The 115,343-nt window shown below is 69.8% G+C and carries 79 protein-coding genes and 2 pseudogenes (1 of these 81 only partly in view); 39 read left to right on the forward strand and 42 right to left on the reverse strand.

The features are described from left to right. Nucleotides 1-38 precede the first annotated feature (38 nt). Complete coding sequence (locus K8612_RS00985) at nucleotides 39-485, reverse strand: Spy/CpxP family protein refolding chaperone (protein ID WP_223740075.1); 447 nt, start codon at nucleotides 483-485, stop codon at nucleotides 39-41. Nucleotides 486-753: 268 nt separating this feature from the next. On the opposite strand from K8612_RS00985, the gene K8612_RS00990 reads away from it, so the two are divergent. The 4 genes from K8612_RS00990 (at nucleotide 754) to K8612_RS01005 (ending at nucleotide 3,609) form a co-directional block, all read left to right on the forward strand. Then, nucleotides 754-2,244: a hypothetical protein gene (locus K8612_RS00990; RefSeq protein ID WP_223760953.1), complete on the forward strand. Its 1,491-nt coding sequence runs from the start codon at nucleotides 754-756 to the stop codon at nucleotides 2,242-2,244. Between the two features lie 9 nt (nucleotides 2,245-2,253). Further along, nucleotides 2,254-2,526, forward strand: a complete 273-nt coding sequence (locus K8612_RS00995) for a hypothetical protein (RefSeq protein ID WP_223760954.1) — start codon at nucleotides 2,254-2,256, stop codon at nucleotides 2,524-2,526. A 388-nt stretch (nucleotides 2,527-2,914) separates the two neighbouring features. After that, on the forward strand, nucleotides 2,915-3,361 hold the full coding sequence (locus tag K8612_RS01000) for a CPBP family intramembrane glutamic endopeptidase (protein ID WP_223760955.1): 447 nt from the start codon (nucleotides 2,915-2,917) through the stop codon (nucleotides 3,359-3,361). After that, nucleotides 3,361-3,609 carry a hypothetical protein gene (locus K8612_RS01005; RefSeq protein ID WP_223760956.1) on the forward strand — a complete coding sequence of 83 codons (249 nt, stop codon included), beginning with the start codon at nucleotides 3,361-3,363 and terminating at the stop codon, nucleotides 3,607-3,609. Before K8612_RS01000 ends, K8612_RS01005 begins: the two co-directional genes overlap by 1 nt. A 2-nt stretch (nucleotides 3,610-3,611) precedes the next feature. Here K8612_RS01005 and K8612_RS01010 read toward each other — a convergent pair whose 3' ends face one another. Then, entirely contained in the window at nucleotides 3,612-4,706 is a 1,095-nt protein-coding gene (locus K8612_RS01010; protein WP_223760957.1) for a serine hydrolase domain-containing protein, read from the reverse strand. Between the two features lie 279 nt (nucleotides 4,707-4,985). Here K8612_RS01010 and K8612_RS01015 point away from each other — a divergent pair, with 279 nt between their 5' ends. Continuing rightward, nucleotides 4,986-5,903, forward strand: coding sequence for a DUF6310 domain-containing protein (locus K8612_RS01015; protein WP_223761168.1), 918 nt, complete (start codon nucleotides 4,986-4,988; stop codon nucleotides 5,901-5,903). Continuing rightward, on the forward strand, nucleotides 5,900-6,655 hold the full coding sequence (locus tag K8612_RS01020; protein WP_223761169.1) for a DUF5953 family protein: 756 nt from the start codon (nucleotides 5,900-5,902) through the stop codon (nucleotides 6,653-6,655). Before K8612_RS01015 ends, K8612_RS01020 begins: the two co-directional genes overlap by 4 nt. A 9-nt stretch (nucleotides 6,656-6,664) precedes the next feature. Here K8612_RS01020 and K8612_RS01025 read toward each other — a convergent pair whose 3' ends face one another. The 3 genes from K8612_RS01025 to K8612_RS01035 form a co-directional block, all read right to left on the reverse strand. Continuing rightward, the gene (locus K8612_RS01025; RefSeq protein ID WP_223760958.1) at nucleotides 6,665-8,602 is read right to left on the reverse strand and encodes a glycoside hydrolase family 15 protein; all 1,938 of its coding nucleotides are present in this window, start codon (nucleotides 8,600-8,602) and stop codon (nucleotides 6,665-6,667) included. 133 nt (nucleotides 8,603-8,735) lie between these two features. Continuing rightward, nucleotides 8,736-10,016 (reverse strand): S8 family peptidase, encoded by a 1,281-nt coding sequence (locus tag K8612_RS01030; RefSeq protein ID WP_223760959.1) that lies wholly within the window; start codon nucleotides 10,014-10,016, stop codon nucleotides 8,736-8,738. A 93-nt stretch (nucleotides 10,017-10,109) separates the two neighbouring features. Next, a complete protein-coding gene (locus tag K8612_RS01035; RefSeq protein WP_223760960.1) occupies nucleotides 10,110-11,036 on the reverse strand; it encodes an MBL fold metallo-hydrolase in 927 nt (308 codons plus the stop codon). A gap of 370 nt (nucleotides 11,037-11,406) precedes the next feature. Here K8612_RS01035 and K8612_RS01040 point away from each other — a divergent pair, with 370 nt between their 5' ends. The 4 genes from K8612_RS01040 (at nucleotide 11,407) to K8612_RS38725 (ending at nucleotide 13,525) form a co-directional block, all read left to right on the forward strand. Then, complete coding sequence (locus tag K8612_RS01040; RefSeq protein WP_223760961.1) at nucleotides 11,407-12,321, forward strand: serine/threonine-protein kinase; 915 nt, start codon at nucleotides 11,407-11,409, stop codon at nucleotides 12,319-12,321. A gap of 236 nt (nucleotides 12,322-12,557) precedes the next feature. Continuing rightward, the gene (locus K8612_RS01045) at nucleotides 12,558-13,016 is read left to right on the forward strand and encodes a helix-turn-helix domain-containing protein (RefSeq protein ID WP_223760962.1); all 459 of its coding nucleotides are present in this window, start codon (nucleotides 12,558-12,560) and stop codon (nucleotides 13,014-13,016) included. Between the two features lies 1 nt (nucleotide 13,017). After that, the gene (locus tag K8612_RS38720; protein WP_255671289.1) at nucleotides 13,018-13,311 is read left to right on the forward strand and encodes a transposase; all 294 of its coding nucleotides are present in this window, start codon (nucleotides 13,018-13,020) and stop codon (nucleotides 13,309-13,311) included. A 7-nt stretch (nucleotides 13,312-13,318) separates the two neighbouring features. Next, nucleotides 13,319-13,525 carry a transposase gene (locus tag K8612_RS38725; RefSeq protein ID WP_373692069.1) on the forward strand — a complete coding sequence of 69 codons (207 nt, stop codon included), beginning with the start codon at nucleotides 13,319-13,321 and terminating at the stop codon, nucleotides 13,523-13,525. 27 nt (nucleotides 13,526-13,552) lie between these two features. Here K8612_RS38725 and K8612_RS01055 read toward each other — a convergent pair whose 3' ends face one another. Genes K8612_RS01055 through K8612_RS01065 form a run of 3 tightly spaced genes read right to left on the reverse strand, consistent with a single transcriptional unit; the run spans nucleotide 13,553 to nucleotide 16,925 of the window. Continuing rightward, nucleotides 13,553-15,424, reverse strand: a complete 1,872-nt coding sequence (locus K8612_RS01055; protein WP_223760963.1) for a hypothetical protein — start codon at nucleotides 15,422-15,424, stop codon at nucleotides 13,553-13,555. After that, a complete protein-coding gene (locus K8612_RS01060) occupies nucleotides 15,421-15,933 on the reverse strand; it encodes an ABC-three component system middle component 2 (RefSeq protein ID WP_223760964.1) in 513 nt (170 codons plus the stop codon). The genes K8612_RS01055 and K8612_RS01060 overlap by 4 nt, the downstream gene beginning before the upstream one ends. Further along, nucleotides 15,921-16,925 carry an ABC-three component system protein gene (locus K8612_RS01065; RefSeq protein ID WP_223760965.1) on the reverse strand — a complete coding sequence of 335 codons (1,005 nt, stop codon included), beginning with the start codon at nucleotides 16,923-16,925 and terminating at the stop codon, nucleotides 15,921-15,923. Before K8612_RS01065 ends, K8612_RS01060 begins: the two co-directional genes overlap by 13 nt. Nucleotides 16,926-17,086: 161 nt before the next feature. On the opposite strand from K8612_RS01065, the pseudogene K8612_RS01070 reads away from it, so the two are divergent. Both K8612_RS01070 and K8612_RS01075 read left to right on the forward strand, forming a co-directional pair. Beyond that, nucleotides 17,087-17,407 (forward strand): annotated as a pseudogene (locus K8612_RS01070) (transposase); the annotation flags it as partial. Nucleotides 17,408-17,472: 65 nt separating this feature from the next. Next, nucleotides 17,473-18,390 carry a CPBP family intramembrane glutamic endopeptidase gene (locus K8612_RS01075; protein ID WP_223760966.1) on the forward strand — a complete coding sequence of 306 codons (918 nt, stop codon included), beginning with the start codon at nucleotides 17,473-17,475 and terminating at the stop codon, nucleotides 18,388-18,390. A gap of 7 nt (nucleotides 18,391-18,397) precedes the next feature. Here K8612_RS01075 and K8612_RS01080 read toward each other — a convergent pair whose 3' ends face one another. Beyond that, nucleotides 18,398-20,500 (reverse strand): sulfatase, encoded by a 2,103-nt coding sequence (locus K8612_RS01080; RefSeq protein WP_223760967.1) that lies wholly within the window; start codon nucleotides 20,498-20,500, stop codon nucleotides 18,398-18,400. A 235-nt stretch (nucleotides 20,501-20,735) separates the two neighbouring features. Between K8612_RS01080 and dnaE the strand changes: the two genes are divergently transcribed. From dnaE to K8612_RS01105, 5 genes are all read left to right on the forward strand, one after another. After that, the gene (dnaE, locus tag K8612_RS01085; RefSeq protein WP_223760968.1) at nucleotides 20,736-24,281 is read left to right on the forward strand and encodes a DNA polymerase III subunit alpha; all 3,546 of its coding nucleotides are present in this window, start codon (nucleotides 20,736-20,738) and stop codon (nucleotides 24,279-24,281) included. Nucleotides 24,282-24,301: 20 nt separating this feature from the next. Next, entirely contained in the window at nucleotides 24,302-25,105 is an 804-nt protein-coding gene (locus K8612_RS01090) for an SDR family oxidoreductase (protein ID WP_014399131.1), read from the forward strand. 126 nt (nucleotides 25,106-25,231) lie between these two features. Then, nucleotides 25,232-30,181 carry a lamin tail domain-containing protein gene (locus K8612_RS01095; protein WP_223760969.1) on the forward strand — a complete coding sequence of 1,650 codons (4,950 nt, stop codon included), beginning with the start codon at nucleotides 25,232-25,234 and terminating at the stop codon, nucleotides 30,179-30,181. Between the two features lie 139 nt (nucleotides 30,182-30,320). Further along, nucleotides 30,321-35,261: a lamin tail domain-containing protein gene (locus K8612_RS01100; protein ID WP_223760970.1), complete on the forward strand. Its 4,941-nt coding sequence runs from the start codon at nucleotides 30,321-30,323 to the stop codon at nucleotides 35,259-35,261. A gap of 236 nt (nucleotides 35,262-35,497) precedes the next feature. After that, entirely contained in the window at nucleotides 35,498-37,450 is a 1,953-nt protein-coding gene (locus K8612_RS01105; protein ID WP_223760971.1) for a M3 family metallopeptidase, read from the forward strand. A gap of 57 nt (nucleotides 37,451-37,507) precedes the next feature. Here K8612_RS01105 and K8612_RS01110 read toward each other — a convergent pair whose 3' ends face one another. Then, nucleotides 37,508-40,015: a glycogen/starch/alpha-glucan phosphorylase gene (locus K8612_RS01110; protein ID WP_223760972.1), complete on the reverse strand. Its 2,508-nt coding sequence runs from the start codon at nucleotides 40,013-40,015 to the stop codon at nucleotides 37,508-37,510. Between the two features lie 276 nt (nucleotides 40,016-40,291). Between K8612_RS01110 and K8612_RS01115 the strand changes: the two genes are divergently transcribed. Next, on the forward strand, nucleotides 40,292-40,879 hold the full coding sequence (locus K8612_RS01115; RefSeq protein WP_223760973.1) for a DUF2378 family protein: 588 nt from the start codon (nucleotides 40,292-40,294) through the stop codon (nucleotides 40,877-40,879). A gap of 71 nt (nucleotides 40,880-40,950) precedes the next feature. On the opposite strand, the gene K8612_RS01120 is transcribed toward K8612_RS01115, so the two are convergent. From K8612_RS01120 to K8612_RS01135, 4 genes are all read right to left on the reverse strand, one after another. Beyond that, entirely contained in the window at nucleotides 40,951-42,141 is a 1,191-nt protein-coding gene (locus K8612_RS01120; RefSeq protein ID WP_223760974.1) for a peptidoglycan DD-metalloendopeptidase family protein, read from the reverse strand. A gap of 94 nt (nucleotides 42,142-42,235) precedes the next feature. Next, nucleotides 42,236-43,729 (reverse strand): SpoVR family protein, encoded by a 1,494-nt coding sequence (locus tag K8612_RS01125; RefSeq protein ID WP_223740056.1) that lies wholly within the window; start codon nucleotides 43,727-43,729, stop codon nucleotides 42,236-42,238. Between the two features lie 42 nt (nucleotides 43,730-43,771). Continuing rightward, nucleotides 43,772-44,881: a DUF444 family protein gene (locus K8612_RS01130; RefSeq protein ID WP_120549429.1), complete on the reverse strand. Its 1,110-nt coding sequence runs from the start codon at nucleotides 44,879-44,881 to the stop codon at nucleotides 43,772-43,774. Nucleotides 44,882-44,916: 35 nt separating this feature from the next. Beyond that, nucleotides 44,917-46,980: a PrkA family serine protein kinase gene (locus tag K8612_RS01135; RefSeq protein ID WP_014399123.1), complete on the reverse strand. Its 2,064-nt coding sequence runs from the start codon at nucleotides 46,978-46,980 to the stop codon at nucleotides 44,917-44,919. 572 nt (nucleotides 46,981-47,552) lie between these two features. On the opposite strand from K8612_RS01135, the gene K8612_RS01140 reads away from it, so the two are divergent. Further along, entirely contained in the window at nucleotides 47,553-49,142 is a 1,590-nt protein-coding gene (locus K8612_RS01140) for a glycosyltransferase family 39 protein (protein ID WP_223760975.1), read from the forward strand. 30 nt (nucleotides 49,143-49,172) lie between these two features. Here K8612_RS01140 and ruvX read toward each other — a convergent pair whose 3' ends face one another. Continuing rightward, entirely contained in the window at nucleotides 49,173-49,631 is a 459-nt protein-coding gene (gene ruvX, locus K8612_RS01145; protein WP_223740054.1) for a Holliday junction resolvase RuvX, read from the reverse strand. 211 nt (nucleotides 49,632-49,842) lie between these two features. Here ruvX and K8612_RS01150 point away from each other — a divergent pair, with 211 nt between their 5' ends. After that, nucleotides 49,843-51,369 carry a hypothetical protein gene (locus tag K8612_RS01150; protein WP_223760976.1) on the forward strand — a complete coding sequence of 509 codons (1,527 nt, stop codon included), beginning with the start codon at nucleotides 49,843-49,845 and terminating at the stop codon, nucleotides 51,367-51,369. Between the two features lie 8 nt (nucleotides 51,370-51,377). Continuing rightward, nucleotides 51,378-51,902 carry a tetratricopeptide repeat protein gene (locus tag K8612_RS01155; protein ID WP_206789669.1) on the forward strand — a complete coding sequence of 175 codons (525 nt, stop codon included), beginning with the start codon at nucleotides 51,378-51,380 and terminating at the stop codon, nucleotides 51,900-51,902. Nucleotides 51,903-52,047: 145 nt separating this feature from the next. Here K8612_RS01155 and K8612_RS01160 read toward each other — a convergent pair whose 3' ends face one another. The 4 genes from K8612_RS01160 to K8612_RS01175 form a co-directional block, all read right to left on the reverse strand. Next, the gene (locus K8612_RS01160) at nucleotides 52,048-53,244 is read right to left on the reverse strand and encodes a M48 family metalloprotease (protein WP_223760977.1); all 1,197 of its coding nucleotides are present in this window, start codon (nucleotides 53,242-53,244) and stop codon (nucleotides 52,048-52,050) included. Between the two features lie 15 nt (nucleotides 53,245-53,259). Further along, nucleotides 53,260-54,429 carry a tetratricopeptide repeat protein gene (locus K8612_RS01165; RefSeq protein ID WP_223760978.1) on the reverse strand — a complete coding sequence of 390 codons (1,170 nt, stop codon included), beginning with the start codon at nucleotides 54,427-54,429 and terminating at the stop codon, nucleotides 53,260-53,262. Between the two features lie 248 nt (nucleotides 54,430-54,677). After that, on the reverse strand, nucleotides 54,678-55,790 hold the full coding sequence (locus K8612_RS01170; RefSeq protein ID WP_223760979.1) for an ArsA family ATPase: 1,113 nt from the start codon (nucleotides 55,788-55,790) through the stop codon (nucleotides 54,678-54,680). Then, the gene (locus tag K8612_RS01175) at nucleotides 55,787-56,707 is read right to left on the reverse strand and encodes an ArsA family ATPase (RefSeq protein ID WP_223740049.1); all 921 of its coding nucleotides are present in this window, start codon (nucleotides 56,705-56,707) and stop codon (nucleotides 55,787-55,789) included. Before K8612_RS01175 ends, K8612_RS01170 begins: the two co-directional genes overlap by 4 nt. Before the next feature lie 197 nt (nucleotides 56,708-56,904). Between K8612_RS01175 and K8612_RS01180 the strand changes: the two genes are divergently transcribed. Together K8612_RS01180 and K8612_RS01185 are read left to right on the forward strand one after the other, a co-directional pair. Then, nucleotides 56,905-57,216, forward strand: coding sequence for a hypothetical protein (locus tag K8612_RS01180; protein ID WP_223740048.1), 312 nt, complete (start codon nucleotides 56,905-56,907; stop codon nucleotides 57,214-57,216). A 23-nt stretch (nucleotides 57,217-57,239) separates the two neighbouring features. After that, nucleotides 57,240-58,046: a ParA family protein gene (locus K8612_RS01185; RefSeq protein ID WP_223740047.1), complete on the forward strand. Its 807-nt coding sequence runs from the start codon at nucleotides 57,240-57,242 to the stop codon at nucleotides 58,044-58,046. A 54-nt stretch (nucleotides 58,047-58,100) separates the two neighbouring features. Here the strand turns inward: K8612_RS01185 and K8612_RS01190 are convergent, their stop codons facing one another. Further along, entirely contained in the window at nucleotides 58,101-58,778 is a 678-nt protein-coding gene (locus K8612_RS01190) for a polyhydroxyalkanoate synthesis regulator DNA-binding domain-containing protein (RefSeq protein ID WP_223740046.1), read from the reverse strand. A 168-nt stretch (nucleotides 58,779-58,946) separates the two neighbouring features. Between K8612_RS01190 and K8612_RS39125 the strand changes: the two genes are divergently transcribed. Then, nucleotides 58,947-61,037 carry a zinc-ribbon domain-containing protein gene (locus K8612_RS39125; protein ID WP_306799590.1) on the forward strand — a complete coding sequence of 697 codons (2,091 nt, stop codon included), beginning with the start codon at nucleotides 58,947-58,949 and terminating at the stop codon, nucleotides 61,035-61,037. A gap of 8 nt (nucleotides 61,038-61,045) precedes the next feature. Then, nucleotides 61,046-61,837, forward strand: coding sequence for a hypothetical protein (locus K8612_RS01200; RefSeq protein ID WP_223740045.1), 792 nt, complete (start codon nucleotides 61,046-61,048; stop codon nucleotides 61,835-61,837). Here K8612_RS01200 and K8612_RS01205 read toward each other — a convergent pair. Next, complete coding sequence (locus K8612_RS01205; protein WP_223740044.1) at nucleotides 61,834-62,058, reverse strand: twin-arginine translocase TatA/TatE family subunit; 225 nt, start codon at nucleotides 62,056-62,058, stop codon at nucleotides 61,834-61,836. The genes K8612_RS01200 and K8612_RS01205 overlap by 4 nt on opposite strands. A 119-nt stretch (nucleotides 62,059-62,177) precedes the next feature. Between K8612_RS01205 and K8612_RS01210 the strand changes: the two genes are divergently transcribed. Then, nucleotides 62,178-62,894 carry a glycerophosphodiester phosphodiesterase family protein gene (locus tag K8612_RS01210; protein ID WP_223760980.1) on the forward strand — a complete coding sequence of 239 codons (717 nt, stop codon included), beginning with the start codon at nucleotides 62,178-62,180 and terminating at the stop codon, nucleotides 62,892-62,894. On the opposite strand, the gene K8612_RS01215 is transcribed toward K8612_RS01210, so the two are convergent. From K8612_RS01215 to K8612_RS01225, 3 genes are all read right to left on the reverse strand, one after another. Next, nucleotides 62,895-63,803, reverse strand: coding sequence for a hypothetical protein (locus K8612_RS01215; protein WP_223740042.1), 909 nt, complete (start codon nucleotides 63,801-63,803; stop codon nucleotides 62,895-62,897). A gap of 195 nt (nucleotides 63,804-63,998) precedes the next feature. Continuing rightward, a complete protein-coding gene (locus K8612_RS01220; RefSeq protein WP_223740041.1) occupies nucleotides 63,999-67,241 on the reverse strand; it encodes an MXAN_5808 family serine peptidase in 3,243 nt (1,080 codons plus the stop codon). Between the two features lie 229 nt (nucleotides 67,242-67,470). Next, a complete protein-coding gene (locus K8612_RS01225) occupies nucleotides 67,471-68,271 on the reverse strand; it encodes an EI24 domain-containing protein (RefSeq protein WP_223760981.1) in 801 nt (266 codons plus the stop codon). A gap of 59 nt (nucleotides 68,272-68,330) precedes the next feature. Here K8612_RS01225 and K8612_RS01230 point away from each other — a divergent pair, with 59 nt between their 5' ends. Then, nucleotides 68,331-69,668 (forward strand): glutamate--cysteine ligase, encoded by a 1,338-nt coding sequence (locus K8612_RS01230; RefSeq protein ID WP_223760982.1) that lies wholly within the window; start codon nucleotides 68,331-68,333, stop codon nucleotides 69,666-69,668. Nucleotides 69,669-69,716: 48 nt separating this feature from the next. Here the strand turns inward: K8612_RS01230 and K8612_RS01235 are convergent, their stop codons facing one another. The 8 genes and pseudogenes from K8612_RS01235 to K8612_RS01270 all read right to left on the reverse strand — a co-directional run bounded on the left by K8612_RS01235 (nucleotide 69,717) and on the right by K8612_RS01270 (nucleotide 81,810). After that, complete coding sequence (locus K8612_RS01235; protein ID WP_223760983.1) at nucleotides 69,717-70,340, reverse strand: hypothetical protein; 624 nt, start codon at nucleotides 70,338-70,340, stop codon at nucleotides 69,717-69,719. Nucleotides 70,341-70,444: 104 nt separating this feature from the next. Then, complete coding sequence (locus tag K8612_RS39470; RefSeq protein WP_223761170.1) at nucleotides 70,445-72,043, reverse strand: Hsp70 family protein; 1,599 nt, start codon at nucleotides 72,041-72,043, stop codon at nucleotides 70,445-70,447. A gap of 3,372 nt (nucleotides 72,044-75,415) precedes the next feature. After that, nucleotides 75,416-75,703, reverse strand: a pseudogene (locus K8612_RS39475) (TIGR02266 family protein); the annotation flags it as partial. Continuing rightward, on the reverse strand, nucleotides 75,700-76,365 hold the full coding sequence (locus K8612_RS01250) for a hypothetical protein (RefSeq protein WP_223740037.1): 666 nt from the start codon (nucleotides 76,363-76,365) through the stop codon (nucleotides 75,700-75,702). The pseudogene K8612_RS39475 and the gene K8612_RS01250, both read right to left, overlap by 4 nt. Continuing rightward, on the reverse strand, nucleotides 76,362-79,055 hold the full coding sequence (gene alaS, locus K8612_RS01255) for an alanine--tRNA ligase (protein ID WP_223760984.1): 2,694 nt from the start codon (nucleotides 79,053-79,055) through the stop codon (nucleotides 76,362-76,364). The genes K8612_RS01250 and alaS overlap by 4 nt, the downstream gene beginning before the upstream one ends. 198 nt (nucleotides 79,056-79,253) lie before the next feature. Beyond that, nucleotides 79,254-79,934: an RNA ligase family protein gene (locus tag K8612_RS01260; RefSeq protein ID WP_223760985.1), complete on the reverse strand. Its 681-nt coding sequence runs from the start codon at nucleotides 79,932-79,934 to the stop codon at nucleotides 79,254-79,256. Then, a complete protein-coding gene (locus tag K8612_RS01265; RefSeq protein WP_223760986.1) occupies nucleotides 79,934-80,461 on the reverse strand; it encodes a hypothetical protein in 528 nt (175 codons plus the stop codon). The genes K8612_RS01260 and K8612_RS01265 overlap by 1 nt, the downstream gene beginning before the upstream one ends. Then, on the reverse strand, nucleotides 80,458-81,810 hold the full coding sequence (locus K8612_RS01270; protein WP_223760987.1) for a DUF3696 domain-containing protein: 1,353 nt from the start codon (nucleotides 81,808-81,810) through the stop codon (nucleotides 80,458-80,460). The genes K8612_RS01265 and K8612_RS01270 overlap by 4 nt, the downstream gene beginning before the upstream one ends. 341 nt (nucleotides 81,811-82,151) lie before the next feature. On the opposite strand from K8612_RS01270, the gene K8612_RS01275 reads away from it, so the two are divergent. From K8612_RS01275 to K8612_RS01320, 10 genes are all read left to right on the forward strand, one after another. Beyond that, complete coding sequence (locus K8612_RS01275; RefSeq protein WP_223740032.1) at nucleotides 82,152-83,210, forward strand: triacylglycerol lipase; 1,059 nt, start codon at nucleotides 82,152-82,154, stop codon at nucleotides 83,208-83,210. A gap of 225 nt (nucleotides 83,211-83,435) precedes the next feature. Continuing rightward, nucleotides 83,436-84,824, forward strand: a complete 1,389-nt coding sequence (gene atpD / locus K8612_RS01280; RefSeq protein WP_223760988.1) for a F0F1 ATP synthase subunit beta — start codon at nucleotides 83,436-83,438, stop codon at nucleotides 84,822-84,824. Continuing rightward, a complete protein-coding gene (locus K8612_RS01285) occupies nucleotides 84,817-85,236 on the forward strand; it encodes a hypothetical protein (RefSeq protein ID WP_223760989.1) in 420 nt (139 codons plus the stop codon). Before atpD ends, K8612_RS01285 begins: the two co-directional genes overlap by 8 nt. Beyond that, nucleotides 85,229-85,519, forward strand: a complete 291-nt coding sequence (locus tag K8612_RS01290; protein WP_223760990.1) for an AtpZ/AtpI family protein — start codon at nucleotides 85,229-85,231, stop codon at nucleotides 85,517-85,519. Before K8612_RS01285 ends, K8612_RS01290 begins: the two co-directional genes overlap by 8 nt. Next, the gene (locus K8612_RS01295; protein ID WP_223760991.1) at nucleotides 85,516-85,749 is read left to right on the forward strand and encodes a hypothetical protein; all 234 of its coding nucleotides are present in this window, start codon (nucleotides 85,516-85,518) and stop codon (nucleotides 85,747-85,749) included. The genes K8612_RS01290 and K8612_RS01295 overlap by 4 nt, the downstream gene beginning before the upstream one ends. Further along, a complete protein-coding gene (atpB, locus tag K8612_RS01300; protein WP_223760992.1) occupies nucleotides 85,746-86,420 on the forward strand; it encodes a F0F1 ATP synthase subunit A in 675 nt (224 codons plus the stop codon). Before K8612_RS01295 ends, atpB begins: the two co-directional genes overlap by 4 nt. Nucleotides 86,421-86,422: 2 nt before the next feature. Continuing rightward, nucleotides 86,423-86,683 carry an ATP synthase F0 subunit C gene (atpE, locus tag K8612_RS01305; RefSeq protein ID WP_121782414.1) on the forward strand — a complete coding sequence of 87 codons (261 nt, stop codon included), beginning with the start codon at nucleotides 86,423-86,425 and terminating at the stop codon, nucleotides 86,681-86,683. A 6-nt stretch (nucleotides 86,684-86,689) separates the two neighbouring features. After that, nucleotides 86,690-87,424 carry a hypothetical protein gene (locus tag K8612_RS01310; protein WP_223760993.1) on the forward strand — a complete coding sequence of 245 codons (735 nt, stop codon included), beginning with the start codon at nucleotides 86,690-86,692 and terminating at the stop codon, nucleotides 87,422-87,424. Continuing rightward, nucleotides 87,417-88,910: a F0F1 ATP synthase subunit alpha gene (locus K8612_RS01315; RefSeq protein ID WP_223760994.1), complete on the forward strand. Its 1,494-nt coding sequence runs from the start codon at nucleotides 87,417-87,419 to the stop codon at nucleotides 88,908-88,910. Before K8612_RS01310 ends, K8612_RS01315 begins: the two co-directional genes overlap by 8 nt. 26 nt (nucleotides 88,911-88,936) lie before the next feature. Then, the gene (locus tag K8612_RS01320; RefSeq protein WP_255671293.1) at nucleotides 88,937-89,749 is read left to right on the forward strand and encodes a F0F1 ATP synthase subunit gamma; all 813 of its coding nucleotides are present in this window, start codon (nucleotides 88,937-88,939) and stop codon (nucleotides 89,747-89,749) included. A gap of 7 nt (nucleotides 89,750-89,756) precedes the next feature. Here the strand turns inward: K8612_RS01320 and K8612_RS01325 are convergent, their stop codons facing one another. The 9 genes from K8612_RS01325 to K8612_RS01365 form a co-directional block, all read right to left on the reverse strand. Then, complete coding sequence (locus tag K8612_RS01325; RefSeq protein ID WP_223740031.1) at nucleotides 89,757-90,194, reverse strand: serine O-acetyltransferase; 438 nt, start codon at nucleotides 90,192-90,194, stop codon at nucleotides 89,757-89,759. Further along, nucleotides 90,176-91,369: a GNAT family N-acetyltransferase gene (locus K8612_RS01330; RefSeq protein ID WP_223760996.1), complete on the reverse strand. Its 1,194-nt coding sequence runs from the start codon at nucleotides 91,367-91,369 to the stop codon at nucleotides 90,176-90,178. The genes K8612_RS01325 and K8612_RS01330 overlap by 19 nt, the downstream gene beginning before the upstream one ends. 35 nt (nucleotides 91,370-91,404) lie before the next feature. Further along, nucleotides 91,405-96,006: a hypothetical protein gene (locus K8612_RS01335; RefSeq protein ID WP_223760997.1), complete on the reverse strand. Its 4,602-nt coding sequence runs from the start codon at nucleotides 96,004-96,006 to the stop codon at nucleotides 91,405-91,407. Between the two features lie 62 nt (nucleotides 96,007-96,068). After that, nucleotides 96,069-101,243, reverse strand: coding sequence for a hypothetical protein (locus K8612_RS01340; protein ID WP_223760998.1), 5,175 nt, complete (start codon nucleotides 101,241-101,243; stop codon nucleotides 96,069-96,071). Nucleotides 101,244-101,249: 6 nt separating this feature from the next. Further along, nucleotides 101,250-102,266: a hypothetical protein gene (locus tag K8612_RS01345; RefSeq protein ID WP_223760999.1), complete on the reverse strand. Its 1,017-nt coding sequence runs from the start codon at nucleotides 102,264-102,266 to the stop codon at nucleotides 101,250-101,252. Nucleotides 102,267-102,301: 35 nt separating this feature from the next. Next, nucleotides 102,302-104,929 carry a hypothetical protein gene (locus K8612_RS01350; RefSeq protein WP_223761000.1) on the reverse strand — a complete coding sequence of 876 codons (2,628 nt, stop codon included), beginning with the start codon at nucleotides 104,927-104,929 and terminating at the stop codon, nucleotides 102,302-102,304. Then, nucleotides 104,926-108,111 (reverse strand): poly-gamma-glutamate biosynthesis protein PgsC/CapC, encoded by a 3,186-nt coding sequence (locus tag K8612_RS01355; protein ID WP_223761001.1) that lies wholly within the window; start codon nucleotides 108,109-108,111, stop codon nucleotides 104,926-104,928. The genes K8612_RS01350 and K8612_RS01355 overlap by 4 nt, the downstream gene beginning before the upstream one ends. A 220-nt stretch (nucleotides 108,112-108,331) precedes the next feature. Then, complete coding sequence (locus tag K8612_RS01360) at nucleotides 108,332-109,606, reverse strand: hypothetical protein (RefSeq protein ID WP_223761002.1); 1,275 nt, start codon at nucleotides 109,604-109,606, stop codon at nucleotides 108,332-108,334. Between the two features lie 107 nt (nucleotides 109,607-109,713). Then, nucleotides 109,714-111,480: a protease pro-enzyme activation domain-containing protein gene (locus K8612_RS01365; RefSeq protein ID WP_223761003.1), complete on the reverse strand. Its 1,767-nt coding sequence runs from the start codon at nucleotides 111,478-111,480 to the stop codon at nucleotides 109,714-109,716. 170 nt (nucleotides 111,481-111,650) lie between these two features. On the opposite strand from K8612_RS01365, the gene K8612_RS01370 reads away from it, so the two are divergent. Together K8612_RS01370 and K8612_RS01375 are read left to right on the forward strand one after the other, a co-directional pair. Next, nucleotides 111,651-112,400 carry a HEAT repeat domain-containing protein gene (locus K8612_RS01370; RefSeq protein WP_223740022.1) on the forward strand — a complete coding sequence of 250 codons (750 nt, stop codon included), beginning with the start codon at nucleotides 111,651-111,653 and terminating at the stop codon, nucleotides 112,398-112,400. Beyond that, a complete protein-coding gene (locus K8612_RS01375) occupies nucleotides 112,397-113,134 on the forward strand; it encodes a signal protein (RefSeq protein WP_223740021.1) in 738 nt (245 codons plus the stop codon). Before K8612_RS01370 ends, K8612_RS01375 begins: the two co-directional genes overlap by 4 nt. A 10-nt stretch (nucleotides 113,135-113,144) precedes the next feature. Here the strand turns inward: K8612_RS01375 and K8612_RS01380 are convergent, their stop codons facing one another. After that, nucleotides 113,145-115,343 carry the 3' portion of a helicase C-terminal domain-containing protein gene (locus tag K8612_RS01380; RefSeq protein WP_223761004.1) on the reverse strand. It continues 732 nt past the right edge of the window, so only the last 2,199 of its 2,931 coding nucleotides appear in the window; its start codon lies off the right edge, out of view; it ends in the stop codon at nucleotides 113,145-113,147.

The raw sequence follows: 115,343 nt of genomic DNA on the forward strand, positions 1-115,343 counted from the left end.
TCATGCCGAGCGCACCCAGCGCGGGCCGCGGGGTGGGTCTACTTCGCTCCGGTGTGCTCGCGGAAGTCGCTGGCGAGCGTCTGGCGCTGGGCGGGGGTGAGCGTGCGGTGGACCTCGAGCACGGCATCCACGGCCTTGTGGGCGAAGGCGCGAGCGGCGTCGATGCGCGCGTCCACCAGCGAGTGGAGCTTCGCGGCGTCGGGCGTGTCGGACGTCAGTTGGGTGACGGCCTCGGCGCGGGCGGCCTGCTGGCCCTCCATGAGGGACTGGCCCTCGTTGAGGAGGCGGTCCTTCACGGCGTGGATGGAGGAGCGCTGGGCCTCGGTGGCGTTGAGGTCATCCAGCTTGTCGTCCAGCTTCCAGGTGACCATCTGGTTGATGCGTGCCGGGTCGGGCGTGCCGCGGTGATGGCGGCCCCAGCCGAAACCGGTGAGCAGGGTGACGGCGACAACGGCGGTACCGGCGATGGCGAGCGTCTTCTTCATGGCGTGTGGCTCCAGGGGTGGGGTGCTGTTTCCCGCTGCTTGACTGGAACCAATATGGAAGCCGCCGGTTGCGGTGGTTTGAGCCGGCGGTGAAGAAGTGTGAAGGGGTCGTACCCCTTCATGGCAGGCACCCATGAAAGGTCAGTGAATCCAAGGGGTTCTAGGCTGGCCTCAAGACATGTCAGACCCCTTGGGTAGAACGCGTTTTTAGCCTGGGCTTCGTGCGAAGCCCAAGGTCCTGTGACGCCCACCTGGGCGGAGGCTCTTCATGACGAAGAAGCACAAAGCCACCTCGCTTGCCGACGCCACGCTGGAGGTTCCTGAATCTGGCTGGGCGTTCGCGGGAGCCTCTGCCCAGATTGCGCCTGCTGCCGTAACGGATCCAAGCGTGCTGCGAGCCGGACGCAATCTTACGGAAGCGGTGAGGCAGGGCGTTGCCCTGGCAGAGCCGGGGACTCGTCAGGCCGAAGAGATTGCCCGGTTGCTGCAGGAGACAACGGCCCGCAAACACGGCCTCCAGTTCGAAACGGCGATGAAGCAGGCCATCACGGCGCCAGACGTCTTCAAGGCGGTGGAAGGGCCGCATCCCACAGGGAAGGCCGCTGAATTCGTTGTTTCCCGTGCCTACAAGGATCTGCATGCGAGCCAGCACGGAGAGGTGGTCAATCCTCCGAAATCCATGGCTCCCAACTTCGTGGATGCTCGGATTTCGCCTGACTCCGCGAGCCGTCGAGACATCCTGTTCCAAGTCAAAGGGCCTAGTGGCGTTCTGCTGACCGTTCCCGGTGGACAGGTCAAGACCGGTTCTGGCCAGTACCTGGCGGACAGTCTTGCGAGCATGGCGCAGACTCCGGGATATGGCCGGACGGCCTACGTTGATGCCCGGTTTGTGGAGCCTGATGGTAGTCCGCGCGTGGCTCCAGATGGCTTCACGAAAGCGCAGGCCCGAAAGCTGCGGGAAGCGCGAGTTGTATTGCGAGGAATCCGTGAGCTGGACCGCCAATCGGAAGAACTCGTGGGGAATCTGCGCCAGTTTCGGAAAGACGGAAGCGAACCTGTGGCGCGCGCCCAGCTTCAGCGACTCCGCAATGACATCGCAGCGGCATATCGAGCCGAAGGAGTCACCTCGCGCATGTTGGGGGGCGCTGCCATCGCCGCAGCAGCAAGCATGGTTTCGTCCCTGGCGGTTCAAATTCTTTCTGATGGAAAGGTGGACCTGTTGACAGTGGCTCGTTCCGCTGCGGGAGCTTCGCTCGTTGCTGGCGCAAGTACGCTGGCCGACGCGAGTCTGTACCAGCTTGCTACCTGGCTGGGTGAAACGCCAGAAGTAGCCCGAACCCTGGCATCGCAGGGGGTCGCAGCGGGGTTCTTCGTGGTTGCCGCTGGAACGGACGCCGTTTCAGAAATGCGAGCTGTTGTCTCAGGCCGTTCTACCGGCGCTGATGCGGCGATGGGGACATCGGTGAAGGTCGTATTGGATGCCTTGCCGCTGGTTCTGATGCCCTTGGGGCTGATGGGATTGCCGCTCGCACTGGCGGGCCAGTTTGGTGGCCGGTGGCTCTTGCAGCGGTCTCGACAAGACGATGCCACCATTCGTCAGAGCTGCAACGAGGCCGAGGGCACCGCACGTCAGTTGTCTGTTCGCGTGGAATCTATCCAGCCTTCAGTTGAGCGCCTTCGTGTGATGAGTGACGAGGTGGATGAAATCCACGCTCAGTTGATGCAGGGCAACAAGTCCTCGGGGCACATCATTCAGTAGGAGAAAACAATGCCTTTATTTTTTGTGCTGATTGCAGTTGTTGGAGTTGCCTATGGCGTGGACCAGCGCGGCAAGCGAATTCAGGAGGCGGAAAGGTTCCGCCAGGCGATTCGTGTGCTTGAGTTGCGTGTGATGTCCATGGAAACCCAGATTTCTGACCTGGAACAGCGCTACGGGCGTATGTCGGCTCAATACCGGGAACTCGTTGCGCTTTACTGGCAGCAGCGTGAGGAACTGAAGCGGCGCCGGGCTGCGTATGCGGCATATGTGTCTGTGGACTAAGAACGGTGCGCTTGGTATTGGGCTTTGTTTGTTGGGCCCAATGCCAAGTTGCATTGGCAGTGGAAGTGGCATTGATGGTACGGCCAGCCCTGTCAGGCCCTTCAGGCTGGACGCGGTGAACAATGCCGTGGCGCACGCACCGCGCATGGAGAACCGTCTACTGGTCTTTCGAGATGCATCTGTGCGTGGCTCCGGCCGTGCACTGGGAGATTCGGACGGCGGCGAGTGTGGACGGTGCTGGTCGCGTTCTTGGTTCTGCTGGTGACGCTCGTCGCCGTGAGCGCCCTGGTGACGAACATAGAGATAGGCATCGAGGCGGCCAGGACCGGTGTGGATCCAAGCGACAGCGGGGGCAGGCGGGCCTGATGGAGAAGGTCGAGGCCCTGCCGTGGCCCCCGTGGTGACGGTGATGATGGCTGGCACACTGGGGCTCTGCCTCTCGCTCGCGGGTGGCTGGCTGTCCCCACGGTCCCTGCGCGACCGGCTGCGTCTGCGAGCCGGGGTGCCGCTGCCGACATGGGCCTGGGTGACGGCGGCGGTGGGCTGCTTCTCGGTGGGACAATCCCTGGAGAGCTTGGCGGTGCTCACGGGAGCATGGGGCTGGACCGCGTCGTTGAAGGGGTTGCTGGCGGCGGAGCAGGGCCCGTTGGGGACCTTCGCGCTGCTGTTGTTCTTCGGCTCGCCGGTGGCAGGCACGACGGAGGAACTCTTCTTCCGGGGCTACGCGCAGACGCGGTTCGTGGAGCGCTGGGGGCGCACGGCGGGCATCGTGGGATCCGCCGCGCTCTTAGGCCTCCTGAATCTTGATCCCATTCACGGTCTATCGCCCTGCTGATGGGCGTGGATCTGGGCTGGCTCGCGGCGCACACGGGCAGCGTGCGGCTGCCCATCTTCGTCCACATGCTCAACAACGGGGCGTCGTTCCTGCTCACCCGTTACGCGCCGCCGGCCGCAGAGTACCCGGCTTCATTACACGCGGCGCTGCTCGTCGTGAGCACGTTCCTGGCGGTGGGGGCCGTGGTGCTACTGAGACGCATCACCGAGGCCCCGAATCAAGCACCCGCCATGCTCGCGAGCGCGTGATCTCAGCGTCCGTCCCAGAACGCCATGTCGCCGTACTCCCAATCCCAGGGCACACCGGCCTCGCCCAACACGAAGCGAACGAGGTGGGGATAGGCGGGCTCCGCACGGACGTCGTTGCTCAGGATGAGCACGCAGCGGCGTCCACGCGGCAGGCACACGAGGGTGTTGCCGGTGCTGTCATTGTGGCCGTTCTTGAAGAACCCGCGTCCCTGCGGCCCGTCGAACAACACCACGCCCAGGCCCGCCGCCAGGTCCCTGCGCCGTGACTCCGGAGGAAGTTCGTCCTGGAGGGTGGGGAACTGGCTCCGGGTGGTGATGGGCAATTGCGGCGAGGTCATCCGGGCGAAGGTCTCCGGAGACAGTCCTTCACCGCTCACCAGCGCGGCGGCGAAGCGAGACAGGTCATCGAGCGTGGTGTCCATGGAACCGGCCGCGCGCACCCTGCTGCGTTCGTCGTGTGGTTCCACGCTGCCATCGAGCTTCCAGCCGTCGGCCAGGTTCTGTGCGAAGTCCGGCCGCCACGTCATGCGGGTCGTGCGCATGCCGAAGCGGTCGAACACTCGCCGTTGCATCTCCTCGCCCACGTCCAGCCCGAGTCCTCGTTCGAGCACGAACTGCATCAGGATGATGCCGTCGCCGGAGTACGAGAAGCGGCTGCCCGGAGCGAAGTGGAGCCGAAGCCGCTCATCCGGTTCAAGGAAGCCAAAGTTGGCGAAGCCCGCGCTGTGGGTGAGCAGGACGCGAGGCGTGATGTCCCGCCAGCGTTCGTCACCGGCCAGATGGGACCAGGTCGAGTAGCGGTCCTCGTCCGGGTATTCAGGCAGCGGCCTGTCCAGGTACTTCGAGATGGACGTATCCAGGTCGATGCGCTTCTCGTCCGCGAGCTGCATCACGACGTAGGCGAAGACCGTCTTGGTGATGGACGCGCCATACATCACCGTGTCGGTGCGCAGCGGTTCGCCCTTCGAGTTGCGAGCACCGTAGGCCCGTGTCGCGACGACGCGCCCGTTGTCAATGACCGCGATGGCCAGCCCCTTCGCACCGGTCGCGGACATCGCGCGAGCCGCCTCCGCATCCAGCGCGGCCACGTCGGGCACGGGAGGTGACTCACGAACCGCCGACGTCGTGGCACAGCCGCTGACAAGCAACGCACACAGACCCCAGGCGCGCAGCCTCTTCATTCGATGGGCTCCCATCCGCGAAACAGCAAGCAGACCCTATCGTCCGTACAACGCGTGCGGCCACGGTCAATTGCTCCACGGCGGCGGATTCGCGGCGTGGTCCGCACACCCTCGACGTGAGTGCGCACTGCCATGTTCCAGGTGTGCGGGCCTTGACCCCCGAGCATCGCACTTGATTGAAAGGGCGTGGCCATGATGCGTCTCCGAGCTTGCATCGCACTTCTGCTCTTTCTCGCGGCCTGCGCTACGTCGGCGCCGGGCCGGAATGAGCGAACGGTACGGAGCCCGAGGATCGCCAACCTCCAGCGCGCAGCGAAGTTGCCGTGGACTGACGGGGGACAGTGCGTCGTCCGTGAGGCTTCACAACCTTGGCCCGTGCTGGTGGAGAAGTGCTATCGGGCCCTCGACCATGACCGGCTTGAGTTCCACGACACCACGGGCAGATGCTCAATCGCTTCAGCGGATGCCGCAGCCGTGGGCATCGGATTCTGTGTGCTGGCGGCTCCTGAGATTGCCGTGGGGGCCGTGATCGTGCTTGGCGTGGTGGTAGTCGGCGTCGCCATCAAGGAAGCGCTGGAGGCATACGAACTCCGCCATGCCTACCCCGAGGAAGCAGGTACCTCCCGGGGAGCGAAGGTGGCATCCCGGGATGCGGAAGCGCAACGCGAGCCCAAGCTGAAGCCCGAACCCGCCGGACAGGACCGGCAGCCGCCAGTGCCACCTGTTCCCGTGGACCGGACGAGACGCGCCAGTTGCGAACCTGTTCCCGTTCCGCACGCGGGCGGAGATGTCCCGCATAATGAATGCGCTGACGGGTTTCCGCCGAACCGCTACCCCGGCAAGGACGTGCTCGTTGGCGGGGTGCGCTTCGATGCGCTGCAAGTCGGTGTGCGCGTGCTGTGGGAGATCAAGACCGACCAATTTGACACGTACAATGCCTTTCTACGAGGGCAGGTAGTGAAAGGGCGGGCGGTCAAGATGCGTGAAGAGCGAAACATCGCGCTGTCATGTGGATATCGCTTCGTGGTTGGGGTGAGCACCGAAGCACACAAAGAAGCACTGGAGCGTGAGGCCCCCGAAATGGAGATCGTCGTCACGGGGTGCAGGCGATGACCAGGCAAAGCACCCTTGGCATGATTGTCTACGCGCCAGCGCTGCTTGCGAGGGACGGTCGCGCGCTCGCTGTCGTCCATGGGATGGAGCGGGCCCTCCCTGGCTTGCGCCTCGATTGGAAGGTTTCCGAAGAGGGGCGTCCCATCGCTTTGCCGCAGCGCGATGCGTGGCTTTCCGAAGGGGCCAGGGATGGAGGTTTTCCTCTCGTGTGCAACGGTGACGAGAGCTTCCCTGTGATGATTTATGGGTTGAAAATACCCGCACGCCAGGCACCGGGCGGGCTGCAGTTGCTCGACGTCCATGCAGAGCTGCCTCTGGACGAGGCTGTCATCGCGGCAGCAGCGGATGTGCTTGGAATCGTGGCAGAGGGGGCCCACGCGTTTTGGGGACAAGCGACGCCATCGGACGCGGGTGTCGAGATCGCACGGCAGACACGCGATCCGGTCCACAAGCCAGGGGTTCCGCCCCGGGGGCTACCCGCACTCAAGCTGCCAGAGAAAATCCGTGCGCCTGAGATTCCACATCGCCTCGGGTGGTTGAACTACTGGTCTGCCCCGGCCGCTCGGGCCATCGGGTTCCCGGACCCGACCCGTGACGCCGAGCTGCTTTCGCGGTCACGGCGTACGGCGACGGGAGGGTGGGTCGTGCGGCTCACCGACGCACCACTCGACCTGGACAATCCCGCCCACCTGGACGCGCTCCTGTGGGCCTATGAGCGGTTCCCGGAGATCGGCGGACGTGCTGTGCCTTGACCGGGCAGGTCACTCAATGGAGGGCGGCTCGGGCTCCAGGAGGTGCGGGGGCTCCGACTGCCCTTCGTCCCGGAGCCTGAGCGCGCGGTCGATGCGCGCGGCGGCGCTGATGAGGCCGAGGTGGCTGAAGGCCTGTGGGAAGTTTCCCAATTGCTCGCGCGTCAGCGGGTGGATCTCCTCCGCCAGGAGCCCCAGGTGGTTGGACGCCTCCGCGTGCGCGACGAAGACGTCCTCGGCCTCCTGGATGCGATTGGCCAACGCCAGCGCCTCCGCCAGCCAGAAGCCGCAGAGGATGAAGCCTCCCTCCGGCCCCGCGACTCCGTCATCCATCCGGTACCGGCGCAGGAACGGGCCCGCGCCCAGCTCCGCGCGCAGCCAGTCGACCGTCCTCAGGATGTATGGATCCGTCCCCCGGAAGCAGCCCACGATGGGCAGTTGCAGCAGCGCGGCGTCTGGCTCGTTCCCTCCGTAGACCCCGACGAAGTGCTTGCGCGCCGGATCCACGCCGTTGCGCAGGATGTCCGCCCGGATGACGTCCGCCAGGGCGGCACTGGACTGCTCCAGCGCCGTCTCCCCGAAGAGCCGTGCCAGGTGCTGCCCCCGGCGCAGGGCCAGCCACCCCATGAGCTTCGAGTGGACGTTGTGCCGCATCTCCCGGCGCGGCTCCCAGATGCCGTGGTCGGGCTCGCTCCAGCGGCGGGCGGTGGTCTGGATGACGGAGCGGAGCAGCCTCCAGGTGCGCAGCGGCAGCCGCCCGCCGGAGCGCTCGTAGAGGTACGCCGCGTCGAGCAGCGCGCCCGCGGTGTCGAACTGGAACTGGTCCCTCGCGTCGTTCCCCAGCCGCACCGGCCGCGAGCCCTGGAAGCCGGCCAGTTGCTCCAGCTCCCGCTCCGGCGGCACGGAGGCACCGTCCAGCGCGTACATCACCTGAAGCGAGTCACCGCGTTGCAACGTGTCGCGCACGAAGTAGAAGAACTCGCGCGACTCATGCTGGAAGCCGAGGAGGTTGGTGGCGCGCACCGCCATCGCGGAGTCGCGGACCCAACTGAAGCGGTAGTCCCAGTTGCGAGGCCCTCCAATCCACTCGGGGAGCGAGGTGGTGGGCGCGGCCACCATCGCGCCCGTGGGGCCGTACATCAGCAGCTTCAGCGCCAGCGCGGAGCGCAGCACGTGGTGCCGCCACGGCCCTTCGTAGTGGAGCTGTTGCGCCCACTCGCGCCAGGCCTGGCGCGTATCCCGCAGGTGGTCGAAGGGCCGGTACGCGGCCAGCGGCTCCGGCCGGTCGGAATCCCAGGACAGAATCATCCAGCGCCGCTCGCCCGGCCCCATCCGGATGCGGGTCTGGAGGCCCGTGTCTCCCCGGCAGGGGTGGCCGCGCAGCGCCTCGCAGGGCCGCCACTCCGCCTCCCCGCTGAGCACGGCGACCAGCCGCTCGCCTCCCGACCCGCGAGCGACAAGGCCGTGCTCCTCCCGCTCCACCCGCGTCCGCGACGCCCCGTAACCGAAGCGCGGGTCGAAGACGATGTTCAGCTCCACCGGGCCTTCCAGACACTCGATGCGCCGGTGCACCTCGTGGACGGTGGAGCGCGGGTCGTTGGTCCACGGCATGTAGTCGATGATGCGGATGGCCCCCTTGCGCTCGAAGCGGAACAGCGTCTCCAGGACGTTGGTGTCCGGGTCGTAGCGTTGAAGACTCTCGAAGGGCCACACGACGGGGGTGATGCCGGTGATGCCACCCTTCGCGTCATCGAGGATGCCCGCGAAGACGCTCGGGCTGTCGAAGCGGGGGAAGCAGAGCCAGTCGATGACGCCGTCCGGCCGGACGAGCGCGCAGGAGCTTCCATCGCCAATCACCCCGCGGGCGGCCAGGGAGATCTCCCGGTAGGACCCCGGGTTGGTGAACCGGAAGGGGCGGGCCATCCGCCTGGCGGCGCTGTAGAGGTCCATGAGCAGGCGTGTCGCGGGGCTGGAGCGCGACCTCCCGCCCTCAAGGTAGCGACCCCTGCGAGGCGGCCACACCCGGCGGCCCAGCCGCGCAGGGGGCCCCCGCTCCGCCGTGAGCGCGGACTCGGGGCCGTGCCTACTCCCCGCCGTTCCGGACGGTGGGGGCCCGCGAAGGCGCGATGAAGCCCGAGTAGGCCATCCGGTTCGGTGAGCAGCGCCCGGGGTTGGTCACCTTGTCCGGTGTGGCGTTGCCCGTCATGGCGGCGCTGACCTCCTGCGGCGCGGAGGAGGGATGGGCCTCCAGGAAGAGCGCGACGATGCCGGTGACATGGGGTGCGGCCATGGACGTGCCGCTCAGCGTTCGGGTCGCCGTGTCATCGCTGGCCCAGGCCGAGAAGATCTCCTCGCCGGGCGCGAAGACGTCCACGCAGTCGCCATGGTTGGAGAAGGACGCCCGCCGGTCCACGGTGGTGGTGGCCCCCACGGTAATGGCCTCGGCGGTGCGCGCGGGAGAGCGCTTGCACGCGTCCTGGTTCTCGTTGCCCGCCGCCAGCACATACGTCACGCCCAACGTGATGGAGCGGCGCACGGCATCGTCGAGCGCCGCGTCCTCCCCTCCGCCCAGGCTCATGTTGGCCACCGCCGGGGACTGGTGGTGTTCGGTCACCCAGTCCACGCCCGCCACCACGCCCGCCGTCGTCCCGGAGCCCTCGCAGTCCAGCACGCGCACGGCGTGCAGCGACGCGCTCTTGGCGATGCCATACAGGTTGCCGCCCACCGTGGCGGACACGTGGGTGCCATGGCCGTTGCAGTCCACGCCGTCGCGACCGTCGCCGACGGCGTCGAAGGCGATGTCCGCCCGCCCGGCGAACTCCTGATGCGTGGGGCGCAGGCCCGTGTCGAGGACGTACACGTGCACGCCCCGGCCCTGCGTCTGGTACTGGTAGCGCTGATCGAGCGGCAGGTCGCGCTGGTCGATGCGGTCAATCCCCCACGTCGCATCGGGCTGACTCTCGTCGAGCGTTACCGTGCCATTCTGCTGCACGTACTCCACCTCGGGCGCGGCGGACATGGCGCGGGCCTGCTGCTCGCTCATGCGCGCGGCGAAGCCCCGCAGCGCGTGCGTGTACACGTGGAAGGTCTTGCCGCCGAAGCGCTGGGTCAGGCGCCGCGCGACCACCGCCGGCTGCTGCGCGGCGTCCCCTTCCTGGGGTTCATTGAGCACGACGACGTATTCACCGGAGACCGGCTTCGCGACCGTGAGGAACTTCTCGCGCACCGGTGTCTGCACGGACGCGGCGCCACGGCAGGGTGTGTCACCGGGTGGCGGTATGGGATTGCCCGTGCTCTGGCACGCGGACAGCAGGAACAGCACGCAGGCGGACGAGACCGTCCGCGACAGGAGCTTCAGCGACATGGGTCCCCCGGGGTGACACTTCCCAGGGAAGTAACGCATTCCGAATCAAAGCAGTTGCTGCCCCGCGGGGCCGCGAAACGTCCGTTCAATGGCTCAGAGCAGCCCGTCCAGGATGAGCCCACGGCGCTGGGAGTCCTGCATCTGCGCGCCGTCGTGGGCCACCACCAGGTGCAGCTCGGGCGCGGTGCGCAGCAGGTCGTGCAGCCATCGCAGTTGGTGTGCCATCGCCTGTGCATCCTCGCCGCCCAGCCAATTGGTGATCCGAGGGTGCATCCTCGGGAGCCGGATGTTGTCCTGGTGCCAGGCCACGTCACCGACGAGCAGGAACTCGCGCCCGTCGACGAGCCGCACGTACACCAACTGGGTGCCGGGCGTATGGCCCGGGGCCTTGATGAGGACCACGCCGGGACGCAGCAGGTGCATTCGCTCGTACTGGAGCGGAGTGAGTTTCGCGCGCAGCTCCGGGGTGAAGCCGGCCTCCTGCGCGAGCGGGCTTCGCAGTTGTTCGTCCGTGAGGTGGACCTTGCTCGCCACCTCGTCCAGGTATGGCGAATGCGCGATGCCCGCGCAGTGGTCGAAGTGCTCGTGGGTGACGACCGTCGCGTCCGCGCGGCGCAGCGCCTCCTGGACCCGGGTGTAGTCCGCGGCGTCGAACTCCGAGCCGGGGAACTGGTCCTGCTGCGTCTTCTCGTCGCTCACGACGTCCACCATCACGGTGCGGCCGTCGGCATAGACGACCTGGTACGCGTAGAAGTCGAAGGTGGCCTCTGCGAAGCCGCTGCCGGCCACCACGAGCGCGTGGGGCACTCCAGAGGCCCGGCTCACGTGCTGGCTGCGCAATGCGGTGGGGAGCGGCGCGCCGGTGGAGACGGCCAGGGCCCGGATGGCGCCCAGGTCGGCGTCGAAGCGCGAGGTCTCCGGTACGCTCACGTCGCTCAGTCCCACGGCCGCGACGACGACCAGCACCAGCAACAGGGCCGCGACAACCAGGCCCACGCGACGCCACAGGGTTCCCTTCATGGCGGGTATTTTGCCGACTCCCGCCATTGACCTGCGTGAAATTTCCGGGGTGTCCGCACCTGCGATTCAACGAGGGGCAGTGGAGGGCGGTAACGTCTTCCTGCCGCTGCACGCCCCTCCGGAGGGAAAGGTGCATCGCCGCCCATGCCTCCGTCCCGAGGGGCGAGGGCATGGATGCGGTGGACCAGCAGTCGCAAATCCTGCTGCGCTGGCAGTCCGGCACTTCCCAATCCCCTTACAGTGACTCGCTCGTGGATCTCGTGGAGTTGGGGTGAGGGGTGGCTTGAGACCCATGTTTAATGCGAGCTCCTATCACACGGCCCTCAAAGTCCGGTGCTGATATGGTCCAGTGGCTGCTTGCGGAGGGGAAATGAATAACTTGATTGATGGTCGATATTCACCGATCAGTCTCCTTGGTCAGGGAGGCTTTGGTCATGTCTATCTTATGGAAGATGTTGTTACGGGCAGTCGAGTTGCCCTGAAGATGCTTGCGAACGCATCCGTTGATGCCGTTGAGCGATTTCGGCGAGAGGCTAGAATTTTGAATGCCATTGCTGGGAATATGCATGTTGTTCAGATTTTGATGTTTAACATGGCGCATAGTCCGCCATATATCGTGACCGAGTATTGCGAGGGTGGATCGCTTCGCACGTGGGTTGGAAATAGAAATTGGAAAATGACTGCGGGTGCAATCGCTCATGCGTGCGTTGGGCTTTCGGTTCTGCACTCTGCCGGTGGGTTTCATAGAGATCTGAAGCCGGACAATATGCTTGTTTCGCCCGTTGGTGGTGGTGGTGTCTTGATTAAGCTTGCTGACTTTGGGCTTGCGCGGAGGCCGCTAATGTCGGATTCCCCGATGACGAGGCATGGGGCTGGGACAAACGGATATATCGCTCCTGAGGTTCTTGCTGGGGCTGAATATCAGTCTAGTGCTGATGTTTACTCTCTTGGTATTGTGGCTGCTGAGCTTTTGACGGGCGAGAGGTCCGCTCGATTGCTGAATGACGTTCAGATGCCGGCGAAGATGCGAGCCCTGATTTTGGACATGCTCTCACAGGTCCCAACGGCTCGCCCCACTGCGGCCGCTGTGGCGGCGTCGCTCAATTTGCTACTGACATCTCCGCCTCCTGCCGTGCAGTCGAGCGATTCTGGAATGAGCGGACTTTGGGCTGGTGGGCTTCTGGTCGGAGGGCTGCTGTTGGCTTTGGCGGCATTCAGCGGCGGCACCGGCGGTGGGGCGGGTGGGGGCGGTGGTGGCGCAGGAGGTGGGGGCGGTGGTGCGTGAGTGTCTTCGCTAAACGACCGCGCATGAATCCCGATCGGCTCGGAGGATAGGCAGGCGCTGGGCGCTGAAGGAAAGGGGCAGGGGCTCGCGCTGTTCGGCCTTGTGTGCGCAAGTACCGGATGAAGAAGCGAGCCCTGCCTCAGGGAAGGAAACAGCTACGCCTGCGATGTCCTGACCGCAGGCGGCTGATTCGCTGGAGAGAGAGGACTAGCTGCCCGCTCACCCTGCGGCGGTGCATGGCGGTAGCGAAGGTGGCCAGTGGTCAGTCACGGGCGCAAGCCGCGCGGCAGCCGCTGTGCGCCACGTCCACGGTGGTGTCCGCGGTTCAGCGCTTTCAGCGCTCAGGCCGAGAAGGCCTCTTGGACGGGCGCGCTCAGAATGGGCAGCGCAAAGTGGACGAGCGATTCCGGCGGACGTTGTGCCGGGTGCTGGAAGGGACGCCGCAAGCAGTCCGGTTGGCGGCGCACGACGTGAACGCGCGAGTTGCTGGTTCGCGAGGTGGAGAGGCGAGGCCGGGTACGCGTCTCGCCCGCGACGATGGGACGCGCACTGGCCTCGATGGGAGCCCAGAGAAGGCGTCCGCGTCCCGTGGTGCGCTGCCCTCGGCCGGAGCGCCGACGCCGATGGCGCCTCTGGCAGTTGAAATGCCGTGCGGCCTTCGCCCGGCCCGGCGAGCCCGTATTTTTCGAGGATGAGATGGACGTGCCCCTCAACCCGGAAATCGGCCCCGACTGGACGTTGCCTGGACAGCGCGGAGAGGTCGTCACCCCGGGCAACAACCAGAAGTGTTTCGTGGCGGAGGAGCTGGATGCGAGCATGGCTCGGGTGACTTGGGTGCAGGGGGAGAGGAAGACGAGTGCTCTCTTCATCGACTTGGTGCGCGCCGTGGACGCCGCCCATCTCAGAGCGAAGCGTCTGCATTTCATCCTCGACAACGCCGCCACCCACTCCAGCAAGAAGACGCGCAAAGGCGCTGGAGGCACTGGGTGAGCGGCCGGTGCTGCACTTCCTGCCGCCGTACTGCCCGGAGGGCAACTGGATTGAGCGCCTGTGGTGGGACGTGCACGCCAACGTCACCCGCAACCATCGCTGCAAGAAGATGGAGGCGCTCATGGCAGAGGTGGACGCCTACCTCGACGCGCGCAACACGCAGAAGACGGCCAGCCCCTTGCTGCGCGCCGCACCTGCTCGACGCGCAGCGTGAGACCGTTCGAGAATTACGAGCGATCGCTTAGGACTGATCAGAAGGGAACAGCCCAGCGCGTCCCCGTCTAGAGTTGCCTGAGAATATCTGGACGCTCATGTGCGGCCTGAGCACCTCGGGCGGATCGATGTTCTCCACAATGATGAATTGACCAACCTCGCTCAGACTAGCAAGGTGCTCAAAAAAGTAGTCCTTTAGCGGGCTTCGTGCGACGGCCTCTTCGTCTTCGGCGAGTTTTCCGCTCTTGGACCGTAGGGGGTCCCGATACGTAAGGAGTGGGGTATCGAGGATGAGGAACCCCGGATGAGGGAGGTTCCGCTCCTTGCAAAATAGGAGGAGCGCCACCTTGAAAGCAGCATGCGTGATCGCGCGGACTCCCTTCCCGTTAGCGCGACGCTTCTTTCCATCGATGATCAGGTCTTGACTCTTCTCATCGAAGGATACGTGGCACTTGCCAGGAAAACGCCATGCACGAAGAACATCACTGACGACTTGAGCGAAGTCATGCGAGGCCGTTCCTTCGCTTGCGGTCAAAGGACTGCGCGCCCTGCGCTGCACTTTGGCTCGTGCTAGTTCATCCCGCTTTTGAATAAGTGCGTGCTTTTGTTCTAGGAGGGCTAACCCGCGACTTGTTCGCTCCCGCGCATTGAGCAAGTCCGCAAAGAGGTTCTGCTTCCCAGAAACCTGCGGGGTAAGGCTGTCCACTTCAGCCTCAATCTGCGAAAGACGGGCTCTCGCAGCAGGGAGTGCCTCGGTCAGAGCGGTCTGCTCATGCGCGAGCGCCGCCATCGTTTTTGTCAAATCGGCTCGTTGGCGGCGGACCTTATCCGATTCGACAAGGGCTGCAGCGCGGATGCTCTCAATCTCGCCAAGCGGATGGACGTGTTTCTGCTCCGTAGTGGCGGCACCGCACAACGGACAGTCCTTTTCTCCATCAAGCGGGAGGATAAATCCGGCTTCATCTAGCGCTTCGAGGCGTTCGATGTCCGATTGGTAGATTTGGTCCAGTTGGCCGAACCGAGCCAGGTTTGCTTGTACCTCTGCCAATCGTTGTTCGTGGCGCGTAAGGTCAAGGGATGCGTTACGTTTCTCGGCAAGTAACCCTCGAATTGAGCCCTGTGCAGCTTGCAACTCAGCCTGGAGAGCATCGAACGGTGTCACTAACTTCTCGTGCTGCGCATCCAGTTCGGCGGCGTCTGGATAGTTCTCAGTGAGGTCCACATCAATGGCAGCGAGCATTGCGTCAAAGACCTCAATTTTTGCAGCGGTCGAGGTCTTCTGGGTTTTTATGTCCGGAATAGGCGTGATGGCGCGATCGTCTATCCCTGTAAGAAGAAGTTTGAAGACACTTCGCTCTAGAGTTTTCCTTGTGTTTTGCCCGCTGTGGATCGGCGATGCTTCACTCCACATAGATGTTTCGTCCACAATGCAGTAGCGCGCGATGTCCCGAAAGCTCAGGCTTTTCTTGGCGCCATTCGCATCGATCACAAGCTGGCGGTCCGTCAAGCCAATGAGCGCAAGCAGGAACTGAGAGATGTTGTCGTCCCGGTCTGAGTCATGATTGGGAGCAAGGCGGCGAAGTTCGGTAACGGGCTCGTCTCCGCTGGAGAGGCCCGCGACCAATTGAATAGCGCCTCCAGCGAGCGCTCGGACCAATGTCGAGTCAGCGAGATTCGGGGCATTGAGGCCAAGCCACGCCCGGTCGTAGCCAACTCGCTCCTCTATATCTGGGAGTTCGCTCCCAGCGCCAAGTGCAAAGTCCACAGTCTTGACGGTGAATGACTTGCCCGTGTTTGAAGCTCCCAAAAGCAGGTTGAGCCCCTCGCTGAAATGCAGCTTGGCAGGTGGCTTTTCTGGTCCCGTGTATGAGAGGTGGCGGAGTAGCAGTCGCGAAGTCACGCGCTTGGGCCCTCCGAGCCTGAACTCCCTTGAAATTCGACAGCCCAGCGACCGACCTTGTCGGCCACGTAGCGTTCGATCGTGCTGTCGTCCATTTGAGCCAAATGGCCCATCAGCCACCGAGCACGTTCTTGCAGGCGCTGGGCGTAAGGGGTTCTCAAGACTTCAACGAAGGCGGGAGCGTCGTCGCTGGCTTGGTAGCGGATGCCGTAGGTGTCCACTGTGGTGTCCACAAGGTGCAAGCGCCGCATGAGGTTCAGACCTTGCTGAACCGTCCGCCTGCGTACGAGCAATTCTCCGGTACGCTCGGGGATGTCTGGGTGGAGGCTCGGAGGCCCGTTAAGGTCTGCCGTGTGGACCACGAGGTGATCGAACCAAGTGAGTTGGAGGAGATCTAGAGGCCGCGGATGCGAGGCTTCAAGAATGAAGACCGCGCGAACGCCGGTTTCTAGTGCGCTGTTGAAGGGGCGGGGCCCGGCGCGGCGCCGCCCATCACTCACTTGTTCCACTTGAGTCGCTCCTCATTCGCGAAATGGTGGCAGTAGCCCTGCTTGATAGGTACTCGCGCATATTTGGCGAGAGGTCCTGAGGGTTGGACGTTTGCGGCCTGAGTCATCACCGCTTCGACCCGTTTGAGGGTCGTTGAGTGCACAGAACCGTGAGTGTCGATGACACCGTGGAAGATGTCGTCTTCAAGTTGGTCCAAGCTTTCAGGCGCCGTGTTGTCTCGATAGAAACGCTGGAAGGCGTCGGCCTCAAAAAAGCGTTCGCGTTGTCGCACGAGGTGCGGCCCATGGGCCGCATGGCTCGCGACTTGTTCGTGAGTTGCGTATACGCAGTTATCGCACTGCCCGTACACGTCAAGTAGTTGGCGAATGTAAGGGGTTTCTTCGACCTGAACTTCCGTCGGCACAGAGCCTTTCGGAGGGGGGCCGGGGTCGTCGCCAAAATGCTTCGCAAGGACCGGCTTGATGCTTGGGTCGACGAGCATCTTGTCAAGCGAGATGACGTGCACCCGGCTGAAGTCGTAGGCCTGGATAAATTGCTCAAGCGCAGGAACCAGCGGGATCTCTTTGTCCTCTGCGATTTTGCTCATGCAGTGCGCCTCCCAGTTGGTCAGGAGCGACTTCTTGAGGTCGCTGGGTTTGTAGACCAGTTCTTGTAGAGGCCGATTGATGCCGCGAGGAGCAACGAAGTAGTAGTTGCGAGGCGTAGTGAACTGCCCCTTGAATGCGTAAAAGAGCAGTTTGCCTAACTCAAGATGGGCCGTCGCAGGTCCAAGGCGCTCGCGATACTGCTTGCACTGATAGTTGTCCCAGTGTCCTTCATGGCGAGCCGCGCTACAAAATCCAACGACGTCACGCCCAAGATCTCCCGAGCCGGAAAAGCGCTCGACCTCAAAGTACCCTAGGTGCTTTGCCCGTTCGGTGACCCAGTCGTAAACGAAGAGTTCGAGTTCCTCGCCGACTAGCTCCAGGATTCTGCGGTCGTTCCGGATCATTTATGGGCTGGACCATACTCGACGTCGGGGGCATCGCCGTAGTCCCATGTTGGCAGAGCCTTTAGCCCCTATTCCAGTAGCGACGAAGGTCGGACATCTGCCGGGTTGAAGAGGCACGGGGACGCGGCCATGGGGCAGTGAAGAAGGATGACGGCTGGCGGGTGCCGGACGAACTTTGGCGACGCATCAAGCCGCTGCAACCGGCCCGTTCAGAGCATCCGTTGGGATGCCATAATCCGCGAGTGCCCGACCGGCAGGCCCTGGACGTGATTTTCCTGGTTTTGCGCACTGGGATGGAGTGGGGCGTGTTGAAGGCCACTGGCTTGTGCCATCCGTCCTCAGCCTATCGACGTTTCCGGGAGTGGTTGCCCGCCGGTGTCCTCCGCGAGTTCGGGCGCTAAGGGCTACTGGCCTACGACCACTTGGCGAAGATTGATTGGATGTGGCTGGCGCTGGACGGCACTCAGGGTAAGGCGCCGCTGGTTAGGTTTCTCGGTGATGAGGTCCTTCTCCTCTCACTCGAACCGGGGCGGTAGCATCGGCCGCCATGGATTCACCTTCCGACCTGCCCTCCGCCGCCCATTCGCCGGTCCCCACGTCGCCGCTGCGCGTGTGGACGGTCCTGGTTTCGTTCGCGCTCCTGGCGACGGCAATCATCGTCGGGGGCGTCATCTCCGCCAGCATCGCGATGGCGATGGAGATGTTCCGCACGGGAGTGAAACCCCAGGACACGGCAGCCATCCAGGCCCTCACGGAGGGACTCAGGTCGATGCCCTGGCTGATGGTCGCGGCCGTGATGACGTCCAGCCTCTCGGGGTTGGTCGCCGCGCTCATGGGCGGGTTCTTGTCTCCCATGCCGTTGATGCAGCGGCTGCGCCTGGGCGCGGGAGCACCGCTTCCTGCATGGGCCTGGGTGGCCGCGCTGGTGGGCTGCTTCACGATGGGACAGGCGATGGAGAGCCTGTCGGTGCTCGTGGGTGTATGGAATTACGGGGCGTCGCTCAAGGGATTGCAGACCGCGAGCCAGGGCTCTGTCGCGACCTTCGCGGCGTTTCTGTTCTTTGGCGCGCTGGTCGCGGGCACGGCGGAGGAGCTCTTCTTCCGCGGGTATGTGCAGACGCGACTCGTGGAACGCTGGGGACGCACCGCGGGAATCGTGGGAGCCGCGACGCTCTTTGGCATCCTGCACTTCGACCCCATCCACAGTCCCATGGCCCTGCTGATGGGCCTGTTCCTGGGCTGGCTCGCGGAGCGCACGGGGAGCCTGCGGCTGCCCATCTTCGTCCATGTCTTCAACAACCTGACCTCGTTCCTGCTGTCCCGCTATGCGCCCTCCACCACGGAGCTGCCGGCGTCCGTTCACGTGACGTTGCTGGCGGCGTGCTCGCTGGCGTTCGTGGGAGTTTTGATGGCGCTTCGGCGGGTGGGGGCCCGGCCGTCAGAGCCCGTGCTCGCAGGGCCCTGAACGCAGCTCAAGGGCCCACGGCACCACGAGCTTCGCCCGTCGCATCCGGCAACTCCGCCGCGAGCTTCGCCCTCAGCGTGGCCACGATGTCCGGATGGTCACCCGCCACGTCGCGCACCTCTGACGGATCCGACACCGTGTCGAAGAGCTGCACGCGCACCCCATCCGGCGTGGGCAGCTCCAACAACTTCCACCGTCCCAGATACAACCCCCGGTGCCGCGCCCGGCGCACCGGCCCCTCCCACTCCGGCTTGAGCGCGATCTCCCCCGTATCGCCCTCCACCATCGCGATCTCATACAGCCACGGATACGGCATGCGCACCGTCTGGTACGCCTGCCCATCCCGGTCGCTGAACCACACGTCCGTCTCAATCAACGCGGGCACATCCGGCAGCGCCCTGGGCTCCGGCCCCGGCCGCGCGAGCGGCGCCAACGAGCGCCCCCGGAACGACTCCGGCGCGGGCACGCCCAGCAAGTCCAACACCGTCGGCGCCACGTCCAGCGACCGCGCCCGCTGCGTCACCTGCCGCCCTGACGCCACCTGCCCGGGCAGCCGCACCACGAATGGAATCCGCAGCCCCGCGCTGCCCCACAGGTGGTCGCCGTGGCCCTGGCCCAGCCCTTCATCCTCCAGGTGCTCGCCATGGTCCGAGACCAGCACCACCAGCGTGTCCTCCCACCGGCCCCGCCGCTCCAGGTCCTCGCGCACGTTCCCCACCAACCCATCGAACGTGCGCACCCCCGCGTCGTAGTTCGCTCCCAGCGCCGCGACGTCCTCCGGCGTGGTCGCGGGCGCGTCCGGATCCACCTCCATCCGAGGCGTCGCCCCGAAGCGCCACGGCCCCCGATATCCCCGCTCCACGTACCTGCCCTCCAGCGGCCACGGCGCGGCGTACGGGAAGTGCGTGGACGACGCGAACACCACCAGCGCGAACGGCGCGTCCTCCGGCAACCCGTCCAGCACGTGCCGCACCCGCGCGCGCAGCGGGGCAGGGTCCGTCAGCTCCGGGAACTCGCCCCGTTCCTTGAACAGCCCCGGCGCCAGCGCCGTCCACGGCAGCAGCGCCACGTGGGTGATGAGCATCCGCTGCCGCACCAGGTCCGGGAAGCGGAAGTCCGGCGCGGACACCTTCTGGAACCCATACGGGAACCGCGAGAAGTGGTCCCCCGCGTAGTCCGCCACCACCGCCGTTCTGTACCCCTGCGCCTCCAGCGCTGTCGCCAGCGTGGTGAGCTTCGTCTCGCGCGCCTCGCGCCCCACCAGCGTGTGCACCACCGGGTGCTCGCCCGCGTACTGCGACGTCAGCAACGTCGTCCATGACGGCGCCGTGCGCGGCACCTGCACCACCGTGTCATGGAAGCGCGTCCCTTCCTCCATCAGCCGGTCGATGTTCGGCGACGTGGACCGCGAATAGCCGTTGCCCGACAGGTGGTCCGGCCTGAGCCCGTCCGACGCCAGGATGAGCAGGTTCGGCCGCGCACGCCCGGCGGACTCCGGCCCCGGCTCCGCCCGCGTCAGCCCCAGCCCCGTGAAGCCCGCCACCGCCGCCGCGGCCGTCACGCCCCCCAGCACGCCGCGCCAGCGGGGTGACTCCGCCAACCCCCGTCCCACCACCGCCAGCACGCTCAACACCGGCAGCACCAGCGCCGCCATGCCCCAGCCCGACGGCTGCGTGCCGCTCAGCCCCCGCAGCACCGCCGCCGTCACCTCCGAGCGCGCGTACAGCGTCGCCGCGTACAGGTGCGGATGCCGCGCCATGTCCGCCGCCACCAGGAAGCCCTCCACCACCAGGCACCCCAGGCCGCTCAGCCAGAACACCGCGCGCCGGCTCCGCTCCGCCGCCCACAGCCCGGCCCCCAGCAGCGCCCCCAGCACCAACCCCACCACGCAGTACGCGCCAATCAGCCGCGCCACCTGCCACAGCACCATGCTCCGCCATTCACTCCACACGTACTCCGTGACGACGCGGCTCTCGTTCCCCTGGTAACCCAGTTGCATGTTCAGCAGGGCACAGAGCGTGTAGAGCAGCAGGAAGACGAGCAGGCCCGCCCGGCAGCCCAGCAGGAGGGCGCGAGCGCGCGTCGGCGGTGTACGGGCGGAGGTGGGCATCCTGGGGCAGCGTGGTCACGAATCCCACGGCGGCCACCCCACGCCCGCGGGGAGTGCCCACGCCCGGACGGACGGGGGGCCGGAATTCCGCTCCGGGTGTCTCCCGGGCCGGTTTTCCGGGCCCCGCACGCGCCCGTCCCGCTTGTTTCCTCCGGCCCCGTCACTGGACTGGCGAGCAGGGGTTGCGGGCTCTAGTGTTCAGGCGCCTCTTTCTTCACCGGGAGCCGGAACGCCCATGTCCTTTACCCACCTTCACCTCCACACCCTCTATTCGCTGCTGGATGGGGCCATCCGGATGAAGGACCTCATCAAGACGGTGAAGGAGAAGGGCATGTCCAGCGTGGCCGTGACGGACCACGGCAACATGTTCGGCACCATCGACTTCTACAAGAAGGCCAAGGACGCCGGCATCAAGCCCATCCTCGGCCTGGAGGCCTACGTCGCGGGCCCCAAGGGGCGCGAGGACCGTTCCGAGAAGGTGGCCCACCACCTCATCCTCCTGGCCAAGAACGCGGAGGGCTACGCGAACCTGCGCTACCTGTCCTCCACCGCGTACATGAACGGGTTCTACTACCACCCGCGCATCGACAAGCAGGTGCTCGCGGAGCACAGCAAGGGCCTGGTGGGCCTCACCGCGTGCCTGGGCGGTGAAGTCACCAGCGCGTGCTTCCGCGGCGACATGGACCACGCCCGCCGCGTGGCCGCCGAATACAAGGGCATCTTCGAGCCGGACAGCTTCTACCTGGAGGTCCAGTCCAACGGCATGGTCGAGCAGGACAAGGCCAACGAGAACCTCAAGCAGTTGTCCCGGGACCTGGACATCCCGCTCGTCGCCACCGCGGACGCGCACTACATCAAGCGCGAGGACGCCAAGGCGCACGAGCTGCTCATGTGCATCGCCAGCGGCAAGACGCTGGCGGACAACAAGCGCCTGCGCCACTCCACCGACAAGCTCTACGTCACGAGCCCGGAGGAGATGCTCGGCTTCTTCGCCGACTCGCCGGAGGCCGTGCACAACTCCATGCGCATCGCGGAGATGTGCAACGTGGAGCTGAAGCTGGGCAAGCCCATGCTCCCCACGTTCAAGGTGCCGGACGGCCACACCCCGGACACCTTCATGTCGGAGCTGGCCTACGAGGGACTGCGCCAGCGCTTCAAGGAGCTGGAGGGCCAGTACCCCATCGACCGCGAGCAGTACCAGGCGCGCCTCACGCTGGAGCTGGGCGTCATCCAGCGCATGGGCTTCTCCGGCTACTTCCTCATCGTTCAGGACTTCATCAACTGGGCCAAGGACCACAACATCCCGGTGGGCCCGGGCCGTGGCTCCGGCGCCGGTTCGCTCGTGGCCTACGCGCTGCGCATCACCGACCTGGACCCCATCCCGTACAACCTCCTCTTCGAGCGCTTCCTCAACCCGGAGCGCGTGTCGATGCCGGACTTCGATATCGACTTCTGCCAGGACCGGCGCGACGAGGTCATCAAGTACGTGGGCCGCAAGTACGGCGAGATGAACGTGGGGCAGATCATCACGTTCGGCTCGCTCAAGGCCAAGAGCGTGCTGCGCGACGTGTGCCGCGTCTTCGGCCTGCCCTTCAGCGAAGGCGACCGCATCGCCAAGCTGGTCCCCGAGGTCCTCAACATCACCTTGAAGGAGGCCATCGAGATGGAGCCTCGCCTCAAGGAGATGATCGAAAAGCCCCAGAACATCGGTGAGGTGGAGGGCAACCCCGTCACCACCAAGGACGTGCTGGAGATCGCGCTCGCGCTGGAGGGCCTGCACCGCCAGCCCGGCATGCACGCCGCGGGCGTGGTCATCGCGGACAAGCCGCTCTGGGAGTTCGTGCCCGTCTACCAGCCGCCCGGCGAGAAGATCCTCATCACCCAGTTCGCCAAGGACGAGGTGGAGGCCGCGGGCCTGGTGAAGTTCGACTTCCTCGGCCTGAAGACGCTCACGGTCATCCAGCACGCGCTGGACCTGGTGAACCGCAACCACGGCAAGGACATCAAGCGGCACGAGATCCCGCTGCACGACGAGAAGATGTGGCAGTTGATGGCGGAGGGCGACACCGCCGGCGTCTTCCAGATGGAGTCCAGCGGCTTCACCGAAATGGTGATGAAGCTCAAGCCGACCTGCTTCGAAGACGTCATCGCCGCGGGCGCGCTCTACCGCCCGGGTCCGCTGGACTCCGGCATGGTGGACGTCTTCATCAACCGCAAGCACGGCCGGGAGAAGGTGGCCTACCCGCACCCCAACCTGGAGCCGGTGCTCAAGGACACCTACGGCGTCATCGTCTACCAGGAACAGGTGATGCAGATCTCCCAGGTGCTGGGAGGCTACACCCTGGGCCGCGCCGACCTTCTTCGCCGCGCCATGGGCAAGAAGAAGGCGGAGGTCATGCAGGCCGAGCGCGCCGGCTTCCTGGAGGGCTGCAAGAACAACAACGTGGACCTGAAGGTCGCGGGCGAAATCTTCGACCTGATGGAGAAGTTCGCCGAGTACGGCTTCAACAAGAGCCACTCCGCGGCGTACGGCCTGGTCACCATCCACACGGCGTGGCTCAAGGCCCACTACCCGTGCGAATTCATGGCCGCCCTTCTCACCAGCGAGAAGGACAACACCGACAAGGTGGTGAAGCACATCGGCGAGGCCCGCGAGTCGGGCACGCAGGTGCTGCCGCCGGACGTGAACCAGTCCGACATGGCCTTCGGCGCGGTGGAGGGGAAGATCCGCTTCGGCCTGGGCGCCATCAAGGGCGTGGGCGAGGGCGCCATCGAGTCCATCCTGGAGGCGCGCAAGGAGGGCCCCTTCAAGAGCCTCTTCGACTTCTGCGAGCGCGTGGACGGCCGCCGCGTCAACCGCAAGGTGCTGGAAGCGCTGGTGAAGGCCGGCGCCTTCGACTTCGAGAAGCGCCCCCGCGCGCAGCTCTTCGAGACCATCGAGCGCGCGATGAACCGCGGCTCCTCCAGCCAGAAGGACCGCGCGGCGGGGCAGAGCTCGCTCTTCGGCATGCTCGCGGGGCCCGAGTCCTCCGGCGGCGGCCTCAAGGACGACTACGCGCAGGTGGAGGAGTGGCCGGAGAAGGAGCGCCTGGCCTTCGAGAAGGAGGCCATCGGCTTCTACGTGTCCGGCCACCCGCTGTACCAGTACGAGAAGGAGCTCAAGCGCTACGCGCGGCCCATCACCGCCGTGCAGCGGGCGCGCCGCGACGAGAAGCTCACCGTGGCGGGCATCATCACCGTGCTGCGCGAGCGCCCCACCAAGACGGGCAAGCGCATGGCGTGGGTCACCATCGAAGACCTGTCCGGCTCCACGGAGCTGGTGTGCTTCCCGGGCAAGGACGGCACGCGCAACGTGATGGGCAAGGACGGCAAGTGGTCCAAGCAGGGCCCCAAGCCGGGGTACGAGCACTGGGAGCACCTGCTCAAGTCGGACGACCCCATCCTCGTCACCGGCACCGTGCAGATTTCGCAGCGCGACGAGAACACGCCCACCGCGGAGCTCATCGTCGAGGACATCCAGAGCCTCAAGGCCGTGCGGGAGAAGCGCACCAAGCGCCTGGAGCTGCGGCTGCCCGCGGACATCGTCACGGAGGAGCGGCTGGCGAAGCTCAACGAGCTGGCGAAGAAGTACGCGGGCGCCACCCCGGTGGCGGTGAGCGTGCTGTTCCCCGGGGAGGCGGAGGCGCATATTTCCGGCACCACCCTCAAGGTGCAGGTGAACGACGATTTGCTCCTCGCGGTGGACCGCCTCTTCGGGCAGAAGGTCGTCGAGTTCGGCTGATTTCGAAAGGAAGCGACTCCATGGCGGACAGCGTGTTCAAGGATGGGCTGCTCAAGGGCAAGACGGCGTTCGTCTCCGGCGGCAGCAGCGGCATCAACCTCGGCATCGCCACCGCGTTCGTGAAGGCGGGCGCGAAGGTGGCCATCAACGGCCGCAACGTGGAGAAGCTGGAGGGCGCGGTGAAGGGCCTCCAGGCCCACGGCACCGCCATGGGCGTGGCCGCGGACGTGCGCGACTACGCGTCGGTGGAGAAGGCGCTCCAGCAGGTGAAGGACGCCTACGGTGAGATCGACGTGCTGGTGTGCGGCGCGGCCGGCAACTTCCCCGCGCCCGTGCTGGGCATGTCCTCCAACGGCTTCAAGGCGGTGATGGACATCGACGTGCTGGGCACCTTCAACGTGTCCCGCGCCGCCTTCGAACACCTGCGCAAGCCGGGCGCCGCCGTCATCAACATCTCCGCGCCCCAGGCCTACCTGCCCATGGCCATGCAGGCCCACGTGTGCGCCGCCAAGGCCGGCGTGGACATGCTCACCCGCGTGCTCGCCATCGAGTGGGGCGGCACCGGCGTGCGCGTCAACGCCATCACCCCGGGCCCCATCGAGGGCACGGAGGGCATGAGCCGCCTGGCCCCGTCGGAGGGCGCCCGCCAGAAGCTCGCGGAGGCCCTGCCGCTCCAGCGCTTCGGAAAGCCAGACGACATCGCCCGGCTGGCCCTGTTCCTCGCCTCCGACGCGGCGTCCTACATCACCGGCGCCATCATGGTCTGCGATGGCGGCCAGTCTTTGTTGGGCGGCGCCGCGGTGCTCCAGGCCATCAACGGCTGATTCCAGCCGAGGTGCGTGTCCCGGCCCTGCTTCGCGGGCGCCGGGGGATGTCTGCTAGAAGGCATTGCAACCCCGCGTGGTGCGCACGCCGCGCGCGCGGGGGCTGCTCGCTGGACGGAGACATCCATGTCCCCAAGGATTGCTGTGCTCGCCCGGTGTCTGGGGTTGAGCGTGCTGTGTCTGGGATTGTCACTGGGCTGCACGGAGCCGGGGCTCTCCCCGCAGCCTCCGCCCAGGGGCGTGGTGGACACGGCGGCCTCCACGGTGGTGGTGGACCGGCCCACGGGCGTGCTGGCGGATGGCCAGGACACCGCGGTCGTCACGGTGACGGTGCTGCGCAAGGCGGACGGCTCGCGGCTGTCCGGGCTCTCGGTGTCGGTGACGGTGGAGGGGGAGGGCGCCTCCGTCCTGGAGTCGGAGGCCCTCACCGGCCTCGATGGCGAGGCCCTGGCGCGGGTGACGTCCACGGCGCCGGGCGTGAAGACGGTGAAGGCGTCGGTGACGGATGTGACCGGCGGAAGGATGCCGCTCACCCAGACGGCCACGGTGGAGTTCGCGAGCGTCAGCACCGTGAAGACGCTGGCGTTCCGCTCGGCGCTGCCGGACGGCGTGGCGGGCGTTCCGCTCGCGGGCCTGGTGGTGGAGGTCCAGGACGCCAGCGGCGCGGTGGTGGCGGACAGCACGGCGGAGGTGACGCTGTCGCTGGGCTCCGGCGGCATCGTGTCCCCCGAGGGCCCGCTGACGGTGGCGGCGGTGAACGGCGTCGCGTCCTTTTCGGACGTGGTGCTGAAGCGTGCGGGCGCGGGCTACTCCTTCGTCGCGAACGCCCCGGGCTTCGAGGCCGTCGCCAGCCCCCCCTTCACGGTGGCGCCCGGTGCGCCCTCGGCCCTGGAGTGGAGCACCTGGCTGGAGGCGGTCACCGCGGGCGTGACGCAGGACCTGGAGGTCACGATCCAGGATGCGTACCTCAACACGGTGACAGGCTACACGGGCACGGTGACGCTGACGTCCACGGACGCGGCGGCGACGCTGCCCGCCGCGCACACCTTCACCTCCGTGGACGCGGGCAGGTTCAGGTTCCAGGGCATCACCTTCCGCACGGCCGGTCCCCAGCGCCTGATGATCGGTGACGGGACGGCCGCCATCGCGGCCACGCTGGATGCGAACGTGTCCGCCGCGGCGCCCGCGCGTCTGGTCTTCACGCAGCAGCCGGCCACGCCTGTGTCGACGCGTGCCGCCCTGGGGACCGTGAAGGTGGCGGTCCAGGATGCCTTCGGCAACACGGCGCCGGTGACCTCTCCCTCGGTGACGCTGTCGCTACCTCCAGGCACCTTCACGTTGATGGGAGCGGTGGACGCGGCGCCGGTGGAGGGCATCGCGACCTTCACGGACTTGAGCATCGTGGGGCATGGCATCACGCACCTGGTGGCTTCCGCGCAGGGCCTGCAGGACATGAGCAGCGCGGACGTGGAGGTGAAGGACGACGTGGCGCCCGCGAAGCCGGTGCTGACGCAGACGGGGGCCACGGAGACGGGCCTCACCGTGCAGTGGACGGGCGTGGGGGGTGACGGTGTGCAGGGGCAACTGGCGTCGCAGGAGCTGCGCTACGCGACGTCCGCCATCACCACGGACGCGGCCTTCGAAGAGGCGACGCCGGTGACGGTCGGCGCCCCCGTGCCTCCGGGGACGGAGCAGTCCGCGACCCTCTCCGGGCTCGGGGCGGGCAAGACGTACCACGTGGCGCTGAAGGTGACGGACGCGCACGGCAACTCCGCGCGCTCGGACAGCCTCGCGGTGTCCACGGAGGATCCGCAGGTGACGCAGTTGGCGTTCACGCCGCAGCCGTCGAATGGCAACGCGGGGTCGGCGCTCGCGGACGTGAAGGTGTCACTGCTGGACGCGCGGGGCGACGTCGTCCCCAAGGCCACCACGGTGGTGACGCTGACGCTCACGGGTCAGGCTGGCTTCACGGCGGTGCCGGTGGCGGCGGTGAATGGCGTGGCCACCTTCTCGGGCCTGCGCGTGGACACGGCGGGCACGTACACGTTCACGGCCACGGCGGGCTCGCTGACGCAGGAGAGCCAGTCCTTCACGGTGGGCGCGGGGGCGGCGGCGAAGCTGATGCTCGTGCCCTTCCCGGGCCCGGTCGACGCGGGTGCGTCGAACGACGTGACGGTGTCCGTGACGGATGCCTTTGGCAACCGCCTCCCGGACTACACCGGCACGGTGCGCTTCACGTCCTCGGACGCGCAGGCGGTGCTGCCTCCGGACGTCGTCTTCGCCCTGGCGGACCAGGGCGAGAAGACGGTCTCCGGCTTCGTCTTCAAGACGGCGGGCACGCAGTCGCTCACGGCCACGGACACGGCCACCCCGGCCCTCACCGCGACGGTGAACGCGGAGGTGCGCTCCGTCACGGCCGCGTCGCTTGAAGTCATCGCGAGCGCGGGCCCGTTCGGCGCGGGCCAGTCGCTGAGCTACGAGCTGGTGGCACGTGACGTCTACGGCAACGTGGCGAAGGGCTACGCGTCCACGGTGACCTTCACCTCCTCGGATGCGCAGGCGGTGCTGCCCGGCGCCTATACGTTCACCCTGCTGGACGAGGGCCGGCACACCTTCAGCGTGGAGCTGCGCACCGCCGGAGACCACGACGTCACCGTGGAGGACGTGACGGACACGTCGCTCACGGTCTCGCACACGTACTCCATCATCCCGGCGGCGGTGGGCCAGTTGACCTTCGCCTCCGCGCCCACGACGGGCTCGGTGCGGCAGGCGCTGGCGGACGTGGAGGTCGTGCTGCGGGATGTGTATGGCAACACCGTCAAAGACACCCCGACGGACGTGACGCTGGCGCTCGCGGGTGGCAGCTTCGCCCAGGCCAATCCCACGCACACGACCGTGGACGGCGTGGCGACCTTCGCCGGCCTCGTCGTGAATGACGAAGGCACGTATCGGTTTGAAGCCGACGCGGACACCGTGGCGGTCGCTACGTCCGGGGACCTGCTCATCACCGACGCGGTGGCGCCGGCCGTCGTGCGGAGCTTCAGCGCGACGGTTGTGTCCGGCACCAGCCTCCGCCTGGATTGGGCGGCCCCGGGAGATGACGGCGACCTGGGGACGGCGACGCGCTACGAGCTGCGCTACGCCACGTCCGCCATCACCGACGCGACGTTCGACTCGGCCACGGAGGCGCCGGGCGTGAGCGCGCCCCAGGCTCCGGGCATGGAGGAGACCTTCACCGTCTCCGGCCTGGAGGTGGCGACGACCTACTTCTTCGCGCTGAGGACCTTCGACGGCGCGGGCAACGTCAGCGCGCTCGCCACCGCGAGCGCCAGCACCCCCAGCCCTTGCGACGGCTACGTGTGCACGCCGCCGGCCCCGACGTGCGCGGAGGACGCCAAGACACTGGAGGTGCCCACGTCGGTGTGCGTGGTGCGCGACAGCGTGCCGACCTGCGAGGACGGCGCGGTGGCGCGGCAGGTCTGCCCCGGCGTCTGCCACGCGGGCGCGTGCACTCTGGCGTCGTCGTTCGTGAACGTGGGGGAACTCGTCCTGTCGGAGGTGATGCACTCGCCCTCCGTGGGCACCACGGAGTACCTGGAGCTGACCAACACCAGCACGAAGCTGATGGACCTGAACGGCATGCAGGTGCACATCACGAACAGTCAGGGCTCTTTCTCCGGTTTCTCCGTGCTGTATGGCAAGCCGCTGTTGGTCGAACCCGGCGGGCGGGTGGTGTTCGCGCAGGACGCGAACCCGGCGACGAACGGTGGAGTGCCCGCGAGCTACGCGTATGGCACGAGCGTGCGCATGGACAGCACGGGCACCGTCGCCATCCGGGGGCTGTTTGGCCCACCGGGAAATCCGTCGGTGGACCGCGTCGAATACTGGGAAGGCTTCCCGAACACGCCCGGTCGCGCGATGAGCCTCGCTTCCAGCATCATCGGCGCGCCGGCCAGCGCCCGGTCCCGGTCCTGGTACTGGTGTGACTCCTCCGGCAGCCTCAAGGGCGGCGACCGGGGCACGCCGGGCCAGCCCAATGACGACTGCGGCATGAACGTCCAGCCTCCGGTGGACTTCTGCAACATCGCGTACCCGAAGACTTTTCCGGACTTCCCCAGGTACCCGGCCACCATCACCACCACCGAGACCTACGCCATCCACAGCTCGTTCTCCGACTTCGACGTCACCACCCGGAACCCGACCGGCAATGACTACTCCCCGCGCATCGAGGCGCAGTTGGGGTACGGCGCGGACTCGGCCCATCCGGAGGGCTGGACGTGGCTCAAGGCCGACTTCAACGTGAACTACGCCGTGTCCGCGGGAAGCGTGAACGACCAGATGCGGACCTGGATGAACATCCCCACGCCCGGGACCTACCGCTATGGCTTCCGCTACCGGTTCAAGGACGCGGGCGCGCCGTGGGTGTATTGCGATCAGAACGGCATCACCGTTCCACCCGCCGGCACGTATGGCTCGGTGACGGTGGTGGCGAATGTGAAGCCGCCGCTGACGGACCATGTCGTCATCAGCGAGTTCAATGGAGGGCAGCCCTACCTCAGCGCGGATGAGATCATCGAGCTCTACAACCCGACGCACGCGGACGTGGACCTGTCGGGTTGGGAGGTGGGCTACATGCCCGCCAAGGGGAGCAGCTACACGACCTTCGTCCTCCCGGCCGGGAGCAGGATTCGCGCCCACGGCTTCTTCCTGCTGGGCGGCGCGACCTACACGGGCACGGTCGCCGCGGACGTCAGGTACTCGGTTTTCGACGCAGCGGACTCCTCGACCGGTGGCCACATCCGCCTCCGGAGTCCGGACGGGGCGAGCTTCACCGAGGTGGACCGGCTCGGGTACGGCACCGCCAGCCAGCCCGAGGGCTCCCCCGCTCCGTACTCCGCGGGCAGAAGCCTGATCCGCAAGGCCGTGTCCACCTCGGTCCCCTCGGGGATGGTGTCCGTGCTCGGCTCGGATTACTGGCGGGGGAACGGCTACGACACGAACGACAACGCGACGAACTTCTTGGACGTCCCGGAACGGGAACCCCAGAATTCCGCGAGCCAGGTCGAGTTCTACTGACCGTTCCCAACGGGGATTCCAGTTGAGGTGCAAACCTCCGGCCCTGCTTCGCGAGGGTCGGGGGATGTCTGCTAGAAAGCACTGAAACCCCGTGTGAAGCGCACGAAGCCGCGGGGCTGCTCGCTGGACGGAGACATCCATGTCCCCACGGATCGCTGTGCTCGCCCGCTGTCTGGGGTTGAGCGTGCTGTGTCTGGGCCTGTCGCTCGGCTGTAAAGACTCTGGAACCCCGCCGCAGCCCCCGCCCGAAATCGAGGGCGTGGTGGACACGGCGGCCTCCACGGTGGTGGTGGACCGGCCCACGGGAGTGCTGGCGAACGGCGAGGACGTCGCGGTCGTCACCGTGACGGCGCTGCGCAAGGCGGACGGCTCGCGGCTGTCCGGGCGCTCGGTGTCGCTGACGCTGGAGGGGGAGGGCGTCTCCGTCCAGGAGTCCGCGCTCGTCACCAACATCAACGGCCAGGCGCAGGCGCACGTGACGTCCACGGTGCCGGGCGTGAAGACGGTGAAGGCGTCCGTGAAGGACGACACCGGCAAGATGACGGCGCTCGACGCGACGGCCACGGTGGACTTCGCGGACGTCAGCACCGTGAAGACGCTGGCGTTCCGCTCGGCGCTGCCGGATGCCGTCGCGGGCGAGCCGCTCAAGCTCCTGGTGGTGGAGGTGCGCAACGGCGCTGGCGGGGTGGTGACGGACAGCACGGCGGAGGTGACGCTGTCGCTGGGCTCCGGCGGCATCGTGTTCCCGGAGGGGCAGTTGACGGTGGCCGCGGTGAACGGCGTCGCGACCTTCCCGGACGTGGTGCTGAAGCGCGCGGGCAAGGGCTACTCCTTCATGGCGAGCGCCCCGGGCTTCGAGCCCGTCCCCAGCACCGTCTTCAAGGTGGAGCCCGGTGCGGTGTCCGCGCTGGGGCTGGACCGCCTCCTGGAGACCACCACGGCGGGCACGGCGGAGTCCCTGGAGGTCACGCTCTCGGACATGTACGCCAACACGGTGACGACCTACACGGGCACGGTGACGCTGACGTCCACGGACGCGGCCGCGACGCTGCCCTCCCACACGTTCACCGCCGTGGACGCGGGCCGGTTCAAGTTCCAGGACATCACCTTCCGCACCGCCGGGCCGCGGTTCCTGACGATTGCGGACAGCGCAGGGGCCTTCTCCTTCGAGTCCAGGGTGCTCGTGTCCGCCGCGACGCCCTCGAAGCTGGTGTTCACGCAGCAGCCCGCCTCGCGCGTGTCGACGCGCGCCTCCCTGGGGACCGTGAAGGTCGCGGTCCAGGACGCCTTCGGAAACCCAGCGTCGGCGACCGGGCTGGCGGTGAATCTGTCGCTGCCGGCGGGGGCCTTCACGCTCGCGGGGCCCGTGATCGCGGCGCCGGTGGAGGGTGTCGCGACCTTCACGGACTTGAGCATCGCGGGGCATGGCACCACGCACCTGGTGGCGTCCGCGCAGGGCGTGCAGGACGTGAGCAGCGCGGACGTGGAGGTGGTGGACGACGTGGCGCCCGCGAAGCCGGTGCTGACGCAGACGGGGGCCACGGAGACGGGCCTCACCGTGCAATGGACGGGCGTGGGGGATGACGGTGTGCAGGGGCAGGTGGCGTCGCAGGAGCTGCGCTACGCGACGTCCGCCATCACCACGGACGCGGCCTTCGAAGCGGCGACGCCGGTGACGGTCGGCGCCCCGGTGCCTCCGGGGACGGAGCAGTCCGCGACCCTCTCCGGGCTCGCGGCCGGGAAGACGTACCACGTGGCGCTCAAGGTGACGGACGCGCACGGCAACTCCGCGCGCTCGGACAGCCTCGCGGTGTCCACTTCGGACCCGCAGGTGACGCAGTTGGCGTTCACGCTGCAACCGTCGAATGGCACGGCGGGCTCCCCGCTCGCGGACGTGAAGGTGTCACTGCTGGACGCGCGAGGCGACGTCGTCTCCACGGCCACCACGGTGGTGACGCTGACGCTCACCGGTCAGGCTGGCTTCACGGCGGTGCCAGTGGCGGCGGTGAATGGTGTAGCGACCTTCTCGGGCCTGCGCGTGGACACGGCGGGCACGTTCACCTTCACGGTCACGGCGGGCTCGCTGACGCAGGAGAGCCAGTCCTTCACGGTGGGCGCGGGGGCGGCGGCGAAGCTGATGCTCGTGCCCTTCCCGGGCCCGGTCGACGCGGGTGCGTCGAACGACGTGACGGTGTCCGTGACGGATGCCTTTGGCAACCGCCTCCCGGACTACACCGGCACGGTGCGCTTCACGTCCTCGGACGCGCAGGCGGTGCTGCCTCCGGACGTCGTCTTCGCCCTGGCGGACCAGGGCGAGAAGACGGTCTCCGGCTTCGTCTTCAAGACGGCGGGCACGCAGTCGCTCACGGCCACGGACACGGCCACCCCGGCCCTCACCGCGACGGTGAACGCGGAGGTGCGCTCCGTCACGGCCGCGTCGCTTGAAGTCATCGCGAGCGCGGGCCCGTTCGGCGCGGGCCAGTCGCTGAGCTACGAGCTGGTGGCACGTGACGTCTACGGCAACGTGGCGAAGGGCTACGCGTCCACGGTGACCTTCACCTCCTCGGATGCGCAGGCGGTGCTGCCCGGCGCCTATACGTTCACCCTGCTGGACGAGGGCCGGCACACCTTCAGCGTGGAGCTGCGCACCGCCGGAGACCACGACGTCACCGTGGAGGACGTGACGGACACGTCGCTCACGGTCTCGCACACGTACTCCATCATCCCGGCGGCGGTGGGCCAGTTGACCTTCGCCTCCGCGCCCACGACGGGCTCGGTGCGGCAGGCGCTGGCGGACATCGAGGTCGCGGTGAAGGACGCCTACGGCAACACCCTCACCAACGCGTCGGCGGATGTGCAGTTGGCGCTGGTGGGTGGCGGCTTCGCCCAGGGCATCCCCACGCGCACCACCGTGAGCGGTGTGGCCACCTTCGGCGAGCTCAGCATCAACGACGAAGGCACGTACCAGCTCCAGGCGAGCGCGGACGACTTCCAGACCCTCACGTCGGCGGACCTGATCATCTCCGACGCACAGGCGCCGTCCGCCGCCGCGAGCTTCAGCGCGACGGGGGTGTCTGGCGACAGCATCCGCCTGGACTGGCAGGCCCCGGGTGACGACGGCGTGCTGGGCACGGCCTCGCGCTACGAGCTGCGCTACGCCACGTCCGCCATCACCGACGCCACCTTCGGCGCGGCCACGCTCGTGACGGGCATGAGCACGCCCCAGACGGCGGGCACGGCGGAGTCCTTCACCGTCACCGGCCTGACGGCGGCCACGACGTACCACTTCGCGCTCCGGACGTTCGACGGCGCGGACAACGCCAGCGCGCTCGCCACCGCGAGCACCGCCACCACCAGCCCGTGCGACGGCTACGTGTGCACGCCGCCCGCGCCCCAGTGCGCGGAGGACGGTTACTCGCGCGAGGTCTACTCGTCGGTGTGCGTGGTGCAGAACGGCGCGCCGACCTGCGTGGCCGGCGACTCGACGCTCGAGACCTGCACCGGCGCGGACGCGGTCTGCTACGCGGGCGCGTGCACCAGCGCGCCGCACCCGGGCGCGGGCGAGCTGGTCATCTCGGAGGTGATGCACTCGCCCTCCGCGGGCACCACCGAGTACCTGGAGCTGACCAACACCACGTCGCATCTGCTGGACGCGCAGGGCCTGACGGTGACCCTGGTCAACAGCGCGGGGACGGAGACGTCCTTCACGGTGAACCACAACCCCACGCTGCTGGTGCCCCCCGGCGGCCGGACGGTGCTCGCGCAGGACGCGAACTACACGCGCAACGGTGGCGTGTCGGCGAACACCGACTATGGCATCGACAAGTTCATGGACAGCACGGGCTCCATCACGCTCAAGCAGGGCGCGGTGACGGTGGACAGCCTCACGTACACGAACGCGTTCCCCCAGACGACGGGCCGGGCCATGAGCCTCGCGTCCAGCATCATCGGGACGAAGGGCAGCGCCCAGGCCTGGTACTGGTGTGACTCCACCGGCAGCCTGTCCGGCGGGGACCGGGGCACGCCGCTCCAGGCCAACGACGACTGCGGCCTGAACGTGGAGAAGCCGCTGAACTACTGCGCCATCCAGTACCCGAAGACGTTCCCGTCGCCGGACAACGCCTACCCGGCGGTCATCGCCCCCAACGCCAGCTACGACATCTACAGCCAGTTCTACAGCTACGACGTCACGCAGCGGAACACGCAGGGCAACGACTTCTACCCGCTCATCGAGGCGCAGTTGGGCTACGGCACGGACGCCGCCAACCCGGCGGGCTGGACGTGGACGGCGGCGGACTTCAACGCGGGCTTCACCACGCCGAACTCCAACAACGACGAGATGAAGGCGGTCCTCCAGATTCCCACGGCCGGCACGTACCGCTACGGCTTCCGCTACCGCTTCAAGGGCGAGCCGTGGGTGTACTGCGACCAGTCCGGCAAGGTGGATCCTCCCGCGGGCACCTGGGGCTCGGTGACGGTCGTCAAGACACCGCTGACGAACCACGTGGTCATCAGCGAGGTCAGCGGCGGCAACGGCACGGGCACGGCCGCGACGGACGAGTTCGTCGAGCTCTACAACCCGACGAACTCGGACGTGGACCTGTCCAACTGGCAGCTCAGCTACAAGTCCGCCACCGGGACCGCCTGGAGTGGGACCGTCACCATTCCCGCCGGAAAGGTCATCCGCGCCCACGGCTACTTCCTGCTGGGCGGGGCGAACTACAGCGGCACGGGCACGCTGGCCAAGGACCTCGGCTACACCTTCGATGCGTCGGCCTCCACGACCGCCGGTGGCCACGTCCGCATCCAGCAACTCGTGGGGGGGACCTACGTGGACGTGGACAAGCTGGGATGGGGCGCCGGGAATTCCCCCGAGGGCACCGCCGCCCCTTCGCACCCGGCGGTGGGCGGCAGCCTCGAGCGCAAGGCCGTGGCCTCCTCCACCTCCACCACCATGGGCACGACCGGCGCGGACGCCCTTCGTGGCAATGGGCAGGACACGGACAACAACGGCCAGGACTTCGTGACCCGCGCCGTCCGGGAGCCGCAGACCTCGCAGAGCCCGCTCGAGTTCTACTGACGCCTCCGCCTCACCCTTGAGAAGTCCCAGGAAGGCCGCCTCCGGCACTCACGCCGGGGCGGCCTTCCGCCTTCGGGCACCGCCCGCCCGTCCGCCGCCCGACGGACGGGGCGGGGGAGGGCGTCCACTGCCCGGCAACCGTCCGCGCCGGGCCACTCGGATGCTGCCAGGGAGGACGGGGCGCATTAGCTTTGAGCCCTTTCCCGCACACCCACGGCTTGAGAGGAGCCCATCCCGTGTCCGAGCCCCTGGTCCCCGACGCCGCCCGCCATGTCACCTGCCCGCCGGAGGAGTTCCGCCGCGCGAGCGAGGAGGCCCTGTCCAAGGCCCGCGACGGCATCGCGCGACTGAAGACGCTGCCCGCCTCCACGCCCCCCAGGGAGGTCCTGGAGCTGTTCGACGAGTCCTCGGCCGCGCTGGATGACGCCGCCGCGCGCGCCAGCGTCGTGCGCCACACGCACCCGGAGGCCGCCCTGCGCGAGGCCGCGGAGGCCTCCGAGCAGGCCATCGAGAACCTGGCCAACGACATCCGCATGGACCGGGGCGTCTACGACGTCCTGGCGCGCGTGGACCTGTCCCAGGAGGACGCCGCCACGCGCAAGTGGATGGAGAAGGTGCTGCGCGACTTCCGCCGCGCCGGCGTGGACCGCGACGACGCCACCCGCGCGAAGGTGAAGGCGCTCCAGGAGGAGCTGGTCCGCATTGGCCAGGAGTTCAGCCGCAACATCAGCCAGGACACCCGCAAGGTGTCCCTGCCCCCGGCCGCGCTGGACGGCCTGCCGGAGGACTACGTGCGCGCGCACGCCCCCGGCGAGGACGGCCAGGTGCGCATCTCCACGGACTACCCGGACCTGGTGCCCTTCCTCACCTACGCGCGCGACGGCAAGGCCCGCGAAGCGCTCTGGCGCGCCAACCGCCAGCGCGGCTACCCCTCCAACGTGGACGTGCTCCAGAAGCTGGTCCAGAAGCGCCACGAGCTGGCCACGCTGCTGGGCTACCCGCACTGGGCCGCCTACGCCACCGAGGACAAGATGGTGCGCACCGCGGACGCCGCGGGCACCTTCATCCGGAAGATCGCCGACGCGTCGGAGGAGCGCATGAAGCGCGACTACGCCGTGCTCCTGGAGCGCAAGCGCAAGGACGACCCGGCCGCCGACAAGGTGAACCCGTGGGACTCCGGCTACCTGGATGACCGCGTGAAGGCGGAGCAGTACGCCTTCGACTCGCAGACGGTGCGCCCCTACTTCGAATACACGCGCGTGAAGCAGGGCGTGCTGGACCTCACGGCGCGCCTCTTCGGCGTCACCTACCGCCCCGTGAAGGACGTGCCGGTGTGGCACCCGGACGTGGAGGTCTACGACGTCCACGAAGGCCAGACGCTCAAGGGCCGCTTCTTCCTGGACATGCACCCGCGCGCGGACAAGTACAAGCACGCGGCCCAGTTCACGCTGACGAGCGGCAAGTCCGGCCGGCGGCTGCCGGAAGGCGCGCTCATCTGCAACTTCCCCAAGCCCGGCGCGGAGCCCGCGCTCATGCAGCACGGCGACGTGGAGACGTTCTTCCACGAGTTCGGCCACCTCCTGCACCACATCTTCGGCGGCCACACGAAGTGGGCGGGCCTGTCCGGCGTGCGCACGGAGTGGGACTTCGTGGAGGCCCCGTCGCAGATGCTGGAGGAGTGGGGGCGCGACGTGACGTGCCTGCAGACCTTCGCGAAGCACTACCAGACGGGCGAGGCGCTGCCCGCGGAGCTGGTGGAGCGCATGCTCGCCGCGGACGAGTTCGGCAAGGGGCTCTTCGTGCGCCAGCAGATGTTCTACGCGGCGCTCAGCCTGGAGCTGTACCGGCGCGACCCGAAGGACCTGGACGCCACCGCGCTCGTGCGTGAGCTGCAGGGCCAGTACATCCCCTTCCCGTACCTGGAGGGCACGTACTTCCACCTCACCTTCGGGCACCTGGACGGGTACTCGTCCAACTACTACACGTACATGTGGTCGTTGGTCATCGCGAAGGACCTCTTCACGGTGTTCCAGACGAAGGGCCTGCTCAACCCCGAGCCCGCGCAGGCCTACCGCCGCGCGGTGCTGGAGCCGGGCGGCTCCGACGACGCCGCCCGCCTGGTGCGCCACTTCCTCGGCCGCGACTACGACTTCCGCGCGTACGAGGCCTGGCTCAACAAGGCCGCCTGAGCGGCGGACGGCACGGCGGCCCCGGGGAACCGGAGCCGCCGGTGCTCGAGCGTCACGTCACTCCACGGTCGTCTGCTGCACCTTCCAGATCTCCTCCGCGTACTGCTTGATGGTGCGGTCGGAGGAGAAGATGCCCGCGCGGGCGACGTTGATGATGCACTTCTTCGTCCAGGACTCGGCGTCCTTGTAGGCGCGCGCCACGTCCTCCTGCTTCGCCGCGTAGGACGCGAAGTCCGCCAGCACCAGGTAGCGGTCCTCGTTGAGCAGGCTGTCCACCAGCGGCTGGAAGAGGTTGCGGTCCTCCGGCGAGAAGAAGCCGGAGCGGATGAGGTCCAGCGCCTCGCGCAGCTCCGTGTTGGACTCGTACACCTCGCGCGGCCGGTAGCCGGCCTTCTTGCGCGCGATGACCTCATCCGCCGTGAGCCCGAAGAGGAAGAAGTTCTCGTCGCCCACCGCGTCGCGGATCTCCACGTTGGCGCCGTCCAGCGTGCCCAGCGTCAGCGCGCCGTTGAGCATCAGCTTCATGTTGCCCGTGCCGGAGGCCTCCCAGCCCGCCGTCGAAATCTGCTCGGACACGTCCGCCGCGGGGATGATGCGCTCCGCCAGGCTCACCCGGTAGTTGGGCAGGAACACCACCTGCAACCCCGTGGCGCCCGCGTCGCTGTTGACCACCTCCGCGATGCCGTTGATGAGCCGGATGGTCAGCTTCGCCAGGTGGTAGCCCGGCGCCGCCTTCGCGCCGAAGAGGAACGCGCGCGGCGTGATGACGCTGGACGGGTCCCGGCGCGCCTTCATCCACAGCGCCACGATGTGGATGGCGTCCAGGAGCTGCCGCTTGTACTCGTGCAGGCGCTTGATCTGCACGTCGAAGATGGCGTCCGGGTTGAGCTGCACCCAGCGCAGGTCCCTCACGTGCTGGGCCAGCTCCTCCTTGTTGGCGCGCTTCACCTCGCGGAAGGCCTTGCGGAACTCCGGGTCCTCCGCGTGCGGCTCCAGCTTCTGGAGCAGGTCCAGGTCCGTGGTCCAGCCCTCGCCAATCCGGCTGGTGATCAGCTTGGACAGGCGCGGGTTGCACCACGCCAGCCACCGGCGCGGCGTCACGCCGTTGGTCTTGTTGTTGAAGCGCTCCGGGTACATCTGCGCGAAGTCCGGCAGCACGTCGCGGCGCAAGAGGTCCGTGTGCAGCGCGGCCACGCCGTTGATGCTGTGGCTGCCCACCACGGCCAGGTGGGCCATGCGGATCTTCTTCTCCGGGCCCTCCTCCACCAGGCTCATCCGCTGCTGCTTCTCCACGTCGAACGGGTAGCGGATCTGCACCTGGCGCATGAAGCGCTGGTTGATCTCGAAGATGATTTCCAGGTGGCGGGGCAGGAGCCGCTCGAACAGCGACACCGGCCAGCGCTCCATGGCCTCCGCCAGGAGCGTGTGGTTGGTGTAGCCGAACGTCTCCTGGGTGATGGACCAGGCCTCGTCCCAGAGCAGGCGCTTCTCGTCCACCAGCACGCGCATCAGCTCCGCCACGCCAATGGCCGGGTGCGTGTCATTGAGCTGGATGGCGCACTTCCTGGAGAAGTCCCGGAAGTCGTTGTGGTTCTTCAGGTAGCGCCGGACGATGTCCGCGATGGAGCACGCCACGAAGAAGTACTGCTGCTTGAGGCGCAGCTCCTTGCCGGCCTGGAACGCGTCGTTGGGGTAGAGGACCTTGGAGATGACCTCCGAGTCGTTCTTCTCCACCACGGAGCGCTCGTAGTCACCGGCGTTGAACAGCAGCAGGTCGAACTCCGCGCTCGCGCGCGCCTGCCACAGCCGCAGCGTGTTGACGGTGTTGTTGCCGTAGCCCGCGATGGGCGTGTCGTACGGCACGCCAATCACCGTCTTGCCGCCCACCCAGCGCGCCACCGGCCGGCCATCCGGACCCTGGTGGTGCTCCACGCGCCCGAAGAAGCGCACCGGCACCGCCTTCTCCGGCCGGACGATCTCCCACGGGTTGCCGAACTTCAGCCACTCGTCCGCGCGCTCCACCTGGTGTCCCTCCACCAGGTCCTGGGAGAAGATGCCGAACTCGTAGCGGATGCCGTAGCCCATGCCCGGGTAGCCCAGGGTGGCCAGCGAATCCAGGAAGCACGCCGCCAGCCGGCCCAGGCCGCCGTTGCCCAGGCCCGCGTCCGGCTCCATCTCCAGCAACTGGCCCAGGTCCACGCCGACTTCCTGCATGGCGGCGGCGGCGGCCTCGTACATGTTGAGGTTGAGCAGGTTGTTGCCCAGCGCGCGGCCCAGCAGGTACTCCGCGGACAGGTAATAGGCGCGCTTGACGTCCTGCTCGTAGTAGGTGCGCGCCGTCTTCACCCAGCGGTCCGTGAGGCGGTCGCGCACGGCCAGCGACAGCGCCATGAAGCGGTCATGCGGGGTGGCCGTCTCCGGGTTCTTGCCGCGCGAATAGCGCACGTGTTCGAAGAAGCCGCGACGGACGCTGGCCGCGTCGAGCCCGGTGCGGCCGCTGTCTTCGGGGGTTCCCGAGGCGGAGGGCGGGGGCGAAGCGGGGCGCGCGGAGGCGGGAGGAGCCATAAGTCGGTCGTCTCGAGGGTCGCGAAGGGGTGGAGGCACTGCGCGAGCGCCCGCGCTTTTGACGCGGGACGCCCATGACGGAAGGCTACCGTGTCACGCCAGCCCAGGGCAGGGGAAACCCACGTCCCCCGCCCGGGGTCGGCCGCTTCCTCCGCCAGGGAGGGAAGGTGCCCGGGGACCCGCGTGACGCGGCGCGGCCCCAGGGTGCGCGATGGCAAGCACCTCCCCCGCGGGGGTGGGCCGGAAGCGAGCGGAAGTGGAGTACAAAGCTCGCGAATGTCCCGCCCCCTGGATGACCTGGAAGCGCGCATCGCCCTCACCCGGCCCGGGGACACCGTGCGGGGCTTGAGCTTCGCGGCGGTGCTGCGGCTCGTGCACCAGCGGTTGGGGCGTGACGCCGCGGAGCGCCTGCGCGCGCCGCTCATGCAGCGCAGCCCGGTGGACTTCTTCTCCTACCCGGCGGTGGACTTCCTGCGGCTGCTCGCCTTCGCGTCGGAGGCGCTCCAGCCGGAGTACGGCACACGTGACGCGGCCCTGCGGGCGTGCGGGGAGGCCATCGTCGGGACCTTCTTCGAGTCCACGGTGGGGCAGACGCTCCTGCGCCTCACCTCCAGCGGCGCCGACCCCAAGCGCCTCTACAGCAACGCGCCCGCGTCGTACTCCACCGCGGTGAGCTACGGGCAGCGCGAGTACCAGGCCCTGGGCGACAAGCGCGTGCGGCTCGTCTTCAAGGGGGACCTGCTGCCCGTGGAGGTCCACGAGGGCATCCTCGGCGGGCCCCTCCACGCGCTCCACCGCGAGGGCAGCGTGCGGGGCACCGAGCGGTGCCTGGGCGACTCCGAGTTCATCATCGAATGGACCTGAGACAAGCGACGGGCCCCGCTCCACCGTGAAGGGGAGGGGGCCCGGGGCTTTCGGCGCGAGGCGGCCTGGGGCTACTTCGTGGCGGTGGGCGCCGGGCCCGCCTTGCCGGCGACGGCGGCCACGGACACGGCGTCAAGCTGCTGGGCCATGTCCTGCGCCTTGGCGAGGAAGTCCGCCGTCAGCTCCTTGGGCAGCGGATCCGCGCGGGGGAACTTCTGGGTGAGCGGGTTGGCGTAGGCGCCGTTGCGCTTCAGGCCGAAGTGCAGGTGCGGGCCGGTGGAGCGGCCGGTGTTGCCGGAGTAGGCAATCACCTGCTTCTGCCGCACGCGCTGGCCGGCGCGCACGCCGTCGCCGAAGCGCGACAGGTGCATGTACTGCGTCTCCATGCCGTTGGCGTGGCGCAGCACCACCATGTTGCCGGCCGCGCCCGCGTTGCCCGCGGACACGACGGTGCCGTCCGCCACGGCCCACACCGGGGTGCCAATGGGCGTGCCGTAGTCCACGCCGTTGTGGTTCTTCACGTACTGGAGCACCGGGTGGAAGCGCGACCCGAAGCTGCTGGTGACGTGCGCGTACTTCAGCGGGCTCTTGAGGAAGGTCTTCTTCGCGCTGGCGCCGTCCTCCTGGAAGAAGTTGGCCTCGCCGTTGGGCAGCACGTAGCGGAACACGCGCTTGTTGCCCACCAGCCCGCCCTCGTACGTGGCCGCCAGCACCTCGCCGTAGCGCAGCACGCGGCCCTTGGAGACGAACTTCTCCACCAGTGCCTTGGCCCGGTCGCCCTTGCGCACGTCGCGGTAGAAGTCGATGTCCCACGCGAACACGTCCGACAGCACCAGGCCGATGGACGGGTCCTCACCCGCCGCGAGCGTCGCCTCGTACAGGGACGAGTTGATCTCCAGCGACACCAGCGACACCTGCTTCTCCACCTCGATGGAGCGCTTGCTGCCGACGTACTTCTCCCCGTCGCGGCGCACCTGCCACTCGTCCACGGTGCTCTGGCGGTAGTCGAAGAAGTCCAGCTCGCCGTTCTTCATCACCAGGCGGAACTGGTCCCCCACGCGCGACTTGCGGAAGTCGAACACGCCCTCCAGCGCGGAGATGACCGCCGTCACCTGCTCGTCGGGCAGTTGCGTGTCGTGCAGCGCGCCCGCCAGCGTCTGGCGCGGCTCGATGCGGCGGTTCTTGATTTCGAACTGGGTGGCGGCTTCGGACGTCGAAGCCACCCCGAGGGCGGCGAGGCAGAGGAGGGAAGCGGTCTTCATGGGGGGCGATACAGGAGTGTAGAGGACTGTTGGTCCTCCGCCCAAATCCTGACCGCACTTCCGCAGCCTGCCTGCCTGCTTGGGACTTCCGGCCTTACAGCTCCACTTTCTTTTCCGAGTGGTGCTGCCCGTCGTAGCGCAGCAGGGTCCCCTTGCCGTCGTAGCGGGTGATGATGTTCACCGGGCGCCGCCACAGGGACTGGAGGTTGCGCAGCGTCTCGCGCGCGTAGTCGCCCTTCAGGTCCTGCCCGTCATGCTTGTGCGCGAGCAGCAGCTCCGAGCGGTTCTCGTAGTTGCCGTCCACCACCTCGATGATGGGCTGCCCGAAGTTGGTGAGCGACGTGAGCAGCTTGTTCTTCACCTTGCGGAACTCGCGGTCCAGAATCTCCCACGAGTTGCGCTTGTCGTTGAAGCCGTAGACGAAGAGCTTCTGCTGCTGGGCGAACTCGGCGGTGAGGAACGTGTCGATGAAGGTGATGTCGTTGTAGTGCTTGCGCACCTCGAAGATCTTCTCGCGCCCCGCGCCCAGCTTCTTGTCCCAGGCCTGGCGCGCGCGAAGGTCATCGCACTCGTCCCACTCCTTGCCGAACTTGCCCTTGTTCCACCGGTCCTCAATGTCCCGCCACAGCTCGATGCCCAGCTTGTACGGGTTGATGGCGCCGGGGCGCACGCCCATGGTGCCGGAGTGGTGGTCCGCGTAGTCGATGATCTCATCGTCCTTCAGCGCCCGGCGGGTCATGATGGTGGAGTGCCAGTAGCTGGCCCACCCCTCGTTCATGATCTTCGTCTGGCCCTGGGGCGCGAAGTAGTACGCCTCGTCGCGCAGGATGGAGAGGATGTCCACCTCCCACGGCTCCAGCGGCGCGTGCTCCAGGAGGAAGTAGAGCACGTCGCGCTGCGGGCGCTCCGGGAAGCGCTTGCGCTGCTGCTTCTCGTCCTCCGCGCGCTTGCGCTGTGAGTCCATGAACTCGGAGGGGTTGATGAAGCCGCGCATGTACTCGCGGTTCACCTTGAAGCCCTCCACGCGCTCGTTGGACTTGGCTTCCTCTTCCGCGCGCTGCGGGTCCGGGTTGCGCCGGATGTGCGGCGCGTGCTGGTCGATGAGGTTCTCCAGCGACAGCGTCCGGTCGATGAAGTCCTCCACCTTCTCCACGCCAATCTTGTCCACCCACCGCCGGACGCGGGTGGCGTGGTTGGCCATGTCGTCAATCATCCGGCGGTTGGTGTGCCGGAAGGAGAAGTTGTTCTTGAAGAAGTCGCAGTGACCGTAGACGTGGGCCATCACCAGCTTCTGGTCCACCTCCGGGTTGCTCTCCATCAAGTAGGCGTAGCAGGGGTCGTTGTTGATGACGAGCTCGTAGATTTTGGAGAGCCCGTACTCGTACCCCTTCGCCAACTGCTCGTACTCCATGCCCCAGCGCCAGTGGGGGTAGCGGGTGGGGAAGCCGCCGTAGGCGGCCACCATGTTCATCTCGTCGTAGGACACCATCTCGAAGACGGTGTCGAAGAAGTCCAGGCCGAACTCCTTGGCGTAGCCGTGGATTTCATCCCGCAGCGCTGCGAGTCGCGGTGTGAGGCTCTTGGGCATGGGGCGGTGGCTCCGGTGGGGGATGAGACAGAAGCGCTCGTGTCAGCGCCCCTTGCCGAGGAAGTCCTTGATGGAGGCGTAGATGGCGTCCTTGTCCGCGATCTCGCTCAGCGCGACGTTGTTCGTGTCACCCACGGCCTCGCGCAGGTCCTTGATGAACTGCCCGCTGCCGTAGGGGGACTCCACCTGCCCGTAGGCGAACTGGTTCACCTGCGGGAGGATGTCGTTGCGGAGCATCTCAATGCACTGGCGCGTGTCGTCCGCGCTCCAGTTGTCCCCGTCGCTGAAGTGGAACGGGTAGATGTTCCACGCGCTCTTCGGGTAGTCCGCCTGGATGATGTCCCGGCACAGCTTGTACGCGCTGGAGATCATCGTCCCGCCGGACTCGCGGGTGTGGAAGAACGTGTCGCGGTCCACCTCGCGGGCCACCGCGTCGTGGATGATGTAGCGCGACTCCAGCCCCTTGTACTGGTGCTTGAGCCACGTATCGAGCCAGAAGCTCTCGATGCGGACGATCTCCTTCTGCTCGTCCCCCATCGAGCCGGACACGTCCATCATGTAGATGATGACCGCGTTCGTCTCTGGCAGCTCCTGCAGCTTGTAGCTGCGGTAGCGCCGGTCCTCGCGCGTGGGGATGATGACCGGCATCTTCGGGTCGTAGGTGCCGGTGGCGATTTGACGCTTCAGGGCCTGCTTGAAGGTGCGCTTGAAGTGGCGCAGGGACTCCGGGCCCGTGGTGTTCACGCCCGTGTACTTCACCTTCTGCGTGACGATGCGCTCGTTCTGCCGCCGCTCAATCCGCGGCAACTGGAGCTCCTCGCCAAGAATCTGCGCCAGCTCCTCCAGCGTGACGTCCACCTCCAGGGCGTGGTCGCCTTCGCCCTGGCCGGCCTGGTGCCCGTCCCCGGGCTCCACCGCCCCGGGGCCGAGCTGCTGGCCGACGTCACCGTCACCCTGTCCAACGCCGCCCTGCTCCTTGTGGCCGTACTTGAAGCGCGGGATGTCGATGAAGGGGATGGGGATGCTGATGGCATCCTTGCCCTTCTTGCCCAGCATCTCGCCCTTCTGCACGTACTTGCGCAGGTTGGCTTTGATCTTCCCGCGGACGATCTGTTTGAAGCGGGAGTGGTCCTGGTGGATCTTCAAGGTCACGGTGTCACGTCCCTCTTGGGCAAAGTCGCTAGGCGTTACTCCTTGGCGTCACCGCGGGCGAAGATGCTGGCCACGAAGTTCAGCACGTCCGTGGAGCAGATCTCGCAGTACCCGTAGTTCTTCATCATCCGGTCCTTCACCAGGTCGATCTTCTCCTGGGTCTCCTTGTCCACGACGGACGACACCAGGTTCTTGAGCTTGATGCTGTCCTTCTGGTCCTCGAACAGCTTCAGCTCCAGCGCCTTGTGCAGCCGCTCGTTGGTCCGGTAGTTGAAGGTCTTGCCCTCCACGGCGAGCGCGCCGATGTAGTTCATGATCTCCCCGCGGAAGTCGTCCTTGCGGCTCTCCGGGATGTCGATCTTCTCTTCAATCGACCGCATCAAGCGCTCGTCCGGCACCTCGTAGATGCCGGTGTACTTGTTGCGGACCTTCTCCTTCTGGGTGAAGGCCTTGATGTTGTCGATGTAGTTGCCGCACAGCTTGCCGATGGCGTCCTCGTCGGCGCTGATGGCGCGCTGGACCTCGTTCTTGACGATGTCCTCGTACTCCTGCTTCACCGTGGTGAGCAGCTCCTTCATCCGCTTGCGCGCGTCCTCGGTGTTGATGAGGGAGTGTGTCTTCAAGCCGGCTTCCAGCTCGTTGAGCACCATGAAGGGGTTGATGCAGCCCTCGCCCTTGTCGCTCACCAGGGCGTTGGAGATTTTATCCTGGATGTAGCGGGCGCTGATGCCCTCCAGGCCCTCGCGCACGGACTCCTTGCGCAGCTCCTTGATGTTGTCCTCGGTGAAGTTGGGGAGCGTCTTGCCGTTGTAGAGCTTGAGCTTCTGCAGGAGCGACAGGTTGTGCTTCTTGGGCTCCTCCAGGCGCGTGAGGACGGCCCACATGGCGGCCATCTCCAGCGTGTGCGGGGCGATGTGCTTGCCCTTGATGGCGCGGGAGTTGAAGTCCTTCTCGTAGATCTTCACCTCCTCCGCGAGCTTGGTGATGTACGGGATGTCAATCTTCACCGTACGGTCGCGCAAGGCCTCCATGAACTCGTTGTTCTCGAGCTTCTTGTACTCGGGCTCGTTGGTGTGCCCGATGATGACCTCGTCGATGTCCGTCTGCGGGAACTTCTTCGGCTTGATCTTGTGCTCCTGCGACGCGCCGAGCAGGTCGTAGAGGAACGCGACGTCCAGCTTGAGCACTTCCACGAATTCAATGACGCCGCGGTTGGCGATGTTGAACTCGCCGTCGAAGTTGAAGGCGCGCGGGTCGGAGTCCGAGCCGTACTCGGCGATCTTCCGGTAGTTGATGTCGCCGGTGAGCTCGGTGGAGTCCTGGTTCTTCTCATCCTTGGGCTGGAACGTGCCAATGCCCACGCGGTCCTTCTCACTGAAGATGAGCCGGTTGACGTGCACGTGGCCCATGACCTTGGCGAAGTCACCGCCGTACTGGGTCATCAGCTCCTTGAAGACGAAGCGGCACGCGGGGCACAGCTCGCAGCCGTTGGGGATGGTGTAGCCGGACTCCGGCGGGGACAGCTCGGAGAAGACCTTGTCGCGCCACTCCCGCGGGATGAGGTTGAGCGGCTCCTCGTTCATCGGGCACTTCATCTTCTCCTTCGTCACCGTGCCGTCAGGCTGCTTCTTGTCGGTGAGCCAGGAGAAGGTGTAGGCGGCGCCCTCCGGCGTCTTGGAGTACTCCTCCATGCCCTTCTTGAGCAGGCGGGCGATGGTGGACTTGGACGAACCCACGGGCCCGTGCAGGAGGATGACGCGCTTCTCCGTGCCGTAGCCCTGGGCGGCGGACTTGAAGACGTTCACCAGCTTCATCAGCGGCACGTCCAGGCCGAAGATGGCGTCCCGGCCGCCGAAGCGCTCGTCACTGAAGAAGTGGTAGCGGGTGAGCTTCTTCTTGTTGTCGATGTACTCCGACTTCCCGTGGCTGAGGATCATGTCGTAGATCCTCTGGAAGGCGGTGCGGGTGACCTTGGGGTTCTTGCGGACGATTTCGAGGTAGTCCTCGAAAGAGCCCTCCCAGTTGAGTTCCGCGTAGGTCTTCACATCCTGGAACGCGGCGATTCTGGAGACCCACGAGCCCTTCTCAGCGTCCTTCATGTCTCTCCCTCGTAGCCTCACAGGAGGACGCGAAAACTCGCGTGCTTCCGGGGGGCCAACATGGTGAACCTGGAGGGCTGGAAGGCCATTCCACACCCACTCCGAAGAGGTCCCAGGCGACGACAATCGCGATGCTTCAGCCCCTTCGGGACCCCGCCGCGGAGTGGGACCGCGCGTTCGGCTCGTGTCGGAGGGGAGCCGCCCTCCTCCACGGGGTGAAAAGGCACTTCGATTATAAGGACCAGGACGCGCGCTGGGAGGAGCCCCCCCGGTGCGATGTGTCCGGTCCCACCTCACCCAAGCGCGTACTTCCCGACGCTTGGGCTTCCGCTGGAGGACATCCCGTCCGGGCAGGCCCTCCCTGTGGGGCGGCGTCCGTGTCCGCTCCACATGTCGGCGTGGCGGCCGGCGCACCGGTTCCGTCCCGCCCAGAAGGGTGCGTAACGGCGCGAATCCCACGCTGCCCGTTGAAGTGATTCCGGAGGAGGCACAGGGCAGGCGGGCGGGCACCGGGCAGGTGGAAGGGACGCTGGCTTGGATTTGAGCCCTGCCTGCGTATCCTCGCGCCCTCCATGGTTCCCGCTTCGAGTCCCGCCGCCCTCGCTTCCCCTCCCTCCGCCGTGCCCGGTCTGACCGCGGTGCCCGCACCCCGGCCCGAGCCGTCCACCCGGTGGTTGGTGGGACTGCTGCTCCTGGCGGCGCTGCTCCCCCGGTTGGGGGTGTTCTTCATCAACGAGAACCTCTTCGGGGACGCGGTGGTGCGCACGGAGCTGGCGGAGCGCTGGCTGGCCGACCCCCACGTCATCACGTCCTACAAGGACGGCACGTACCAGTTCGGGCCCCTGCACCTGTACCTGGTGGGCGCGGTGCTGTCGGTGTTCGAGCGGGACGTGGCGGGCCGCCTGGTGAGCCTGCTGTTCGGGGTGGCGTCCGTGGTTCCGCTGTTCGCGCTGACGCGGCGGCTGTTCGGCTGGCGCGCGGGCGTGGCCGCGGGGCTGGCCTTCAGCGCGTGGGGCATGCACCTGCAGTTCTCCACCACCGCGGGCAGCGAGGCGGTGTCGCTCTTCTTCATGCTGGCGGTGTTCGCGCTGGTGGCGGAAGGGGTGGAGGAGAACCGCTTCCAGCCGCTGTTCTGGGGCGCGGTGCTGCTCAACTTCGCGTGCGCGCTCCGCTACGACGCGTGGATGTACATCCCGCTCATCACGGTGGCGCTGGTGTTCAGCAGCGAGGACCGGGTGGCGTCCCTGACGCGCGCGGTGGGCTTTGGCCTGGTGTGCCTGCCGTTCCCGCTGTTGTGGATGCAGGGCAACGAGCTGGCGCACGGCGACCCGTTCTTCCCCATCAAGGCGGTGGAGGACTTCCACAAGCAGTGGGTGGCCGACTCCGGTGGCGCGGGAGGCGCGCTGGGCTGGCGGCTGCAGCAACTGGGGTTCTGGCCCGCGGTGGCGCTCTTCACGCTGACGCCCGGCGTGGCGCTGCTGGGCGGGGTGGGCATGGTGCGCGCGTGGAAGAAGCACCCGGAGACGCGCTGGCTGGTGGTGATGGCGGTGCTGCCCGCGCTGTACTTCACCCTGCGCGCGGCGGTGCTCCTGAACTTCGTGCCCCTGGCGCGCTTCACGGTGACGCAGTTGGTGCTCCTGCCGGTGTTCATGGCGCCGGGCCTGGCGGCGCTGGTGGGCGACAAGGGCGCCTTCGCGCGCCGCGCGGTGGTGGGCGTGAGCGCGGTGCTGGCGGTGGTGATGCCGGTGGCGCTGGGCATCTACACGTTCCGCACCGAGGGCGGGCTGCATGACTCCCTGCGCCCGGTGAGCCCCACGTCCACGAACCCCGTGGCGGTGATGCAGGTGGCGCGCTACCTCAAGGAGGAGGTGGCGGCGAAGGGCGGCGCGGCGGCCATCGACGATGATCCGAGCTACATGGACCTGCAGGTGGCCTTCTTCTCCACGCTGCCGGAGATGCGCATGGCGCGCGTGCGCTGGGACACCTTCCGCCAGCGCATGGCGGACGCGCGGCCGGAGGTGCTGGTGCGCTTCGACGGCGGCAAGCTGGTGAAGGACCCCGGCGTGAAGCTGGACGGGCGCACGCTGACGCTCGACGGCGTGGCGTACCAGGAGCAGGACGGCTTCTCCGCGCCGCTGCACGTGTACCGGCGCCAGCCGTAGCCCGCCGTCAGGGACTCCCGGAGGCGCTGCTCAGCCCTCCGGGTCGTAGTCGTCGTCGTCGTAGCCGTCCTCGTCCTTGGGGCGGTGCGCGTCCAGCCAGCCCTGCAGGATGAACTGCGCGGCGAGCTGGTCGATGACCTCCCGCCGCTTCTCCCGGCGCACGTCCGCCTCCAGCAGGGTGCGCTGGGCGGCCACGGTGGACAGCCGCTCGTCCCACAGCTCCACGGGCAGTCCCAGGGCGCTTTCCAGCACCTGCGCGAACTTGCGCGAGGCCTCCGCGCGGGGCCCCTCCGTGCCGTTCATGTTGAGGGGCAGCCCCAGGACGAAGCGCGTCACCTCGTGCTCCTTCACCAGCCGGGACAGCTCCGCCAGGTCCCCCTTGAGCGACGTGCGCCGCACGGTGGTGACCGCCTGGGCGGTGAGCCCCAGTCCATCCGAGACGGCCACCCCGATGGTCTTGGTGCCGTAGTCGAGCCCGAAGGTGCGCATGGGCGCGGGACTCTAACCGCAATCCTCCGCCGCGGACCGACCCGTCCGTGGGTGGGGACGCGGCGGGAGGACCCCTCGGGCCAACCCCGCGTTTCGACTCGCCCCGCGCGCGGCCGTGCCCGGCACCGCCGCTGCAATGCCTGCCCGCGTCCGAAGAGACGGCGCGCGGCACCCGGCAGCACCCACTTCAACCCGTCGCGCGGGAGTATCGATGCTCGACATCCTGAAAGGCGTGGCGAACCTGCTGGGCGGCCCCATGGCCGCCGTGACCGACCTGGCGGGGGACGCCCTGGGGCTTCCCCCCGTCCTCACGAACTCCATCAAGACGGCCGCGGGGGTGATGAGCGGCAACGTGATGATGGCGGCCAGCGGCGCGCTGGGCGTGGCGGACGAGCTGAAGAAGAACCCGTCCGCGAAGACGGAGTACCGCACGTCCCAGGACGCGGCGAAGGCGGGCGCGGGCTACGCGAGCGCCGCTTCGCAGGCGGGAGGCAGCGCCGGAAGCCGCAGCCCGCTGGACCCCAAGCTGCTGGACTACGCGGACTCGCTGCGCACGCTGGAGGCGAACTTCGGCTACCTGGACCTGCTGGACGGCAAGAAGGACGGCTCGCTGTCGCGCGCGGACCTCCAGCGCATCTCGCAGGACACGAACGTGTCGCCGTCGCTCCGGGACGCGGCGAGGTTCCTCGTCGACAACCGGGCCTTCTTCGAACAGGTGGACACGGCGCAGAAGAGCCTCCTGATGCTGAAGGTGCCGGGCCTGAACGATGACCGCATCGAGCTGATGGGCCTCCAGCAGGAGTCCAGGCGGCTGGCCGCGGAGTTCGCGAAGTACGGGCGCCCGGAGCGGCCGGGCCGTCCGGCGCCTTCGCCCTCGGACTGCGCGCCCCCTCCGTCGGACTGCGCGCCGCCCAGGACCGGCGGGGGGGCCGGGCCGGGGCCGGGGAGCGGGGCGGGGCGCCCGGGCACCGGCGGCACGGGGCGGCCCGGCAGCGGCACGGGGAGCACGGACGGGGGCGTGTCGGGCCGTCCGGGCCATGGCGGAGGAGGCACCGGGGGCGCGGGGCGGCCGGGGGGTAGCGGGGGCTCGGGGGCGGTGGATCCGGACCTCCAGGAGTACGCCGACGCGCTCCAGGTGCTGGACGAGAACTGGGACACCTTCGACACGGCGAAGGGGACGAAGGACGGCAAGCTGACGATGGCGGACCTGGAGGCGGTGCTGGACAGCCCGGCGGCGTCCTCCACGCTCAAGCGCGCCGCGCAGTTCTTCACGGACCACCCGGAGTACTGGCACCGCCTGGAGATGGCGGCGAGCGGCGGCCGGGACGGCGTCACCAGTTGGCAGGACCTGGACGCGGAGCTGGGCTCGGTGGCGAAGCCGGCCGGCGGCGGCCGGAGCACGGGCGGCTCGCGGGCGCGCGACATCGTGGACAACCCGAACATGAGCATCGAGCAGAAGGTGCAGGCCCTGCTCATGGGCATCACCCAGGACACGGACGAGGAGCTGCTGGACGTGATGAACGAGATGGCCAGCGCCCGCGAGGAGCGCGCCGCGTTGGGCACCAGCCCGTCGGACAAGGCGCGCGGCGCGAAGCTGGACACGAGCATGCAGGAGCTGGAGCTGCGGCTTCAGACGCTGATGGAGAAGCGCAAGGCGATGTTCGACCTGATGAGCAACATGTCTTCGAAGTTCAACGAGATGGCGAAGACGGCCATCTCCAACCTGCGCAGCGCGTGAGGGCCGCCATGGGACGCATCATCAAGCACGAAGGCGGCGAGGGACGGACGATGGAGACCGGAACGGCGCGCAGGCTGAAGGCGTTCGCGCGGGGGGAGACGACCTGGGCGGAGGTGGAGGGGATGACCTTCGAGGAGGCGAAGGCCATCGCGCAGGTGGGCTGCGACCTGGCGGCGGCGGGCCGGCTGGAGGAGGCGCGCATCCTCTTCGAGGGGCTCGTGGAGGGGAACCCGAAGGACTCCGCGGCGCACGCGGCGCTGGGCACCGTGTACCAGAAGCTCGGGAGGGTGGAGGACGCGCTCACCGAGTACACGCACGCGCTGACCGGAGACCCGCGCAACCCCGTGGCGCTGACGGGCCGGGGCGAGCTGCACCTGCGCCGGGGCGAGCGGCAGGGCTTCACGGACATCGCCAACGCGGTGGAGGTCGACCCGCATGGCGAGACGTCCGCGGGGCGCCGCGCGAAGGCCCTGGTGAAGGCCATCACCCTGGTGGCGGTGGAGAAGCTGAAGGAGGGCGCTCCGCCGACGTGAGGCGCTGAGCGCGGAGACGTTTCAAGACGGATGTGCCACCGGACAGTTGGGGAGCGGTCCGGGGGCGGCCGGCCGGAGGGTGGGCCTGGATGGCGAGGGGGAGTGGAGTGGAGGCCCATCCACCGGCGGCTTCTTGAAGGCGGCGTCAGGGCGCGTCGAGCGCGGCGAGCCGTTCCCCGATGGGGGGATGGCTCATGCCCTTGAGCACGACCCAGCGGGGCGGCTCGGGGTCCATCTTGTTCACCCGGGCGGCCTTCACCAGCATGCGGCGGAAGGCGCCGGGGTCGCCGGTGAGGTTCAGGCCGTAGCGGTCCGCCTCGCGCTCGCGCTCGCGGGAGAGCGCGCCGGACGCGGGGGCCGCGAGCGTGATGAGCAGGAACACCACCAGCGAGACCAGCGGCAGGGTGCGGATGTCGCCCGCGCGCTGGACGCCCCACCAGCCCCGGCGGGCGGACAGGCGCAGCAGTTGGTCGATGAGGAGGAGCAGCGCCAGCACCGCGAGCGAGGAGACGATGCGGCCGGGCCAGCGGGGCTCGTTCACGTGGCCCGCCTCGTGCGCCACCGCGGCCAGGATTTCGTCCTCCGCGAGCTCACCCAGGATGACGTCGTTGAGGACGATGGTGCGCGTGGGGCCCTGGCCGGCGAAGTACGCCTGGATGCGCTTGGACTTCACGGACGTCTTCTCCACCACCACGTCGGAGAAGGTGATGTCCGCCTTGCGCATGAGTCCGGTGATGCGCGAGCGCAGCGGCCCTTCCTGCAAGGGCGTCTGGTCGTAGTAGAGGCGGGCGCGGTACGGGTCCAGGGCGGAGGACACCAGCATCAGCAGGGCCACGGGCACGCCCAGCACCAGCCACCACCGGCGCACGCGGCGGGCCAGGCCATACAGCCCGACCACGAGCGCTGTCAGGGCGATGGCGCCCACGAGGGTGCCCTTGAACCACATCCACGCGAAGGTCGCGGGCGTGTCGTTGGACAGGCCGTGCCGGTGCTCCAGCACGTAGAAGAAGTACACGTTCGCGGGGGCGTAGAGCAGTTGGGTGGCCAGGTCGATGAAGAGCGCGAAGAGCAGCGCGGCCCCCCAGCCGGGCTCGCCCCACAGCCGGTCCATGGCGCTGAAGAAGGCGCGGCTCACCGGGGCCCTGCGCAGCCTTCCGCCCCACCTGCGCTCCAGCGCCGCCGCCGCGGCCGTCGCCCCCCGGTACACGGGCCGCACGAGCACGGCCAGGATGAGCGCCGACAGGGCCAGCCGCACCAGCGGGTCCACCGCCGCCCGGATGTAATAGGGCTGGTGGTAGGCGTGGATGTCCGCGAGCTGCTCCGGGGTGAAGAGCGGTTCCATGGCCGGCGGGGGACGCTAGCGGCGCTTCGCGCCCGCGTTGGAGGCGGGCATGGGCACGGAGACCTCGTCCGAGTCCGTATCGGCGGAGTCCGCGTCCGCGAGCAGGAGCGTCTTCACCTTCTCCAGGCTCTGGCGGGTGCGGTCCACGAAGGCGTTCTGGGAACCGATGCGCTCGGCGGCCTCCAGCGTGCGCTCGTAGATGTTGATGGACTTGGTGAGCAGCACGCGGATCTTCTTGCGCAGCTCCTGGCGGTAGACCTCCGCCTCCTCGGCGTTGAGCTCCGGGGGCGTGGGCGAGTTCACCATGTGCTCGTAGAGGTTTTCGTACAGGGCGCCAATCTGCGCGCCCGCGGCGGTGGCCCAGTAGCCGTTGCCCACGCGGATGGAGCGCAGGTAGTGGCCCTGCGCGGACAACAGCAGCTCCGCCTTGTAGTTGAGGTCCTGCGCCAGCCCGTCGCTGCCCCGGCTGGCCTCCAGCTTCACCGCCTCGTAGTGCAGCCGGTAGATTTCGCCGACGAAGAAGTGCGCCTGGGCGGGGAAGTAGTCCTCCACCTCCGACTTGTCCGGCAGGGCGTCATACGCGGCCAGCGCCTTGCGCAGCGTGCCTTCCGCGTCGTCGGTGCGGCCGGCCTCCACCTGGCAGATGCCCTGCTGCACCTGGGCCTCGATGCGGCGGCCCGCGGGCAGGTCCTCGCGCGAGGCCAGCGTCGTCAGGAGCTTCACCGCCTCCTCGTAGCGCTCCAGGTGGTAGAACGTCTCCGCCACGCGGAAGGACGCGTCCAGCGCGTCGCCCTGGCCCTTCTGGGGCTCCGCCAGCTCGGAGAAGCGCCCGTAGGCGTCGTCCCACTCCTTGAGGCGCTGGTGCGCGAGGCCCGCGTTGTAGAGGGCCTGCCGCCGGTGCGGGCTGTTGGGGTGGAAGTCCGCGAGCCGGCCGAAGTAGCGCGCCGCCTGCTTGAAGTCGTTGGCGGCGAAGGCGGAGGTGCCGCCCGCGAAGAGCTCCTCGTCGTTGAGCTTGTCCAGCTCCAGGTCCGCCGTCACCGTGACGGGGTCGAACTCCACGACCTGCTTGTTCGCCGTGGCGTCCGGCTTCGCCGCCGCGCCCGTGGTGCGGCAGCCCGTGAGCGTCAGCCCCAGGCCCAACACGCCCGCCCACAGCCACCGCCGGGCGACTCCGGTTGCCTCCATCCGCTTCCTGCCGTGCATGCAGCTCGCTCCCATCCGGTGCGCCCACGTCACCCGGTACGGCCCCGGACATCGACACCCCGGAGACCCGCCAGGTTCCCGGAAGTGCTCCTCCGCGGTGCTCCCGGACTCCGCCAGTCTAATGCGGGCGGGCCGCCGGCGCCCTGCCACCCGGCATGAACGCCCCCATGCGCCGGAAATGCCCGGCGGCTCCACGGCGGGGGCGCGTCACGCGGGGTGGGGGAGGGCGCTCAGGCGAGGACGTCGTCGCCCAGGAGGTAGCGGCCGGTGCCCCACAGCGCGGTGAGGTCGTGCACGTCCAGCCCGAAGCGCGGCACCTGGATGAGGGGCGTTCCCGGACAGGCCTCGCGCAGTTGCGCCATGCCCTCCAGGTCCTGCTGCGCCAGCACCTGGAGCTCGCGCAGCGTCTCCTCCACCTTCGCGCGCCGGGTGGGCGTCAGCGTGGCCGCGTCCGCCCACTGCGCCTGGGTGGGCAGCGGGTGCACGCGGTTCACCACGATGGCCGTCATCTCCATGCGGTTCTGCTTGAGCAGCTTGTGGAAGTGGATGGCCTCGTCCAGACGCTCCGGGTTGGGGCTGGTCACCAGCACGAAGCCCGTCGTCTTGTCCTCCAGGAGCTCGCGCACGCCGCGGGCGCGCTCGCGGAAGCCCTCGTTCATGGAGGAGAGCGTCAGCATGAAGGAGGACAGCTCCTGGAGCATCTCCGTGCCGGTGAAGCGCGCCAGCGCGCGCGTCACGTAGCTGCCGCCCAGGTTGAAGAGGGACAGGCCCACCTTGCCCGCCTTCAGCGCGGGCGTGAGCAGCCACTTGGCCGCTTCGTTGTCCAGGAAGTCCAGCACCCGGTTGGGCGCGTCCAGGAAGTCCAGCGCGTGCGCGGTGGGCGGCGTGTCCAGCACCACCAGCTCGTAGTCCGTGCTGCGGCGCAGGTCCCAGACCTTCTCCATGGCGATGTATTCCTGGCTGCCCGCCAGGGCCGTGGAGAGGGACTGGTAGAAGCGGTTGGCGAAGATGCGCTCGCGCTGCTCCGGCGGGGCCACGCGGGTGATGAGGTCGTCCCAGGTGGCCTTCATGTCCAGCATCATCGCGTGCAGGGCCGCCCGGGGCTTCACGCCCAGGTTCTCCAGCACGGAGGCGGGCACCTCCGCCTCCTCGTTGCCCAGGCCGGACAGGCCCAGGGAGTTGGCCAGGCGCTTCGCCGGGTCGATGGTGCAGACGATGCTGGGCCGGCCATCCACCGCCGCGCGCAGCGCGAGCGTCGCCGCCACCGTCGTCTTGCCCACGCCGCCGGAGCCCACGCAGATGAGCACGCGCTTGTTCGCGAGCGCCGCTTGCAGCGCCGTCATGCTCCCGTGCCTCCCGTCACCATCGCGTTCAGGTGCCCCATCACCGTCTCCACCGCGTCCCGTCCGAAGCGCGGCACGAACAACCTGGGCACCGTGTACACCGGCGCGTGGAGGTTGCGCTCCAGCTTCGTGCCCGCGAGCACCGCCTGCGAGGCGCGGTCGTGGTGCGCCTGCGCCACGCGCATGAGCTCCGGGTGGCCCGCGAGCGCCTCCAGGTCGGCCTCCGTGAAGCGCTCGGGGAAGGCCTGGTTGAGCACCGCCGCGTGCGTGCGGATGTGCACCCGGTCCCGCAGCGCGCCGTGCAGCTCCAGCGCCTCGTTCACCGGCATCTCCTCCGGCAGCGCCACCAGCACCGCGGCGGTGACGGCGGGGTCCACCAGCAGGTCGCGCATCTTCATCGCCTCGCGCGTCATGGGGCCCGGCGGCACCGTCTGCAGCAGCACCTGCGGCACGCTCAGGAAGGAGATGGCGTGGCCGGTGGCGGGCGCGTCCAGCACCAGCGTGTCGTACTTCCAGCGGCCGTCCGGCAGCTTCTCCTGGAGGTGGAACATGATCTTGCCCAGGAGCACCAGCTCCTGGAGCGACGGGATGAAGCGCAGGAAGTAGCGCACCAGCCGGTTCTCGAAGACCGTCTTGTAGAGGGTCTCGAAGCGCAGGACCATCAGGCCGTACTCGCGCATGGCCTCCTGGGGGCGCACGTTCACCGCCCAGAGGTTCTCTTCCAGGAGCTTCACCTCCGGGCCCGCTTCGGGCAGCTCCAGGATGCGGCTGACGCGCTCCTGGGTGTTCACTTCACACACCAGGGTGCGCCGGCCAGCGCGCACCGAGGCCAGGGCCAGGGCGGCGGCGACGGTCGTCTTCCCCACGCCCCCCTTGCCAGAGACGATCCACAGGCGTTTGTCGAGCAGTCCGGCCATAAGAGGGCGCGCGAACCGTAGGGATGGGTTCCCGGAGAGTCAACGAGAGTCCACGAGCGGAAACCGCCATTGTTCCCCTGCTTGACACGTCGCGTTGGCCCCTCCCAGAGTGCGGCGTCCTCTTCCTGACGTCCCGCCTGTCCCGAAGGCCATGTCGCCTGTCTCGCGGTGGGCCGGACCTGAACGGTTCCAAGACCATGCTCAAGAACAACCCGGTGATGAAGAAGCTCGTGGAGACGGGCGAGGAGCGCGTGGGCAAGCTCGCGCAGCAGTTGCTCTCCAACGAGAAGTTCGTGGCGGCGGTGCAGACGCTGGTGTCCCGCTCGCTGGCGGCGAAGGGGACGCTGGACACGGCGCTGCGCACGGCGCTGTCCGCCATGAACCTGCCGTCCACGGCGGACCTGGAGCAACTGCGCTCGAAGGTGGACGACCTGGAGAAGCTGCTCGCGTCCGTCGAGGGCAAGGTGGACACGCTGGTGTCGAACACGTCCTCGAAGAAGAAGGGGTAGGGCGCGGCACGCCCTCAATGGCCATGCGGCGCATCGCGTTCATCAACGAGAAGGGCGGCACCTGCAAGACGACGCTCGCGGTGAACACCGCCGCGTGGCTCGCGCTGGAGCAGCGCCGCCGCGTGCTGCTGGTGGACCTGGACACGCAGGGCCACGCGGGCAAGTCACTGGGCGTGGACGTGCGCACGCTGCCGCGCAACGTCTTCCACCTGCTCACCGACGCGCAGGTGTCCCTGTCTTCCGTGGTGCGACAGACGGGCGTGAGCGGGCTGGACGTGGTGCCCGCGTACAAGGAGATGGCGGACTTCCCGGTGGTGGTGGCGCAGGACCCGCGGCGCGCGCACCGGCTGGCGGACCGCATGCGGGAGGCGCAAGACGCGGGCTACGACGTGGTGCTCTTCGACGCGCCTCCGTCCATGGGGCTCACCACGCGCAACATCCTGGTGGCGGCCACGGAGGTGGTGGTGCCGGTGGCGCTGACGTACCTGGCGCTGGACGGGTGCGCGGAGCTGGCGGAGACGGTGCGCCAGGTGGGCGAGGCGGAGGGGCGCGCGGACCTGCGCGTCACCAAGGTGGTGCCCACGCTGTACCGCAAGACGGCGCTGGCCACGGCCATCCTGGAGCGCCTGGGGGCGTACTTCCCGGACGCGCTCGCCGCCACGCCGCTGGGCTACAGCGTCAAGGTGGACGAGGCGCAGAGCCACGGGAAGACCATCTGGGAGTACGCGCCCCAGAGCCCCGGGGCGCGGATGCTCGCGGCCATCGCGGCGGAGATCCACGGCGGGGCGCCTCCGGCGAAGCGGAAGCGGGCCCGGCCGAAGGTGGCCTGAGGCGCCTTGCGCCCGCTTCCCCGCGGGCGCCACGGCGTCCAGGCCTGGGGTGCTTCAGGACGCGCTCGCGTCCTTCTTGTCGCCCTTCTCCACGGCGTCGAGCTTCTTCTCCAGCTCCTCCAGCCGCTGCGTGAGCGCCTGCATGTCGCGGCCCAGGGCGGGGAGGTTGCCGGTGAGGTTCTCCACCACCTGCTTCACGCGCTCGTCGATGCGGCGCTGGAAGTCCTCGAAGGCGCGCTGGCTGGCCTTGAGCAGCTCCGCCGGGTTGAGGCTCGCGGCGTTGCCTTCGGCCTGGGGCGCGGCGGGCGCGGCGGCGGGGGCCTCCGGAGCGGCCTCCTGCGGGCTGCCGTCCTCGCGGCGCAGCAGCTTGTCCAGCCGCTGCTCGGCCTCCTCGCGGATGGAGGCCACGCGCGGCGAGACCTCCTTCTGGATGAACCCGGAGATGGACTCGCCGGGGTGGCGGATGATCTCCCGCAGCACCGACAGCGGCATCTGGTTCTTCTTCTTCTCCTCCTCGAAGATGATCTGCGCGAGGGTGACGGAGGTCAGGTCCTCCTTCGTGCGGTTGTCGACAATCCGCACCTCGGTGCCCTCCTTGATCATCGCGGCGATCTCATCGAGCGTGACGTACCGGCTCTCCACGGTGTCGTAGAGCTTCCGGTTCGTGTAGCGCTTGATGATCTTCGGCTCCTTGGTGGTGCTGGGAGCGTTTGCTTGCTCGGCCTCGCTCATGTCTGTCGTCTCCGACCCCGGCTGCGCCTTGGCATTTACTGGTTTACTTCTCAATTTCCAAAGGGGCGAACCTCGTATCAAAGGGGTTGGAAGCGAGCAAGTTACCCGGGTCCGACTCGCCGTGGTTGCCGGGTGGGCCTATGCTCTGAGTCCCCCCGACCCGACCCCATGATCGTCCAGTGCGAACAGTGCCAGACGCGGTTCAAGATCCCCGACGAGAAGGTGACGGAAAAAGGGGTCAAGGTCCGCTGTACCAAATGCCAGAACACCTTTCGGGTCGCGCGTGAGCCCGCGCCGGCCCTGAGCGCCCCCCCGCCCGCCGGCCCTCCGCCCGAGCAGGCGGACCCGTTCCAGGCGTTCGGAGCGGCGCCGGAGCCCACCGGGGAGGTCACCCGGCCGGGGGCCGCGTACTACGCGCCCGGCGCACCCGCGGTGAAGTCCCAGGTCCAGTCCTGGGGTGACGTGGATGTGGACATCGACGTGGACGCCCCGCAAGCGGCCTCCGTCCGGGCCCCCGCCACGCCGGGCGCCGCCGGGGCGATGATGCCGTTCGACCCGCCCACGCCGGTTCCGGGCGTCGCGTCCCGGCGTCAGGCGGCCCCGCCGCCACCCCCGAATCCGGTCGTGCCGGACCTGGATGACCCGTTCGCGGACTTCATGCTGGATGCTCCAGCGGCGGCCTCCCAGCCGCCCGTGGCTGCTCCTCCGGTAGCGGCTCCCCGCCCGATGCCTCCAGGGGCCTTCGCGCCTCCCGCCGCCCGGGCCGCGCCTCCGGGGGCGTTCGCGGTGGGGAACGCAGGGGCGGCCCGTCCGGCGGCCGTGGCTCCGGGCGGACCCCCGGGGGTGTTCGCGGCGGAGGCCGCGCCCGTGGCGCCCAGGGGACCGTTCCCTCCCGGGGCGGTGGCTCCTCCGCCTCCCGGGGGCTCCCCGTCCGCCGCTCCGGGGCGTGCGGCCATGCCTCCGGGGCCTGGTGCCTTCCCGGCCGGCGGACCGGCACCGTCGGGCGCCGCGCCCTCGCGTGCCGCCATGCCTCCGGCGGGAGCCCCCGTCGCGCGCATGCCCCTGGCCTCGGTCCCCGCCAGGGCGTCACGTCCCGGGGCCGCGCCCGCAGCCTCGCCGGGGCTTGCCGCCGCCGGTTCGACGGACTTCGCGGCGGATCCGCTCTTCGACTTCCCCATCGACGCTCCGGCGGCCCCGGACGCGGCGTCCCTGCGCCATGCCGCGAACGTCGCCGCGGCGCCCTCCCCGAGCGGCGCCACGGCGGTGGGGCCGATGACGCCCCCTCCGGGCTTCGAGAGCGAGGACCCGTTCGCGTCCATCGACGTGGCGGCTGCGGCCCCGGACCTGTCCGCCGCGCCCGAGCACACCTCAGAGGCCACCCACGTCGGCCCGGAGCCGATGGGCGACCTGTTCGACTTCTCCGGCGCGGGGGCTTCCGGTGAGGAGGGCGTGGCCGCCTCCGACACCGGCCGCGCCGCGCTGCTGGGGGACGTGCCCGCCGAGGCGGGCGCGGAGGAGCCCGGCGGCATCTCGCTCTTGAGCGACGTGCCGGCGTACGACGACGGCGACCCGTTCAAGATCACCACGCCCCGCCGGGAGGTGGTGGACCTGGCCAGCATGCGCTCCGGCCCGGCCGTCACCGTGGCCAAGCCCTCCGCCCGCATCGAGGACGTGGGCATGCCCCAGCGCCGGATGCCCGGCCGCGCGCGGAAGCTGACGGGGCTGGTGCTCAACCTCGCCATCGCGACCGTGCTGGTGGTGGCGCTGGGCGCGCTGGGCGCGCTGTACCTGCGCGACGGCAAGGTGGACCCCTCCACGCTGTCCCCGGACCGCCTGCGCACGCTGGTGATGCCCGCGTCCCGCCCGTTCGTCGCGAGCGACGTGTCCAACGGCCTCTACGAGACGCGCGACGGACGCATGCTCTTCGTCGTGCGCGGAGAGGCGGAGAACCGCACCGGCGCCGCCGCGGCCGTGCGCGTGCGCGCCGCCCTCTTCGACGGCGACCAGCGGGTGCGCTCCACGGAGGGGCTGGCGGGCGCGCTGGCCACGCCGGAGGAGCTCCACGCCGTCACCACCCGCGAGGCCGCCACCGCGCTCCGTCAGCGCATGGACGCGGCGTCCCTCCCGGTGCCGCCGGGCGGCAAGGTGCCCTTCCTGGTGCTGTTCCAGGAGTTCCCCACGGACCTCACCGGCCACCGGCTGGAGGTGACGCTGGAGCCCATCCCCTCCGAGCCCACCGCGGACCGCACGGGAGGCTGAGAGTCGCCATGTCCACGCTGGAGGAGGCCCGCGCGCTCGCGCGCAACCTGCACGCCCTGGGCGGAGGCGCCACCGTGCGCCGCAAGGCCGCCGCGCGTGAGCTGGCCCGGCGTGAGCCGTTCGACACGAACGAGCTCATCGGCCACCTGCTGTCCCTGTCCCGCGCGGGGCAGGCCCCCGCCACCTGCGTGCTGTCGGACTTCCTGGCCGCGTTGGACCAGGAGGCCGAGCACATCCCCCACGTGGAGGCGCTGCGGCGCATGGCCCACGTGCAGTCGCTGGAGGCGGTGGCGGACCTCTTCGCCCAGGGCCCCGCGCGCAAGGAGCTGGACGCGGACGCCGCCGCCCGCGCGGACGCGCAGGCCGCCAACCAGTCGCTGGGCCACCTGAAGCAGCAGGCCCGCCTCACGCGCGACCCGGACGTGCTGTCGCGCCTGGCCACCGTCAGCAACCCGGCCGTGCTGCGCAACGTGCTCATCAACCCGCGCCTCACGGAGGACCTGGTGGTGCGCATCGCGGCGCGCAGGCCCGCGCGTCCGGAGCCGCTCGTCGAAATCTGGAAGTCGCCGCGCTGGTCCGTGCGCCACAAGGTGCGCCGCGCGCTGGCCTTCAACCCGTACCTGCCGCCGGAGGTGGGCGCGAAGCTGGTTCCGCTGCTGTCCACCGCGGACCTGCGCGAGCTGGTGGAGGACACGGGGCTGCTCCCCGCCCTGAGGCAGCAGGCCGCGCGCCTGCTGCTGGCGCCAGCGCCCGGCAGCCCGCCCGGTCCGCTGGTGCTTCCGACGGGGGAGGAGTTCTAGGAGCGGCGGTCCTTGGGGGCGCCGTCGGTGTAGTCCGCGTCGGTGGTGCCCCGGCGCGAGTGGGGCAGGTGCTTCACGTCCACCAGGTCGTCGCCGCGCGACGCCTTGCGGAACGAGTAGACGAACTTGCCCACCGCGTTGCCCAACTGCCCCATCCGGGCGGCCGAGAAGACCACCAGCAGGATGAAGCCGAGGACGATGAACTCTCCGAGGCCCAGCATGCGCCGGACACTGCAATAAACCCACCCCCGAGGCAAGTCGCGCGGCCGCGTCCGCCCCATGACGCCCTCGCCACGCCGGCGCTGCCCGTGGGGGGCGTTTGAGCGCACACTGCGCGCCCATGCTCCTGCTCGCTCACCGTGGTGCCAGCGCAGACGCTCCCGAGAACACCCTGGAGGCCTTCGCGGAGGCCGTGCGCCAGGGGGCTGACGGCGTGGAGCTGGACGCCATGGTGTGCGGCTCCGGCGAGGTGGTGGTGTGCCACGACGAGCGCCTGGAGCGCCTGGCGGGGCAGCCCTGGGAGGTGCGCGCCACGCCCTGGTGGAAGCTGTCCCGCGCGGACGTGGGCACGCGCCTGGGCTTCGCCCCCGCGCGCATCCCGCTCCTGGAGGAGGTGCTGGACGCGCTGCCGGAGCACTTCCTGGTCAACATCGAGCTGAAGTGCGACCGCTTCGACGACGGCGGCCTGGCGGCGGGCGTGGCGAGGCTCTTGCGCGAGCGCGACCTGGCGGGCCGCGTGGTGGTGTCCAGCTTCAACCCGCTGTGCCTCTTCCGGCTGGCGGCGGTGGCGCCCACGCTGCGCCGGGGCTTCCTCATCGACCCGGACAAGCCCTGGGCGCTGCAGGCGTACGGGCTGAGCCCGCTGGTGTCCTCGCACTCGGTGCACCCCTTCCACGAGGCGTGCACGCCGGAGCGCGTGGCGGCGTGGAACGACGCCGGCCTGCGCGTGGCGGCGTGGACGGTGGACGACCCCCGGCGCGCCCGCGAGCTGCGGGACATGGGGGTGTCCTACCTCATCACCAACCGCCCGGGCCGCATCCGCGAGGCCCTGCGCTGACTAGAAGTCCAGGCCCAGCGTGGTGTTGAAGGCGAAGACGGAGGGCAGGTCGCGGCTGCCGGCGCCCTCCTGGTCGAAGCTGCCCAGGTTGGTGAGGGAGACCTCCGCGCCCAACTGGAGCACGCCGCCAATGAAGCGCGCGCCCGCGTAGAAGCGCGGGGTGAGGTTGTCGCCCGCGTTCACCCGCGAGTACGGCGCGGAGTTGGTCAGCGCGTCGCGCGAGTCGTTGCCCGCCGTGTCCGCCGGGGTGCGGCTGGGGTCGAAGTCCAGCGTGCGCGTGGTGGCGCTGACGAAGTTCAGGTCCAGGCCGCCGTAGGGCGTGAGCGTCACCATGCCGCCCAGGGGGAACTGCTTGCCCACGCCGATGTCCAGGCCCGTGGTGGCCAGGTCCAGGTTGTGCGCGCCGAACAGCTTCGTCACGTGCAGGCGCAGGCCCACGTCCGGCAGGTACGTGAAGCCCTCGTTGACGGCCCACTTCAGCTCGCCCGTGGCCGTCACCATGCCGCTCTTCTCGATCCAGCCCACGCGCCCGCCCAGCTCCAGCGAGAAGGGCAGGCCCTTGCGCACGTGCAGGGAGGGCACCAGCACGGAGCCGGGCTGCTCGGCCTCCGTGGGCAGCGCCACGTCCTCCGGGAGCGACACGACGGACAGCTCCGCGTTGAACGCGAAGCCCGAGTGGCCCGTGGTGCGCGGGGGCATCAGGTTCGCGGACGTCATCACCGCGCCGAACGTGCGCGCGAAGGAGCGGAAGTCCGCGCTGGCTTCGGCGAACTCCGTGTTGGTGATGACGGCAGTGGCGCCCCGGCGCTCGACGCCGAAGCGGGAAATGACCAGGTCGTTGTCGTCCGCATGGGCCGCGGCCCCTGACAGCGCCGTCGCAAGCACCAGCCACCGACTGAACGTCCGCATGGGGGAATCACGCCTCCGGGACGCATGCCGGCCAAGCGGGCGCCCACCTCCGGCGGACCCTAAATCGGCCCTCGATGAAGCGTCAACAAAACGGGCGGCCCTCCTCCAGGGAAACGCTCCCCGGTGCGAGGGGAGCGTCCGCTGGAAGTGAGCCGCCCGTGGGTCAGGCGCTCCGGGGGCGTCCCCGGAGGGGGGTTACTGGCGCGGCTTCACCGGCGTGGTGGCCGCGGCGGCGGGCGTCGTCACCTTCTGCGCCACCTCCGCCGGACGGCGGCGGATGACCAGCGTGCGGCGGCTGGCGAACTCGGTGCTCTCGCGGGCCACCACCAGCACGTTGTTGTTGCCCTCCTTGAGCGCGAAGTCGGAGGTGAACTTCAGCGTGTTGGGCTCGCCGCCCTTGGGATCCACGGCCTTGAAGTAGACCTTCTGGTCGTTGACCAGCACGTAGACGTCCAGCAGGCCGTTGGGGTCCTTCACCGCGCCGGTGAGGGTGAACTTGTCGCCGTTCACCACCACGCCGCCGTGGGACGGATCCACGTCCAGCTTGATGTCCGGCGGCTGGTGCGTCGTCGTGTAGGCCACCGTCTTGGGCGCCTGGGCCTTGCCGGTCTTCACTTCCTTCGCGTCCTGCGTGCGCACGAAGGCGAAGCGGTCCTTCTCCAGCGAGACCTTGTAGTAGCCCTTGGTGGTGGCCTCCAGGGCCAGCGTGGCGCCCTGCGGCAGCTTCGCCACCGGACGCGCGTCCGCGGTGGGCGAGGCGAACAGCTCCGCCTTGTCGTTGAGCTTCACCAGGCCCTTCTTCGCCTCCAGCGGGGCCACGGGGCCGTCCTTCACGGGCAACTGGAGCTTCTCCAGGACGAACTCCTCCAGGGGCTCGTCGAGGATGGCCAGCTTCAGCGGGAAGGTGTCGCCCTTGAAGCCCTTCTTCAGGGACACTTGGAAGCGCGCCGTCTTCGTCTCGCCGGGCTTGATCTCCCCCAGCTTGAAGCGGCCCTTCTCGATGAAGATGTTCGCGTCGCCGCCGTTCTTGATCTGCGCGAACGAGTCCAGCGCCGGGCCCGCGCCCGTGTTGGTGACGTCCATCACCACCGTGACGTCCTCGCCGCGCTGCACGACGCCGTCGCCGTTGCACTCGGCGCAGTCATCCACCACCTGCCAGTTGAAGGCGAACGTGGGGCGGGGCAGCTCCACGAAGGACAGCTCCGACACCAGCGTGTCGCGCAGCGGGCCGTTGTCGTCGAACAGCTTCACCTTCACGTCGTCGCGGCGGCTGGTGAGGTCCTTGGGCAGGCGCACCTGCACCTTCCAGGACTTCTTCTCACCCGGGGCGATGGCGCCGAAGAGGAACTCGCGGCGGTCGAGGAACGCGTTGTCGCTCTCCGTCCAGCCACGCACGCGCTTGAGCGGCTCCGTGCCCTTGTTCTCCACGTTGATGACCATGTCCAACTGCTCGCCGGCGGCGATCTTCGCGTCGGCGCCCGGGGAGAAGCTGGCGTCCAACTGCACGTTCTTGGGCGTGGGGCCGGGGGTCCAGTCCAGGCCGAGCGCGGCGATGGCGTTGTTGATGCGCTGCTCCTCCTCGTTGCGCTTCTGCTCCACGAACGCCTTGCCCTTGGCGATCTGCTCGTTGCGCTTCACCGCCGGGACCTTCAGGACGAAGTCGCGGGCGAACTGGACCTCGAAGTCCTCCTTGATCTCCTCCTGGGACTCCGCGTCGAGCTGGTCGTCCAGGTCCTCGCCCTGGCCGGCCACGTCCACGTCCAGGAGCGGATCATTCTGGCCGTGCTCCTTCTTGTCCTTGGCGCCCGGCTTGGCGGCGACCTTCTCCTTGGGCTCCTCCTTCTTGGCGGCGGCCTGGGCGGCCTTCTCGTCCACCTTCAGGTACTTGAGGCTGGTGCCCGGCTTCTCGCGGTCCAGCACCTCTTCGCGCTTCTTGGCGACGGTGGAGGACTCCGGGTTGCCGAAGTGCTGATCCAGGTCCGCCTCGCCCATGGACTTGCGCGGCGCGAACACGTCTACGCGGTCCGCGGTGACGCGCGTGGGGACCAACTGGATGTCCGGCACGATGCCGACCTCCTGGATGGAGACGTCGCCCGGGGTGAGGTACTTGGCGATGGTCAGCTTGAGCGCGCTGTCGTCCGGGAAGTCGTAGAGCACCTGCACGCTGCCCTTGCCGAACGTCTGGCGCCCGATGATGACCGCGCGGTCCAGGTTCTTGAGCGCGCCCGCGACGATCTCGGACGCGGAGGCGCTGCCCGCGTTCACCAGCACCGCGATGGGGTAGTTCTCCTCGCCGTCCGTCATGCGCGCGCGCTTCTCCTCGCGCAGCTTGTCGCTGAAGCCCACCGTCGCGACGATGGTGCCCTTGGACAGGAACGTGTCCGACACCTGGATGGCCTGCTCCAAGAGGCCGCCCGGGTTGCCGCGCAGGTCCAGCACCAGGCCCTTGAAGCCGCCCTTGGCGTCCGCCTGCTTGCGGATGTCCGTCAGCGCCGCCTCCAGGTCGCGCGTGGTGTTGCCCTGGAAGTTCTTCAGGCGCACGTAGCCCACGCCGCCCGCGAGCAGCTTGTGCTGCACGGACTCAATCGAAATCATGGCGCGCGCCACCGTCATGTTGCGCGGCTTGTCCCAGCCGTCGCGCTCCACGGTGATGGTGATGCGGCTGTCCACCGGGCCGCGCAGCTTGGACACGGCCTCGTTGAGGTCCATGTTGACGGTGGACTCCTCCCCAATCTTCTTGATGCGGTCGTCCTTCTGGATGCCGGCGCGCGACGCGGGCGTCTTGGGCAGCACCTTCACCACGGTGAGGTTGCCCTCCTTCATCTGGATGACGAAGCCCAGGCCACCGAACTCACCCTTGGTGGACAGCTTCATCTCCCGGTACAGCTCCGGGCGCAGCAGCACCGAGTGCGGATCCAGCGTGGAGAGCATGCCGTTGACGGCCGCGTACTCGATGTCCCGCGTCTCCTCGATGGGACGCATGTTCTTGGACAGGAAGTCGAACACGTCCTTCAGCGCGAAGGACATCTTCCACAGGGAGTCCACGTGGGAGATGTCGAACTCCTTCTGCTTGCCGTTGACGTTGACGTTGAGCTTGCCCGTCTCCGGGTTGCCGTCCACGAGCACGTCCGGGACGCTCTTCTCCACGTACTCCAGGGAGGCGATCATCATCTCCTTGGGCTTCACCCGCTTGGGGTCGACGTAGTTCTCCTTCACGTAGAGGATGACCTTCGTGAGGACGCGGAGGCTGTTGAGGTCGTGAGGGGCCTTCTCGCCCTTGCCGGCGGAAGGCAGCGCGCCGTCCCAGGAGTCCTGCCCCGCCTCCGCCGCTCCCACGGTGAGCGGGAGGGGCGCACGGTCACTGCCTGCGAATGCCCAGGCCCCCAACAGAACGGCGACGGCGGTGATGCGGCGGAAGATACGCGGCATGCGGTTCATCCAAGCTGGGGCGCGAGAGGCGTCCCGGGTGATGCGTGAAAAGCCCTGTGAATCCGAACGGTTCAGCGTGAGCCAAGGGACCTGGCAGCGGCCGGGCAAGCCTAATCACGGCTTCCTGGTGCTTCAAGGCGTGGCCTTGTCACTAGCGACCGAGAACGTCTGCCGCAGGCAATGCGTTCCCAAAGCGGCCTGGACGTACGGACACCCGGCATGCCCCTTTATTTCGCGCTCAGCCCCGGGCGTCCGGCGGCGGGGGCAGGTCCCCGGCCTCCCGCAGGGCCCGGTAGAGCAGGGTGCCCCCGACGATGGCCACCGGGAGGAAGAAGGTGTTGAGGATGGGGACCCACAGGAGCAGGTAGACGCCCGCGCCGAAGCCCAGGCAGAGGGCCCGGCGCTCGCGCAGCATGCGGCGCACCTCGGCGAAGGGGTACAGGTGGCGCGTCATGGGCGCGGCCAGGTGCTCCGCCGCCATCCAGAGCATGGTCCACAGGCTGGCCAGCACGGTGAACGCCACGCTGCCCAGGCCCGGGACGAGGTTCAGCGGCAGGAGCACCGCCAGCCCCAGGAAGAGCAGCGCCAGCCGGGCGAGCGTGTGCAACAGCCCCGTTGTCAAACCCCGCAGGAAGGAGGCGGGGGAGAGCACGGCGTCCGCCCCCGCACACTCGGCCTCGGTGGCCTCCGACACCGGGTCCTGCAGCGGGGTGAGGAGGAGTGGAGGCACCACGTTGGCGCCCACCACCCAGGCGACCAGCGCGCCCAGCACGAGCGCGGTGTACCAGCCGGCCTGTCCGTACCAGGACTCGGGGCGGGCCCACACGGACTCCAGGAGCCCGGGGGCGTAGCGGTAGAGCAGCACGGCCAGTCCCACCAGGGTGATGGCGGTGAGGACCGCGCACAGGCTGGAGAGGAGGAAGAGGCGGCGCGAGCGGAAGATGAGCCCGAAGGCGCGGCCGAGCACCCCCATGCCCTGGAGGAAATCCGACAGACGGGGCCGGGGAGACAGGGTGGGGACGGGGGATGCAGGACGCATGGGGTCGGGGTGCTCAAATGAGGGCAAGGGCCACGGGCCCCGTTATATAGGGCGCCCACATGTCCCTCGACCTCAAGCGCGTGGCCTCCGAGCCCCTCACTTCCGCCGCCCCCCTGGTGGAAGAGCTTCGCAAGGCGGAGAAGCCCCGGACCGAGCACCGGCTCGGGCTGGAGCACGAGAAGTTCATCTACCCCGTGGGGTCCGCCCAACCCGTGCCCTACGAGGGACCGAACGGAGTGGGGGCCCTGCTGGAGCGCCTCGCGCCGGGCGGCTACGAGCCCTTCCGCGAGACGCCCCAGTCGCCGGTCATCGCGCTGCAGCGCGGGATGGCGGCCATCTCCCTGGAGCCGGGCGGGCAGTTCGAGCTGTCCGGCAGCCCGTTCCGCACGGCGCGCGAGGCGCACCAGGAGAACCTGGCGCACCTGAAGGAGACGAAGGCGGCGGCGTCCGGCCTGGGCCTGCGGCTGGTGGCGCTGGGCTACCGGCCGGTGGGCACGACGGGCGAGATGCCCTGGATGCCCAAGACGCGCTACCAGGTGATGCGCCGCACGCTGCCGGAGCGCGGCCGGCTGGCGCTGAACATGATGCTGATGACGTCCACCGGGCAGGTGTCCCTGGACTGGGCGGATGAGGCGGACTGCGTGCGCAAGACGGTGGCGGTGGCGCGCCTGACGCCGCTGCTGGTGGCGCTGTACGCCAACAGCCCGCTCCTGGAGGGCAAGCCCTCCGGCTACATGTCCTTCCGCAGCCGCGTCTGGGAAGAGGTGGACCCCACGCGCTGCGGCTACCTGCCGTCGTGGTTCGACGGCTCGTTCTCCTATCAGGCGTATGTGGACTGGGCGCTGGACGCGCCGCTCCTGTTCCTGCGCCGCGAGGGCGAGTACCGCCACCCGAAGCTCACCTTCCGCCAGCTCATGAAGGAGGGCTACGAGGGCAAGCCGCCGGACATGGGGGACTGGACGGACCACCTGTCCACGCTCTTCCCGGAGGTGCGGCTGAAGAAGGTGCTGGAGGTGCGCGGCGCGGACTGCACCAGCGCGGCCATGACGGGGGCCCTGGGGGCCCTCTGGCGCGGCATCCTCTACGACGCCCAGGCGCTGGAGGAGGTGGAGCTGCTCCTGCCCCGGCTGAACTTCACCGAGCACCTGGCCTTCCACGACACCGCGCGCCGCGAGGGCCTGGCCGGGAAGCTGGGGCCTCGCGAGCTGCACCGGCTGGCCGGGGAGCTGGTGGCCATCGCGAAGCGGGGGTTGCAGCGGCTGGACCCCGAGGACGCGCCGCTGCTGGCGCCGCTGGAGGCGGTGGCGGCCTCGGGCCGGTCTCCGGCGCAGGCGGTGCTGGACGCGTGGAAGGAAGATCCGCGTCCGGAAGTGCTGATGACGCGCTTCGAGCTGTGAGGCCGTGAGGCCGCGTCCGCGGCGGTGTGCCGCGGACGCGACGGGCCGCTAGAAGCGGCCGCCCACGGTGAGGTTGCCGTTGAAGAGGCTGCCCTTGGCCTCGTCGGTGGTGCCGGGGATGGTGGTCAGGTCCTCGCCGCCGACCAGGCGGTAGGTGGCGCGCACGCCGGCGGCCAGGTGGCCCATGCGGTATTCGATGCCCGCGGCCAGCGGCCACTCCACCTGCCAGTCATTGCCGTAGGTGGGCCGTGAGCCCTGGGACGCGTGCAGGTAGCTCAAGCCGAAGCCCGCGCCCACGAAGGGGTGCCACTTGTTGTCGATGAAGGGCCCCAGCTTGGCCACGCCCGAGCCGTTGTTGCGCCAGATGTGATTGCCGCCGAGGACGCGGGCGTCATTGATGGGGATGTTCTGGCCCTCGTAGCCGAACTCCAGGCCGAGGTACTCCCAGGGCTGGGCGTTGGCGGTGATGTTGAAGAGCCCGCCCACGCCCGTTTCATTGCCCAGCTTGCCGGTGTAGCCGCCGAAGCCCACGCCCACGTCCAGACCGGGCGCGAGGTTCTCATTGCCCGCGCTGAACTTGCGTGTCACCTCCGTCGCGTCCACCGCGAGCGCGGGGCCGGCCACGCAGACGCCCGCCACCGCCAGTCCAGCCACCATCGAAGTCCGTGTCATGTCCAGGTTCCTCCTGAGGGAAGTGTGGGACCTGGAATGGAAGCTGGGACGGCGGGGCCCGACAGGGCACCTGCCCGCGCGGTGGAGCCAGGAGGCCGAGGGCCTCAGCGCCGGCCGAAGAGCTTCTTCAAACCGGAAAGCAGGCCGCTCGGCCGGGCCTCCGGTTCGGTGTGGAAGGGCGAGCGGGCGATGAGGGCGTCGCGGGAGGCGTCATCCAGGTCCTCCGTCGCGAGCGTCACGGGCTGCCGCTTCGCGCCGGGCAGGGTGGCGCTGAAGGCGAGGGTGCCGTCGGTGGACAGCTCCAGGTGCACCTCCACCTCGCCGGGGCGCTCCACGGTGAGGGTGAGGGCGCCGAGCCATTCGTTCTCCGTGGCGGTGGCGGCGGTGCCCTGGAAGAAGGCGAGCGTCAGCGGACCGGGGACGGTGACGGGGATGACGAGCGTCTTGGCGGTGGGCAGGCGGGTGTTGCGCTCCAGCACGCGGCGGAAGGTGCCGGCGTCCTCGGCGACGCCGATGGGGGCGGTGAGCACTTCGGAGACGCTGGCGGCGGGCTTGCCGGTCTCCGACAGCAGGAGCGCGTGACCGAGCAGCGCGGCGCCGCGCACCACGGCGGTGCGAGCGTCCACGTCGTCGCGCACGGGCACGCCCAGGCTCTCCTCCAGGCGGCGGCGCACGAGCGGTGAGCGGGACTGGCCGCCCACGAGGAGCACGGCGTCCAGTCCCTGGGGGGACAGGGCGTTGGACTCCAGCACCTCGCGGGTGACGGAGACGACGCGCTGGGCGAGGTCGGCGGTGAGTGCCTCCACGCGCTCGCGGTCGAGCTTGGGGCCGGGGCCGGTGGGCAGGGTGACGTCCACGCTGTCCTGGGTGGAGAGGGTCTCCTTGGTGGACTCCGCGAGGGTGCGCAGGGGGCCCCAGTCGAGCAGGTGTTCGGGGCGGGGGTGGCCCTGTTCCGCGAGGTCACTGACGAGCGCCTCGGCGATGCGGCCGTCGAAGTCCATGCCGCCGAGGGTGGGGTCGCCGCCGGTGGTGACGACCTCCAGGTCGTCGCCGGTGACCTGGACGACGCAGACCTCCAGGCCGCCGCCGCCCAGGTCCACGACGAGGACGCGTTTGCGGGCGAGGCCCCGGCCGTGCGCGTACGCGAGCGCCGCGGCGGCGCTGTTGGTGAGCACGCGGGAGACGTCCAGGCCGGCCATGGTGGCGGCTTCGCGCAGGGCGGCGCGCTGGCGTTCGGTGAAGTGGGAAGGCGCGCAGAGCACGGCGCGCGTCACCTTGCGGCCCAGGTGCGCGGTGGCCGCCTGGTGCAGCTCGCGCAGCAGCATCGCGGTGAGGAGGGTGGGCGCCACGTGGCGGCCATCGAGCTCCACGCCTGCGTCCCCCAGGAGGTCGGTGGCGACGGGGAAGGTGAGCTGCGGGGAGAGCCAGCGCAGGTTCGGGGAGCGGGCGCGCATGCCGAGCAGACGCTTGAGGCCGGTCGCGGCGTGGCGGGGAGCGCGGGCGGCTTCGACGAGGGCGGCGGCACCGACCAGGAACTCGCCGGCGCTGTTCACCGCGATGACGGAGGGGAGGCCCGAGCCGTCGGTGCCGGGGATGGGGATGGGCGTGGCGACGCCGTCGATGAGCGCGGCGACGCGAGCCTGCGAAGTGCCCACGTCGATGCCGAGCACGACCTCCGCCGCCGCGGGCGGGGTGACGGGCACGGCGGGAGCGAGGTCGAAGAAGGTGCGGCGGCGGCTGCGCGCGGTGGTGGCGCCGCCCTGGGCGTCAGCGGAAGGGGGAGGCGCGGCTTCGTCGGTGCGCGGGGACTGGGGGGCTGTGGAGGTTTGGGACGCGGCCGTGCTGGCTTCGCTGGCGCGCGGAGGTTGTGTCGCGGCCGGTGCTTGAGGAGGCGGCTGTGCCGAGGCCGTGGTGGCTTCGCTGGAGCGCGAGGCGTCTGTCGCGGCGGATGCTTGGGAATGCGGCTGTCCCGCCGCTGCGCTGACTTCGCTGGAGCGCGATGCGTCTGTCGCGGCGGATGCTTGGGGATGCGGCTGTCCCGCCGCCGCGCTGACTTCACTGGATCGCGAGGCATCTGTCGCGGCGGATGCTTGGGGATGCGGCTGTCCCGCCGCCGCGCTGACTTCACTGGAGCGCGAGGCATCTGTCGCGGCGGATGCTTGGGGAGACAGTCGTTCCGAAGCCGTCCCTACGGGCGCGGTGGCTTCGCTAGAGCCCGGGGATGCGGCCGCGCTCGATGTTTGTCCCAACGCTGTGCTGATGAGCGCCGCGGCTTCGCTCAATCGCTGGGAATCTGTCGCGGCCGATGCTTGAGGGCGCGGTCGTTCCGAGTCCGCGTTGATGGGCGTGATGGCTTCGCTGGAACGCGGAGCTTCTACCGTGGCCGACGCGCGTGGCTGCGGCTGTGCCGACGCCGTGCTGATGGGCGCCGTGTCTTCGCTGGCGTGCGGAGTTTCTGCCGTGGCCGATGCGCGTGGCTGCGACTGCTCTGACGCCGCACTGATGGGCGCCGTGTCTTCGCTGGAACGCGGAGTTTCTGCCGTGCCCGATGCGCGTGGCTGCGGCTGTTCCGACGCCGTGCTGATGGGGGCGGTGGCTTCGCTGGAACGCAGGGACTCCGTCACGGCCGACGCTTGGGGGGGCGGCTCTTCCGAAGCTGCGCTGATGGGCGCAGTGGCTTCGTTGGAACGAGGCGGCGGCTCCGTGACGGATGCCTGCTGCGAAGGCGTACTGCTCTGTACGGTGGTTTCGCTGGTGGGGGCGGGCTGTGGCTCAGCGGAGGTCCGCGCAGGCGGTTGTTCCGAAGTCGAGCTGTCCGCACCGGAAGTCTCGTTGTTCCGTGTGGGCTGCGCGGCAGCGGATTCGCCTGGCGATGGTTCTCCGGTCGTGCTGACCGGAGTGGCGGCTTCGTCGCCACTGGGCGCACTTGCTGCTGTGGGCTGTGTGGCTTCGCCCGAAGCGGCCGGTGACTGGAGGGGCGTCGATTCCTCGACGGGCGGCTGCGTGTCGGATTCGAGCGCGTTCGAGGGGCCCAACACCGCCGGAGCTGGAGTCTCCCCGGGCGTCACCGTGGCTGGTGCCTCTCCGTGGGATTCCGCATCCAGAACCGAAGCGAGCGCCTCTCCGTGCCCTGGCGCTTGAACCGACGCCGGTTCGAATTCGGATGACGCGTCCACAACGGGCGCAGCCACTGTGGGAGTCGTGTCTTCGGAGGAAGAGAGCGCCGATGAGCCGACGAGCGCCGTCCATGCATCCTCGGTCGGCAGCTCGACCACGACGACCGTTGATGCGTCCTCCTCTTCCAGAGGGTGCGCCGAGACGGGCTCGGGCGCACGGTCCGAACTCGCAGTAGGCGCATCCGCGGAATTCGTAACGGCCTGCGTGTCGAGCTCGGGAACCGTCGCCGGCTCGTCGGTGCCCGTGTCCCCGACAACCTGTTCAAGCGCTGCGCTGAACGGATCCGCGTCCTCCGAGTCCGTGCTGAGCGCACGCGGAAGAGAGTCCGGGTCGATGCCCCATGCGCGAAGGCGCTCGGCCTCCCGTTGGCTCGGCGTCGGTTCCTTCAGGGCATCCGCCGCATGGAACTCCACGGGCTGCGATGTCGCCTGGGAAGAGTCCTCTCCTGCGTCGGAGCCCGTGACTACCGCGGACGTCTCTTCCGGAGGGAGGGGCTCCTCGGTCGAGCCCACGACGGCGCCGAAGTCCGGGACGGTAGAGAAGTGCTCCGCCGACGGAAGCGCTGCTTCGGTATCGGCTCCCTCGGTGTCGGAGTCCTGAGCCGTCCATTCACTGCTCGCCTCTGGATGGGGCGGCTCGTGGGAGCTGACGGCGTCGGAGCCTGATTCCGTCGCATGGGAGTCCGGAGCGGATGCGAAATGGGACTCTGCCGGAGCGGAGGCCTCCTCCGACTCCATGCTGAGGTCGACGTCGAAGTCGAACGACGGGTCGGAGTCCGGCTGCGTCTCGCCGGACACGGCGGTCGCTTCCACGCGCGCCGGTTCCGCTTCTCCTGGCGTGTCCACGAACGCGGAGGCCGTGTCACCAGTCTCCTCCGCCGCGTATTCGGAAACCCACCCGGAATGCTCGGGAGCGTGCGCGGCTCCGAGCACGGCGTTCGGATCAAACGCGTCCACGGATGCCGGAGTGAAGTGGTGCGCGGAGGCTTCGCCAACGTCAGGAGCGCCAGAGGCCACATGTTCCGGCGAAGGCGCATCGTCCTCGCGTGCATCCGGAACGGAGGCGTGCTCACCAGGCACCGCGGATTGCGCGTCCGAGGGAGTCGGGTCCCAGGGCGCTGCCGCCGCGTGGCCGTCATTGGTCTCCGCTGTGCTCGGAGTCGCATCCCAAGCAGAGGCTTCGGTGCCAGCGAACGAAGTCGTCGCGGCGTTCTCGGTACCGGCGGGCGCCTCCGTGGAGGTCGCATCCCAAGCCGGAGCAGCCGGTGCGTCAGCGGTGCTCGGCGCCGAATCCCATGCAGAGGCGTCGGTGAATGAAGTCGCCGGGATGTTCGCGGTACTGGCGGGCGTCTCCCAAGCCGAAGCTTCCGCACGGCCGTCATCGGCCGAGGCTGGATCCGCCGCCCCCACGGAAGCCTCAACGTGCCGTGGATCCGTGGAAGGCTCCGGCGCCATCACGGCCGCGAAGGTGCCGGAGGCCACGGGCGGCCGTTCCTCGGCCTGGACCCTGCTGGACGGCTGGACCGTGAACATCTCCTGGGTCGCCCGTTGCGCATCCACGCCAGCCGGATGCCTCCGGGGCTTCCTCGGGAAGTCCACCGTCGGCAGTGGCGCCAGCTCCTCTTCCTCGTCAGCCGCGTGCTCCGGGAACAGCGACACCGGCTCATCCGGCTCCGCCAGGTCCGGCGGCGGTTCAGCCGCGACGGGCAGCTTCACGGCCGGCAACGTCATGGACGCCTTCGGCGGCGCGGCGCGCGTCCACGGTTCCTCGGGGGCAACCTTCGCCGGAGGCTCCACCGGTGCCGGCGCCTCGCTCCCTGTCACAGGTCGTGCCGGAGTCCGTCGCACCAGCCCCGGCGGCGCCACCTCCGTCCCGCTCCGCCGCGCGACGATGCGGTCGATGAGCGCCTTGCTCGCCGCGTCCAGCTTGGTGAAGCGCACCGTCATCCCGGTGCGCGCGCTCCCCGCATCCGCCTTCAGCACCACGCCTTCACCGCGCAACAGCCGCGTGCCGTCCGCGAGGACGAACTCGAACGCCAACCCCGTGCCTTCCGGCTTGAGCGCTCGCGTGGCCACGAACACCCCACCGCGCCCCACGTTCGAGCCATACCGCTCGATGAACTCCTCCTCCCCCGTGTACGGGAGTCGGATGCGCAGGGGGAGGAGCTTGGGGGCCGGCCCGGTCATCGCAAGGGGATCCGCACGTCCCCGCCGGAGCCCTGCACCACGAGCACCAGCCCATCGTCTTGCACGGCGTCCGGCGGCACCTCGAACAGCAGCGCCACCTCCGTGCGCTGCGCGGGCGCCCACGTGGAGGGCAGGGGCTTCGTGCCGGCCACCGCCTGCGCGTCACGCGCCAGCGGATACGTCTGCCCCTTCGCGTCCGTGAGCTTCGCGCCCTCCAGCGACAGCGGCGCGGGCATCCCGCCCACGTTCTGGGTGATGAGCTCCACGCGCAGGAACAGGTCCTCCGTCGTGAGGCCCAGCCCCGCCTTGCCGGAGCCCTTCACCGAGTGCGACGCCTCCAGCCCCGTCACCTTCATCGCCACCGTGTCCACGTGCACGGTGTCGTTGCGCTCGGGCAGCCGCAGCTTGCGCGGGCCGCTGTCGCCCATGCCCGCGGCCAGGCCCGCCAGCTTCGACTCCTCCGGCTCGCGCTGCGCCGGCCGCGGACGCGTGGCCACGGCGCCGCCCTGCTTCACCCGGTCCGCCTCCGCGCGCAGCTTCTGGAGCGTGCGCGCGTCGGCCTCCTGGCCCTCTTCGGACGTGGAGGACTCCTTCGTGCAGCCCCCCGAGAGGAGGGCCGCCGTCAGGAACGCCAGGGTGCGGGATGAAGCGCGGGGACTCACGCCGGGCTCGCGCCCTTCACCAGCTCGAAGAGCTTCTCGAGCGCCACGGGCAGCTTGTCCGCGTCCGGGCCACCGGCCTGCGCCATGTCCGGCTTGCCGCCGCCCTTGCCGCCCACTTCCTTGGCCATCTCGCGCACCAGGTTGCCCGCGCTGATGCCCTTGGCGACGACGTCCTTCGTGGCCGCCACCAGGATGACGGCGCGGCCGTCCTTCTCACCGCCGATGGCGATGACGCCCGAGCCGATGCGGTCGCGCAGTTGATCCGCCATGCCGCGGAACACCTTGTCGTCCGCGGGGTCCACGCGCGTGGCCAGCACCTTCATGCCGTTGACCTCGCGCGCCTGGTCCAGGAGGTCCTTCTGCGAGGCCGACTGGGCCTTCACCGAGACCTCCTCCACCTTGCGCTCCAGCTCCTTCACGCGCTTCTGGGTGGCCTCGACGCGGGTGGCGACCTCCTTGGGGTTCGTGCGCAAGAGCGCCGCGACCTTCTTGAGCTCGTGCTCCTGCTCGCGCACGAACTGGAGCGCGCCCACGCCCGTCACGGCCACGATGCGCCGCACGCCGGAAGCGACGCCGCTCTCGCTCGTGACCTTGAACAGGCCGATGTCGCCGCTGCGCTTCACGTGCGTGCCGCCGCAGAGCTCCGTGGACTCCGGGTGCACGGTGACGACGCGCACCGTCTCGCCGTACTTCTCACCGAACATGGCGACCGCGCCGGACTTCTTCGCGTCGTCGATGTTCATGACGCGCGTCTGGGCGTCCGCGTTGTCGCGCACCCAGGTGTTGACCAGGTCCTCCACCTGCTCCAACTGCTCCTGGGTGGCGGGGGAGAAGTGCGAGAAGTCGAAGCGCAGGAAGTCCGGCGCGACGACGGAGCCCGCCTGCTTCACGTGCTCGCCGAGCACGCGCTTGAGCGCCTTGTGGAGCAGGTGCGTGGCGGAGTGGTTCGCGCGGATGGCCTTGCGGCGCTCCACGTCCACGGACGTCTGCACCATGTCGCCGACCTTCAGCGTGCCTTCCTTCACCTCCACGCTGTGGACGATGAGGCCCTGCACCGGGCGCTGCGCGTCCTTCACCTGCGCCACGGTCTTGCCGCCGTGCGCGACGATGCGGCCCGTGTCGCCCAACTGGCCGCCGGACTCGCCGTAGAAGGGCGTGCGGTCCAGCACCACGTCCACCGTGGCGCCCGCGGAGACCTGCGGCACCTCCACGCCGTCCTGCACGAGCGCGAGGACGCTGCCCTCGCCCTCGTGGCCCTCGCCCTCGTAGCCCAGGAACTGGGTGGGGGCGGTGCGCGCGAGGACGGTCTGGAAGACCTCCGTGGTGGACTTCTTCTCGCCGTGGAAGTCCTGGCTGGCGGCCTCCTTCTCCTGGAGCTGCTTGAAGCCCTCCAGGTCCACGTCGAAGCCGCGCTCGCGCGCGATGATCTGCGTGAGGTCCCACGGGAAGCCGTAGGTGCCGTGCAGCAGGTAGACGACCTCTCCGGAGATCATCTTGCCGCCGGAGGCCTGGAGCTTGGCCAGCTCCTCGTCCATCAGCTTGAGGCCGCGGTCGAGCGTGCGGCGGAAGCCCTCTTCCTCGTGCTTGGCGACTTCGAGGATGAAGGTGCGGCCGTCACGCAGCTCGGGGAACGCGTCGCCCATGAGCTCGATGACGCGGTCCACGACCTTGAAGAAGAAGGGCTCCTTGATGCCCAGTTGCTGATCACCGTGGCGGATGGCCCGGCGCATGATGCGGCGCAGGACGTAGCCGCGGGCCACGTTGGAGGGCTGGACGCCGTCGGCCACGAGGAACGCGGTGGCGCGGGCGTGGTCGGCGACCACGCGCTGGGACGCGCCGGTCTCCTGCGTGTAGGGCTTGCCGCACAGCTCGCTGACGGTGGCGAGGATGCCCTGGAAGAGGTCGGTGTCGTAGTTGGAGCGCTTGCCCTGGACGACGGACGCGATGCGCTCCAGGCCGGCGCCGGTGTCGATGGACGGCTTGGGCAGCGGGATGAGGGGCGCGTCCTTCTCCTTGCGCTCGAACTGCATGAACACGAGGTTCCAGATTTCGAGCCACCGGTCGCAATCACACGCGACGCCCTGGCACTTGCGGCCCGCGGCCTCTTCCACACAGGGGATGTCGTCGCCCTGGTGGTAGTGGATCTCCGAGCAGGGGCCGCACGGGCCGGTGTCGCCCATGGCCCAGAAGTTGTCCTTGTAGCCGAGCTTCAGGATGCGGTCGCGAGACACGCCCTGCTTCGCCCACAGCTCGAAGGCCTCCTCGTCCCAGGGGATGTTGTTCTCGCCGTTGAACACGGTGACGGCGAGCCGGTCGATGGCCAGGCCCAGGCGCTTCGTCACGAACTCCCAGGCGAACGCGATGGCGTCGGCCTTGAAGTAGTCGCCGAAGGAGAAGTTGCCGAGCATCTCGAAGAACGTGTGGTGGCGCGCGGTGTAGCCCACGTTGTCGAGGTCGTTGTGCTTGCCGCCGGCGCGCACGCACTTCTGCGAGGTCGTGGCGCGGCGGTAGTCGCGCTGCTCACGGCCGGTGAAGACGTCCTTGAACTGGACCATGCCGGCGTTGGTGAACAGCAGGGTCTGGTCGCCAACGGGCACCAGCGAGGAGGAGGCCACACGGCGGTGGGCGCGCTCCTCGAAGAACTGGAGGAACGCCTCGCGAATCTGGGAGGCGGTGAGGGCGGAAGGCATGGTGTGGGTATATGCCACAAGAGGGCCGGGCGCAGCAGTTCCTGGACGGGTCATCCCCGGGCGGACGGAGCATGTAGGCAGGGCTGACGGCCGGGGGCAGGGGAGCGGCCGGGGGCGAGGCGGGTGGCCTGCTGACGACGCTTGGGGCTCCAGCTTCAGGTCCCGGAATTCGCGTTCCAGTCCTCGCCCCCCATCGCGTCATCGCGGAGCCACGGTGTTTCGCTCCAATGGGCGCGAGGACCAGTGCTCCTCGATGGCCTGGACGAACTCGGGACGAACGACTTTCGCGCGCGCGAGGAGGAAGTCACCCTCATCACGCCGGAGGTAGACGCCCTCCATGGGCGCATGGGTGAGGCTTGAGGGGCCGAGCAGGTTCACCACCTCGTCCGCCGTGAGACGCCCGCGCGCGACGGTAGGGACGGCAGCGAGGCCGAGCGAGGCCACGAGGGCGTCGCGTCTTGAGGAGGACCAGAAGCGTCCGGCCCGCTTGTCGTAGACGTCGAAGGCGAGGAACCAGTCGGGTAGGGCGTCGTAGTGCACGCTGTGGACCGCGAAGCACCATTCGCCAAAGAGCATCAGGTGTTGGCCCAGCGTCTCGACGAGCTGCTGGCGCCGGGTCTCCAGCCAGGGCCACAGCGGTTGGAACTGGGGGGCTGCTCGGGGACCGAGGTAGGCGCCGCGGTTCTGGGCTCGCAGCTCGCCTTCGGGGCCTACGGAGATGCCAAGGTTCGCCCCGTCTACCTTTTCCTCGATGAGGACTTCGCCATCGAGGAACTCGCGTGCCTCAGGTGGAGAGAGCACCTTGTCATGGCGTACCGGTCTGGCGGAGAGCCAGGCGAGGTGCGGGGTGTGGGGGAACTTGAAGAAGTCGTCAGTCATCACTCCCCACCCTTGCGCTCGTGGAGTTCCTGGATGTCCTTGGGGCACAGAAAGCGGACGCGGACCCCGCAGCGCTCAAACTCTCTCCGCAGTCCCCACCATTTACTGTCCGTTGCCTGGAGGATGGGCGGTCGCTCCTCGTGGGCGCAGCTCGCCGCGACGAACTTGCGGTCCGACGGATCGAAGCCGGCGAGCGCCGGGTCACGGGGAAACTCCTCGAAGTCGCGGGGATCTTCCTGGCGTGGCGTCAGCGAGACCCGGACGCAGCGAGCCGGATTGGCGTGATGGGTCAGGACCCACTTGAGGAAGCGGTCTCCCACGCCTGGCTGGCCCGTGGGAGAGAGCTTGTGTTTGTACTCGTTGATGATGCGCCAGTTGTCATCAAGAACGATGCGTCCGCTCTGGATCACCGCGTGGATCTCCTGGACACAGGCCTGAACACACGCGGGGCTGACCGTCTTCTCATTGTTGTTGGCGGTGAGCGGCACATTGGTGTCGATGACGAATAGCGCAGGGGGCGCGTTCATTGGGGGGGCTGCTCCTGCTGGCGCTTCATCGCCGCCTCGGTCATCGCGACGAGGTCTCCCATGTCGTCGCCGAAGAAGTCCTTCGGCCAGTTGATGATGTTCCCGTACTCGTCAAGCTTCAGCTTCTCGATGCGCGAGCCCTCGGGGCCAGGTGCGCAGAAGTAGATGGCTGTCTCCTCCGGCCGGAGTTTCCCTTCCGCGATACGCCGCTGGATCCGGCGCAAGAGGTGCTCGGAGTGGCTCTCGATGATCAGTTGGATGTTTCGAGGCTGCCCATCCTCACTGGCGTGAATCGCGTCGATGAAGACATCCGCGAGCTCCGACTGTGCCTTGGGATGAAGGTGGAGTTCGGGCTGCTCGAAGAGCAGTGTGGAGCCGGGCTCGGTATAGAAACATTGAAGCAAGACAGGCATGACCTGGGACACGCCGAACCCAACGTCCGGAAGACGAACCGCCATCGGGCTGCCAGGAGTGCGAACAAAGACTTCGTACTCTTTCCGATAGGGCGCGATGGGCCGGACCTCGAAGGAGTCCAGCAGTCCCATGCGGACCAGCCTCTCTGCGATCAATTGCGCAAGAGGCCGGCCAGGGTGTTCCTCCACCTGGATTGACCGCTCACTCGAAGCGAGAAGCGCGGCAACCGTGAGGCGGCCGTCCTCGCCTACGTTCTCGGGGGCCTCACCGGACCAGAGATAGGTTCTTCGAGGCGGCACTCGCAGGGGGCCCAGATACTGTATGGCGTCCAGTTGGTCTTCGAGTTCGAGCGCAAGGCTGTCGAGGTCGCCGAGGAACTTGTAGCGGGCTTCGGCTTCATGCGGGAAGCCGTAGAAGTGAATGGGGGCTGATAGCGCCTCCCTGGCAGCTCCTTCGCGGTTGAACTCAACGTTCTCCAGAAGCAATTCGTACCCTGGTCCATGAGCGCGCCTGGCCATGCCGATGCCCTGCGTGGACTGGGGTGTCGGCAGCCGGTAGATGAACTGCTTCACCTCGACCCTGGTGGACTGTGCGTCTTCTTGGCCAATCAAAGCCCCGAAAGATATCGCGTCCGGCACTCCCTCCTCCGGCACCCTCATGCCCCACTCCATGTTGAAGCGGAGAAGCGCGGCAGGATCCTGGCGGAAGAGCATTTCCGGAAAGGTCCCCATATCGACGGGAGTGCTCTCGTCGCCCAGGTGCAGCACCCGCTTCCGGTCTCGCGACTGTGCTGTCTGCTGTAGCAGGAGAAGGAATTGCTGGAGGCTCGTCTTCCCCGAGCTATTGGTTCCGAAGAACATCGTGAGCGGGGCGAGCTGGATGTCGCCAGTGTCCTTCCACGCCTTGAAGTTCTGGATGTGGAGCTTCTTGAACATGCCGCCGGTTCTACCTCACCCCTGTTTCTTCGGTTTCGTGCGGAGCCTGGATGCGTCCATCCGAGCCCATGAGACACAGCGCGGGTGCGGTGCGAACTCCGTTCGAGCGCTGCCGCACTCGGCGCCATCCACCACCGGAGTGAGCCGGAGCCTGCATGTGGATGAGGTTGGCGGCTCATCGAGAGTGAAGCGGCCTTCCTCTACGCCGCACCGCGCCACGTGCTCGGAGTCTCGGCTTCTCACGGACTTGGAACGGGGACGCAACTCCCGGCGCCAGTTGCCGACAATGTAGGCAAGCCTCCCTGCTGCTCAAACTCGGCTCCCCCTTCCGAGGTCCCCTCATGGTCCAGGTCACGCGCCCCTCCAGCCTCACGCCGTCCTCGCAGACGCGGGTCGCCGCGGAAGTCCCTGCCCGGGCCAAGGGCGCGCAGGGCTTCAACGCCATCGTGAAGGGGGACAGCTTCTCTTCCGTTACTCCTGCGGGGTCGCAGCAGGTCAATGCCCTGCGCCTTCCCATCCCCTGGCCCGGCAAGGGCGAGGCGGACAAGATCGGCTGGATCCAGAAGGCGTATCCGCCCGCGAAGGACTCCACCGCGGAGTTCATGAAGCTCAACCAGGCCGTGCGCGCGGGCCAGAACGTGATGCCCCCCGAGGCCAAGGACTGCGTGTTCCTGGCCGTGGGCGGTCTGCTCTCCGAAGCCGCGCCCAAGCAGATCTACTTCGACAAGAACCTGGACGCGCTCGAGGCCCAGGGCCTCCAGGTCGGCCGCGTGCCCGTGGACACGGACATGGGCGTGGAGCACAACGCCGCCATCGTCCGTCAGGCCGTGCTCGAGGCCTCCAAGAACGGCAAGCAGGTGGTGCTCATCGGCCACAGCAAGGGCGGCCTGGACTCCGCCGCGGCGCTGTCCATGTACCCGGAGCTCCAGGAGCACGTGCGCGCCCTGGTCACCATCCAGTCGCCCTACGGCGGCTCGCCCATGGCGCAGGACCTGCTGGACAACCCGCTCGTGCGCTACGGCGTGGGCGGCGCGGTCGAGGCGCTCGGCGGCAGCATCCAGGCCGGTGAGGACCTGACGTACGACTCGCGCAAGGCGTTCCTCGCGAAGCACCCGATGCCGCCGGGCATCCCCGCCGTGTGCATGGCCTCCACCACCGCGAACCCCACGTCGCCGCTGTTCGCCATGGAGGAGTACATGCAGCAGCGCTACGGCGTGAAGTCCGACGGCCTGGTGCTCCCGCAGGACGCGTTCATCCCCGGCTCCAAGTCCGTGACCCTGTCCGGCCTGGATCACCTGGACTCCACCGGCACGACGCTCAACCCCTTCAAGCCCTACCAGCCCGAGGACCTCACCCTCTCGCTGGTCGCGATGGCGCTGAAGATGCCCAAGGGCGGCTGAGCCCTCACGGCTCCGGCTGCCGCGAGCGGCCCGGCGCCCGAGCCGCTGTCCTCGCATCCGGTGCGTTTGCGGATGCACCCGCCGTGCATAAACCCATGAAGGGTGTGCACGGGAGCACGGGATGCGGACGGGAAGGCCAGGCATATGGGCGGCGATGTCCGGCCGCGCCTGCCTCCGGGCGCGCGGCTGTGGGTCGGCCGTGTCCCTCGACGCGGGAGGCCCGCCTTGACGCGCGAGGAGGCCGTCATCCGAGGGCGCGTCGCCTCGATTCGCGGCACCGTCCTGGAGGTCGACGTCGAGGGCGTGCTGCCCGTCGTGGGCGCGGCGCTCTCGTGTGCAGGCCCCCAGGGGGAGGTCTCCGCCGTCGTCCATGCCCATGTCGGCGCTTCGCGTCTGACGGCCATCGCACTCGACGAGACGCGAGGACTCCGTCGAGGCGCGGAGGTCGAGGGGGACGGACTTCCCCTGCGGGTGCCGGTGGGACGGGCGCTGCTCGGCCGCGTCGTCGACCTGCGCGGGCGACCGCTCGATGGCGGCGGCCCCGTGAGCGCGGAGACCTGGCGCCCGGTGCACCGCCCGCCTCCGCCCCCCGGAGCGCGGCGGCCCTGGACGGAGGTGTACGAGACGGGAATCAAGGTCATCGACCTGTTCTGTCCCTTCGTCCGGGGAGGGCGGGCCGCTGTCTTCGGCGGCGCTGGCGTGGGCAAGACCGTCGTCCTGACGGAGTTCATCCACAACGCCGTCGCCGGCTTCAAAGGGGTCGCCGTCTTCGCCGGTATCGGTGAGCGCTCACGCGAAGGGCTCGAGCTGTGGCGGGAGATGGAGCGAAGAGGCGTCTTCGCGCGCACGTCGCTCGTGTTCGGCCAGATGAAGGAGACGCCCGGGGCCCGGTTCATGGTGGGCGAGGCCGCGCTCTCCATCGCCGAGTACTTCCGCGACGACCTGGGCCAGGACGTGATGCTGGTGGTCGACAACCTCTACCGCCACGTCCAGGCCGGGATGGAGGTGAGCGGACTGCTCGGCCGGCTCCCCTCTCGCGTGGGCTACCAACCCACGCTGGCGGACGACGTGGCCGCCATCGAGGAGCGCATCACCGCGACCCGGCGCGCGGACATGCTCTCCGTCCAGGCGGTGTACGTGCCGGCGGATGACTACGGCGACCCTGCCGTGGCGCACGCGTTCTGGCACATCGACAGCGCGCTCGTCCTGTCGCGGGACGTGGCCGCGGAGGGCTACTACCCGGCGGTGGATCCGTTGACGTCGTCGTCCAAGGCGCTCGACGCCGGCTTCGTGGGCTCGCGCCATTACGACGTCGCCGAGGACGCGCGGCGGCTGCTGGCCCGGTACGCGGAGCTCCGCGACATCATCTCCATGCTCGGCATCGACGAGCTGTCACCCGATGACCGGCTCCTCGTGGGCCGGGCGAAGCGGCTGCGCAACTTCCTCACGCAGCCCTTCTTCGTCACCGAGAGCTTCACCGGGATGCACGGACAGCGGGTCTCCATGTCGGAGACCGTGGAGGGCGTCGCCGCCATCCTCGATGGACGGTGTGACGCGCTGCCCGAGGACCGCCTGTTCATGAGGGGCGCGCTCCCGGAGGTGCTCCATGCCTGAGCACTCCCTGCGCTTCGTCATCTGGACGCCGGACGCGTGCGTCGTGGACGAGCCGGTCCTCGCGGCACGCGTCCCCACCGGCTCCGGACAGGTGGGCCTGCGGCCGGCGGAGGAGCCCTTCGTCTCCGTGGCCGAGGCGGGGCTCTGCCTCCTGCGGCGCGAGGAGGGCCTGCGCTTCGCGGCCACGGCCGGAGGACTCCTCGACGCAGGCCGGGACACGGCCACCCTCTACACGCCGTTCGCCGCGGTGGGCGCGCGCGGCGAGGACGTGCTCGCGGCGCTCGACCGCGTCGTCCATTCTCCAGACAGCGAGGTCGTCGCGCGGCGGCGCATGGGCGAGCTCGAGCAGCGCATCGTGCGCGAGCTCCGGTACCAGGGGCCGGTGCCTCGCGCGAGGGGGCCTCATGGCTGAGCGCCCGTCATCCTCCCGGCGTGGGGATGCCCGCGAACGCACGCGCAAGGAGCTCCTCCGTTTCCAGCGGCGGCAGTCCGGCGGGTGGTCCTGGCGGGCGCTCGCGCTCATCGGGAGCGTCGGGTGGCCCATCGTCCTCCTGGCCACGGGAGGCGCGCTCCTCGGCCGGTATCTCGACGTCCGGTTCGGCACGGGCGTGCACCTCACGCTGCTGCTGCTGACGCTGGGCACCCTCGCGGGAAGTCTCATGGCGTATCGGACCGTGAGGGAGACGCGGACATGAACGGCTGGTTCTTCGCGCTCCTGGGGGCCCTGGTCGGCGCGGTGCAAGCCGGACTGCTCGCGCGCACGGTGGGCACCCATCCCCAGCCCGCGTTGACGCTGCTGCGCCTCGTGCTCGTCGGTGGGGTCCTCTTGCTGTCGGCCCTCGCCGGCCACCTGGTCGCCGGGGCCGCGGGGTGGCTCACCGGCTTCGCCGTGGCGGGGACGCGGGCGCACCGGAGGCTCCGATGAACGCGCCGGTCTTCTCAGAGCAGGTGCTCTTCTGGCTCGGCCCCGTGCCCGTCACGCGCACCATGGTGACCAGCGCGGTGACCAGCTTGTTGCTCGTCGCGCTCGGTGCCTCCTTGGGCTGGGCCGTCGTGCGAAAGCCCTCCGGCCGGTGGGCCGCCGCGGGGAGGCTGACGTTCAGGTTCCTCCAGGACCTGGTCACCGAGGCCGTGGGCCGCCGCTCTCCCGGGCTGGAGGTCTTCGCGGGCAGCCTCTTCCTGTTCATCTCCGGCGCGGCCCTCCTGGGCCAGCTCCCCGGCATCCAGGCCCCCACGGCCAACCTCGCCGCGACGAGCGCCCTGGCCGTGGTGGTGTTCCTCGCGGTGCCGGTCGCGGGCATCCGTGCCCGCGGAGCGCTGGGCTACGTGAAGCACTACTTCCAGCCCAATCCGCTGCTCTTCCCGCTGCAGCTCATCAGCGAGCTGTCACGGACGCTGGCGCTCGCGCTGCGCCTCTTCGGCAACATGATGAGCGGGCACCTCATCGTGGCGCTCATCGTCGCGCTCGTCGGGCTCCTGGTGCCGGTGCCGCTCATGGCGCTCGACCTGCTGATCGGCCTGCTCCAGGCCTACATCTTCACGATTCTCACGAGCGTCTATGTGGGCGCCGCGATCCGCATCGGCGAGGGAGGCTGAGCATGAACGAGCATACGGTCCTGGCGCTGGGGTCCATCATCACGGCGGGGCTGACGATGGCGCTGGGGGCTGTGGGGGCCGCGTATGGAGAGAGCCGCATCGGCGCCGCCAGCATGGAGGCCCTGGCCCGGCAGCCCGACGAGGCGGGCGCCATCACCCGCAACGAGTTCGTGGCCCTGGCGATGGTGGAGTCCACCGCCATCTTCTGTCTCGTCATCGCGCTGGTGCTGCTCTTCGCCAATCCCTTCGTGGCCGCGAGGTGACGTGCCTTGTCGCCCTCGCTCGCCAACTTCCTCTTCGAGACGGTGAACTTCCTGCTGCTCGCCGTGGCGTTGGGGTGGCTCCTCTTCAAGCCGGTGCGGCGCGCGCTCGACGCCGAGCGCGAGCGGCACGCCCGGACGGAGGAGGAGGCCCGGCGTCTGCGGGAGGAGGCGGAGGCGCTGGCGCGCGCGTCTCGCGAGGCACGGGACGCGGCAGGACGCGAGGGCGACGCGCGGCGCAGGGAACTCCTCGCCTCGGCCCGGCAGGAGGCGGCACGCGTCATCGAGGCGGCGCGGGTGACCCAGGCCGCCGACAGGCAGCGGTTGGCGCAGGAGCTGTCGGCCTGGCGCGAGTCCCAGGCGGCGGAGCTGTCGGAGACGGTGGGGCGCATCACGGCCGAGTCCGTCCGCTCGCTCCTGGGCGCGCTCGATGGCCCGTCGCTCGACCTCGCGCTCATCCGGGCCGCGCGCGCCGAGCTGGACTCGGTGCCGGCGGAGGCCCGCGGCGCCGCGCTGGTGGAGTGCGCACGGCCTCTCGACGCGGAGGCTCGTGCGCTGCTCGCGGGCGTGCTGGGGGACGGGCTGAAGGCTCGCGTCGTCGGTGAGCTGGGGGCCGGGGTGCGGGTGACGACGCCGGCCGGGCAGGTCGACGCCACCGCGCTCTCCGTGGCCCGGCAGGCGGCCCTCGCCGTGAAGCGTTCGATGGACGGCGCACGGGCGGGCGCGGGAGGACAGGATGGCTGACGCGGCGCTGACGCGGCGCCTGGCCCAGGCGGGGGACCTCGGGTTGAGGAGGGCCGTCCAGCTTCGCGGGGCGGTCGTCGAGGCCGGGGACGGCGTGGCGCGGGTGGTGGGGCTGCCGGACTGCGGCGCGGAGGAGCTGGTGACCTTCGACTCGGGAGCGCTCGGCATGGCCTACGAGCTGGCGCCCGCGCACGTGGGCGTCGTGCTCCTGGATGGTGCCTCGCGGGTGCGCCCCGGTGATGGCGCGCACGCCCTGGGGCGGCTGCCCGCGCTGCCCGTGGGACGCGAGCTGCTGGGACGGGTCGTCGACCCGCTGGGGCGTCCCCTGGATGACCGGCCCGCGCCGAGGGGACGGCCCCGGCCCGTCTTCCTCGCCGCGCCGGAGCTCACGGCGCGCGCCCCGGTGCACGCGCCGCTGCTGACGGGGGTGATGGCCATCGACTCGGCCATCCCCATTGGCAGGGGACAGCGGCAGCTCATCGTCGGGGACCGGAACGTCGGCAAGACGGCGCTCGCGCTGGACATCGTCGCGGCCCAGGTCGCGGCCCACGCCCCGTGCGTCTACGTCGCCGTTGGACAGGCCAGCTCCCGCGTCCAGAGCGTGCGTGAGCATCTCGAGAAGCGCGGGGTGCTCTCGGGGACGGTGGTGATCGCGGCGGACGCGGGTGACCCTCCGGGACTCCAGTACCTCGCGCCCTACGCCGGCGCCACGGCCGCCGAGTTCTTCCGCGACGAAGGGGAGGGCGCGCTCGTCGTCTTCGACGACCTGACGAAGCACGCGGATGCCTACCGTGAGCTGGCACTGCTCCTGGGCAGGCCCCCGGGCCGCGAGGCCTTCCCCGGGGACATCTTCTACATCCATGCCCAACTGCTCGAACGGGCGACCGCGCTGACGGAGGCGCTGGGCGGCGGCTCCCTCACCGCCTTCCCCATCGTGGAGACCACCGACAGCGACATCTCCGCGTACATCCCCACGAACCTCATCTCCATCACGGACGGGCAGCTCTACCTGGACACGGCGCTCTTCGAGCGCAACCAGCGTCCGGCCATCGACCTGGGCCGGAGCGTGTCGCGCGTCGGAGGCGCGGCGCAGCCCGACCCGCTCCGCGCGGCCGCGCGCAACCTGCGCATCGTCGCGTCCCGGTTCGAGGCGCTCGAGGCGCTGACGCGCGTCGGCCTCGACGTGGACCCCGCGACGCGCACGGCCGTGACGCGGGGGTTCATCCTCCGGGAGTTCCTCCGGCAGCAGCGCTTCACCGTCCGGACGGTGGCGGATCAGGTCATCGCGCTCACCGCCCTGACCGAGGGCTGGCTGGATGCGCTGCCGCCCGCCCGGGCCGAGGCGGCCGTATGGGCCGCGGCCGAGCACGCCCGCGTGGAAGCGCCGGAGGTCGTGGAGGCCGCCAACGCGGGACACGCCCAGGCTGGAGACTGGAAGGCGCGTCTGAGGTCCTTCTTCCCGAGGGAGCAGGAGAAGGCGCCGTGAGGAGCGAGGTCGAAGGACGGCGGCGCTTGCAGTCCCTCGAAGCGCTTGGGGAGGCGGTGCGCGCGATGAAGAGCCTCTCCGCCCATCACTTCCGGGAAGCGCGCAGGGCGGTGGAGCCCGCGCGTGCCTACCAGCGCGGCGTCGAGCATCTGCTGCGAGGGGTCGCGGCTCCGTTCACGGGAGGCCCCGGAGGCGCGGGGCTGCTCGTCATCGGCGCCGAGCTGGGCCTCTGCGGCAGCTACAACGCCCAGGTGGCCGCCGAGGCCACGGCGCGGCGCGCGGTGCTGGGGCGCGGGCCCACCCTCTGTGTCGGGCACCGCGCCGTGTCGTTGCTCCACCGGAGGGGCGTGGCGGTCGAGCGGGCGTACACGGCACCCACCCGCGTCGCCGGCATCACGACGCTCCTGCTCTCCCTCGCGGAGGACGTGCTGGGGCGCTACGCGGTGGACCGGCTGGCGAGCTTCGACATCGTCTCGAGCCGCTTCGAGGGCGTGGGCCTCGTGCGGCCGGTGAGCACCCGCCTCCTGCCTTTCGAGGGGAGCGCCGCGGAGGCGACGAACGGCGTGCGCTACGTGGGCCAGGACGCCTTCGCCTTCGCCGCGACCCGGGAGTTCCTCTACATCACGCTCCATGACCTGTTGCTGGACGCGCTCGCCTCGGAGCACGGCGCACGGCTGTTCGCGACGCAGTCCGCGGAGAGGTGGCTCGATGAACAGGCGACCCGCTTGCGCCGCCGCCTCGCGGCCACCCGGCGCGAGGCCAGCACCCAGGAGGTGATGGAGATCGCCGCGGGGGCGCGCGCGCGAGCGGCGGAGGCCACGCACCCGGACGGAGCTTGAAGCGGGCTCACGTCCCCGTGGGCGGCGCCTGCCGTTTCAGCTCGCGCGCGGGAATCCCCGCCACGGTGGCTCCCGGCGCCACGTCCTCCATCACGATGGCGTTGGCGCCAATCTTCGCGCCGTCGCCAATCACCACCGGGCCCAGCACCTGCGCCCCCACGCCGATGAAGACGTCGCGGCCCACGCGCGGCACGCCGACGACGCCGGGCAGGGGCTCCAGGCTCACGTTCTGGGAGATGAAGCTCTTCTCTCCAATCTCCACGCCCGGCGCGATGATGACGCCGATGCCTCCGTAGCCCAGCTCCACCGAGGGGTGCAGCGTGGCCTTCCGGTCCACGTGGCTGTTGTGGATGCGGTCGCCCACCGTGGCCACCACGCTCGCGAGCCTCGGGAGCGCCTGGAGCCGCTTCGCGGCCCGGTAGAACGTCAGCGCCGTCGGACCCATCTGCCCACCATCCTTTTCGCCACCGGCGCCCAGCGGAACTTGGACCGGTGCAAGGTCTGTCCCATCCAGGTGTCCCGGTAGATGAACAACCAGTGGTGTTGCCGGACCTGCTTCGTCCACTCGCGCTTGTAGGGGGCGTCGTCCCCCAACAGGTCCAGCTCTCCCAGTCCCCTTCCAATGCAGTCCTGGATCAGCTCCTCCGTCAGCAGGTGCCCCGGGCTGACCTCCGCCAACGACTCGTCGTAGCCCGGCTTCATCGCCAGATAGCGGCCGGCGTATTCCAGCCCGTACTGGAACGCGATGGGGCGCGAGTCCAGCCTCAGGAAATACAGCCCCAGCCAGCCGCGCTCCGCCGCCGTGCGCGCGAGCCCCGTGTAGAAGTCCCGGCGGTGCCGCGCCTGCGCGATGGCCGTGCCCTCCCGCGCCTTCCAGCCGCTCCGCTCCAGCGCGAAGGCCTCCTCCAGCTTCCCGTCCAGGCCCTCCACGCCGGACACGCGCTCCACCTCCACGCGGCCCTTCTCCTCCAGGCGCCTGCGCCTTCGCCGCAGCGGCTTCGCGTTGCTCCGGCCCTTCGTCCACGCCGCCACCGTGGAGGGCAACATCAGGTAGGGCGAGCGCGCGCTCGGCCACGCGCCGCAGGGCATCCCCGCGCCCCTCGCCGCCTGGAGCAGCTCCCAGGCCGCGCCGCCCTCCGGCACGTCCGACAGCCGGAGCACCTCCCAGCTCGGGTCACCCAGCAGATGCGACAGGAAGGCCACCGCGGCGCGCCGGGGCTCGTCCGCCACCAGGTCGAAGCGGCACGAGTGCTTGTTCGTCAGCGACGACAACTGCCGCACCGGCACGCCGTACTGGTGGCCCTGCTCCTCCTGGAGCGCCAGCACCGCCACCAGCATGCCCAGCGCGTTCCTCGCCGTGAGGATGCGCAGGGCCGCGCCGGGCGCGAAGCTCGCCACCCAGCAGCGCACGAACTCGTGCCGGTGGAACACCTGGTCGTCCGCGCGCTTCACCAGCGCGTTCCACTCCACCTCCAATGCAGCGAAGGCCGCGAGACTCCGGACCTCCTCCACGCACAGGGGCTCCACGCGCCCGCGCGGCAGGGGCTCCACCGCGCCGAGGCGGGGGAGGGAAGGGACGCGCTCCCCGAGCATCGCGTCCGTGATGGGGCTCTCCTCCATGAACATCGCTCCTCGGGTGTCTCGCTCGGGGGGACTCAGGACAGCGGCTCGCCTGCGTCATCCGCCGCTTCTGGGCCCAGCACGTCCGGTCCCTGTTTCTTCAGCGGCTCGTCACGCAGCAGCACGGGTCCGTCGAGCTTCGCCAGCGCGTTGGTGTCCAGGGGGACGTGATGCACCTGCACCGGGACCTTGGCGCCGGGGCGCTCCACCGTCGTCTTGAACACCACCTCCGCGGGGGCCGGCATGGCGGGCGTGGGCGCCTCCACCACCGGCGCCAGCTTCGGCTGCTTCTTGAGGCCGCGGAAGAGCCAGCCGCCCTTCTGGCGCTCGTACAGCTTGCGCGTCTCCACCGCCGCGCGCGCATGCGACACGCGGCCCGTCTCCAGGTCCTCCAGCAACATCTCGCTCAACCGGCGGCGCGTCACGCTGTCCAGGTAGTCGAAGACCTTCTCCAGCTTGCGCACCACCACCTGCGTGGCCCCGCCCGCCGCGGTGTGCGTCAGCGCCGAAAGCTTCAGCTCATGCCGAGCCCTCGCGCGCTCCGCCAGCTTGCGCAGCCGGTCCGCTTCGTCCGGCGACGCGGCCTTGCCGACGAGCCCCGGCAGCACCGTGCGCGCCAGGCCCGCGTCGACGAAGCCCGAGTCGTCGAACGTCTCCAGCGACTCCAGCGCCCGCCGCCGCGCCTCCACCGACGTGCCCTCCAGCGCCTTCAGCGCCGTCGTCACCCGGTCCAGCGCCATCCAGCGGTACACCCAGTCCAGGCCCGTGCCCTTGATGTTCTGCGCGCCCATGATGCTCACCTGCATCCCGGGCGCAACCGCGCGGGCGCACGCGTCCACCACCTGGTCGCCCGTCGCCTGCGAGTCGGACACCGGCACCAACTGCTCCAGCATCATGGCCCGGTACGCGTCGCGGAACTTCGCGTGGAACGCCTTCACGCGGCCCTGCGCGTCCGCCTCGCCCCGGGGCAGGAGCGCCTTCAGCCGCGCGTGCACCGCCATGCGCGCCAGCAGGTACAGCGCGTGCTCGCGCACCTCGTCCTTCGTCGCGGCCGTGAGCACCTCCGGCAGGGGCTGCGGTTGCACGCGCGTCGCCGGAGACAGCGCCTCGTCGATGAGCGGGCCCACCTCGCGCTCCAGCGCGCGGCGCACCTTCTCCACGCCCACCTCGTCGTCTCCGCCCTCCAGCGCCTTCTCCACCGCCGCCGTCAGGGCCAGCGTGGGCGTCGCATGGAGCCCGGCGCCGGCCGCGTACCGCTCCAGCCGGTCCAGGAACGTGGCCGTCGTGGGACGCGGCACCTTCAGCTTCGCCAGCTCCTTCGCGAGCCGCGCCTCCGCGCGGGCCTGTCCCTCGGGGCTCGCCACCTCCTCCGCGGCGACGACCTCCGTGCTCGACAGGTGCCGGTCCAACGCGTCACGCACGTACTTCTGGAGGCCCTCCAGGTTCGTGCCGATGAGCACGTGCCGGTCCGCGGGCGCGTCCTCCACCATGATGCGCGCGAACACCTCCGAGCGCGACACGCGGTCCCAGCGGTTGTTGATGACCGTGATGACCGCGCGCTCCGGGTTCGCGTCCGGGGCCACGTCCCCCAGGCCCGTGCGGATCCAGTTGTTCATGAAGCCCGTGCGCTCGTTCGCCGAGTGCCCGTTGATGAACTGGAGCTGCCGCCCGCGCACCTTCGCCGCCGGGAAGACCTTCAGCACGCCAATCTCGGGCTGCACGTGCTCGGCCATCAGCGCCAGCGCGTACGGCCTCGACACGCCGAGCTGCTCCGCCAGCGTCGCCACCAGCGCCATGTTGCGCGGGTGCTCGCGGTAGGGGAACAGGGCGAGGAACTCCTCCGGGATCAGCTCTGCCTCCCACCACGCGCTGTGCAGCAGCGTGGTGTCCTTCTCCTTCGCCGCCTGCTTGAAGAGGGGGAGGAAGTGGTCCTCCGTCGTCACCACCCGGCCGCCGTTGGGCATGAAGTTGGTGATGACGGACGCGACGTTGATGCCCGCGGGGCCCTGGATGTCCTCATGGTCCGGATAGGCGTTGGTCAGCGTGGCGAAGTCGTCCTTCATCCAGTCGTTCTGGAGCAGCTCGACGAAGTTGGGCTGCAGCGCCATGCACTCCCAGAGGAACACCTCCGTGCCCAGGCGCGCGCCCAGCTCCACCATGTCCTTCTGCTCCCAGATGGTGGCCTTGTCGTAGGGGCGGAAGATGAAGAACTCGGACGGCCCGGCGCCCGGGGCGCTGTGCACGAACATCGCCTCCGAGCCCGTCGTCTTCGCGAACACCTCGAAGCCCATGCCGGAGAAGAGCGCCGCCTTCAGGCGCTCCGTGCCGGACTTGCCGCGCGTGCCCCAGCCGCCGATGACGAGCGGGATCTTCTCCCGGGACTTCCGCACGTTCTGGCGCTTCACGTACGTGTCGCCCAGGAAGATGGAGAAGAGCGCCGCGGTGAAGAGGCCCAGCGCCGCGATGCCGTTGCCCCCCATGCCGAGGAAGTAGCCCTCGTTCTCCATGATGCGCTCGGTGAGGAGCGCCAGGAACCCGCTCTGCAGGCCCAGCAGCGCGGGCGTGTGCAGCGTGGACGCCGGCTTCGGCGCGGGCTCCGGCTCGTGGAAGAGCGTGGCGAGCGGAGCGGGGACCTGCTTGTGCTGACCGTACGGCGTGAAGCGCACCTGGACGCCCAGCTCGCGCTCCACCTGCTCCACGAAGCGGCGGCGCTCGCGGGGCTCCTCGCCTCCCAGCGAGTCCAGCCGCAGCGACGCGAGCCGCCGGTAGTCCTTGGACACCTTCAGCCGGTTCGTCAGCCGGCGCAGGCGCGAGGCGGGCGGCACCAGCACCGTCTCGCCGTGGCTGCTGAACAGGTGGACCTTGCCGTCCTTCGACAGCGGCAGGTCCAGCAGGTCATCCACCGTGGGCAGGTGCCGGCCCCAACTGCCCTGGCTCGCCACGTGGACGCGCTCGCCGGGGACCAGCGTCTCCGTGATTTCGTCCAGGTGGCCCGGGTGCGCGCGCAGCGTGCCGGACATCACGCGGCCGGTGGTGTGCAGGAACGCCTGGCGCTTGTTCGGCGCGGGGCGGCCCAGCTCGTGCCACACGCGCCACAGGCGGCGCTCCTGCCGGTCGCCGTGCCACAGCGTCAGCGTCTTGTCCGTGCGCTCCGCGTACAGGCCATGCCCGTCCTGCGACAGGTCCGCGAGGATGGCGCCCAGCCACGCGGGGCCCTCCGGCATCGGCGGCAGGTTCTCCGGCGCGGGCTGGAGCGGGATGCGCGTGCGGCTGCCCGGCCGGAGCTTGGAGACGCGGCCCGCGAGGAACGCCGTCCACGCCTGGCGCACGGGGTCCTTCACCCGGCGCAGCACCTGCGCCGCCGCGGCCGCGGCCTCCACCACCGGCCCGGTGGCGCCCGGCTGCGTCGTCAGCGATTCCACCGCGTCCAGCAGCGCCGCGTGCGCGGGGCCCAGGCCGGCGGCGCCCAGCGACTCCGCCAGCGCGGCGGCGCGCTCGCACGACACGCGCAGCACGAGTGGCGCGGTGTCACGGCCGAGCACGTCCACCAGCACCTGGAGGGCAGGGCCCTTCACCTTCGGGGCCGCGAGCGCCGCGTCCACCGCGGCCAGCACGGCGGCGGTGCGCACGCGCGGGCTCGGCTCCGACAGCGGCTGTCCCGCGACGGCCGGCACCTGCTCCAGGCCCGCCAGACGGCGCAGCAGCGGCTGTCCGTCCGGGCGCTGCGCGATGAGGGCGCACAGGCCCATGCGCACGTACTCGCTCGGGTCGTGGTGCGCGACCTCGGTGAGCAGCGGCATGCGGTGCTCTTCCGACAAGAGCGGCGCGCACTGCTCCAGCACCTGGCGGCGGAAGAGGAAGTCCTTCTCCGACGGGGCCTTCGCGCGCAGCCGCTGGCGCAGCAGGGCCAGGCCCGTGAGCGCGTCCACCGTGAGCAGCGCGCGCAGGGCCTCCGCCTGGAAGAACGGGCTCACGTCCTCCTGGCCCGCGAGGCTCGTCAGCGTGGGGCCCACTTCGGGCAGCGACGCGGCGACGCCCGGCACCGTCCGCGCGAGCTGCCGGAAGGCCTCCAGCGCGGCGAAGCGGTTCTGCGCCCGGGGCGCGTCCACGGCGCGGTCCAGGAGCTGCCTCGCCAGCGGCACGGCGGCGGGTTGCAGCTCCTGCGCGTGGGCCGTGCCCAGCACTCCTGTCAGCGCGCGCAGCGCCGTCTCTTCTTCGATCAGCAGCTTGTGGCGTCGCTTCTCCAGCCGCTCGCGCAGGGCGTCGAAGCCCATCCACCGGTCCAGGGCGCGCAGGTCCTCCTTGCGGTCCTTGCGGTCCTTCACCGTGGCTTTGATGTGCTCCACCAGCACCTGGCGGCGGGCGGCGTCGTCCTGTGCCTCGTTGTGCTGGCGGGTGAACTGGACGATCTCCGCGTGGACCGCGGCCAGCTCCGTCTCCAGGGCCTCCAGGGCCACGCCCAGCCACGGGGCCAGCCCGTCCAGTCCAGCGGGGCGAGGGCACGATTCCACCAGACGCTGGGCCAGGGCTTCGACCAGGGCCCCGCGCACGCGGCGGTGCAGCGGCGGCAGGGCTTCCAGCAGTTGGGACTCGAGAGGTTCGTTCGCCAGGTGCATGTCGCGGCCAGAGCTATTCATTGCTTGAGAAACCTGCCCGGTCCCCCCAGGCCCGCGTTCGGATCACGACAGCTCCCCCCTCCTCAAGGCTGCAAACGTCGTTCATCGAGCAGCTCTTCGAACTCCTCCTCGGTGGGCGTGACGTCCTGGAGCCCACGTCCACCCGTCCAATCCCACCGCGCTCCGAGTGAAAACATGTTCTGCATTCCGTACGGGCCGGAGAGGAATGCGCGGTCCTCGGCGAAGAGCATCAGCCGGTTGCCGCTCTTGCCCATCCACACGTTCCAGTCCACGCGGCCCGACACGCGGTGGCGCAGGTAGGCCGTGGCGCGGTGATCATCCTGGAAGCGCTGCGACGCGCCGTAGCCCAGCTCCACGCGCGTGCCCTGGAGCTTGCCGCCCAGGAGCGCCGCCCAGCTCGCGTAGGCGCCCGCGTTGTCCACGGTGTAGAGGTTCGCGTTGCTCACAGCGGACATGCCCAGCGTGGCCACGTGGTCCTGGAAGGGCTGCCAGCGCAGCGACAGCCGGGGCGACAGGCGCCGCGGGTGGTCCTTGCCGTAGAGCCAGTAGACGTTCTGGTCGTAGCGCGTGGCGTCCACCGCGCTGCCGCCCTGCATGGACTCCAGCGTCAGGCCCAGGCCGGGGATGAGGCCCACGTCCGGGGACAGGCGCACGTAGCGGTCCGCCGCCACGCGGCCCCGCGCGCTCCAGCGCATCGCGCCGTCGATGGTCTGCGAGAACACGGAGCCCTGCAGGGACAGGCGCAGGTCGCCGGGCAGTTGGTTCACATAGCCGGCCACGGTGCCGCCGAACACGGCGGACTGGTTCAGCGGGTAGCGCGCCTCGGGCGTGAAGCGCAGCCACGCGCGGCCCGGGGACAGCTCGCGGCGCAGGGAGAGGCGGACCTCCAGGCCCGTCTGGAGCGGGCGGTTGAGCAGCTCGCCTTCCTGCACGTCCTCGCTGCGGTAGCCCATCTCCGCGGACAGCATGCCCAGGCCGCCGGTGCGCGTTTCCGGAGGCATGCCCTCGGGCAGGAGCGACAGGCTGGGCGGCAGCGCGGGCCAGGGCAGCGGCTCCAGGCCCGTGGTGCCCTGGGCCCACGACGGGGCCGCGAGCGCGCTCGGATCCGAGGCGACACCCAGTTGCACCTGCACCAGGGCTTCACCGGCGGGCGACTCCAGGCTCACGCGGTGCGGGCCGCGCGAGGGCAGCAGCAGCCACGTCTCGCCCATGTGGCCCAGCGGCTGGGACGCGCCCTGGAGGCCGGGGTCGGCGTCCTCGGGCAGGCCCAGGTGCATGAGCGGGCCTTCCTCCGCGCTGGATCCGCCGGTGCCGTCACCGGCGGGCAGCGGCGTGCTGCGCAGGAGCAGCTCGCGGCCCGCGGCGGGGGCGAGGGCGGTGGCGCGCACGCGCAGGGCGGTGGGGCCCAGCACGGTCATCACCACCGGCGCGCCCGGACGGCTGCGCAGGAGGGAGAGGGGCTGCGGGGCGGCCACGACGCGGGCGTTGGCGGTGGCCTCCTCGGACTCCACGAAGCGCACCAGGCCGGTCTGCTGCGTTTCGGCGCGCGCCATCACCACTTCCACCTGGTGGCGGCCGGGGACGTCCAGGCGGGTGCCCAGGATGGCGGTCTCGCCCTCGGCGACCTGGAGTTCGCGCACCACGCGGCCGTCCACGCGGAGCGCGAAGGCGCAGGTGCCGGCGGCGTCCACGCCCGGACGCGGGGTGGTGCCGCAGAGGACCTCCGCGCCCAGGGGCCGGGGCTGCTTCACCACCAGGCTCATCACGCGCGAGGCACCGGCGGGCAGCAGCTTCGCCTCCGACAGCTTCCACGGGGGAGCGAGCAGCGCCTTGCGCACGGACATGGCGACGTCCTCGTCGTCCGTGCCGGCCTCTGAAGTGGCGACGAGCGAGCCCGCGGTCTCCTCCGCGTCGCGAAGGCCTTCCCAGCGGGTCCAGCGGCCCGCGGTGAAGCGCATGCGGCGGACATCCGGGTGATCCGCCCAGGCCTGGAGCTGGCTCGCGAGCGCCGCGCCCAGGGGAGCACCGCCGTCCTTCCACGCCTGCGGCGAGTCCTGAAGCCGTTCCAGCATGCCGAGCGCTTCCAGGCCCACCTGGGGCAGGCCCGTCTCGCGGTACAGCGCCGCCATGGCCAGCGCGCCCGCCGCGTCTTCACCCGAAGCGGACAGCAGCCGGGCCCGGAGGTAGCGGCCCGCGAGGCTCTTGTCTCCCGACACCGCGGAGAGCGCCGCGGCCGTGTGGCCTTCGCGAACCTGCGCGCTGAGCGCGGCGAGCGACGTGTTGCCCTGCGCGTCCGTGCTGCCGTTACGCGCCGAGGTGCTTGCTGCGGCGAGCGAACCATTGCCCTGCGCGTCCGTGCTGCCGCTGCTCGCTGAGGTGCTTGTTGCAGCGAGCGAACCATTGACCTGCGCGCCCGTGCTGCCGTTGCGCGCCGAGGCGCTGGTGGCCGTGAGCTTCGCGCTGTCCGTGTCCAGCGCCGGGAAGGCAGGGGACACCAGCGTGGGCTGGGTGATGGCCTGTGCGAAGCGCACCGTGCGCGGGGCCGCCTGAGACAGGCGGTCCATCAGCGCCAGCAGGCGCCGCTGCTGCTCCGGCGTCAGCTTCGCCTGCGCGTCCAGCAGTCGGCCCACGTCCGCGCGGGCGAAGCCGTCCTCCTGAAGAGATGAGAGCAGCTCGGCGCGTGCGAGGCGCGGCTCCACGTCATCCGGCCCCGTGCGCAGCGCTCGGGAGAGCGCCTGGAGCGTCTCGTACGCCGTGCCCGCCTGCGGCTGCTGCGGCAGGGCAGGGGGCTCCTCGGACGTGGCGACCTCCGCGCGGCGCACCGACAGCGAGACGGCGAGCTGTGCCTTCGGATCCTCGGGCTCGAACCACACCTCGCGCGCCTGCGCGGGCAGCGTCACCACCGCGGAGACCGGCGCGGATGACGTGCCCTTCGCTCCGTCCAGCGCGACGTGCCGCGGGCTGGCGGCCGTGGGCATCAGCACCAGCCGGCGCGGATGGCCCACGTCCGTGTTCATGCGCACCACGAGCGGCTTTCCCGGCGTGGCATTCAACGGACGCAGTTGCACACGCACCGGCGACGGCAGCTTCGCGTCCGGCACCCGGAAGCGCACCGCCTTCTTCTCCACCTTCACCGGCCACTGCGAGCGCACGTAGCCCACTTCGCCCGGCGTCGCCTCCGCCTTCGCGGGCGCGAGCGACAGGAACGCGCGCGTGCCCTCCACGCCCTCCAGCTTCAGGGCGTGCTCACCCGGCGGCAGGGCAATCTCCACCGGCTCCACCGCCGACAGCGGCAGCAGCGGGAAGGCGTTGCTCCCCACACGCAGCACCGGATTCACCTTCGCGCCCGGCGGCGTCATCACGTAGGCGCGCAGCAGGGTGGGGGCCTCGGCGAGCCCCGTGGCCCGCACGTGCGTGGTGCCGCCCGCGGCAAGCGGCCACAGCGCGCTGCCCGTCATCGACGCATCCGCCTCCAGGCCCTGGAGGTCCAGCCAGTGCGAAACCTTCACTTCGGTCCCGTCGTCGCGGGGCGCGGGCGTCACCTGCGACCAGCGGCTCGCGCGCCACCAGGCGGTGCGGTAGCCGCGGCGGATGTCCTCCGACAGCGGATCCGCGCGCCACGCCAGCTCCAGCGCGGCCAGCTCGCGGCTGCGCAGCGGGTCGCCCAGCGGCAGGCGGGCCACCAGCTCCGATGCCTCGGCGGTGAGGAAGCCCGCTTCCGGCAGCGCGGGCGCGGTGCCCAGGAGCGCGTGCGCCACGTCCGGCTTGTTCGCGTCCAGGAGCTTCTTCGCGGCGAGCAGCCGCAGGTGCCACGCGAGCGGCGACGCATCCGCGCCCTTCAGCGCCTCCACCGCCACGTCCGTGTCGCCGTCCACCAGGGCCGCCATCACCGTCAGCAGCGGTGACAGGCCCTCCGTCTTGATGCGTCCGTACGTGCCGCGCGCCAGGTCCGGCATCAGCGCCACCAGCCGCTGGCGCAGCAGCGACGGACGGGCGGCGGGGTCCTGCTTCACCACCTCCCACGCCTTCTCCGCCAGCTCCGTCCAGTGCGTCTGGTGCGACAGCGCCTCGGACAGCGTGGGCCGGCGCGTGGCGACGCGCGCACGCAGCAGCGGCGCGGGGCCCTTCCAGCTCACCCGGTAGTTGTGCTTGCCCGGAGGCAGCGCCACGCGCATCTCCTCCGCGATGCCCACGCGCTCACCCGACGCGAGCACCCGCGCGGTGCGCCCGTCCGGCAGCGCCGCGCCCTCGGGCGCCTCCGCCCACGCGGGCTGCGGCGTGAGCTGCGCCTGCGCGAGCACCCCGCCCACGCCGTACACCTCCACCGTCGGCGCCTCGGCGGGCGAGCCGTTGCCCAGCACGGCGCGCGCCTCCAGTGACAGCACGCCCGGGCCCTCCATCTCCATCGCCCAGACCGAGCCCTTCCCCTCCGGGCGGACCCAGGGCGCGTCCATTCCGTCCAGCACCACCTCCGTACCGGTGGGACGCGGGCGCTCCACGCGCACCGCCCGGCCGTAGAGCGGTGACACCAGCGCCCACTCGCGCAGCGCGGAGGCCTTGCGCCAGTCGCGCACCGCGGTCCGGAAGGCCGAGGACGCGGGCTCGTCCTTCACGAACTCCGCCTCCAGCGCCGCGTCCACGTCCAGCCGCGCGCGCGTGGCCGCGTCGAACGCCAGCGCCGGGCGCGGCCCCTTGCCGTCCACCCACTGGAGGAGCGCGTCCCGCATCCGCTCCTCGGTGCTCGCCGTGGACGTGGGCGTGGGCCGCTCCACCACGATGCGGGCGTTCTTCGTCGCCGTGACCCACCAGATGCTGCCGGCGCCCATGGGCTCCGCCAGGTACCAGCGGCCCGGACGCTCCGACACGCCCTCTTCCTCCACGCGCAGTTCGGGCGCTTCGCCGCCCTCCGACAGCGGCACGCGCGTGAAGCGCAGCGCCCCGGCGGGGCCGGTGACGCGCACCACGTCCAGCGGGCCCAGCCACACGGCCGCGCCCTGCTGGGACGTCACCTCCATCGCGCCCGTCACCTGAGGCACGCCGCCAGGCACATAGGGCGCGTGGCCCCGGAGGTCCTCCAGTGCCACCGGTCCCCGGATGGCGCGCGGCTGCCAGCTCATGCCCTCCTCACTGCGAGCGATGACGGACGGCTGGGAGACGGCGGGCTGCGCGATGACGGGCAGCGCCGCGAGCGCTCCCACGAGCAGGGTGTAACGGGCGCGGCGTCGAACAGGAAACATCGGCGCTCAGTCCTCCAAGGGTGCGAACAGAATCTGGGCCAGCAGGGCCAGACGCGCCGGGGTCACCAGCGCTTTGCGCGTACGGGATGACATTTCCAGGTGCAGGAAGCGGGCTTGCGGGTAGGCCTGGAGCAGACGCGCCTGCGCGTTCTGCGTCCCGCCGAGCACCTGCACCCCGGTCGGGAACAGCTTCACTCCAGGGCCGAGCGCCTCCTCCAGCGGTGCGGCCACCTTCCGGGCCCACGTCCCGGGCCTGCGCGTCCCGTCGCTGATCACCGCGGCCAGCTTCTCCGTGCGGCCCTTCTGGACCTTGGACTCGCCGAAGCCGTGCAGTTGCACCACGCGCGGCGAGACGAGCTGCCGCGCGGCCAGGTCCGTCACGCTCTGGAAGAGGTGCTCCGGGTTGTGCGCGACGTCCGCGGGGTGCTCTGGGTCCTCGGGCGTCTCACCGGGCGTGCCCTTGTAGCGGTGCGCGGTGGCGGTCATGAACAGGCGCGGCGCGCGGCCCTCCGGCGGGCAGGAGAAGAGGCTGGAGCCGATGTCCTCCGTGCCGATGTCGAAGTAGGGGTGGGGCACCTGCACCACGTCGTTCGTGGCTTCGCCCGTGCGAATCACATACGCGCCCGCGCCGTGGTAGCCGTCCGGCCGCTCCCGCAAGACCCAGAAGGTGTCGCGCGGCGTGGTCCACGTCTCCAGGAAGAAGCCCACGGACGCGGCCACGTTCGTCAGCTCCGGCGGCACGTCCTTCCGCTCCGGCGCGGCGGCCAGCAACGCGGGGATGAGCTTCGCGAACGCCGTCCGCTCCTCCAGCGTGGTGGGGTGGAACGTCACGGCGTCCGCGCGGGGCCACAGCCCGGAGAAGCGCGCGTCCACGCGGCACCCTGACTGCTCGGGCACGTTCACGGATGGATCCTCCTGGGGGACGCGCTCGGGGGCGGGCCGCGTGGCGCCCTTCGCGGGGATGGCCGCCTGGGCATGGGCATTCACGCCAGCGCCCAGCACGGACACGACTCCCGCGGCCACGAGCGGGCGCCACGACCCGGTCTTCCCGAGGAAGCTCACAACATGTCCTCGTCCGGCTGCCAGCCGCCCCGGTTCCACATGCGCGGCGCGGTGTTCTCCACCGCCTGGCCGAACATGAAGAACCGCGCCCACATGGGGCCGGCGCCCAGCGCCTGGATGCGCACCGTGTGCACGCCCGGCGCGATGTCCTCGCCCAGCGTCACCGGCACCGTGCGCGCGTACCACTTCACGCCCGGGCGGCCCACCGGCATGGCCGGCTCGCGCTGGGAGGCCGGCAGCACCACCGTGCGCTCGGCGCGCGTGACGTGCGGCACCAGCACGCTGGCTCGGCGCACCGGGTTGCCGCCATCCACCGTCACGGACAACTGGGGCTCGGTCGCGCCCTCCGCCACCGGCGTGTAGACGACCACGTTGAGGGTGACGGCGCCGGGGCCCGTCTTGCGCACCGGCACGCGCAGCCCTCCCTGGCCCACCGGATACACCGTGCGCGAGCGCAGGCCGCTGCCCGCCGCGGGAGGCCGGTTGAGCAGCGCCGTCAGCCCCGGCGCCGTGGAGCGCAGCAGCACCTCATGCTCACCCGGCGGCAGCGGGGGCAGCAGCTCCCGCGCCCGCGTGGAGCGCACGGTGAAGCGGTGCAGCGGCTCGCCATCGAGCAGCACCTCCACCTCGTTTCCCAGCGCCGCCGCGTCCTTCAACGACAGGCGCACCTCCGGACGGGTGGGCGTGCGCGCGTCGAAGCGCGCCCGCACCGCGCGGCCCGGCTCCAGCACCGTGGACAGCGCCTTCACCCGGTCCACCGTGTCCTCCGGCCCGGACTCCAGTACCTCCACCACCGACGGCGAGCCATACGGCCGCACCACCACCGCGTCACCCGACGGCGGAGGCGTCTCCTCCCGGGGGCCCACGGGCTCCAGGCGCACCTGGCTGAGCAGCTCCATCCGCGCGCCGCCCTGCATCAGCGCGTTCAGGTTCGCGGGGCGCATCGGGTGCCACGCGCGCTGGTCCACGGGCGCGTTGCGCCACCGCACGCCGGTGAGCGCGTCGTTCGTGTACGGCGCGGACGCCGCGATGGGCTGACCGCTGGACAGGAAGCTGTAGAGCTGCACGATGGTCGTGCGCGGCGCCTCCACGCGCAGCTTGCGCGCCCCCATCGGCAGGAACACCCGGGCGCTCGCCGCGCCTGACACCCACGCCGGCAGGTCCGTGACCTCTCCCGAGCCAGCGTCCGGGTCCGCCGCCGCCACGGGCGTGCAGGGCAGGGCGCCGCCCGGCAGCGGCACCAGGGCCGCGCTCTCGAACGGCGCGGGCTCCGGCGTCGCGTCCAGCGAGGCCTGTCCCAGGGACTGGCCCTGCGCATCCAGCACCGTGAGGCGCAGGTTGAGCGGCTCGCGCGAGGGCGCGCGGTCCAGCGAGCGCGCGTCGATGCGCACCAGCCGCCCCACCGCGTCCATGCGCGGGTCGATGTCCAGCTCCAGCACCGGGCACGCCGGGCCGGTGGCGAACGCCTCCGTGCGGCGCGTGTCCGGCAGGAAGGCCACGCGGCCCTCCGACGCGACGCCCGCCTGGGGACGCGACTCGGCGGGCAGCAGCCACGACTCGAAGGGGCCCTCCACCGTGTAGCGCAGGTCCTCCTGGCCGTCGTTGCGCACCATCACCGTGTGCACGCCCTCCGGCAGCTCCAGCGGATGCGACATGGGCGAACCCGCCACGGGGCCCGGCAGCTCCATCGTGTGGGCGGTGCCGTCCGCGGAGAGGGTCCGCACCGTCACGGGGCCGTGCGGCTGCGCCTTCGCGTCCGTCGCGTCGCTCCACAGCCACAGCACCGGCTTCGCGGGCCCGGTGACGTTGAGGGCCACGGCGCGGCCCGCACCCAGGCGCTCCTGCACGGACTCGGTGGCCTCCACCAGCGGCAGCCGGTAGGCGGTGCGGTAGACGGGCTCAATCTGGTAGTCCGTGCCTGCCTCACCCTCCGCGTTGAGGCGCTCCCAGTGCTCCTCCGCGAGCCAGCGGCGCGTGTCGGAGGAGAGCTTCTCGAAGGGCTCGAAGGTGGCGCGCCCGGCGCGCACCTCCGCGCGGGCCTGGGCCAGCTTCTGCGACGCGAGCAGCGGCAGCGTCCGGTGCGCGCGGACGTAGACGCGCGCCAGCAGCGTGTCGTTCGCGCCCGCGGCCCGCAGGTACAGCACGGAGTACTCCGGGCGCTCCTTGGGCAGGCGCAGCACGAACTCGCGCTCGTCCGTCACCTGCTGGTCCGCGTGCGTGGTGAAGGCGCTCTCCTGCAGGAACGTGCCGTCCTCCTGCGGCTGGCCCTTGCTCTGGCGCGTGCGCGTGAAGATGGAGCGCTCCAGCAGGACGCCGTCCGGCCCGCGCAGGATGGCCTTGAGTCCGTACTGGTACTGCTTCTCCGGCGCGTAGGGAGTGCCGTCCGGGAGCAGCTCGTGCGTGACGATGAGCAGCTCCTCGGCCTCCGCGGGGACGCGCACGCGCATCTCCCGGCCCGGCTCCAGGCGGTAGAAGATGAGGCGCTCGGCGTTGACGAACTTCGCGTCGCGCCGCGCGGTGGGCGTGTCGGTGTTGCCCAGCACGGCGAGGCTCGCGCCCCAGATGAGGGCCAGGCCCACCATCAGTCCAAGGAGCGCCACGAGGGCGCGGCTGCGGGTCTTCATCGACGGGCCTCTTCGCGGGAGACTTCCCCGGTCAGCACCACCGGACGGCGGTGCCGCAGCGCCAGGTCCACCGTGCTCGCGAGCTCCGCGTCACCCGCGGTCAGCTCCGCGCGCTTCGCCGGCGACGGGTGCTGCTGAAGGAAATAGACGGCGCGCAGCACCTGCTTGCCCTGCCGCGCTTCCACCAGGAGGAAGGGCAGGCCGTATTCAGCGCTGAAGCCGGACTTCACCTGACGCGTCACGTTGCCCACGCGCTTCGTCTGCGCCAGCGCGCGGAGGTCATGCACGTTCTGCTGCGCGACGTAGCGCTCCGCGCTCGCGGTCAGCTCCGCGAAGTGCTCCTTCAGCGCGGCGGACACCGGCTGTGTCGGCGCCACCAGCCGGTCCCCCAGCAGCGCGCGCTCGGGAGACTCGCGAGGCTCCTCGGGCAACAGGCCCGTGAGGGCCAGCTCCTCCGCCGCCAGCCGGGGGCCCACGAAGGCGCCGCGCAGCGGCTCGGACAGCCACAGCGTGGCCAGCCGCGCCCCGCCGAAGGTGCGGGAGAAGACCTGCTGCGGGCTCGCGTCGTTGAGGCCCGTCAGCTCCGGAGAGCCGTCGTGGTAGCGCACGCGCTGCCCCAGCCAGCCCAGCGGGCCCTCCTGGGACAACAGCCGCTCCAGGTCCGCGGGCCGCTGCGCCTCGGTGAGCACCGGGCTGCCCACGTCCACCAGCACGTCCGCCTCCACGGACGGCCTGCCGGAGAAGCCGCGCAGGTGCAGCACCCAGCCCTGCTCCTTCGGCAGCGCGCGGTGCACCGCCTGGTGGAACGCCTGGAAGCTCGTGCGCAGCTCCCCGAAGGTGGCGGGGTGGGGCAGGTCGCCGGACGCGGTGGCGAACACCAGCGCGGTGGCGCGCGACTCGTGCCACAGCTCCGAGGCCACCTGCAGCGTGCCCGCCTCGCGCGCCGGTGACGGCACCTCCAGCGCGAGCGGCGAGCCGCCCGGACGCACCATCAGCCCCGCGCCCAGCCGGCCCGGCGTGCCCTCCGCGTCCGTCACCCACCAGCACCCGGTCGCGCCCGCGCACTCCGTCACCGGGTGCACCCGCAGGCCCATCAGCGCCGCCATGGCCCCGGCCCAGCGCGCGCGCAGCGCCTTGGGCACGTCCGCCGTCCCGCCGCCCAACAGCGGCGAGGCCACCTGCTGCTCCAGCACCAGCAGCTCCGCGTCCGACGGGCGCACCGCCGGCACGCGAGCGACCTCCGGCGCCACCATCAGCGTGCCCAGCGCGTCGCGCTCCGTCATCGGCGCGGCCAGCGCCTGGGCGTGCTCCAGCACCAGCGAGGCCAGGTCGAAGGCGCCCGCGCGCAGCACGCTCACCCGCGACTCGCCCCAGTTGCCGCCGGGCTCCGGCGGAGGTTGAGCGGTCACCGTCGCGCCCGGCCACAGCAGGTCCAGCCCCCGAGGCGCCTTGCCGTCCGGCGTGTGCAGCACCACCTGGCCCGGCTTCAGCGACGGGTCCACGCGCAACTGCACCCGCTCCCGCGAGGACAGCGCGTCGTGCGCGTGGCGCAGCGGCGTCTCCGACTGCGCCAGCGCGTCGCCTAGCACCAGGCCCGCGCGGTGGGAATCCACGCCGCTCACGATGATGGCGCGGCAGCTCACGCGCTCGCACAAGAGCGCGGCGGCCTCGGCGCTCGGCGCCTCCGTCAGGGGACGCGGCACCTCTAGCACCGGCCCCTGCGCGCCGGGGATGAGCAGCGACGTGTCCCAGCCCGCCTTGCCCGCGCCCTCCACGCGCTCCACCAGCGCGAAGCGCGCGGGCACGCCGTCCTGCTTCGGCAACTCGCGCAGCTCCAGCCCCAGCGCCACCGCCTTCGTGCGCAGCGCGCTCAGGCTCTCCGCGCGGCCCGACTCCAGCCACGCATCCAGCCCGTTCCACAGCCCGCTGTACTCGCGCAGGTCGCCGTGCTTCAGCCGCAGCGACTGCCCGCCCACGTCGCTCTCACGCGCGGTGGCGCGGCCCATCACCATCAGGCCCAGCGGAGACTGGTCCAGCCCCAGCCCGGGCACGTGCTCGCGCGGCGCCTCCGCGGTGAGCGCGGTGGCCGGCCGCGGCTCGATGAGCGACAGCCCGAAGCCCGCGAGGCTGCCGATGAGGAAGCCCGCCAGCGACGTGTGCAGCGTGGGCAGCAGCACGCGGGCAATCACCTGCTTCTGCAGCATCTTCACCGCCAGCAGCGTGGGCACCAGGTAGCCGAAGCCGAACAGGTCCGTGACCTTGAGGCCTGGAACGCGGGCGCCCATGGCCCAGCCGATGCACCACTTCACGAGGAAGCCCAGGCAGAAGACGAGCACCGTCTTGCGCGGCCCCTCCAGGTTGAGCGTGCGCAGCCCCGGCACGGACAGCACCGCCTTCGCGGCCACGACCAGCAGCAGCACCTCCGCCAGGGTGGCTACGAGCTTCAGTGGCTCCAGCCACGTGAGCGCCAGCAGCGCGGGCACGAGGATGCCGTTGAAGTCCCAGCCGTACTTGAGGTTGAAGCGCGCGGCGAGGAACGCCGTCGTCAGCAGGATGATGTAGGCCTTGGGGCTGGACAGGAAGTCCTGCGCCACGTCCTCGTACATCAGCTCCAGGCTGGAGAAGGACAGGTTGGTGCCGGGCAGCAGCACGAAGCGGAGGATGACGTAGGTGAGCGCCACCGGCGCCGCCACCTGCCACAGGCCGCGGCGCAGCTTCAGCTTCCAGAAGGCGTTCGCGGTGAGCGGCACCAGCACCAGGCCGATGCTGTGCAGGCTGCGGTCGACGATGAAGGACGTGCCCCACCGCTCGTCCATCCAGTGCCCCAGCACGGGCAACAGCCACGTCTCGCTGACCGCGCGCACCACCACGCTGGCGAGCACCACCGCGAAGAAGCGGTCGCGGCCGAAGAACTCGCTCCAGGCCCCCGTGCGGGACAGTCCGCTGGAGAACGCGAGCGCCAGACCGTACGTGAGCAGTGACTCGGCGACGACGGTGCAACCCGCCTCCGGGTGGATGACGAACACCGAGGCCAGGTAACCGGGGACCACGAGACCCACGAAGACCCACCCGAGCGTCTCCGTCAGGAGCGCCAGGATGAGCACGCCCACGAGCACCGCCACCAGGATGGAGGTGTCGAGGGAGTAGGCCGGAAACAGTGTCAGGGTCGAAAGGAGCGCCATGGTGGCCGCTCGAATCTAGGGAGGGCTCCGGACCCGACCAGGGTTGCCCCTCTCGGCGGATGAGAAGCGTCCGCTGCCAAACCGAAAGTTCGGGCCTCCAGTGTCACTGAATGCCCAGCCCCGGACACTGGGAGCGGACCCGCGGACGGATCAGCCCGCCTGTTTCACGCGACGCGCAGCCGTCTGGCACGCCAGGTGAGGACGTCCGCCGCCTGACACTTCACGGGCAGTCCAGCGCGGCCACGGCCTGACAGCCCAGGCCGGAGCCGCCGAGCGTGCAGGGCACGGTGTCCGCGAGCGCCTGCATGACGGCCCGGGACGACGCGCCGGTGCCGCGCAGCGTGGCGGACTGCTCCAGGTGGATGAAGCGGTCCGTGGCGGCGGCGGCCTCCGTGTAGCAGGCGTCCGCGGCGCCATTGTCGATGCGGCCCTGCACGTTGCTGGTGCCGCACAGCGTGCGGTGCTTGCCCGCGTCATCCGCCGCGTTGCAGGAGAAGGCCTTCTTGGTGCCCGTGAGGTGGGTGTTGAGCGCGTCGCGCAGGCGGTTGGAGAGCGCGCCCGGACGCAGCGCGCCGGTGCCGTCGCTCACCACGGCGGCCTCGGGGCCGGTGCCCGCGTCCATGCCGTGGATGCTGGCGGCGATGGCGTCCGGGTACGTGTCGCGCAGCGCGCGGTGCGCGGCGGTGAAGAAGTTGTTGCCGTAGTGCGCGACGTCGGAGATGCGCAGGCCCTTCGTGCCGCACACGCTGGTGGTGCCGCTGCACGGGCTGGCGGTGGTGACGGCGCAGCGGTTGCTGCCCGTAACCAGCAGCGCGCGCGCGCCCAGCGTCACCAACTGCGTGGCCGTCTGACGCAGCGTGCCCTCATCAGAGTCCGCGTGCGGCGCCTCCAGCCACAGGTCGCGCGCGGGGAACAGGTTGATGATGAAGGTGCCGCCGCCACGCGACAGCAGCCCCTGCTCACGCACCACCAGCCACCCGCCGCCCGTGTCGTTGCGGAAGGTGGACACGCCGTAGCCCATCCCCGCCAGGTCCTGCACCACCCGCGGCGTGGGGCCCTCGGTCAGCAGCGTGCGGAACGCGCCCTCGAACGCGGCGAGCTCCGTGCCGCCCGGCTCCTTGAAGCCGCCGCTGTTGGCCGCGGCGATGGGCGCCGTCAGGAGCCACGTCGTCAGGTTGCCCGTCAGGCTGGACAGCGCGCTGAGCGGCGAGCACACGCTCGCCGTGGGGGCAGGCGCGCTGACGACCGGCGTCCCGGTCGTGGGCGCCTCGGCCGTGGGCGTCTCCACGGACGTCTGCGTGTCGGTGGGCGCCGGCGTGGCGGGCCCCTGGCCCACGTCCTCCACGGGCTCGGCCGGAGTGTGGATGACGGTCCCCGGAGCGGACGTGGAGGGGCTCTCCGCCACGGCGTCGCTCGGTCCAGCGACGGCATTGCCGCAAGCGGCTGCGAGGAGCAGGAGGCAGGACAGGGCTGCGCGCAGGGGGGGCAGGGACATGGTCCTGTCCCGAACAGCACGCCCTGCGCATGCATTCGCATCCCGTCAATCCGGGATGACAGCCGGAGCGGGGCCCGGTTGCCCGTCCGCCCTATGTCCCTGCCGGCTCAGGGCAGGGTCCGCAGCAGGCCCTCCGCGTCGGGGGCGCCCCAGCCGGTGGGGATGTCCCAGCCCGGCCCGGCTTCGTACTGCCGGTCGGTGACGCCCACGGTGATGTCGCGGAACGTCTTCTGCACTTCGGGCAGCGTGTAGAGCTGCGAGTTGAGCCAGCCCACCCGGGGCTTCTGCGCGTCCGCGCGCGCGCCGTTCACCACCGTCATGATCCCCGCGAAGATGGGCGAGGAGAACGACGTGCCGGTGTTGGGCGTGGTGACGCCCAGCCACGTGTACCAGAAGCCGGTGTCCGCGTTCAGCGCGACGTCCACCACCGCGCGCTTGGCGGGCATCGGGAAGAGGCCCTTCTGCCACTCCGGCGTCGCGAAGGTGCGGGTGATGCCGGAGCCTGAGTAGTACCAGGCCGTCTCGCCCGTCACCGTCATGCCGCTCATCTTCAACTGCGTGCCGCCCACGGCGGTGACGTAGGGGCTGTTGCCCGGCACGTCCACGCCCGCGGAGTCGCCGCTGGCCGCGGCGACGGTGATGCCCAGCGCGGCGGCCATGGTGCTGGCGTGGCTGTAGGCCTCGTGCACCGCCTTGGGCTCGGAGTCCTCGCGGTGGGCGAAGGACGTGGTGATGACGCTCACCTCGCCCCGGCCAATCGCTTCGTTGTACGTGTAGAGCATGGACGTGTTGCGCGCGTCCGGGCCCATGTAGACGAGCACCTCCGCCTTGGGCGCCATCGCCGCGGCCCACTCCACGTCCAGCGTGCCCTCGCGGTAGCGCGTGACGGGCGGCTCCATGGTCTGGATGACCTTGGGGTCCTCGCGCTCGATGCCCCACATCTTCCAGAAGGCGCGCACGTCCTTCCAACGGAAGCTGGCGCCAATCACCACGCCCAGCTTCATGCCCTGGCCCTGGTGGCCCTGCTCATAGAGCGAGTCCACGTTGTACGCGCGCGCCACCTGCTGGGGCGTGAGGCCCCGGCTGACGGGATTCGGCGGCTCCGTGGACGGCTGGCCGAACTCGCCGGGCAGCGTGCCCGTCTCCGCCGGCAGGTCCAGCGCCACGACGGCGTGGATGCGCTGCTGCACGAAGGTGGGGGCCTTGACGCTCTCCACGAGGCCGTAGACGTCGTGCGGATCATTCCCGCCCTGGGGCGACTTGCGCTCCAGCACGCGCAGCGTCACGCCGAACGCCTTGTTGAACTGGGCCACCGTCCCCACGAACTGCACCAGCAGCCGGTTGGTGGCGACGTAGGGCACCTGCATGCCCTCGGACTTCAGCCAGTCCGTGACGACGGTGACGTCCTTATCCAGCGGGGCGTGCTTCGCCATCCACTCGGCGGGCGTCATGTACTGGCGGAAGCGGGAGCCGCCCGGCTTGTAGATGTCCGCGATGCGCTCCTCGAGCGCGGCCGGGTCGCGGATGGGGAAGGACACGAGCCCGCGGATGAGGTCCGTCACCGGCGCCTCGCCCTTGTCCGTGTAGACGCCCGGCAGGGGGCCCGGGACGCCGTCCGTCGTCGGGATGGGCGTGGGGTCCAGCACCTCCGCCTCCGGGTCGGGCGGCGGCGGGTCCACCCCCTCCGGCTCCGGCGGTGGCCGGCCGGGAGGGGGCTGTGAGTTCTCGGAGTCGGGAAGGGTGGGCGTGGACTCCACCGGCGTCGGCCCGGGAGGTCGCGGCTTGCCCACCGACGTGAGGCGGTCCGAGTCCCGGCAGCCGCTCAACCACCCCGCCAGCAGAAGAACACCCGTCAGGATGACTCCGCGCTTCATCGCTCCCCCAGCCCGCGGTGACCCGCCTCGGGTCCGCCGCACCCCAGCCGTCCTCCCCCGGGAGGACGTCCGCCCTTGTGCGCAACGAAGGTGGGCGCGATTGCCCTGAGAGGCAACTGTCGTGGACAGGTAAATCGCGGCTACACTGTTGGCACTTCTTTGCCCATCCCATGCGGCTGCCGACAGCACTCCTGCTCCTCTTCTTCCTGCCGCCGAGCGCCGCACTGGCGCAGGGGGACACGCGCATCACCTTCCTGGGACGTCAGTTGGAGAAGGGGAGGGATCCGCGTGCGCGCTCACAAGCCGCGCTGGTGTTGGGCCAGACGGAGGATCCCGAAGCGGTGACGCCGCTGTGCGGCGGCCTCAAGGACCCGAGCGAGCTGGTGCGCGCGGCGGTGGCCAAGGGGCTGGGCGCGCTGCTGGAGCCGAAGGGACTCGACTGCCTCCAGGCGGTGCAGGGGGAGGCGGACGCCACGGTGCAGGCGGCGGTGGCGGAGTCCATCAAGGCCATCAAGGCGTACCAGGCGCGCCGGCCGCGCTTCTACCTGTCGCTGGACGCGCTGAAGGACAAGACGGGCACCGTGCCCGCGGACCTGGTGAAGGTGACGGAGGCGCGGCTTCGCTCCAAGCTGGTGCGCCGGGGCGCGCAGATGGCGCCGGAGAAGGAGTCGAAGGCGGCGGCGAAGGGCGCGCTCAAGAAGCTGGGCGTGCACGGCTACCGCATCACGGCGGAGATCCAGAAGACGGACAGTGGAGGCCTGCGTCTGGCACTGTTGTGCATGACGTACCCGGAGCAGTCCCTGATGGGACAGGTGGAAGTGAACGCCGCGGGGGCTCCGCCCGCGGACCTGTTGAAGGCCCTGATCCCCCGAGCCATCGAGGAAGCCGCCGCGACCTTCGACTGGAGCAGCGAGACATGACGACGACCACGGCCCAGGCCCCGACGACGAAGCGCCGCTGGCGCAACTTCCTGCTCGACGCGCCCTTCCAGTTGAAGCTCACCGCGTACATCGTCGGTGTGTCGCTGGTGATGGCGGCGCTCCTGGGCATCTTCCTGGTGCGCGCGGCGAACTCGCTGATGCACGAGACGGCGACGGCGGTGGACGCGCGCTCGGCCGCGGCGGAGGTGAGCCGCGAATTGTCCGGGGCCACGCTCTCCAACGAGCTGATGGCCCACATGAACGACCCGGCGTTCGAGAAGCAGTTCCGCGAGCAGGCGCAGGCCATCGACGCCAAGTACGAGGCGGAGCGCGCGGCCATCGTCGCGCAGCGCGCGGAGCTGGAGCGTCACCAGCACCTGACGTGGTGGGTGCTGGGCGGCTGCCTGGTGACGTTCATCGTGGTGGTGGCGCTGGCGACCATCGTGGTGACGCACCGGATGGCGGGTCCCCTCTTCCGCATCAAGCGGATGATGCGCGAGGTGGCCGAAGGGCGCCTGCACCCGCCGCAGCACGGCCTGCGCGAAGGCGACGAGCTGCAGGACGTCTTCGAGGCCGCGAGGGACATGACCCAGCGGCTGCGCGCGCAGCAGGAGGAGGACGCGCGCGTGCTGGCGGAGGTCCTGGCGCAGGCGAGGACGGGCAGCGCGAACGGCGCCTGGGTGGATGAGCTGTCCGCCTTGGAAGCGCGCTACCGCGAGCGGCTGGCGCGGTAGGGAAGGGGGCTCACACCCGCGCGGTGTCCGCGGTGAGCCCCATCTGGAGCAGCTCCGAGTGCAAGAGCAGCCGCGCCTGCGCCCACGGCAGCGCGACGACTCGGTAGCCCGCGAGCGCCTGGAGCAGCAGCGGCCGGTAGCTGGCGTGTCCGGGGTCCGCCACCACGACGATGCCCCGGTCCGTGGTGGAGCGGATGAGCCGCCCGACGCCCTGGCGCAGGAGCAGCAGCGCTCGCGGCAGCCGGTACTGGAGGAAGCCCAGGTACTCGTTGCCCGCCTTCGCCAGCGGCTCCTCGCGCGCGGCCACCAGCGGCCGTGACGCCGGCTCCAGCGGCAGCTTGTCGATGAAGACACACCCCACGCCGCGCCCGGGGATGTCCACGCCCTGCCAGAAGCTCTTGGTGCCCAGCAGCACCGTGCCCGTGTCGCGCTCCTGCCGCGCCGCCAGCGAGCGGCCGTGTCCGCGCGACTGGCGCAGCACCTCGATGCCGTGCGGCTCCAGCCGCGCCTGCACCTCGCGCGACACGCGCTCCAGCCGCCGCGTGGAGGCGAACAGGCCCAGCACCCGGCCGCCCATCACCTGCGCCAGGCCGGAGATGCGCCCGGAGGCCCAGTCGATGAACGGCTCCTCGTGCGCGCGCGGCGCGTCCGTCACCAGCACCACCAGCGCCTGCTGTCCCAGGTGGAACGGAGACGGTGCGCGCAGGATGGGCGGCCTGAGCCCCAGCCGCTTCAGCACGAAGGGCACGCCGTCCCCGGTGCCCAGCGTGGCGGACGCCATCACCAGCGCGCGCTTGTTCGCGGCGAAGTCCTTCGCCACGGACTCGGACACGTCCACCGGCTGCGCGCCCACGCTCCAGCGCTGCTTGCGAGGCTCCGCCCGCGCCGCGTAGCAGCGCTTCGCGTCCGGCTCTCCGGCCAGCTCGCCCGCGAGCACGGACAGCTCACCCAGCTCCGTGGTGGCGCCGGCCAGCTCCCGCTCCAGCGAGGGCTGCTTCACCGCCAGCTCCGGCAGCGCCGCCAGGACGCGCACCGACAAGAGCGTGTGCACCCGCTGCAGCGCCGTGCGCACCGCCACCAGCCCCTCGCGCACGGGCTCCCAGGCGGGCAGGGCGCGCACCGCGTCCGTCACCCGCAGCTCCGGCGCGTAGGCCGCGTCGTCCGCGTCCTCGCCGGGCATCGCCGCCGCGGGCTCGCACAGGGCCGTCACCTGCTCGCCCAGCACGCGCGCCTCCTGGAGCAGCGTGCGCAGGGCGTCGTCCACCTCGGACATCAGCACGCGGGACTCATCCCGGCGCGTGGCCGCGAGCGCGCGGCGCAGCTCCGCGAAGAGGCCCCGGCGCCCGTCGCGTCCGTGCAGCCGCTCCGTGAGGCGCAGGAAGGCCAGGTCGGACAGCTCCACCGTGAGCGCGGTGGTGGCCACGTCCTCCAGCTCGTGCGCCTCGTCCAGCACCAGGTGGTCCAGGCGCCCGTAGCGCGCGGGCCACGCGAACGCGAGCGACTGGTTGATGACCAGCACGTCCGCCTCGCGCGCCTGCGCCACCGCCGAGTGGTAGAAGCACTTGTGGTGATGCGGGCACCGCTCGCCCAGCGTCGTCGCCGCCTCGGAGCGCACCGCCGGCACCAGCCCGTGCATTCCCGGGAAGCGCTCGCGGAACCAGTGGCTCAGCCGGTCCAGGTCCCCGTCCACGCTGCGGCGCAGGTACGCGCGCACGTACGCCCGGGGCGCCCGCGCCGTGTGGTTCATCCCCGGCTCCACGCGCGTGGCCTCCAGCGCGCGGCGGCGGCACAGGTAGTTCGTCTGGCCCTTGAGGAGCGCGTAGCCGAACGCGCCCCCCGTGGCCTGGTGCAGGCGGGGCAGGTCCTTCTCCAGCAACTGGTCCTGGAGCGTCTTCGTGTGCGGCGCCACGCCCACCTTCAGCCCGTTGCGCGCGGCGAACAGCGCCGCGGGCGTGAGGTACGCCAGCGACTTGCCCGTGCCCGTGCCGGCCTCCACCGCCACCTGCCCGCCGTCCGACAGCGTGCGCGCCACCGCCTGCGCCATCTCCAACTGCGCGGGCCGGGACAGGAACCCGCCGCCCCGCTCCAGCGCGCCACCGGGCCCCAGCACCTGGGCCACTTCTTCCGGCCGCACCGGCAGCGGCGTCGCGTCCAGCTCGGGCTCCGGGGGCGGCCTGCCGCCATTCGCGCGCTTGCGCTCCGGCCGCGC

Origin of the sequence: Corallococcus sp. AS-1-6, assembly GCF_020037015.1 — a bacterium.
Taxonomy (GTDB): Bacteria; Myxococcota; Myxococcia; order Myxococcales; family Myxococcaceae; genus Corallococcus.

Bases quoted from the DNA above. Each gene is read 5' to 3' on its own strand.
- K8612_RS01355 (WP_223761001.1), bottom strand. From the start codon at position 108,111: ATGGCGCTCCTTTCGACCCTGACACTGTTTCCGGCCTACTCCCTCGAC.
- K8612_RS01030 (WP_223760959.1), bottom strand. From the start codon at position 10,016: ATGTCGCTGAAGCTCCTGTCGCGGACGGTCTCGTCCGCCTGCGTGCTG.
- K8612_RS01375 (WP_223740021.1), top strand. From the start codon at position 112,397: ATGACGACGACCACGGCCCAGGCCCCGACGACGAAGCGCCGCTGGCGC.
- K8612_RS01335 (WP_223760997.1), bottom strand. From the start codon at position 96,006: ATGAATAGCTCTGGCCGCGACATGCACCTGGCGAACGAACCTCTCGAG.
- K8612_RS01235 (WP_223760983.1), bottom strand. From the start codon at position 70,340: ATGACACGGACTTCGATGGTGGCTGGACTGGCGGTGGCGGGCGTCTGC.
- K8612_RS01260 (WP_223760985.1), bottom strand. From the start codon at position 79,934: ATGACTGACGACTTCTTCAAGTTCCCCCACACCCCGCACCTCGCCTGG.
- K8612_RS01180 (WP_223740048.1), top strand. From the start codon at position 56,905: ATGCTCAAGAACAACCCGGTGATGAAGAAGCTCGTGGAGACGGGCGAG.
- K8612_RS39125 (WP_306799590.1), top strand. From the start codon at position 58,947: ATGATCGTCCAGTGCGAACAGTGCCAGACGCGGTTCAAGATCCCCGAC.
- K8612_RS01125 (WP_223740056.1), bottom strand. From the start codon at position 43,729: ATGCCCAAGAGCCTCACACCGCGACTCGCAGCGCTGCGGGATGAAATC.
- K8612_RS01135 (WP_014399123.1), bottom strand. From the start codon at position 46,980: ATGAAGGACGCTGAGAAGGGCTCGTGGGTCTCCAGAATCGCCGCGTTC.
- K8612_RS01350 (WP_223761000.1), bottom strand. From the start codon at position 104,929: ATGAAGACCCGCAGCCGCGCCCTCGTGGCGCTCCTTGGACTGATGGTG.
- K8612_RS01210 (WP_223760980.1), top strand. From the start codon at position 62,178: ATGCTCCTGCTCGCTCACCGTGGTGCCAGCGCAGACGCTCCCGAGAAC.
- K8612_RS01270 (WP_223760987.1), bottom strand. From the start codon at position 81,810: ATGTTCAAGAAGCTCCACATCCAGAACTTCAAGGCGTGGAAGGACACT.
- K8612_RS00985 (WP_223740075.1), bottom strand. From the start codon at position 485: ATGAAGAAGACGCTCGCCATCGCCGGTACCGCCGTTGTCGCCGTCACC.
- K8612_RS01080 (WP_223760967.1), bottom strand. From the start codon at position 20,500: ATGCCCACCTCCGCCCGTACACCGCCGACGCGCGCTCGCGCCCTCCTG.
- K8612_RS01185 (WP_223740047.1), top strand. From the start codon at position 57,240: ATGCGGCGCATCGCGTTCATCAACGAGAAGGGCGGCACCTGCAAGACG.
- K8612_RS01230 (WP_223760982.1), top strand. From the start codon at position 68,331: ATGTCCCTCGACCTCAAGCGCGTGGCCTCCGAGCCCCTCACTTCCGCC.
- K8612_RS01275 (WP_223740032.1), top strand. From the start codon at position 82,152: ATGGTCCAGGTCACGCGCCCCTCCAGCCTCACGCCGTCCTCGCAGACG.
- K8612_RS38720 (WP_255671289.1), top strand. From the start codon at position 13,018: ATGGACGTGCCCCTCAACCCGGAAATCGGCCCCGACTGGACGTTGCCT.
- K8612_RS01140 (WP_223760975.1), top strand. From the start codon at position 47,553: ATGGTTCCCGCTTCGAGTCCCGCCGCCCTCGCTTCCCCTCCCTCCGCC.
- K8612_RS01040 (WP_223760961.1), top strand. From the start codon at position 11,407: ATGAATAACTTGATTGATGGTCGATATTCACCGATCAGTCTCCTTGGT.
- K8612_RS01160 (WP_223760977.1), bottom strand. From the start codon at position 53,244: ATGGAACCGCTCTTCACCCCGGAGCAGCTCGCGGACATCCACGCCTAC.
- K8612_RS01330 (WP_223760996.1), bottom strand. From the start codon at position 91,369: ATGGAGGAGAGCCCCATCACGGACGCGATGCTCGGGGAGCGCGTCCCT.
- K8612_RS01365 (WP_223761003.1), bottom strand. From the start codon at position 111,480: ATGAAGCGCGGAGTCATCCTGACGGGTGTTCTTCTGCTGGCGGGGTGG.
- K8612_RS00990 (WP_223760953.1), top strand. From the start codon at position 754: ATGACGAAGAAGCACAAAGCCACCTCGCTTGCCGACGCCACGCTGGAG.
- K8612_RS01200 (WP_223740045.1), top strand. From the start codon at position 61,046: ATGTCCACGCTGGAGGAGGCCCGCGCGCTCGCGCGCAACCTGCACGCC.
- K8612_RS01290 (WP_223760990.1), top strand. From the start codon at position 85,229: ATGGCTGAGCGCCCGTCATCCTCCCGGCGTGGGGATGCCCGCGAACGC.
- K8612_RS01170 (WP_223760979.1), bottom strand. From the start codon at position 55,790: ATGACGGCGCTGCAAGCGGCGCTCGCGAACAAGCGCGTGCTCATCTGC.
- atpB (WP_223760992.1), top strand. From the start codon at position 85,746: ATGAACGCGCCGGTCTTCTCAGAGCAGGTGCTCTTCTGGCTCGGCCCC.
- K8612_RS01340 (WP_223760998.1), bottom strand. From the start codon at position 101,243: ATGTTTCCTGTTCGACGCCGCGCCCGTTACACCCTGCTCGTGGGAGCG.
- K8612_RS01110 (WP_223760972.1), bottom strand. From the start codon at position 40,015: ATGGCTCCTCCCGCCTCCGCGCGCCCCGCTTCGCCCCCGCCCTCCGCC.
- K8612_RS01005 (WP_223760956.1), top strand. From the start codon at position 3,361: ATGGGCGTGGATCTGGGCTGGCTCGCGGCGCACACGGGCAGCGTGCGG.
- K8612_RS01295 (WP_223760991.1), top strand. From the start codon at position 85,516: ATGAACGGCTGGTTCTTCGCGCTCCTGGGGGCCCTGGTCGGCGCGGTG.
- K8612_RS01020 (WP_223761169.1), top strand. From the start codon at position 5,900: ATGACCAGGCAAAGCACCCTTGGCATGATTGTCTACGCGCCAGCGCTG.
- K8612_RS01015 (WP_223761168.1), top strand. From the start codon at position 4,986: ATGCGTCTCCGAGCTTGCATCGCACTTCTGCTCTTTCTCGCGGCCTGC.
- K8612_RS01175 (WP_223740049.1), bottom strand. From the start codon at position 56,707: ATGGCCGGACTGCTCGACAAACGCCTGTGGATCGTCTCTGGCAAGGGG.
- K8612_RS01025 (WP_223760958.1), bottom strand. From the start codon at position 8,602: ATGGACCTCTACAGCGCCGCCAGGCGGATGGCCCGCCCCTTCCGGTTC.
- K8612_RS01095 (WP_223760969.1), top strand. From the start codon at position 25,232: ATGTCCCCAAGGATTGCTGTGCTCGCCCGGTGTCTGGGGTTGAGCGTG.
- K8612_RS00995 (WP_223760954.1), top strand. From the start codon at position 2,254: ATGCCTTTATTTTTTGTGCTGATTGCAGTTGTTGGAGTTGCCTATGGC.
- K8612_RS01325 (WP_223740031.1), bottom strand. From the start codon at position 90,194: ATGGGTCCGACGGCGCTGACGTTCTACCGGGCCGCGAAGCGGCTCCAG.
- K8612_RS01150 (WP_223760976.1), top strand. From the start codon at position 49,843: ATGCTCGACATCCTGAAAGGCGTGGCGAACCTGCTGGGCGGCCCCATG.
- K8612_RS01120 (WP_223760974.1), bottom strand. From the start codon at position 42,141: ATGAAGACCGCTTCCCTCCTCTGCCTCGCCGCCCTCGGGGTGGCTTCG.
- K8612_RS01100 (WP_223760970.1), top strand. From the start codon at position 30,321: ATGTCCCCACGGATCGCTGTGCTCGCCCGCTGTCTGGGGTTGAGCGTG.
- K8612_RS01090 (WP_014399131.1), top strand. From the start codon at position 24,302: ATGGCGGACAGCGTGTTCAAGGATGGGCTGCTCAAGGGCAAGACGGCG.
- K8612_RS01360 (WP_223761002.1), bottom strand. From the start codon at position 109,606: ATGTCCCTGCCCCCCCTGCGCGCAGCCCTGTCCTGCCTCCTGCTCCTC.
- dnaE (WP_223760968.1), top strand. From the start codon at position 20,736: ATGTCCTTTACCCACCTTCACCTCCACACCCTCTATTCGCTGCTGGAT.
- K8612_RS01370 (WP_223740022.1), top strand. From the start codon at position 111,651: ATGCGGCTGCCGACAGCACTCCTGCTCCTCTTCTTCCTGCCGCCGAGC.
- K8612_RS01225 (WP_223760981.1), bottom strand. From the start codon at position 68,271: ATGCGTCCTGCATCCCCCGTCCCCACCCTGTCTCCCCGGCCCCGTCTG.
- atpE (WP_121782414.1), top strand. From the start codon at position 86,423: ATGAACGAGCATACGGTCCTGGCGCTGGGGTCCATCATCACGGCGGGG.
- K8612_RS01115 (WP_223760973.1), top strand. From the start codon at position 40,292: ATGTCCCGCCCCCTGGATGACCTGGAAGCGCGCATCGCCCTCACCCGG.
- K8612_RS01285 (WP_223760989.1), top strand. From the start codon at position 84,817: ATGCCTGAGCACTCCCTGCGCTTCGTCATCTGGACGCCGGACGCGTGC.
- ruvX (WP_223740054.1), bottom strand. From the start codon at position 49,631: ATGCGCACCTTCGGGCTCGACTACGGCACCAAGACCATCGGGGTGGCC.
- alaS (WP_223760984.1), bottom strand. From the start codon at position 79,055: ATGCCTTCCGCCCTCACCGCCTCCCAGATTCGCGAGGCGTTCCTCCAG.
- K8612_RS01215 (WP_223740042.1), bottom strand. From the start codon at position 63,803: ATGCGGACGTTCAGTCGGTGGCTGGTGCTTGCGACGGCGCTGTCAGGG.
- K8612_RS01315 (WP_223760994.1), top strand. From the start codon at position 87,417: ATGGCTGACGCGGCGCTGACGCGGCGCCTGGCCCAGGCGGGGGACCTC.
- K8612_RS01155 (WP_206789669.1), top strand. From the start codon at position 51,378: ATGGGACGCATCATCAAGCACGAAGGCGGCGAGGGACGGACGATGGAG.
- K8612_RS01075 (WP_223760966.1), top strand. From the start codon at position 17,473: ATGGATTCACCTTCCGACCTGCCCTCCGCCGCCCATTCGCCGGTCCCC.
- K8612_RS01205 (WP_223740044.1), bottom strand. From the start codon at position 62,058: ATGCTGGGCCTCGGAGAGTTCATCGTCCTCGGCTTCATCCTGCTGGTG.
- K8612_RS01265 (WP_223760986.1), bottom strand. From the start codon at position 80,461: ATGAACGCGCCCCCTGCGCTATTCGTCATCGACACCAATGTGCCGCTC.
- K8612_RS01045 (WP_223760962.1), top strand. From the start codon at position 12,558: ATGGCGGTAGCGAAGGTGGCCAGTGGTCAGTCACGGGCGCAAGCCGCG.
- K8612_RS01190 (WP_223740046.1), bottom strand. From the start codon at position 58,778: ATGAGCGAGGCCGAGCAAGCAAACGCTCCCAGCACCACCAAGGAGCCG.
- K8612_RS01220 (WP_223740041.1), bottom strand. From the start codon at position 67,241: ATGAACCGCATGCCGCGTATCTTCCGCCGCATCACCGCCGTCGCCGTT.
- K8612_RS01165 (WP_223760978.1), bottom strand. From the start codon at position 54,429: ATGGAGGCAACCGGAGTCGCCCGGCGGTGGCTGTGGGCGGGCGTGTTG.
- K8612_RS01035 (WP_223760960.1), bottom strand. From the start codon at position 11,036: ATGAAGGGAACCCTGTGGCGTCGCGTGGGCCTGGTTGTCGCGGCCCTG.
- K8612_RS01065 (WP_223760965.1), bottom strand. From the start codon at position 16,925: ATGATCCGGAACGACCGCAGAATCCTGGAGCTAGTCGGCGAGGAACTC.